The sequence below is a fragment of the Sphingomonas aerolata genome, from assembly GCF_003046295.1.
Taxonomy (GTDB): Bacteria; Pseudomonadota; Alphaproteobacteria; order Sphingomonadales; family Sphingomonadaceae; genus Sphingomonas; species Sphingomonas aerolata.
In genome coordinates this window covers 1,151,235-1,261,644 of sequence record NZ_PZZN01000001.1, presented here as the reverse complement: position 1 = coordinate 1,261,644, position 110,410 = coordinate 1,151,235, and the positions used below count along the sequence as shown (strand labels likewise).

The window sequence follows — 110,410 nt, the reverse complement described above, 5'->3', positions numbered from 1 at the left end:
CGATCACCGCGACGATCCCGATCAGAATGTTGCGCAGGATCCGCCGTTTGCGCCTCTTCTGCGCCGCGGCGGGCGGGGGGGCGTCGATCGGCTGCGTCGGGCTGGCGTCCATGATAAGCCTATCGCATGGCGGGCGTAGCGGTTCCACTATGGTCGGATGCCGCATTAATCCGGGAATGCGACTTGAGATTTCGGACCGATGCGGGTATCGGCCCCGCTTCCTCGAAGGGATGCGCGTTCGACGAATCGCCCGGCCAGTGTGGGCTGCCGCGGCGATTTCAGCGTTTCCCTTCGTAACCGAAAGGATAAAAATGCCCAAGCTGAAGACCAAGAGCGGCGTCAAGAAGCGCTTCAAGCTCACCGCCACCGGCCTGCTCAAGCACGGCGTCGCCGGCAAGCGTCACCGTCTGGCGCATCACAACGGCAAGTACATCCGTCAGAACCGCGGCACCAAGCTGCTGTCCAAGGCCGATACCGCAGCAGTGAAGGCCTGGGCGCCTTACGGCCTGCGTTGAGCTGAGAAGGAATTAGACAATGGCACGCGTAAAACGGGGTGTTACCACCCGCGCCAAGCACAAGCGTATTTTGGTTCAGGCGAAGGGCTATTATGGCCGTCGCAAGAACACCATCCGCATCGCCCGTCAGGCCGTCGAAAAGGCCGGACAGTACGCTTACCGCGACCGCAAGGTTAAGAAGCGCACCTTCCGTGGCCTGTGGATCCAGCGTATCAACGCCGGCGTCCGCGCCGAGGGTCTGACCTATTCGCAGTTCATGCACGGCGTGAAGCTGGCGGGTATCGAACTCGACCGGAAGGTCCTGGCCGACATCGCCATGCACGAGGGCGCAGCCTTCAGCGCGATCGTCGCACAGGCGAAGGCAGCACTTCCCCAGGCCGCGTAATCCGCGACTGAGGTTGGGTTTGAAAAGGGCGCCGGTGGGAAACCACCGGCGCCCTTTTTCGCGTTTTGGGTTCGCCAGCCCGTCATCCCCCCTCCCGTCATCCCGGCGAACGCCGGGCCCCACGATTACGGCGGACCCGGCGATAACGTGCTACCATCACCCGGCCCGCAACCATGGGTCCCGGCGTCCGCCGGGATGACGGATATAAAAGATCCGGGGGAGGGTGATCAAAGGGGAGCACCAGAAATGCGCGAAACCTTTCAGCCCTGCGTATACATCCTCGCCTCCCGCCGCCACGGCACGCTCTACGTTGGCGTCACCTCAAATCTGCTCGCGCGGCTGGTTCAGCACCGCGAGGGGTTGATCCCCGGCTTCACTCGCCGGTACGGCATCAGTCGTCTCGCCTATTACGAGATGTTCGACACGATGGAGGCCGCGATCGTTCGCGAGAAGCGGCTGAAGGAGTGGCGAAGAGCGTGGAAGATCGAGCTGATCGAAGCGCGCAACGAAAATTGGGACGATCTGGGTATCGGTCTGGGGCTGCCCCGCCTACCCGATCTGCCGACCGAACCCGTCCTGGGAGTATGACGTGACGCAAGACCTGAACCAGATGCGCGAACACATGTTGGCGGCGATCGCCGCGGCATCCGGCCTCGACGCGCTGGAGGCGTGCCGGGTCGAGGCGCTCGGCAAGCAGGGTACGATCACCGCGCTGCTGAAGACGCTTGGCAAGATGACCCCCGACGAGCGCCTCGTGCAGGGGCCGCTGATCCAGGGGCTGCGCGAGGCGGTCGCGAACGGCATCGCAGATCGCAAGGCGACGCTCGAACGCGCCGCGCTCGACGCCCGGCTCGCCAGCGAAACGCTCGACATGACGCTGCCCGCCGACGCGCCCATGCCCGGCACGATCCACCCGGTCAGCCAGGTCATGGACGAACTCGCCGAGATCTTCGCCGACCTGGGCTTCGCGGTCGCGACCGGGCCCGAGATCGAGACCGACTGGCATAATTTCTCCGCGCTCAACATCCCCGAGACGCATCCGGCGCGCGCGATGCACGACACCTTCTATCTCCAGCAGGGGATCGACGCGAAGGCCGCGGGCACCGCCGACGAGAAGACGACCTTCTCGCTGCTCCGCACGCACACCTCGCCCGTCCAGATCCGCACGATGCTGAGCCAGAAGCCGCCAATCCGCATCATCGCGCCGGGCCGCACCTACCGCTCGGATTCGGACGCGACGCACACGCCGATGTTCCACCAGGTCGAGGGCCTCGTGATCGACAAGGGCATCACGCTCGGCCATCTGAAGTGGACGCTCGAAACCTTCGTGAAGGCGTTCTTCGAGCGCGACGATATCGTGCTGCGGATGCGCCCGAGCTATTTCCCGTTCACCGAACCCTCGGTCGAGATCGACGTCGGCTACACGCTCGTGAAGGGCAAGCGCGTCGTCGGCGGCGCCGAGCCAGACGGCTGGCTCGAGATTCTGGGTAGCGGCATGGTCCACCGCAAGGTGATCGAGGCCTGCGGGCTCGATCCCGACGAGTGGCAGGGCTTTGCGTTCGGCTGCGGGATCGATCGGCTCGCGATGCTCAAATACGGCATGGACGACCTCCGCCCATTCTTCGACGGCGATATCCGCTGGCTGAAACATTATGGTTTCTCGAGCCTCGACGTCCCCACTTTGTCGGCAGGAGTCGGCGCATGAAGTTCACGCTCAGCTGGCTCAAGCAGCATCTCGACACCACCGCCACGCTCGACCAGATCGTCGACGCGCTGACGCGGATCGGCCTCGAGGTCGAAGGCGTCGAGAACCCCGGCGAGAAGCTTGCCGCCTTCAAGATCGCCAAGGTCCTCACCGCCGAACGCCATCCGCAGGCTGACAAGCTCCAGATCCTGTCGGTCGACGCCGGTGACGGCCCGCTCCAGGTCGTCTGCGGCGCGCCCAATGCACGCGCGGGGCTGGTCGGCGTGTTCGGGGCGCCCGGCGCCTACGTCCCCGGTCTCGACGTCACGCTGAAGCTCGCGAGCATCCGCGGCGTCGAATCGAACGGCATGATGTGCTCGACGCGCGAGCTGGAACTCGGCGAGGATCATGACGGGATCATCGAGCTGCCCGAGGACGCGCCGATCGGCACGCCGTACCCGGATTATGCCGGGCTCACCGATCCCGTCATCGACGTCGCGATCACCCCCAACCGCCAGGACTGCATGGGCGTGCGCGGCATTGCGCGAGACCTCGCCGCAGCCGGCATGGGCACGCTCACGCCGCTGATCTTCGATCCCATCGTCACCGACGGGGCAGGGCCATCGGTCCGCACCGAGGACGCCACGGGCTGCCCCGCCTTCTTCGCGCAGACCGTCACCGGCGTGACCAACGGCGACTCCCCCGACTGGATGCGTCGCAGCCTGCTCGCGATCGGCCAGAAGCCGATCTCCGCACTCGTCGACATCACCAACTACCTGATGATCGACCTCGGCCGGCCGCTGCACGTCTATGACCGCGCCAAGCTGTCGGGCGGCCTCGTCGCGCGGAAAGCCAAGGACGGCGAACAGGTCGTCGCGCTCAACGGCAAGACCTACACGCTCGACGCCAGCATGACCGTCATCGCCGACGACGTGGCGGTGCACGACATCGGCGGCATCATGGGCGGCGAGCATTCGGGCGTCTCGGCCGACACCACCGACGTGCTGATCGAATGCGCCTATTTCGATCCCGACCATATCGCGCGCACCGGCCAGAAGCTCACGCTCACCTCCGACGCGCGCAGCCGCTTCGAACGCGGCGTCGACCCCGCCTTCCTCGAAGACGGCCTCGCGATCGCCACCGCGCTCGTGCTCCACGTATGCGGCGGCACCGCGAGTGAGGTCACGCGCTCGGGCGAGCCACCGCTCGAACCTCGCGTCGTGCACTACGATCCGCGCCTCAGCGCAGACCTCGGCGGCCTCCACGTCGCCCCCGAACGCCAGGCCCGCACGCTGCTGTCGCTCGGCTTCACGATCGGTGCGATCAAGAGCGCGGATGCGTTCAGCGATGCGCTGTTCTCGACGATCGAGGGCAAATGGCCGGTGACGGTCCCGAGCTGGCGCCGCGACGTCGACGGCCCCGCCGACCTGGTCGAGGAAGTCGTCCGGATCGAGGGCATCGACAATATCCCCTCGACTCCGCTGCCGCGCATGCCCGGCGTCGCCAAGCCGACCGCCACGCCCGAGCAGAAGCTCGAACGCCGCGCGCGTCGCGCCGCCGCCGCCCGCGGCCTCGACGAGGCGGTGACGTGGAGCTTCCTTTCGGAGGCCGAAGCCGCACCCTTCGGCGGCGGCGCGTGGACGCTCGCCAACCCGATCAGCGAAGACCTGAAGGTCATGCGCCCCTCGCTGCTCCCCGGCCTGCTCGCCGCGACGGGGCGCAACCTCAAGCGTGGCCAGCAGAGTGTCCGCCTGTTCGAGATCGGTCGCCGCTATCTTGCCGACGCAGAACGCGCGACGCTCGGCGTGGTGCTGGCGGGCGACCGCCGCCCGCGCGGCTGGCGCGAGGGCAAGGCCGCGAGCTTCGACGCCTATGATGCGAAGGCCGAAGCGCTCGCACTGCTCGCTGCTGCCGGCACACCGGTCGACAATCTGCAGGTCATGGGGGAGGCGGGTGATGCCTGGCATCCGGGTCAGTCGGGCACGCTCCGGCTCGGGCCGAAGACGGTGCTGGCGAGCTTCGGCATGCTGCATCCGCTGGTGCTGAAGGCGTTCGACCTCGACGGCGCGGTCGCCGCGGTAGAGATCTATCTCGACGCGATCCCGCCCAAGCGGGCCTCGGGCTTCGCCCGCCCGGCCTACACGCCGCCGGCGTTGCAGGCGGTCCGCCGCGACTTCGCGTTCCTCGTGCCGATGGCGCTTGCGACCGATGCGCTGGTCCGTGCGGTCAAGGGCGCCGACAAGGCCGCGATCGTCTCGGCGCGCGTGTTCGACGTGTTCACCGGCCAGGGCGTCGAGGACGGCCACAAGTCGGTCGCGGTCGAGATCGTCCTGCAACCCACCGCCAAGAGCTTCACCGACGAGGAGCTGAAGGCGGTCGCGGACAAGGTCGTCGCGGCGGCAGCGAAGCAGGGCGCGAGCCTGCGCGTCTGAGCGTCTCCTCACCCTCCAACACCACCCCGGCGAAGGCCGGGGCCCAGTTGAGGAACGGGTGTAACGGCGGACAGTCCCTCGTTACTTCCACCTTTCCAACTGGACCCCGGCCTTCGCCGGGGTGGGGCCGCCGGGTTGTCCGATGAGCGTTTTGAAGACCCGCGTGTTCGACCACGAAGGAAGGACCCCAATGACCGACCTGATCACGATCGCCAACGACCACCTCACTGCGCAGATCAACCCGCTCGGGGCCGAGCTCACGTCGCTGAAGGATGCAGACGGGCGCGAGCTGATGACCAATGCCGACCCGGCCTATTGGACCGGCCACGCACCGATCCTCTTCCCCGTCGTCGGTCGCCCCTACCGCGACACGATCCGCGTCGACGGCGCCGAATATTCGATGAAGCAGCACGGCTTCGCGCGGCGCATGGCATTCGCGGTATCCGAGCAGCAGCCCGGATCGGTCGCCTTCACGCTCGAGGCGACGCCCGAGACACGCGCGGTCTATCCGTTCGACTTCCGGCTGACGGTAACGTTCGCGCTGGTCGACGCGACGCTGAGCGTCGACGTCGCGATCACCAACCCCGCGGAGCAGTCGCTTCCGGCGAGCTTCGGCTTCCACCCCGCCTTCGCCTGGCCGCTGCCTTACGGGGAGGATCGCGCCGACCACCGCATCGTCTTCTCGGCCGACGAGCCCGATGCGCTGCGCATGATCGCCGACGACGGCACGATCGCGGAGGGGGAGCGGCCCTCGCCGCTGGAGGGGCGGACGCTGCGCCTGCAGGACGCGCTGTTCGCAAAGGATGCGCTGGTCTGGGATTCGGTCCGGTCCGATTCGGTCACCTATGGCGCCGAGACCGGCCCGCAGCTGCGGATCGACTTCCCCGACACGCCGATGCTCGGCCTCTGGACCAAGCCGGGCGCGGCCTATGTCTGTGTCGAGCCGTGGCACGGCATCGCCGACCCCGAAGGCTATGACGGCGACTTCCGCGCCAAGCCCGGCATGTTCGAGATCGCTGCAGGCGCCACAAAGAGCATCGCACTCCGCGTAACGCTGCTCCCCTGAAAGCCCCTCCCCTTCAGGGGAGGAATTGTGGTGGGGGGCCCCGCAAGCACCACGCTTATGATGACACCCCACCCCCAGCCCCTCCCCTGAAGGGGCGGGGAGCAGCTATCGCTCGACGGCCCCCCTGTCCTCCGGCCCCCGCATCTGCCAAGAGCGGCAGCATGACCGCCGGACTCCCGGCCCAACCTTCTTTGCGAGCCGCGACAGGCTCCCCGGACCCACGCCATGACCCAATTTCCCCGCCGCACCTTCGCGATCATCTCGCATCCCGACGCCGGCAAGACCACGCTGACCGAAAAGCTGCTCTATTTCGGCGGCGCGATCCATCTCGCGGGCGAGGTGAAGGCGCGCGGCCAGAACCGGCGCGCGCGCTCCGACTGGATGAAGATCGAGCAGCAGCGCGGCATCTCGGTCACGTCGTCGGTGATGACGTTCGAACGCCAGGGAATCACCTTCAACCTGCTCGACACGCCGGGCCATGAGGACTTCTCTGAGGACACCTACCGCACGCTGACCGCGGTCGACTCGGCGGTCATGGTGATCGACGCCGCCAAGGGCATCGAGCCGCAGACGCGCAAGCTGTTCGAGGTCTGCCGCCTGCGCAACGTGCCGATCATCACCTTCGTCAACAAGGTCGATCGCGAGGGCCGCGACCCGTTCTCGCTGCTCGACGAGGTCGCCGAGATGCTTCAGCTCGACGTCTGCCCGATGAGCTGGCCGGTCGGCATGGGCGGCGAGTTCGAGGGGGTGTACGACCTCTACGCCAATACGCTGAGCCGCCCCGAAGGCGACAGCCGCGAGTTCATGGGCAAGGCGATCCCGTTCGCTGGTATCGACGACCCGGAGTTGGCCAAGATTCTCAGCCCCGAAGCGATGATCCGCCTGAACGACGAAGCCGAACTCGCACAGGGCGGCTATTCGAGCTTCGACGCCGACGCCTATCGCGCAGGCAATCTGACGCCGGTGTATTTCGGCTCGGCGCTCAAGGACTTCGGCGTCGCCGAGCTGATCGCAGCGCTCGCGGACTACGCCCCGCCACCGCGCGCGCAGCCCGCCGAGCCCGCCCCCATCTCCCCCGACGAAAGCGAAGTCACCGGCTTCGTGTTCAAGGTGCAGGCGAACATGGATCCGAACCACCGCGACCGGATCGCGTTCATGCGGCTGTGCTCGGGCGTGTTCAAGCGCGGCATGAAGCTGACGCCCACGGGCCACGGCAAGCCGATCGCGGTCCATTCGCCGATCCTGTTCTTCGCGCAGAATCGCGAGCTGGCGGACGAGGCGTTTCCCGGCGACATCATCGGCATCCCCAACCACGGCACGCTGCGCGTCGGCGATACGCTGAGCGAACGCGCCGCGATCCGCTTCACCGGATTGCCGAACTTCGCGCCCGAAATACTGCGCCGCGTCGTGCTGAAGGATTTCACCAAGACCAAGCAGTTGCGGAAAGCGCTCGACGACATGGCCGAGGAAGGGGTGACTCAGGTCTTCTACCCCGACATCGGCTCGAACTGGATCATCGGCGTCGTCGGGCAACTCCAGCTCGAGGTGCTGCTCTCGCGCCTCGACGCAGAGTACAAGGTCGCGGCCGGGCTCGAGCCTGCGCCGTACGAGACCGCCCGCTGGATATCGGCGGAAGACCCGCAGGAGCTCAAGACCTTCGCCGAGATCAACCGCGGCGCGATGGCGAAGGATCGCGACGGGAACCCGGTGTTCCTCGCCAAGAGCGCGTGGGAGGTGAATTACATCGCCGACCGCTATTCAAAGATCCGCTTCGCCGCGACCCGCGAACGGTAAGGGACCGCCATCGATCGTCATCCCCGCCCGCGCGAGGATGACGAACCGGCAGGCATGCGGATCAATCCGCGGCCAGGGCCTCGGCGAGCATGTCGCGGATCGCGCGCAGTGACGTGATCGGCGTCTCGGCGGGCGCAACGATCTCGGGAGCGACCGCGGGCGGTGCGCCCTTTTCGGCGGCCAGCAGCTGCTGTACGCCGCGCACGGTATAGCCGTCGCGATTGAGCAGCTGGTCGATCCGGCGCACCAGCGCGACGTCCTCGACGCGGTAATAGCGACGATTCCCGGCACGCTGGAGCGGTCGGAGCTGGGGAAAACGCGTTTCCCAGTAGCGCAGGATATGCTGTGGCAAGCCGGTATCGTTCGACAGTTCGCCGATGGTCCGGAATGCGGTACTGGCCTTGCCGGAACTGTCCGGCATCGCGTGCCTCAGCCTGCGCCGACGATGCGTTCGCGCATCATCTGGCTTGCGCGGAACGTCAGCACGCGGCGCGGTGCGATCGGCACCTCGACGCCCGTCTTGGGGTTGCGACCGATGCGCTCGCCCTTGTCGCGCAGAACGAACGTACCGAAGCCGGAAATCTTGACATTCTGCCCGCTGGTCAGCGCTTCGCACATCTCGGTCAGGATCTGTTCGACGACTTTTGAGGCATCCGATCGCGAAAGTCCGATTTCGCGATGAAGCGATTCGGCTAGATCGGCTCGTGTCAGCGTACCCGTCATTGTCATTCCGAAACTCCCACACCCATTGCGGTACCTACACAAGCAGCGTGATCATCGGAAGAGCTTTATCGGACAAATTGCAACTGGCTTTCAGTTGCGTTTAGAAGCGGATGACGGCCGCACCCCAAGTAAAGCCGCCACCCATCGCCTCGAGCACGACGATCTGGCCCTGCTGGATCCGTCCGTCACGGACCGCCACGTCGAGCGCGAGCGGCACCGACGCCGCGGAGGTGTTGGCATGCTGGTCGACGGTGACGACGACGCGCTCGGGGGCAAGGCCCAGCTTGCGCGCGGTCGCGTCGAGGATCCGGGCATTCGCCTGGTGCGGCACGACCCAGTCGACCTGGTCCGCGGACAGGCCCGCCATCGCCAGCGATTCGGTCATGACGGCGGCAAGGTTGGTCACCGCGTGACGAAACACCTCGCGGCCCTTCATCCTGAGCTTGCCGACCGTCCCGGTGGTCGAGACGCCGCCATCGACATAGAGAAGCTGGTTGTGCCGCCCGTCGGCGTGCAGCTTGGTGGTCAGGATGCCGCGTCCGCCCTCATCGGCGGTGTCCTGCGCCTCGAGCACGATCGCGCCCGCGCCGTCGCCGAACAGGACGCAGGTCGTGCGATCCTCCCAGTCGAGGATCCGGCTGAACGTCTCGGCGCCGATCACCAGCGCGCGCTTGGCGACGCCGCTGCGGATCATGCTGTCGACGACCTGGACCGCGTAGAGAAAGCCCGAGCAGACCGCGGCGACGTCGAACGCGACGCAGTCGTCGATGCCGAGCATCGCCTGCACCTTGGTCGCGCTGGCGGGGAAGGTCTGGTCGGGCGTCGCGGTGGCGAGCACGATCAGGTCGATGTCCTGCGCGTCCACGCCAGCTGCAGCGAGAGCCGCGCGGCAGGCGTCGGCCGCCAGAGTCGCGGTCGTCTCACCTTCGCCGGCGATATGGCGGAACCGGATGCCGGTGCGCTCGACGATCCATTCGTCGCTGGTGTCGACCTGTTCCGCCAGCTGCGCATTCGAGACGCGGCGGACCGGCAGGGCCGATCCGGTGCCGGTAATGACCGAACGGATCATGCGGCTTCCTTGACGTTGCCCAGATCGTCGCTGATCCGGCGGACGAGGTCGTTTCTCACCATCTTGGCGGCGTTGCCGATCGCCGTCGCCACGCCGCGCTCATTGGCGCCGCCATGGCTTTTGACGACGATGCCGTTGAGCCCGAGAAACACCGCGCCGTTGTGATTATTGGGATCGAGATGATCGCGCAGCAATTCGGTCGCGGGCTTCGAAATCAGGAAGCCGAGCTTCGACCGGACCGAGCTGCGGAACGCGCGCTTGAGCAGGTCGGCGACGAATCGCGCAGTGCCCTCGGCGGTCTTGAGCGCGATATTGCCCGAAAAGCCGTCGCATACGACGACGTCGACATCGCCGCGCGACAGCCGGTCGCCTTCGATGAAGCCGGTGAAATCCATGTCGAGCTTGGGCGTCGCGCGCAGCATGGCGGCGGCCTCGCGAATCTCGTCGGTGCCCTTCATGTCCTCGCTGCCGATATTGAGCAGCGCGACACGCGGATGGGCGATGTCGAGTGCGGTGCGTGCATAGGCGCCGCCCATGATCGCGAACTGGACAAGGTTGCGCGCATCGCACTCGGTATTCGCACCGAGGTCGAGCATCACCATGTCGGTGTCGCCAAGCGTCGGGAGACGCGCGGCGAGCGCCGGGCGATCGATGCCCGGCAGCGTCCTGAGCGACAGCTTGGCCATCGCCATCAGCGCGCCCGTGTTGCCGCTCGAGACCGCGGCTGCAGCACGCCCCTTTTTGACGAGATCGATGGCGATGCCCATCGATGTCGTTTTGGCGCGACGAATCGCCTGGCTCGGCTTGTCGCTTGAGCCAACCACCTCGGGGGCATGGACGATCTCGGAGTTGAGTTCGAGATTCGGATGAGCTTTCAGCCCGTCGCGAATCGCGGTTTCGTCACCGACCAGCAGGAAATGCATGCCGTCAAACTGGCGTCGCGCACGCGCGACGCCCGCCAGCATTACCGCCAGCCCGTCATCGCCACCCATCGCATCGACGGCGATCCAGGCGCTGTCGGGCATGCTCACGTCCTTCGCTCAGGTAAGGGCTCAGCCCTCGACCGAAAGGATTTCGCGACCGTTGTAATGGCCGCAAGACGTGCAGAGGTTATGCGGGCGCTTGAGTTCGCCACAGTTCGGGCACTCCTGAAATGCCGCGATCGTCAGCGAATCGTGGCCACGGCGCATGCCGCGCTTGGAGGGCGAGGTTTTTCTCTTGGGGACGGCCATTTCGGCACCTTGTTCTTTATAAAGGTCGGGGCTCCGATAGGCCCGGACGAAGGAGTCGGCAACCGACTGTTAAGGTCGGCCGCGTGAGCTACCATACGGCCTGACGCATCGCGAAGCGTGGCGCTATAGCGATAATCGCCTGCGTTGCAAGCATGGTGGCACAGTGGCACGACCCGCGCACACCGGAAACATCGAGGAATAAGCTGCATGATCCTGCCCGTAACCCTGACGATCGCCGCCGCGGCCGCGGTCATCAATCTCTGGCTGGCCTTCCGGATCGTGCCGACTCGCCTCAAGGACAATGTCCTGCTGGGCGACAATGGCAATCCGGTCCTGCAGGGGCGGATGCGCGCGCAGGCGAACTTCGTCGAATATGCGCCCTTCATCCTGATCCTGTTCGCGCTGATCGAACTGGGTGGCGGATCGCCCCGCTGGTTGTGGATCGCCGGGGTCGTTTTCGTCGTCGCGCGAATCGCGCACGCCTTCGGCATGGACAAGACGACGTCGAACCTGCCGCGCGCCGGTGGCGCACTCGCGACCTGGGCGCTGATGGCGCTGCTCGCGGGCTGGGCGCTCACGATCGCCTATCAGGCCGGTACCACGCCGTCGGTCACGACGTTCCAGACGGCACCGATCGAGGGTCGCGCATGAGCATCGTCCGGAATGTCGCCGCCCTCCTCGCCACGCCGATGCTGTTCGCGGTCGCGACGCCCGGCCTTGCGAAGGACGGCCAGGCGCAGGACGCCATCTCGCCCGAGCATCTGTCCGCCGATGTCAGGACGCTGGCGTCGGACGCGTTCGAGGGCCGGGCACCGGGAACCGCGGGCGAAACCAGGACGATCAACTGGCTCATCGCGCAGTTCAAGGCGATGAAGCTGTCGCCGGGCGGGCCAGACGGCAGCTGGACGCAGGCGGTGCCGCTGGTCCACACGCGGCTGGCGCAGGGCAGCGTGCGCGCCGGGGCCACGCCGCTGGTCCAGGGCCGCGACGTCTATCTCAGCACGGTGCGCGGGGTCGACCGCGTCGCGATCGCCGACGCGCCGATGGTCTTTGTCGGCTACGGCGTCACCGCGCCCGAACGCGGCTGGGACGACTTCAAGGGTCTCGACCTGAAGGGCAAGGTCGCGGTCTTCCTGGTCAACGACCCCGATTTCGAGGCGGTGGCGGGCGACGACGCGAAGGGCCGGTTCGGCGATCGCCGCATGACCTATTATGGACGCTGGGCCTACAAGTTCGAGGAGGCCGCGCGGCGCGGCGCGGTGGCGGCGCTGATCGTCCACGACACGCCGGGTGCCGGCTATGGCTGGGCGACGGTCACCGCACCCGCGGGCGAGAATTACGACATCGTGCGCGAGGATCCGACCTCGCGCGTGCTGCTGCAGGGGTGGATCGAAGGGGCCGCCGCGACCCGGCTGTTCGCCGCCTCCGGGCTCAACCTCGCCACATTGCGCAAGGCCGCGCGGCATAGCGATTTCCGCCCCGTCGCGCTGAAGCAGCGGTTCACGACCGACCTTCCCGTCCGTCATGACACGGCGGAGAGCCGCAACGTGCTGGCGATGCTGCCCGGCAAGACCCGTCCCGACGAAGTGGTGATGTTCGGGGCGCATTGGGATGCGTATGGCGTCGGCGCGCCCGATGCGCAGGGGCGCACGATCCGCCCGGGTGCCAATGACGACGCGCTCGGCGTCGCGGGCGTGCTCGGCCTTGCCCGCAGCTTTGCCGCCGCGCCGCGCACCGACCGCAGCCTCGTCTTCGCGTTGTGGAGCGGGGAGGAGCGGGGGCTGCTCGGGTCGGAAACCTATGCGGTAAAACCGGTCTATCACGCGGCGAAGACGGTCGCCAACCTGACGCTCGACATTCTCCAGACGGCAGGGCCGGCGCGCGACGTCCTGCTGGTCGGCGCGGGTCAGAACAGCCTCGAGGACATGCTGGGCGATGCGGCGAAGGCGCAGGGCCGCGTCGTAACCCCCGAAGCGCTCCCCGAACGGGGGCTGTTCTACCGCGCGGATCATTTCTCGGTTGCACGGCGCGGCGTGCCGACGCTGTTGCTGATGGCGATCAGCGGCGCGTCCGACCTCGTGACGGGCGGGCGCCCGGCGGGGCAGGCGTGGCTCGACGGCTATATGAAATGCTATCACCAGACGTGCGACGCGTGGGAGTCGGACTGGGATCTGCGCGGCGCGGCGCAGGATGTCGGTCTGTTTAAGACGATCGGCACGAAGCTGGCGAACAGCCGCTTGTGGCCGGAGTGGCGCGACGACTCCGAGTTCAAGTCGGTCCGGGCTGAAAGCGCGGGGGAGCGGAAGTAGGACTTAGCCCACTCTCGCTACCACCCCGGCGAAAGCCGGGGTCCAGTTGGGAAGGTTGCAGTAACGGCGCGCTACCTCCGCCAATCTTGGTCCCCCAACTGGGCCCCGGCCTTCGCCGGGGTGGGGTGATTGGCGCGTTGGACATCTGCTTCCCGGTGTCCTTCCGCCTCCGCGGGAGAACAGGGACCTACGCCGCCAGCGCCCGATCGCTCACGAACAGGTTCGTCGCACGTTCATGCGCGAACGTGCTCGCCGGGCCGTGCCCCGGGATGAAGCTCGTGTCGCTGCCCAGCGGCCACAGCTTCTCGACGATCGAGGACAGCAGCACGCGGTGATTGCCGCCGGGCATGTCCGATCGTCCGACCGACCCCTGGAACAGCACGTCGCCGACCTGCGCGAATTTCGATGGCGCGTGATGGAAGATCACATGGCCTTCGGTGTGCCCCGGCGTCTCGTAGACATCGAGAACGAGATCGCCGACCGACACCCGGTCGCCCTCGACCAGCCACCGGTCGGGTTCGAAATTGACGCCCGCGATCCCGTATTTCGGCCCGTCCTGGTCGAGCCGCTGGAGCCAGAAACGGTCGGCCTTGTGTGGCCCCTCGATCGGCACTGCCAGATCGTCGGCCAGCGCCTTCGCCTCGCCGGCATGGTCGATATGCCCGTGCGTCAGCAGGATCTTCTCGACCGTCACACCCGCCTCCGCGATCGCCGCCTTGATTCGCGGCAGGTCGCCGCCGGGATCGACCACCGCCGCCTTCATCGTCGCGGTGCACCACAGCAACGTGCAGTTCTGCTGGATCGGCGTGACGGGGATGATCGCGGCACGCAGCGGCGGCAGGGAGGTCTTTGTCATTCCGGCAAAATAGGGCGGCGGGCGGTTTCGGGCAATCGCCCCTTGCGGTTTGCCTGTCGCCCCGTGCATCAGTCGGCACGATGTGGACTGCGCCCTTCGTGTTGCTTGATGATGCCCGGGAGGCGGGGGCACCCGCGCGCCTGTACGACCGGCCTGTCCGGGTCGTTCGCGCGGACACCCCCGATGCCGTGCAACCCGCGCTTGCGGAGATCCGTCGCGGACTGGCCGAGGGACTGCATGCCGCGGGGATGCTGGCCTATGAGGCGGGGATGACGTTTGCGTCGCGTGCGGTCGATGCCGGCCCGCCGGACGGCCCGTTGCTGTGGTTCGGCCTGTTCGAGCGCTACGAGACGATCCCCGCGGCGGCGCTGCCCGCGCTGTTGCCCGATCCCGCCGGGATCTGGGTCGGGCCGCCGCAGCCGCAGATCGACCGCGAGGCCTATGATGCGCGAATCGCGCGGCTGCTCGCGCTGATCGCGGCGGGCGACATCTATCAGGCCAATCTGACCTTTGCCGCGACCGTACCGTTCATCGGCGATCCCCGCGCGCTCTATGCCCGCCTCAGACACCAGGCGCGCGCCGGCTATGGCGCGCTGATCGACACGGGCGACGAGACCTGTCTGTCGCTGTCGCCCGAACTCTTCTTCACGCTCGAGGGCGATCGGCTGACCTGTCGGCCGATGAAGGGCACCGCGCCACGCGGCGCCACGCCCGACGTCGATCGCCGCCTTGCCGAGGAGCTGGCCGCCGATCCGAAGCAGCGCGCGGAAAATCTGATGATCGTCGACCTGATGCGCAACGATCTGTCGCAGGTCGCGCAGGGTGTCTCGGTCCCCGACCTGTTCACGGTGGAGACCTATCCAACCGTCCACCAGATGACCTCGACGGTGGCAGCGCGGCTGACCCCCGGTCGCGATGCGATCGATGTGCTCGCCGCGCTGTTCCCCTGCGGCTCGATCACCGGCGCGCCCAAGCAGCGCGCGATGGAGGTCATCGCAGAGGTCGAGCAGGCCCGCCCCCGCGGCCTCTATACCGGCGCGATCGGCCGGTTCGATCCGAGTGGCGACGCCGCCCTGAACGTCGCGATCCGCACGCTGACGGTGCGCGACGGTGGCGCGGTGATGGGGCTCGGCTCGGGGATCGTCGCGGACAGCGTCGCCGACCAGGAATGGCAGGAATGCGCGGACAAGGCGGCCTTCGTCACCGCCGGACAGCGCAAGCTGGACCTGATCGAGACGATGGCGTTCGACCCCGAACATGGGGTGATGCTGCTCGAACTGCATCTCGCCCGGCTGACCGCGAGTGCTGCGGCGCTGGGGTTCAGCTTCGATCGTCACGCGGTTCGGAACGAGCTGCAGGCGGCGACCTTCCGGTTGCGCGGTCCGCGGCGGATCCGGCTGGTCGTCGCGGCATCGGGCGCGGTCGCGATCCAGGTCGGTCCGTTGCCGGTCACGCCCGCGCAGATGACGGTGGCGATCGTCCCGCTGCCCGTCGCGCCCGCCGATATCCGGCTGCGCCACAAGACCAGCGACCGCGCCTTTTACGACGACGCGCGGCGTGCCGCGGGCACCACCGAAGTGGTGTTCGAGGCGCCCGACGGCTTCCTGACGGAGGGCAGCTTCACCTCGCTGTTCGTCCCGCGCAACGGGGTGCTCGTGACCCCGCCCGCGGGCGCGCTGATCCCCGGCGTGCTGCGCGCCGATCTGCTCGCCAGCGGCCAGGCGATCGAGGGACGGTTGACGCGCGCCGACCTCGCCAACGGGTTCCGGATGGGAAATGCAGTACGCGGGCTCGTTCCGGCCGTTGTTGCGGTTGCGAAATCAGGCAATCGCGGCGTATAGCCCGCGCGAATTCCGCAGGCGCCGCTGCGGTCAACCGCAGAGGTTTCACCATGCACGCATCCGCCGCCCTTGGCCGCATCAGCCCTTCGCCGACCCTCGCGATTACGTCGCGTGTGCTCGAACTGAAGCGCGCCGGCGTCGACGTGATCGGGCTGGGGGCGGGCGAGCCTGATTTCGACACGCCCGATTTCGTCAAGGACGCCGCGATCCAGGCGATTCGCGACGGGAAGACGAAATACACCAATGTCGACGGCACGATCGAGTTGAAGCAGGCGATCGCCGCCAAGTTCGCGCGCGACAATGGCCTGACCTATGCGACCGACCAGATCAGCGTGAACGTCGGCGGCAAGCACACCCTGTTCAACGCGATGGTCGCGACGATCGACCCGGGTGACGAGGTCGTGATCCCCGCACCCTATTGGGTCAGCTATCCCGACGTCGTGCAGTTCGCCGGCGGTGTGCCGGTGATCGTCAAGGCCGGCCCCGAGGTCGGCTACAAGCTCGCACCCGAGGCGCTCGACGCGGCGATCACGCCCAGGACCAAGTGGGTGATCCTCAACTCGCCGTCGAACCCGACCGGCGCCGGCTACACGATCGACGAGCTGAAGGCTCTGGGCGCGGTGCTCGCGAAGCACCCGCATGTCTGGATCTTCGCCGACGATATGTACGAGCATATCGTCTATGACGGCTTCAGGTTCGCGACGATCGCCGAGGCCTGCCCCGAGCTGTTCGAGCGCACGCTGACCGTCAATGGCTGTTCGAAGGCCTATGCGATGACCGGCTGGCGGATCGGCTATGCGGGCGGCGCAAGCTGGCTGATCAAGGCGATGGCCAAGCTCCAGTCGCAGTCGACCTCGAACCCGTGCTCGATCGCGCAGGCCGCCGCCGTCGCCGCGCTCAACGGCGACCAGTCGTTCCTCGCCGAGCGCAACACCGCCTTCCAACGCCGCCGCGATCTGGTCGTGTCGATGCTGAACGAAATCGACGGCATGGAATGCCCGACGCCCGAGGGGGCGTTCTATGTCTATCCGTCGTTCGCCGCGCTGATCGGCAAGTCGACGCCGAACGGTCGGCTGATCGACACCGACGAGGCGATGGTCGGCTATCTGCTCGACGATGCCAAGGTCGCAGTCGTGCAGGGCGCGGCGTTCGGCCTCAGCCCGGCGTTCCGGATCAGCTATGCCACGTCGGACACGCTGCTGCGCGAGGCCTGCACGCGGATCCAGACCGCCTGCGCCGCGCTGCGCTGATCCAGCACGCCCGGCAACATCGCGGACATGCCCGGACATCCGCCAGCAACCCTGCTGGCGGATGAACGGATTGGCCACATCGCGTTAATCGACCGTTTCCTAAAACGGCATTGTGAAGACGCGGCATCCCCACGACATGCTGGGTCGTAGCTGACGTGATCCACCGGGATCACACCAAGTCTGATTTCAACAGGAGCGCATGATGCGCAATCTTATCAAGTCGAGCTTTCTCTGGCAGTTTACTGGCGGTTTTGTTCTGGGTGCGCTGGGTCTCCTTGCGTTCCAGCCCGCCGAGGCAACCCAGCCGGTGTATGGCGCGCCCGTGCACACCGCGCCCGCCCAGCACTGAGCCTGCTGAATCCCGGTAATCGGTCGCCGAAAGGCATTCCGCGCCGGGGCTGGAAACGTCATCGAGACGCCCCACATGATCAACATGCACACGCCCCTTTTCGCAACGCTCGCCGCCGTCGGACTCGCCGGTGCGGTCATCGCCACCGGTTCTGCGCAGGCAGAGCGCGCGGTCATCATCCCGGCCGCGACCGTCGACGTGCCGCGTACGGGCAACCTGCAGACCGCGGTGCTGGCGGGTGGCTGTTTCTGGGGGCTCGAGGCGGTGTTCGAGCATGTCCGCGGCGTCAAGGGCGTGACCGCAGGCTATGCCGGCGGGACCAAGGCGACCGCGACCTATGAGCAGGTGTCGAGCGAAACCACGCGGCATGCCGAGGCGGTGCGGATCAGCTATGATCCCCGCGTCGTGAGCTACGCCACGCTGTTGCGCGTCTATTTTTCGATCGCGCATGATCCGACGCAGCTGAACCGCCAAGGTCCCGACAGCGGGACCAGCTACCGCTCGGCGATCTTCCCGCAATCGCCGCAGCAGGTGCGGGTCGCACGGTCCTATATCGCGCAACTCGGCCAGACCCGTGCGTTTCCGCGGCCGATCGTCACGACGCTGGAAACCGGCAGCTTCTATCCCGCCGAAGCCTATCATCAGGACTTTTTCGACCGGAATCCGACGCATCCCTACATCGTCGCCTGGGACAAGCCCAAGCTCGCGGCGTTCCGTAAGGCCTTCCCGACGATCGCCAGCTAACGCCGGCTGATCGCGTCAGGCTGACACGGCGATCCGCGCGTCCGCCGGTCGCGCCGCGACCGGAAACCGCAGCATCCGGTCCGCGACCGGCAACAGTGCCTGCGCACCACTGCCCACGGCGCGGATGATCTCGGGATGGTCGACGTCCAGCCCGCCCGTCAGCGAACCGAAGGCGGGCAGGATCAGCTTGGTCTGGGTCGCGACGAAACACCGCCGCGCGACCTGCTTGCCGCGCAGCCGAAGGCGCAATTTGGGATGGAAATGGCCCGAGAGTTCGGGCCGGGTCTCGCGCGGATCGGCCTCGTGGCGCAGCACCAGGCCATCGACACAGGCCTCGTCGACGACTGTGCCACCGCACCGATCGAGGATCATGGGGTCATGATTGCCCGTGATCCAGGTCCAGTGCGTCTTTTGTGTCATGGCGCGCAGCATCGCCTGCGCGCGGTCCGGCAGCCGGTCGCAGCCGTCGCTGTCGTGGAAACTGTCGCCGAGACACCAGATCTCGGTCGCGCCGGTCGCGTCGAGCACGGCGGCGAGTTCGGTCAGCGTCGCGATCGAATCATAAGGTGGCAGCATCTGGCCACGGCTGGCGAACCAGCTCGCCTTTTCGAAATGCAGGTCGGCAACCAGCAAGGCGTGTCGCGCGGGCCAGTAAACCGCACCTGCCGCCAGCGCCGAAAGCGTGTGTCCGCCGAACGAAAAGGGAACCATCAGGTGGCCATGCCGTCGGTCGACGTTCGAATCAAGCGATTGTGCAGCGCAGCGTCGAACACTTGCGCATGGCTGCAATCGGCGTAAAGCGCGCCGTCCCATCAGGAGGAGCGCTTTTCGCGCCATGTCGTCCGTCGCCGGAACACCCCAGCCCGCTGAAACGTCCACCGATCTGTCGGCGGCGCATCTTCACCCACACCCGGCGCTTGCCGCGCTGACCGTGGGGGCGATCGGCGTGGTGTTCGGCGATATCGGCACCAGCCCGCTCTATGCCTTCCGCGAAGCGCTCGGGCAGAGCGCTGCGGGCGGTATCGATCTGAGCGAGATTCTCGGCGTGCTCAGCCTGGCGCTGTGGTCGCTGTTCCTCGTCGTCACCGTGAAATACGTCATCTTCCTGATGCGCGCGGACAATCAGGGCGAGGGCGGCGTGCTCGCGCTCGCAGCGCTCGCAAGGCGGGCCCTGGGGGTCCGGTCGAAGATCGCGATCGTGCTCGGGGCCGCCGGCGCGTCGCTGTTCTACGGCGATGCGATCATCACGCCGGCCCTGTCCGTCCTCTCGGCAATGGAAGGGCTACGCACGATCCCGAGCGCGGCGCACATCTTCAACGAGGGCGTGGTGCGCGCGTTGACGATCGCGATTCTCATCGTCCTGTTCGTGATCCAGTCGCGCGGCACCGCGCATGTCTCGAAGCTGTTCGGTCCGGTCTGCATCGTCTGGTTCGTCGCGATCGGTGCGCTGGGCGTGTGGCATATTGCCGACGAGCCCTCGATCGTCCGCGTCTTCTCGCCGACCTACGGTGTCGCGTTTCTCGCGACCCACGGCGTCACCGGCCTGTTCGTGCTCGGCGCGGTGTTCCTGACCGTCACCGGAGCGGAAGCTCTGACCGCGGACATGGGCCATTTCGGCAAACTGCCGATCCGGATCGGCTGGTTCTTCCTGGTCTTTCCCGCGCTCGCGCTCAACTATCTCGGGCAAGGCGCGTTCGCGCTGTCGCAGCTCGAGGATGCCGCGCGTCGGGGCGTCCCGTTCGTCAATCAGGACTGGTTCTTCCTGATGGCACCCGAATCACTGCGCCCCGCGCTGATCATTCTCGCGGGCTTCGCGACGGTCATCGCCAGCCAGGCGGTGATCACCGGCGCGTTCAGCCTGACGCAGCAGGCGATCCAGCTCGGCCTGCTGCCGCGGCTGCGCATCCGCCAGACCTCGGCGGTGTTCGCCGGGCAGATCTACCTGCCCGCGATCAACTGGCTGCTGCTGATCGGCGTGCTGGTGCTGGTAATCCAGTTCAAGACCTCGTCGGCGATGGCCGCGGCGTACGGTATCGCGGTGACCGGCACGATGGTCGTCACCACGCTGCTCGCCTATATCGTCGTGCGGCACCGCTGGAACTGGTCGCGGCCGCTGGCGCTCGCCGCGATCCTACCGTTCCTGACGCTCGACCTGATCTTCTTCGGCGCGAACATCCTGCGCGTGATCGAGGGCGGCTGGGTGCCACTGGTGATCGCGGCGTCGATCGGGCTGATCATCTTCACCTGGGTGCGTGGCAAGAAGATCGTCAGCGCGTTCGAGAAGCGGCAGAGCATCCCGCTCAGCGACCTCGCCGCCGCGCTCGAGAAGCGCCCGCCCGAGCGTGTGTCGGGGACCGCGGTGTTCCTCACCGCCAATCCGCACGCGACGCCCGGCGCGCTGCTCCACAACCTCAAGCACAACAAGGTTCTGCACGAGCGAAACCTGATCGTCAGCATCCGCACCGCGGATCGTCCGTTCGTCGACCAAGCAGGCCGCGCCAAGGTCGAGCGGGTCGATGACAATTTCTCGATCGTCGTGCTGACCTACGGCTTCATGGAATCGCCCGACGTGCCGCGCGATCTTGGTGTCGGCGCGAAGACCGAACAGCTCGGCCTCGACCCGATGCGGACGTCGTTCTTCATCGGCCGCAACACGCTCAAGCCCGACGCGGAAAAGGGCATGCCGCCCTGGCAGGACCGGATCTTCATGTTCCTGCAGCGCAACGCGAGCGATCCGACCGATTTCCTGCGGATCCCGCCCGGCAAGGTGCTCGAACTCGGCGAACAGGTGACGGTCTAAACTCCCTCTCCGCTAGCGGGAGAGGGAAGGGGCCCGCACGGCGAAGCCGGGTGGGAAGGGTGAGGGGAATTGGGGCGGACTGTCCGCGCCTCAAGCCCCTCACCCTTCCGTCGCCTGCGGCTCCTCCCTCCCTCTCCCCCAAGGGGAGAGGGATTCAGCGTCACCCCGCGAATGCCTTGACCAGATCGTACAGATAGTCGCGGCCGTCATAGAGCGACGCGATCCGGATCCGCTCATTCAGGCCGTGGATCCCGCCCATGTCCTTGTCGATGAACACGCCCGGCGCGCCGTAAACCGGGATGCCGATCGCCTCGAAGAAGATCCCGTCGGTCGCGCCGGTCGACATCAGCGGCAGGATCGGCAGGCCGGGGAAGTGCTTGGCCGCGACCTTCGTCACCGGGCCCATGATCTTGGGGTCGAGCGTCGGCGGGATCGCGGTCGGTCGGACCGGCTGGTTCGCGGTCACGCTCACCTTGGAACCGGCGAGCGATTTCAACTTGGCGAGCGTGCCGTCGACCGTCTCGCCGGGAAAGATCCGGCAGTTCACATTCGCGGTCGCGCGCTGCGGCAGCGCGTTTTCGGCATGGCCCGCGCTCAGCAGCGTCGCGACACAGGTGGTGCGCAGCGTCGAATGCATCGCCTTGTCGCGGCTGACGATCGCATCCGCCGCCTTGTCCTGCGGATTGGCGAGCAGCCGCGTGATCGCGTCGCCCATCGTGCCCGGCATCGCCTTTGCGCTCGCGGCGAAGAAGGCGCGCGTCGTGTCGGTGAAGGTCACGGGGAATTCATGGCCCTGCACCGCCTTCACCGCGTCAGCGAGTTCGTAGATCGCATTGTCGGGCGTCGGCTGCGAGCTGTGCCCGCCGGGATTGGTCGCGGTGAAGGTGTAATTCTGCGCGGCCTTCTCACCGACCTGGATCGCCAGCAGCTGGCGCTTGCCATTATCGTCGAGCCGCCCGCCGCCGCCCTCGTTCAACGCGAATTCGGCGGCAATCAGGTCGGGCTTGCTCGCGGCGAGATATTGCGCGCCGTTCCACGCAAAGGTCGTCTCCTCGCCACAGGTCAGCGCGAGCTTGATCGTCCGCTTCGGCGTGTAGCCCGATGTCTTGAAGCGGATCATCGCGTCGGACCAGATCGCCGCCTGCGCCTTGTCGTCGACGGTGCCGCGCGCATAATAATAGCCGCCCTCCTCGATCAGCGTGAACGGATCGCGCACCCAGTCCTCGCGCTTGGCCTCGACGACGTCGAGATGGCCGAGCAGCAGCATCGGCTTGATCGACGCGTCCGACCCCTTCAGCACCGCGACCAGCCCGCCATCCTTGGGATGCTCGGGCACCGAGAAATAGGTGATGTCGGCATCGGCATAGCCCGCGCTTTTCAGCCGCGCGCCGATCTGCGCTGCGGCTTGGGTGCAGCTGCCCGACGACAGCGTCGTGTTGGTCTCGACCAGCTCCTTGTAGAGACCGAAGAACGCCTTCTGGTCGGGGCGGCTCTGCGCAAATCCCGTACCGGGCATGGTGACGACACTGGCCGTCAGCATCACTCCCGCCATCACCCTGCTTACTGCGCGCATCGTCGTCCCCTTGATCGTTTATTGCAGCAGCGTTGCAGCGAATGATCGATCACGCAACCTCAACGCTGCGTGACATTGCGCGGCAGGGCAAGCCGCACCTCGCGATTGGCAAAGTCGATGTCGACGCGGCGGAACAGCGTCAGCGCATCCATGCCGAGCAGGATCGCGGGCCGTTCCGCCAGTCCGAACTGACGAAAGGGCGGGGCGTCGACGGCCGTCAGCGCGATCGGCAGGCTGGTGATCGTCAGGCTGCCGATCATGACGCGATCGATCGTCGAATAGTCCGCCATCACCGTCTGTCCGGTGACACCGGTCAGCGCGATCGATTGCGACCGGACCGGCTTGCGCAACAGCTTGCGGCGCAGTGCGGCATTGCCCATGCTGACCGACGACCCGGTATCGATGATCACGCGGATCCGGACGCCGTTGCAATAGGCGTCGGTGACGACGAGCTGGCCGAACAGGCTGCGCGCCCGGACCACGATCTCGCCCCGCTCGGTTCGCTCGCGGCGGTTGCGCCGGCGGGCGGGCGTCACGGTCATCGTGCGGGTGTCGAAATCGATCCCCACCGCGCGTCCCTGCAGCGTGTCGATCCCCAGCAGCCCCAGCGCACCCAGATTCTGCGCGGCGATCGCGGGCGCTTCGATTGCCGGGCTGTCGATCGTGCCGACCCGCAGCGCCGGGATGATCACGGTCGCGACGCTGTCCGATCCGGTCATGCCCGTGACGCGGACGATCCGGCCGGGCGCAAGCCGCAACACCGCCGCAAGCTCGCGCGAGATCACGGTGCGTTGGGCGCCGGTATCGACGACGAACTTCTGCGGACTGGTGCCCGCGATCGACACGGGCACCGTCATCCTGCTCTCGTCCTGCCCGAACAGCATCACCGTGTTTGCTGCAGATGCTGCATCATCGACCGGTGCAGCATAAGCGGGCGGGGCGGCGGTTTGCGGGGTAGCGTCCGGGGCAGACTGCTGGGCCGCAGCCGGGGCAGCGATGATGAGCAACACCGGGCCTGACCACCTGCGCATGATCCGATGCTGCGCCCGAAACCGACGGACGACAAGTCGTTCGTCCCTGGTTCGTCTCGCGCCCGTTCAGTCGATCCGCATCGCCTCGGCCGCCAGTGCCTCCGCCTCGATCAGCAGGGCGTCGTCGGACGTGTTGGTGGCGACCTTCTCGCGTCCGATCAGCGTCAGGATCGGCACCGCGAGCGGCGTCACGCGCTCGAGATCGACATGCAGCATCGTCTCCGCCGCACGGTCGAGCAGCCCGGCCAGGCGCCCGACATCGGTCATCCGCGCGCGCGCATCCGCCCAAGCGGCCTCGAGCAGCAAATGCGTCGGCTCGTATTTGCGCAGCACGTCATAGATCAGGTCGGTCGAGAAGGTGACCTGGCGCCCGGTCTTGCGCTTGCCGGGGTGCTGGCGCTCGACCAGCCCGCCGATCACCGCGACCTCGCGAAACGCACGCTTGAGCAGATGCGATTGCTGCACCCAGTCGACGAACTCATGTTCGAGGATGTCGGCGGAGAACAGCGATGCCGGGTCGGTGATCTTGTCGATCCCGTACACCGCCAGCGCATAGTCGTTCGCGACGAAGCCCAGCGGCTTCAGCCCCTGCGTCTCCATCCGCCGCGTGATCAGCATGCCGAGCGACTGGTGCGCGTTCCACCCCTCGAAGCTGTAGGCGACCATGTAATGCCGCCCCTCGCGCGGGAAGGTCTCGACCAGCAGCTGCCCGGGTTCGGGCAGGACCGAGCGCAGTCGCTGATATTCGAGCCATTCGCGCACATCGTCGGGAAACCGCGCCCATTCGCCGGGATGCGCGAGGAAGCCGCGGACGCGGTCGGCGAGGTTGGTCGACAGCGGCATCCGGCTGCCGCCATAGGTCGGGATCCGCGCCGGCTTGGAGGTCGCGCGGACGACGAGGTCCTCGGTGTCCATCTTGATGACCTCAAGGCTGAGCCCGGCGAAGAAGAAGGTGTCGCCGGGGCTGAGCTGCGCTGCGAAGCCTTCCTCGACGCGGCCGAGCGCGCGGCCATTGCCGAACCGCACGTTGAGCATCGTCGCCTCGACGATGATCCCGGCGTTCAGCCGGTGCTGGCCGATGAACTTGGGGTGGCTGATCCGCCATGTGCCGTCCGCATCCTGCGTCAGCCGCTTGAACCGGTCATAGGCCTTGAGCGCATAGCCGCCGTCGCTGATGAAGCCGAGCACGCGCGAGAACGTTTCGGCCGGCAGCGCGGAATAAGGGAGGGCCGAGCGGACCTCGTCGAGCAGGTCCTCCTCGCGGAACGGCGCGGCACAGGCGCACGCCATCACATGCTGCGCGAGCACGTCGAGCGCGCCGACGCGGAACAGGTCGGGATCGAGCTCGCCCGCCTCGACCGCGTCCAATGCGGCGCGCGCCTCGAGATATTCGAACCGGTTGCCGGGGACGAGGATCGCCTTGCTCGCCTCGTCGAGCCGGTGATTGGCGCGGCCGATGCGCTGGAGCAGCCGCGACGATCCCTTGGGCGCGCCCATCTGGATCACGCAGTCGACATTGCCCCAGTCGACGCCGAGGTCGAGGCTCGCGGTCGCGACCAGCGCGCGCAGCTTGCCCTCCGCCATCGCGCCCTCGACCTTGCGCCGCGCCTCACGCGCGAGGCTGCCGTGATGGACGCCGATCGGCAGCGTGTTCGCATTCACCTTCCACAGATCCTGGAAGATCAGCTCGGCGAGGCTGCGCGTGTTGCAGAACACGATCGTCGTCGCATGCTTTTCGATTTCCGCCATCACCTGCTCGGCGGCATAGCGGCCCGAATGGCCCGACCACGGGATGCGCCCCTCGGGCAGCAGGATCGCGATGTCCGGATCCGCGCCCGCCTCGCCCTGCACCATCGCGACCTGGTCGATATCGCCGTCGGGGGCGAGCCACGCGCGATAGCCGTCGGCATCCGCGACCGTCGCCGACAGCGCGACGCGGCGCATCCCCGGCGAGATTGTCTGCAACCGCGCCATGCACAGCGAGAGCAGGTCGCCGCGCTTGCCCGTCGCAAACGCATGGACCTCGTCGATCACGATCGTGCGGATGCCCTCGAACATCGTGATGCTGTCGGAATAGCTGAGCAGCAGCGAGAGTGATTCGGGGGTGGTCAGCAGGATCTGTGGCGGTTTCACGCGTTGCCGCGCCTTGCGGTCCGACGGCGTGTCGCCGGTGCGCGTCTCGACGCGGATGTCGACGCCCATCTCCTCGATCGGCGTCAGCAGGTTGCGCTGGACGTCGACCGCGAGCGCCTTCAGCGGCGAGACATAGAGCGTGTGGAGCCCGCTGGTCGGCTCCTCGATCAACTCGGCGAGCGTCGGCAGGAACCCGGCGAGTGTCTTGCCCGCCCCCGTCGCCGCGACCAGCAGCGCGTGGTGCCCGGCGCGTCCCTGCGCCAGCATGTCGGTCTGATGCCGGCGCGGCCGCCAGCCCCGTGTCGCGAACCAGTCGTCAAGTTGGGGGGGAAGGTCGCTCACGGCCTGTTCACGCATGGTCGTCATATGGGTGCACTATGCCGCAACGCCATGGACGGCGCTCACCCGGTCGGCAATTTGTCGGACCATCGATCTGTTTAGCCTGTGAAAGACCAACCTTGTCGATTCTTCGCCATCTCGCGCCGCTGTCCCTGATCGCGCTGTTGCCGTTCGCCAATGCGACGGCGGCGACGCAGAAGTTCGTCGGCGCAGGCGGCACGGTTCGCCTCGCCTATCCGTCGACCCTGACCCCGACGCGCAACTTTGCCGGCCGCGCGTTGATGACCAGCGGCTGGCGGACAATGTGGGACGGCACGCTGCCCGGGCGGGGCGTCGGCATCGTCCGGTTCTGGCAGGTCGCAAAGCCGACCGACGGGCAGGGGCAGGTGACCGAGATGATCCAGGTCGGCTTCAGCCGGAGCACGGCGGTAATCGCGCGCTGCAACACCGACGGGCTGACATCGGCGAACAGCCGCCGCCTCGCCGATCGCACGCTCGGCGGCCAGCGCTGGGCGACCTATGAGACGGGCGATGCCGGGATGAGCCAGCAGGTCCGCGCGCTCACGCTGCGCAGCGTCATCGGCGGCACCTGCTACGCGGTCGACCGGATTACCTATGCGGCAAAGGCGGGATCGCCGCCGCCGCGCAATGCACCGACCCAGGCGGTCGCCGCGGCGCGGATGGATGCGATCCTGAAGTCGGTCAAGGTCGGCCGGCGGCGCTAGGCGGCCGCGTATATGCCGCTCCGCCGTCGCGCGTGGCACCGCACCCGCGGCTCGGGCGTAGTAGCGTGATGGCAAAACTCGGCGACTGGCTCGAACCGCATGCACACGGCATCCTCGTCAAGCCGATCGACGCGTGGATCGATCCGTCGATCCCGAGCGAAAGGGCGCTCGTCACGCACGGCCATGCGGATCATGCGCGCGGCGGCCATGCTGCGGTATGGGCGACGCCCGAGACGCTGGCGATCATGGACGCCCGCTATGGTCCGCAATCGGGTCACCCGGTCGCCTATGGCGAGACGATCCGCATGGGCGAGGTCGATATCGGTTTCGTCCCCGCCGGCCATGTCCTTGGCTCGGCGCAGATCGTCCTCGACTATCGCGGCGAACGGATCGTCGTCTCGGGCGATTACAAGCGGCGGAGCGATCCGACCTGCACGCCGTTCGAACCCGTCAAATGCGACGTGTTCGTCACCGAGGCGACCTTTGGCCTGCCGGTCTTTCGCCACCCCGATACCGGCGACGAGATCGACAAGCTGATCGCCGCATTGCACGCCAATCCCGACCGCTGCGTGCTCGTCGGGGCCTATGCGCTCGGCAAGGCGCAGCGCGTGATCGCCGAACTGCGCGCGCGCGGGCACGAGGCGCCAATCTACATCCATGGTGCGCTCCAGCGTCTGTGCGACCTCTACGCCGATCACGGCGTTCGGCTGGGCACCCTGCTGCCGGTTGCGGACGCCAAGAAGGCCGACATGGCGGGGCATGTCGTGATGTGCCCGCCCGGCGCGCTCAACGATCGCTGGTCGCGGCGGCTGCCCGATCCGATCACCGCTATGGCGAGCGGCTGGATGCGCGTCCGCGGGCGCGCGCGGCAGAAGAATGTCGAGCTGCCGCTGATCCTGAGCGACCATGCCGACTGGGACGAACTCATCGACACGCTCGCCGAGATCGCACCGCGCGAGGTATGGGTTACGCATGGCCGTGAGGATGCGCTCGTCCACTGGTGCATGACCCGCCAGATCAAGGCACGCGCGCTGGCGCTGGTCGGGTTCGAGGACGAGGACGACTAGGCGGATGCCGTCCGCATCGCGGGGGTGATACGCGTTTTGCGCCACGGCAACCGGCGCCGCTCGAGCAGCGACCGCCACGCCCATTCGACCGGCGCGATGCTGAACGTGCGCAGATAGGCATTGGCAAGCCACAACAGGCCGATATTGATCGCCAGCGCGATCCCCATCAGCGCCGCCCAGCCGAACTCGCCGTACAGCCCGAGCGCGAAGGGCGGGAACAGGATCCACAGGCCGATGATCGTCTGCAGCACGTAGAGCGACAGCGCGGTCCGGCCGGCGGCGGCGAAGGGGCGCAACAGCCGCGCGCCGAGGATCGTCCCGACCAGCAGATGGACAGCGCCGACATGGCCGAGCGTCATCGCCAGCCGGCTGACCTCCGCGGTAGCCCAGAGCGTCTTCGGCGCAGTGTCGAAGCGCATCTGCTCCGCCGCGCCGATCATCCGCAGCGGGATCGCGATCCCGTAGGCGATCAGCGTCATCCGCGCGTAGAAGACGCGCGATCGTCCGCCCTGCAGGATGCCGAGCCTGTACAGCGCCGCGCCGATCAGCATCACGCCGGCCGCTTCCCACACGAACACCAGCTCGAGCCCGCGGCTCTGCAGATAGGCGATGACACTCCACTGATACGCCGCCCAGGTCATGAAGCTGCCCGTACGCGCCTTGTCCTCGGCGGCGATCCGCGCAGCATCCTCGGCCTTGGTCTTGGCGCGTCTTGCAGCCCCCTCGGCGACCTTGGTCAGCAGCGTGCGGTCCGCGGCGGTGACCGGTCGCCCGGCGCGCTGCGCGCTTTCGATCGCGGCGACCTGCGCCTGGGTCTGCGTGGTGGAGACATAGCCGTAGGTGCCGCCGGCGAACTGCAGCGCCGCCGCCGACAGGCCGATGGTCAGAAGCAGGCGGGGGCGCAGTCCGCGAAACAGGAAGGCGATCAGTGCCGCGAGGCCATAGGTGTGGAGGATGTCGCCCGGCCACAGCAGGACGAGGATGTGCACCACGCCGAACGCAAACAGCAGCAGGTTACGCGCATAATAGCGCTTCATCACCACGCGCGTCCCCGCCAGCTGCGCGGCGCGGTCGGTCAGGATCACCATCCCGGCGCCGAACAGCATCTCGAGCATGCAGCGGGCGGTGCCGTTGGCGATCACCTCGCGCAGCCACCAGGCGATCTGGTCCTGTGTGGTCCAGCCGAAATGCCGGATATCGTCGAATGACGCGTAGAGCGACCCGCCCATGTCGTTGATGTTCATGAACAGGATGCCGAGGATCGCGATCCCGCGCAGGATATCGAGCACCGCGATACGTGGCGCGCCATCGGGCTCGGCCGCGGTCATCGGTGGCGACGTCGCCACGCGCTCGGCGTCGCCATCACGGCTGGCGGAAAGGTCGTTCATCGGTCTGGGCCCCCCCGTGATGCAAGCCGGACGCTACGCCGATCCGGTGCGAAGGCAAGCGTCAGCCGGTGCCCTCGAGCGCGCGCGCCCGGCGGCGTTGTACCGAACTGCCGATGCCGAGCGCCTCGCGATATTTGGCAACGGTGCGCCGGGCAATGTCGAAGCCCTTGCCGTCGAGCAATTCCACCAAAGTATCGTCGGACAGGATCTTGGCACCCTCGTTCGCGATCAGCGCCTTGATCGCGCTCTTGACGGCCTGGGCGGAGACCGCATCGCCGCCGTCTGCCGACTGGATCGCCGAGGTGAAGAAATATTTCAGCTCGTACAGGCCGCGCCCGCACGAGACATATTTGTTGCTGGTCACGCGGCTGACGGTCGATTCGTGCATCTCGATCGCGTCGGCAACCATCCGCAGCGTCATCGGCCTGAGATGTGCGACGCCGTGGAGGAAGAACGCCTCCTGCTGCTTCACGATCTCGGTTGCGACCTTGATGATCGTGCGCTGCCGCTGGTCGAGCGCCTTGACCAGCCAGTTCGCGCTGGCGAGACACTCGCTGAGCCACGCCTTCGACGCCTTGTCCTGCTCGCCGCGCGCCAGTTCGGTGTAATAGCTGCGGTTGACGAGGATGCGGGGCAGCGTCGCGGTGTTGATCTCGATGCTCCAGCCCGTCTTGGTCCGCGCGACGAACAGGTCGGGCACGACCGCGCGGCTCGGCTCGCCGCCGAACCGGCATCCGGGCTTCGGATCATAGCCGCGCAGCTCGCGGATCATGTCCGCCATGTCCTCGTCATCGACCTGGCACAGGCGCTTCAGACGCCCGATCTCGCCCCGCGCCAGCAGGTCGAGATTGTCGATGAGCCGCGCCATGCAGGGGTCATAGCGATCCGCCTCCCGCGCCTGGATCGTCAGGCATTCGGCCAGGTCGCGCGCGCCCACCCCGGTGGGGTCGAAGGTCTGGATCACCGCCAGGACATGCTCGACCCGGGCAAGCGCGACGCCCAGCCGGTTGGCGATCTCGAGCAGCGGCACGGTGAGATATCCCGCCTCGTCGATCTGGTCGATCAGATGCGCCGCGACGAACGCATCGTCCGCGGCGATCGCGGGGCCCGCCTGTGCCAGCAGATGATCCGCAAGGCTGAGTCCGGTATCGGCAAAGCCGTCCAGATCGAGACCGTTCCCGTCGCCATCGCTGTCACCGCCCGCGCCGGCCCCGCTCATCGACAGCGCGCCGTCGGTGCCGCTGCCACCGTCGGCGACGCTGTCCTGGTGATGGCTCTCGGTCGCATAGTCGATGTCGAGCGCGGGCTCGTCGCTGCCGACACTGCCGCTCACCAGCTCGTCGGCGGCGACGCGTTCGTCGCGGGGGGCGGCGTCGTCAGGTTCCGGTCCGGCGTCGCGGTCGGGTCTGTCGCCATCGTCCGCGGCGCCCGCCTCAAGCAGCGGATTGCGCTCGATCTCCTCGGCGATGAACCCCTCGATCTCCAGGTTCGACAGCGCCAGCAGCTTGATCGCCTGCTGCAATTGCGGGGTCATCACCAGCGACTGCGATTGGCGAAGGTCCAGGCGAGGCGCGAGGCTCATGACACTAGAGCGAGAAGCCCTCGCCCAGATAGAGGCGACGGACATTCGCGTCGGCGACCAGTTCGGCCGGGCTGCCCGAGAACAGCACGCGGCCATCGTAGATGATGTAGGCGCGGTCGACGATGTCGAGCGTCTCGCGGACATTATGGTCGGTGATCAGCACGCCGATATCGCGGCGCTTGAGATCCTTCACGAGGTCGCGAATGTCGGCGATCGAGATCGGATCGATGCCCGCAAACGGTTCGTCGAGCAGCATGATCGACGGCTCGGCGGCCAGTGCGCGGGCAATCTCCGCCCGGCGACGCTCGCCGCCCGACAGCGCCATCGCGGGTGCGGCGCGAAGCCGGGTCAGACCGAACTCCTCGAGCAGCGTGTTCAGCTTGCGCTCGCGCACCGCCTTGTCGGGCTCGGACAGCTCGAGCACGGTCAGGATGTTCTTCTCGATCGTCAGCCCGCGGAAGATCGAGGTTTCCTGCGGCAGATAGCCAAGGCCCAGGATCGCACGCCGATACATGGGCAGGCGCGTGATATCGTCGCCGTCGAGCATGATCCGGCCCGAGTCGGGCTTCACGAGCCCCATCACGGAATAGAAGCACGTCGTCTTGCCGGCGCCGTTCGGCCCGAGCAGCCCGACCACCTCACCGCGCCCGACCGATACCGATACGTCGGTCAGGACGGTGCGCTTGTCATAGGATTTGGCGATCGACACGACCTGAAGGCCGTTGGTCGTCGGCGCTTCGACGATCGCGTCGCCGTGCGGGCCGGGGGTTTCGATCGGGGGCAGCGTGGGGGCATCCATCAGGCTTTGGCCTTGCTGAGGGCGGGCGGGTAAAAGCGGCGGGCGGTCGGCTGGCGGGGTTCGCGGATGACCGGCGGTGCGCGCATCGGATCAGTTGCGCTTGGGAACCGAGAAGGTGCCCGTCACGCGCCCGCCCGTCTGGGTCACGGTGCCGCCGCTGGCCGTCGCGCCGCCGCTGCCGCGGACCGACGATCCGTCGATCACCGCGCGACCGGTATCGAGGTTCATCGTCAGCCGCCCGCCATTCACGGTGTTGCCACCCTGGGTCAGCGTCACCGCGCCGAGCATCGTGATCACCCGCCGGTTGAGGTCGTAGATCGCATATTGGCTCTTCGCGGTCTGGTCCGGCCGGCGCACCGTCACGCCGCCCGACGCGTCGAGGCGCGACACCTGCGGGTTCCCGCCGACCACTTCGCCGGTATAGGCCACCGTCATCCGCGCCGAATTCAGCGTCATGTCCGCCTGCTTGACCGACACGCCCCCGCTCAGCACGGCGCGGTTCGCCTTGTCCTGCAGCTCGATATGGTCCGCACCGAAATCGATCGGCGCGTTCGAGTTGTGCGCACGTTGCGCGGAGACGCCGGTCGCCGCGACCGCGGAGAGCATCAGGAGGACGGAGCTTGGTATGAGGCGCATGGCGGCTATTTCGGCCCTCGCGGCACGATCCGCAAGCGCGCATTGCCGTCGAGCCTGACGGTGCGGGCTTCCAGATCGGCATGCAGCTTGTTCGCACTGAACACGCCCTGCGGCACCGTTCCCGTCACCGCACTGCCGCTGTCCATCGTCCGCGCGCGCATGTCGAGCGTCGCATTCGTGGTTTTCAGGTCATAGCCGTTGGGAGCGGTGACGTTGAGCGGGCCGTTCAGCTGCACCTTCTCGGTGTCCATGTCGTAGCGCCCGGAATTCGCCTTGATGTTGGCGGGGCCGTCGGCGAGCTGGAGCTGCGCGCTCAGCGTGTTGAGCTGCACGATCGGCTCGGCCGAGCTCTTCTGGATCGCCGAGCGGGCGTCGAGCGTGAACGCCTGGCCCTTCGAATCCTGCCCGCGATATTGCGCGGCCTGCAGCTTCATGCGCTCCTGCGCGACCTCGACCTTGTTCTTGTCGAGCACGAACGATACGTCGCCGCCCGCGGTCAGCGGCGCCATCACCAGGAATGCGGTCAGCACGCCGATCGCGGTCGGCAGGCCGAGTCGCGCCAGCCCGACGACGCGGTCGTGGCGGCTGCCCGGCGCCGCCCAGACCTGACGCGGCGAGCGGGCCTGCCGGATCGTCTTCGCCGATGCGTCGGACGGGGGCGCCATGGTCATGTCAGGCGTGCGCAAAGATGTCGATCTCGGGCCATCCGGCGAGATCAAGCGCGGCACGGGTCGGCAGGAAGTCGAAGCATTTCTGCGCGAGCTCCATGCGGCCTTCGCGAATCAACCGCTTGTCGAGCTCTTCCTTCATCCGGTGCAGGAAGCGAACGTCGGACGCGGCATAGTCCTTCTGCGCCTCGCTGAGCTGCGGGCTTCCCCAGTCGGAGGATTGCTGCTGCTTCGACACGTCCTGGCCCAGCAGTTCGCGGACCAGCTCCTTGAGGCCGTGCCGGTCGGTATAGGTCCGGACCAGTCGCGACGCGATCTTGGTGCAATAGGCCGGCGCCGCGACGACGCCAAGATAATGCTGGACCGCGGCGATATCGAATCGTCCGAAATGGTAGAGTTTCAGCCGCTCCGGATCCGCGAGCAGCGCCTTGAGGTTGGGCGCCGCATAGTCGCTGTCGGCCGCGAACCGGACGAGATGTTCGTCCGCGCCGCCATCCGAAAGCTGCACGACGCAGAGCCGGTCGCGCGGCGTGATGAGGCCCATGGTCTCGGTGTCGACGGCGATCGAGGCGCCCGGTGCGAAGATCCCGGACGGGATGTCGCCTTCATGAAGATACACTGTCATGCGGTGGCCCTAGCGGCCGGGGGCGCCTTGCTCAATGGTCCTCCGCGATGACGCGGGTGCGCCATGCTTTTGCCGCGATCATCGCCAATGGAGCAAGCGGACAAGATTCTGTTCGCGATAGCTTGATTTTTGCGCTATGCCCTTCCCCAAGGCGCAAAAGGTTTCGCGCCCGAGGGCCCGCGTTCGTCGTCCGGACACGCCGGCTTTTGGAGAGATTTTGCGGGCGAACCGGGAAGACGATCAGGGCTTATGGGTTTCGATAAAGGTGGCCGCGGGAACCGTGGCGGGCGTGGCCGCGACAAGCGCGACAGCTTCGGCGGCGGCAGCGACGATTTCGGTGGCGGCAGCAGCTTCGGCGGCGGCGGTGACCGGTTCGGCGGCGGCGGCAGCAGCTATGGTGGCGGTGGCAGCAGCTACGGCGGCGGCAGCAGCTTCGGCGGCGGCGGTGATCGCTTCGGCGGCGGCGGCGGTGGCGGCGGTGGTTACCGCGGCGGCGGCGGTGGCGGCGGCTTCAGTGGCGGCGGCGGCGGCGGTGGCGCCGGGCGCGGCATGCCCCCCCAGGTCGTTGGTGAAGGCACCGGCGTCGTAAAGTTCTTCAACGCACAGAAGGGCTTCGGCTTCGTCGTTCGTGATGACGGCGGCGAGGACGTGTTCGTGCACATCAGCGCAGTCGAGCAGGCCGGCATGGTCGCTCTCGCCGAGGGTCAGCCGCTCGGCTTCACGCTCGTCGATCGCGGCGGCCGCATCTCGGCAACCGATCTCAAGATCGATGGCGAGCCGATGGCTGTGACCGATCGTGGTCCGCCGCGTGATCGCGATGCCGGCCCGGGTGCACCCCGTGGCGGTGCCGATCGTGGTGCAGGCGGCGCGCCGCAGCGCCAGCTGACCGGTGAGAAGGCAACGGGTACGGTCAAGTTCTTCAACGCGATGAAGGGCTTCGGCTTCATTCAGCGCGATGATGGCCAGCCTGACGCGTTCGTGCACATTTCGGCCGTCGAGCGTGCCGGCATGGCGACCCTTAACGAGGGCGACAAGCTCGAGTTCGAGCTCGAAGTCGATCGTCGCGGCAAGTATGCAGCGGTCAACCTGAGCGCAGGCGGCTAATCCCGTCCGTCCGGTCATCGGGGTTTTTCGAACCAGCATGACAATCGGACACAGCCTGATAGCGGCCGGTCTCGCACTTGCGGGGCCGGCCGTTGCCGTTCTGGCGCAGGGCGCAACGGCACCGCGCATAGCGCCAGCGCCGACACGCTCCGCCGTCCGGCCTGCCCCTCCCAAAACGCCCGTCTCTGCGACAGCGCCAGCCGTGCCGATCCTGTCGGTCAGCATCGTGGCCCGCTATCCGCACGATGCGACGGCGTTCACCGAAGGCCTGTTGTGGCACGATGGCGCGCTCTACGAGAGCACGGGCAAGGAGGGGCAGTCCGATGTCCGCCGCGTCACGCTTCTCGATGGTCGTATCGTCGCGCGCCGGCGGATCGACCCGGCACAGTTCGGCGAGGGGCTCGGCCTGTGGAAGAACGAGCTGATCAGCCTGACCTGGCATGACGGCATCGCGCATCGCTGGGACGCCCGCACGCTCAAGCCGACCGGCACCAACCGCTATGCGGGGGAGGGCTGGGGCCTGACGAGCGACAAGGACGGCCTGATCCAGTCCGACGGCAGCGCGTCGTTGATCCTGCGCGATCCCAGGACATTGGCCGAACGCCGCCGGATCGGTGTGACGATCGACGGGCGTCCGCTGACACAGCTCAACGAACTCGAATATGTCGATGGCGCGATCCTCGCCAATGTCTGGCAGACGGGATATCTCGTCCGCATCGCCCCCGGCACCGGCCGCGTCACCGCGATCATCGACCTGCGACCGCTGGTCGCCGAGATCGGCGCACGCGACCGCGACGCGGTGCTCAACGGCATCGCCTGGGATGCTGCCAAAAAACGGCTGTTCGTCACCGGCAAGCTCTGGCCGACGCTGTTCGAGATCCGGATCAACGGCTAGGGCGCGGGGATCATCCGGCGGAGCGTGTCGATCCGGTCGGCCTCGGACGCGGGCTTGTCCGTCCGGATCCGCGCGATCCTTGGGAAGCGCATCGCAATCCCCGACTTGTGCCGCTTCGATTCCTGCAGCGCGTCGAACGCGATTTCGAGCACCATCGTCTTGGCGACCTCGCGCACCGGCCCGAAGCGGTTGAGCGTGTTCTTGCGGACGAACGAATCGAGCATCCGCAGCTCCTCGTCGGTGATTCCCGAATAGGCCTTGCCGACCGGCAGCAACTCGCCCTCCTCGGTCCAGCAGCCAAAGGTATAGTCCGAATAATAGGAGGACCGCCGGCCGCTGCCCCGCTGCGCGTACATCATCACGCAATCCGCGGTGAGCGGGTCGCGCTTCCATTTATACCACAGCCCGACGCGGCGACCGCCGACATAGGGCGAGTCGCGGCGCTTGAGCATCACGCCCTCGATCGCCGAGTCGCGCGCACCCGCGCGCACCGCCTCGAGCGCGGTGAAGTCCGCGGCGTCGATGACCTGGCTCAGGTCGAACCGCTCGGCATCGAGCTGCGGCATGAACGCCTCGAGCCGCGCGCGTCGCGCGGTCCAGGGCAGCGCGCGCAGATCCTCGTCGCCATCGATCAACAGGTCATAGAGGCGGACAAAGGCCGGATACTCGGCCAGCATCTTCGCCGACACCGTCTTGCGCCCCAGCCGCTGCTGCAGCGCGTTGAAGCTCGCCGCGCCGCCGCCCTCCTCCAGCGTGCCGCCCTGATGCTCGCCCTTGACCAGCAGCTCGCCATCGACCGTCCCCGGCGTGACGAAGGCGGCGGCGATCTCGGGAAAGCTCGCGGTCACGTCGTCGCCCGTCCGGCTGTAGAGTCGCGTTTCCCCCGCGACATGCACGATCTGCACGCGGATCCCGTCCCATTTCCATTCCGCTGCATAGTCGGCGAGGTCGACGCGCAGATCCTCCAGACCATGGGCGAGCATGAAGGGGCGGAAGACGGGGACGTTGGCGGGGGTCGGTTGCGCGCCATGCCCCTCCGCCCAGGCGAACAGCGTCGGATAGGGGGCTGCCAGGCCATGCCAGACTTCCTCGACCGCATCGACGTCGAGCCCGAACGCATCCGCCAGCGCGGTCTTCGCCAGCCGCGACGAAACGCCGATCCGCAACCCGCCGGTCGCCATCTTGAGCAGGGCGAAGCGCTCCTCCGCATCCGAACGATCGAGCATCGCCGCAAGCGCCGCTGGCGCCTCGGCGCGCGACAGCGTCATCAGCCGGTCGACCACCTGCGAGATCGACAGCGGTTCGGCGGGCACCGGATCCGGCCCCAAGGGCTCGGGCTCGGGCCACAGCAGGGCGACGGTCTCGGCGGTATCGCCGACATAATCACGGCTCATCCGGAAGAGGACGGGATCGACCCGGTCCTCGATCAATCCGCGGATGACCGCCGATTTGACCCCCGGCAGATCGAGATCGCCGGTCAGCGCCGCCATCGCCCAGCCGCGATCGGGGTCCGGCGTCACGCGCAGATAATCGCCGATCAGCTTCAGCTTCGCATTGCGCGACCGCGTATAGGTGAGGGCATCGAGGAGCGCGGCGAAAGCATGCATGATCCGACAACGCGCCGCCCGGCACTCGGCTCCGGGCCGGCGTCCACGTCGCTGCGGGCGCTACATCAAAAAGGCCCCCGCCGTTCCCGGCGAGGGCCTTATCTTGGCATCGGCGCGGGCCGATGCGATCTCGTCGCGTCAGTCGATCGCGTTCTTGATTCCCTTGCCGGCCAGCAAACCGAGCACCAAGAAGATCACGAACAGCGCGATCGCGATGAAGAACAGCACCTTGGCGATGCCGATAAATGCCCCGCCGACGCCGCCAAATCCGAGCAGGGCCAGCACGAGGCCGATGATCAAGAAGGTGATGGCGAGCTTCAACATGGGCATTCTCCTGTTCCTGACAGAACCCGCCCCGCCCATGTCGGTTCCGACACGGGCGGGACGGGCGCCAGGATTCAGGCCTTGCGGCTGGCTTCGAACAGGAACCAGGCGCGTTCCTCGGCCTGATCGGTCCACTCGTCGACGATGCCGCTGGTCGCATTGTCCTTGGCCTCGTCGGCGGCGTCCTTGACGATCCGGAACTGTTCGACGAGCTTCAGATTGTCTTCGCGCAGCTCGGCGAGCATTTCGGTCGGTCCGACGAAATCCTTGTCATTGTCAGGGATGCTCTGACGGCGCGAAATGTCGCCGATCGAGCGCAACGTCGTGTTGCCGGTCTTGCGGACGCGCTCGGCGATCGCATCGGTCACGCCCAGAATCTGTGCCGCCTGGTCATCGAGCAACAGATGATAGTCACGGAAATGCGGACCCGACATGTGCCAGTGAAAGTTCTTGGTCTTCAGGTACAAGGCATAGCAATCGGCGAGCGAGGCATTGAGCGCTTCGGCAACCGTCTTCGTGCTGTTGCTGACGAGATCGGTGGGCGTGTCGAGTGCGGGGTTGGTGGCGGGCATCGAAAACTCCATGCATGGGAATGTCTGTGGATCGTTGCGTCAACGAAGCGATAGCCGAAATGCTCCCGTCGCGCATGCGCCATTCCTCATCTGAGTGATCGCCCCGCTAGATCAATCGCGCAGCGCTCAGGCCCAGAATGACCCCCAGGATCACGAATACCAGCCCGAGGGCCATGCGCAGCCGGGCGAGCGGCCATCGGCGCCACGCCGCTTCACCCATCATCGCCGCGGGGACGATCACCACCAGCGATCCGATCGTCGCGCCGACCGCGGCCAGCATCGGCACGGCACTGCGGAGCGCGAGGGCGGCCACGATGAACTGTATGCCGTCGCCGAACGCGAGGATGAACAGCCCGAGCATCGTGGTGGCAACCGCGCCGGTCCGCCAGCCGCGCAGCGGATCGGGTGCCTTGACCGGCAGCAGCGCACCGCCGCCCTGGAGGATCAGCGCCAGCGCCAGCATGAGCTGGCGCGCATTGGGGGTCAGCAGCGGCGCGACCGCGATCCCGCCCGCGACCGCCAGGCTGCCGGCGAGCAGCAGCGCGAGCGCCGCCGCAAGGATCACCAGCCGGGGCTTGCGATACCGATCGGCCAGGATCGCGGCGAGCCACGCGGTCCGATCGCCGACCTGCGCCAGCGCGGCGGCTACGAGCGCCGCCATCAGCGCGTCCATCGCTAGCGCGTCACGCGCGGGTCATCCCGCGAGCCGGACCGAACAGGCGGCCGCGAAGACATGGCAGGCCTGGACGTCCTGCCGCTCGCTGTAGATCGCGTCGCTCAGCGTCATCAGCCAGCCATGGACGAGCGCCCCATGTTCGCCGCGCGACAGTGCCGAATCGATGAAGTGCGTGACGGTCACCGCGGGGTTCATGCCGTTGCGATGCGCGATCAGGCGGATCGCGTCGATATCGGGCGCGAGATCGGTCGCGCGGGTATAGGGCGCGCGGACGTCGATCGCGGCGATCCTGGCCGCAAGCTCGGCCTTTACCAGCGCCAGATCCTGGAATTCCGCGACTCGCTCGGCAACCTGCCCCATGATCCCGCCTCCTGTCTTTCTTATGGGATGCATCATGCGCCCATGCCGATAAAGATGGGGTTAAACACCCTGTGATGCGGGATTCCGGGGCGAATATGGGGTGATATGGTTGACTTGGCCGGCAGCATGCGCCATGCGCCGCGACAGATCGGGCGGTAGCATGCGTGCTGCCGCCCTAGCATTTTCAGCCTTAAGGATTGGGCTCATGGCCAAGCCGACTACCGTCAAGATCAAGCTCGTCAGCACCGCGGACACCGGCTTCTTCTACGTCACCAAGAAGAATCCCCGCACGAAGACCGAGAAGCTCTCGTTCAGCAAGTATGATCCCGTCGTGCGCAAGCATGTCGAGTTCAAGGAAGCCAAGATCAAGTAAGTCGACGCGGCGGCGATGCCGTCGCGCATTTACGATGCGATCGCAAGGCCGCGGGTAGCGATACTCGCGGCCTTTGGCGTTCCTGCGCGGCGGGTCTCGCGGTTCGCTCAGACGAACGCGCGCACCGCTTCCATGAAGCGGGCGAGGCTGATCGGCTTCGAGATATAGGCGTCCGCGCCCGCGGCACGGATCCGGTCCTCGTCCTCGCGACCTGCATAGGCGGTGACCGCCATCACCGGGATCGTGCTGAGCACGTCGTCGGCCTTGAGCTCGAGGATGATCTCATAGCCGGTGACGTGCGGCATCTGGATGTCCATGATGATCAGGTCGGGGGCGAATTCGCGCGCCCGGACCACCGCCTCGCGCCCGTCGCGGACAGGTTCGGCAAGGTAATCATGCGCCCGCAAAAGGTCGCAGAATAGTTTCAGGTTGAGTTCGTTGTCCTCGACAACGAGCACCTTCTTTGCCACGCGAGCCACCATTCGTTTCAAGAAGGATGACAATAGGCAATGCGCGGCGCCGTTACAAATGAAGACGCTGAGGCCCTGGCGCTGCAAGCCCTGGTATGGACGCTGAGCGAGCCGGACCGAGCGATGCGCCTGTTGTCGGTGACCGGACTCGACCCTGCCGACCTGCGCACGCGGGCCGGGGAGCCCGCCGTGCTCGCGGCGGTACTCGGTTTCCTCGAATCGCATGAACCCGATCTTGTCGCCTGCGCCGAAACGCTCGGCATAAGGCCCGAGGCGCTAGTCCGCGCGCGGATGACGCTCGATCCGGGGTTTGAAGCATGAAGCCGCTGCTCATCAGCGATTGCGACGAAGTGCTGCTGCACATGGTCAAGCATTTCGGCACCTGGCTCGACGAGGCGCATGATATCGATTTCGAAATCGGCCACGGCGATTTCGCCAACAGCATGACGCGCCGCGACGGCGGGCCCGCGCCCACACGCGAGGACATGTGGGCGCTGCTCGGCGGGTTCTTTCCCGCAGAGATGCACCGCCAGACTTTGGTGCCGCATGCCCGCGAGGCGCTCGTGTCGCTCGCCGAGATCGCGGACATCGTGATCCTGACCAATTTGCAGGACGAATGTCGCCTGCCGCGGATCGAGCAGCTCGCCGCGTTCGACATCGCCCACCGCGTCGAGTGCAACCAGGGCGGCAAGGGCGACCCCGTCGCGCGGCTGGTCGCCGAATATGGCAACCCCGTCACGGTGTTCGTAGACGACCTTGCGGTGCATCACGAATCGGTCGCGCGGCATGCGCCGGGCGTCCACCGGCTGCACATGGTGTCCGAGCCGACGCTGGCGGGGGCGGTGCCCAGGGCGCCCGCCGCGCATGCCCGGATCGACGACTGGCGCGAGGCGCAGGCCTGGATCGCCGCGCGGTTCGCCGCGGGGGTGCCCGCGGACGCTTGACCCGCCCCCCGTGGCTGTGGTGAGACCGCGCACATGACCGATCGTATCGACCGCAAGCTCGAAGAGCTTGGCCTGACGCTGCCGCAGGCCGCCGCCCCCGTCGCATCCTATGTTCCCGCCGTCGAGGCGAACGGGCTGCTCCACATTTCGGGCCAGTTGCCGTTCAAGGACGGCCAGATCGTCACCGGTCGCCTCGGTGACGGCGTGTCGCTCGAGGACGGGCAGGACGCGGCGCAACGCTGCGCGCTGATGCTGGTCGCGCAGATGAAGGCGGCGCTCGGCTCGCTCGGCCGCGTCGAGCGGATCGTGAAGCTCGGCGTGTTCGTCAATTCGCACGGCGACTTCACCGATCAGCCCAAGGTCGCGAACGGCGCATCCGACCTGATGGTCCAGCTGTTCGGCGAGGCCGGCAAGCATGCCCGCTCGGCCGTCGGCGTTCCCGTGCTGCCGCTGGGTGCCGCGGTCGAGATCGATGCGATCGTCCAGGTCTCGGCCGCTTGAGCCCAGCCGCTTGAGCCTGACGCCTGCGCGCCTATTTTAGGAGCGCATGACAGCCATCACCGCCCGCATCGCCCAAGGCGTTACCTCGATCGCGGCGGAGGACTGGGACGCCTGCGCCGGCGACGCGAATCCGTTCGTCGGCCACGCCTTCCTCGCCGCACTCGAGGCGTCCAGAAGCGTCGGTGGACGATCGGGGTGGCAGGCGCTGCCGGTGGTCGTCGATGGCGACGACGGCAGGCCGGCCGGGATCGCGCCCGCTTATGCCAAGAGCCACAGCCAGGGCGAATATGTCTTCGACCAGGGTTGGGCCGATGCGTTGGAGCGGGCAGGGGGGCAGTATTACCCCAAATTGCAGATTGCCGCGCCGTTCAGCCCGGTACCCGGCCCACGGCTGCTCCTGCGCGACCCGGCGGTCGCGCCCGCGCTGATCGCCGCGCTCGAGGCGGTGACCGATCAGAGCGGTCTGTCCTCCGCGCATGCGACCTTCATCGCTCCAGCCGAGGTCGCGCTGTTCGAGGCCGCCGGATGGCTGATCCGTCAGGGCACGCAGTTCCACTGGACCAATGACGGCTATGCGAGCTTCGACGATTTCCTCGCCGCGCTCGCCAGCCGCAAGCGCAAGGCGATCCGCAAGGAGCGCGCCGCCGCGGTCGAGGGACTGACGATCCGCCACCTGACGGGCGCGGAGATCACGCCCGCGCACTGGGACGCGTTCTGGGTCTTCTACCAGGACACGGGCAGCCGCAAATGGGGCCAGCCCTATCTGACGCGCGCCTTTTTCGATCGGATCGGTCAGACGATGGGCGACCGGGTGCTGCTGATCCTCGCCGAGCGTGACGGCGTGCCGATCGCGGGGGCGCTCAACCTGATCGGTGCGGACACGCTCTACGGCCGCTATTGGGGCGCGACCGAGGAGGTGCCGTTCCTCCATTTCGAGCTCTGCTATTACCAGGCGATCGATGCGGCGATCGCGCGCGGGCTGACGACGGTCGAGGCGGGCGCGCAGGGCGAACACAAGCTCGCGCGCGGCTATGCGCCGGTCGCGACCTATTCGGCGCATTACATCCCGGATCCGGGCTTCCGCCGCGCGATCGCCGACTTCCTCGTCCGCGAGCGCGAGGCGGTCGCCTCCGACCGCGAGTATCTCGGCGAGCTTACTCCGTTTCGGCGGGCGGAACCGCCGACCGGTTGACCTTGTACAGCACGCTGGTGCCGTCGCGGCGGATCGGGGTCAGGTCGCGGATCAGCGCGGGGTCGAACGCCGGCGGGTGGATCAGCCAGACATAATCGAACGCGTCGCGGGGGAAATGCTCCAGTGCCATCGCGATCGGCCGCCAGAACTGGCCACGACACCGGATATCCGTAACGATTTCGGACGGATCATGCGCAAAGCCGCGCGCGATCGGATAGCGCGTCGTCATCAGCTGTCCGCCGGCCATCGACCACTGGTCGTTGGTGAAGGCCAGCCGCCGCTCGAGCAGCAGCGCCGGGACATGCTCGAGGCGCGAATAGGCCCAGTCGTCGCGACAGCGCCGCCCGACGAACGAGACCACGCGTGCGCGCTCGGGCACGGTGTCGATCGCGGCGATCGCCTGGTCGTAGCTGCGGTCGTAGATCAGGAAGCTGATCGTGGTGCCCGCCAGCCGGACCGCGAAGAAGCTGAACCCCAGTACCGCCAGCGTCGCGGCGCCGCGCAGCGACAGGCGGTTGCGCGGGCGCAGCGCGATGATCGCGAACGCCAGCATGAACGGCGCGAGGCGCATGTCGGCATAGGCCGAGCCGAACACGATGCGCGGCAACAGGATATAGACGAGCGCGAGGAACAGCGCGGACAGCGCGAGGTTGCGCGAATATTCGATCGTCTGGTCGCGCACGCCGCGGAACAGGATCACGAACAGCACGGTGACCGACGCGATGTCGAACGCCATCCAGCGATCGCGCAGGACCATCGTGATCCAGTTCATCTTCCAGCGCCAGTTGAACCAGTCCTGCGTCTTGCCGGTGACGTGGTCGCCCGACCGCCACAGCACCATCATCACCATCGGCAGCGCCAGCGGGATACAGCTGAGCCCGGCGCGAATGAATGCGCCGATCCAGCCCTTGATCGCGCCTTCGCCGCGCACCCCGGTCTTGCGGATGTCGTGCTGGCGGATCAGCTCGGCGGAGAAGGCGAGCACGCCCAGCACGCCCCAGCCGAAGGTATGGCACAGCCAGAGCAGGCAGGATCCGGGTACGAACAGGATCGTGCGCAGCCGCAGCCGCTCGAGCCGCCCGAGGCGGAGCCACAGCGCGAACATGTTGAGCGCGAGCGCCATCGCCAGCGCGAAGTTCACGAAGCCGAACTGGAACGGATAGCTATAGGCGAGCGGCAGCGCGAACAGCGCGGTCGCCGGGATCCGGCCATGCACTTCGCGCGCGATCCAGAGCAGTCCGGTGACGGTAAGCGCGGGGATCGCCATTACGATCAGCTTCACCGCGAGCTGCAACCCGAAGATCGGCGCAAGCGGCACGATCAACAGGTCGATGCCAAGATTGCCGATCAGCTGCCAGCGGAAATCATACCATTGGCTGAGCCAGGGATTGTCGCCGATCGCGAGCTGGACGCGGTAGCGCCCCATATGCCCGGGCAGATCGACCAGCGGCGGCACCTCCGGCCACAGCAGCGGGATGATCGATGCCAGCGCGACGCACGCGACGAACGTGCGCGTCTGCCACCAGTGAAGTTCCGTTGTTGTCCCCCGCGCCATCCCTCGACGCCTAGCGCCGCAGGGGGGCATTCGACAAGCGCCGACCGCGCCGCATTGCGACGGAATACACCGCCAGGGCTCCCGGCCCCCGAGTATCGGGGGACGGGAGCCGGTATCGCTCACACCTGGTCGCGGCGGCCCAGCAGGCGCAGGCGCAGCGCGTTCAGCTTGATGAAGCCTGCTGCGTCGCGCTGGTCATAGGCGCCCTGATCGTCCTCGAACGTCACGACCTTTTCCGAATAGAGCGAGTTGGGCGACTTGCGGCCGACCACATACACGCCGCCCTTGTAGAGCTTCAGCCGGACGGTGCCCGACACCTTCTCCTGGCTGTGATCGATCGCTGCCTGGAGCATCTCGCGCTCGGGCGAGAACCAGAAGCCGTTGTACAGCAGCTCGGCATAGCGCGGCGCGAGCTCGTCCTTCAGATGCGCCGCGCCGCGATCGAGCGTCAGCTGCTCGATACCGCGGTGCGCGAGGTGATAGATGGTGCCGCCTGGCGTCTCGTACATGCCGCGGCTCTTCATGCCGACGAAGCGGTTCTCGACCAGGTCGAGACGGCCGATGCCGTGACGGCGGCCATAGTCGTTGAGCGTCGACAGCAACGTCGCCGGGCTCATCCCCTCGCCGTTGATCGCGACGCCGTCGCCACGCTCGAAATCGATCGTGATGTACTCGGGGACGTCAGGCGCGTCCTCGGGGTTCACCGTGCGCGAATAGACATAGTCCGGCACCTCGTCCCACGGATTCTCGAGCACCAGCCCCTCGGACGAGGTGTGGAGCATGTTCGCATCGGTCGAGAAGGGTGCCTCGCCGCGCTTGTCCTTGCTGACCGGGATCTGGTGCTGTTCGGCGAACTCGATCAGCCTGGTGCGGCTGGTCAGGTCCCATTCGCGCCACGGTGCGATCACCTTGATGTCGGGCGACAGCGCGTAATAGCCGAGCTCGAAGCGGACCTGGTCGTTGCCCTTGCCAGTCGCGCCGTGGCTGACCGCGTCGGCACCCACCATCCGGGCGATCTCGATCTGGCGCTTGGCGATCAGCGGCCGCGCGATCGACGTGCCGAGCAGGTACAGCCCCTCGTACAGCGCGTTCGACCGCATCATCGGGAACACGTAATCGCGCACGAATTCCTCGCGCAGATCGTCGACGAAGATGTGCTCGGGCTTCACGCCCATCATCTCGGCCTTGGCGCGCGCCGGCTCGAGTTCCTCGCCCTGGCCCAGATCCGCGGTGAAGGTGACGACTTCGCAGTTGTAGGTCTGCTGGAGCCATTTCAGGATCACGCTGGTGTCGAGGCCGCCCGAATAGGCGAGGACGACCCGATTGATGCCGGCGTCGCCGGCGGCGCGGTTGATCTGATCGGTCACGGGCAAGATCCTTTGGGCAATATCCAATGCCCGCGCCCCTATGCGCTGGACGCCCTGCATGCAACCGGAGCATGCAACCCGCCGCATTCATGGCGCGTACAACCAACCCGCGCTACGTGCGCCCCCAGATCATTTGGAGTGTCCCGACCGTGCTACGTCAAACGCTTACCCTGTTCGTCCTTGCCGGCCTCGCGACGCCCGCGCTGGCGCAGGAGACCCGCGCCTCCGTGTCCGCCAAGTTCAAGGCCGAGTTCGCCGCGCGCGATACCAACAAGGACGGCGTCCTGACGCGCGCCGAGGTCCAGGCGGGGATCAGCCAGATGAAGGTCGGGCCGGGGCGCCCGGATCCGGTCCACGCCAAGCGGCTCGCCGAACTGTGGTTCAGCAGCGCCGACACCAACAAGGACGGGAAGGTCACGCAGCCCGAGGCCCAGGCACTGCTCGCCGCGACCTTTGCGAAATATGACGCGAACAAGGACGGCAAGATCGGCGGCGACGAGCGATCGGCCGCGAAGTCGCAGATGCAGGGCAGCCGCTGAGGCCACGCCTATAGGGGGGCATCCATCTACGGAGTCCCCCCCCGTAAAGTCGTCATCCCCGCGGAGGCGGGGATCCAGACCGGCTGGCTTTTCGGTTCCATCACCGGAGCCTGCCAGTCTGGATTCCCGCCTTTGCGGGAATGACGAACGTCCGGATCTTACCCTGCGCCAAGCGGCGGGAAATCAGCCCGTGCGCAACGCCCGTTCACCCTCGATCATGTAGTCGCGTGTCAGCGGCAGGGTCATCCGGCTCTTCGACAGCTGGATCTGGTAATTGACCATCCCCCCGGTCCGGAACGCCGCGGCGGCACCCGCGAGGTAGAAGGTCCACATCCGGTAGAAGCGCTCGTCATACAGCGCGACGATCGCATCCTTCGCCGCGACCGTCCGGTCGTACCAATGGTCGATCGTCAGCGCGTAATGCACGCGCAGCACCTCAATATCGGTCGGGAAGAACTTCAGCCCCTCATAGCCGCGGACGATCTCCGACAGCGCGGGGTTGTAGCCGCCGGGGAAGATATATTTGGTCGTGAAGGTGTCGGTCACGCCGGGTCCGCCCATCCGCCCGATCGTGTGGAGCAGCATCACCCCGTCCGCGCTCAGCAGGTCGCGGCACTTGCGGAAGAACGTCTTGTACTGCGGCGGGCCGACATGCTCGAACATGCCGACCGACACGATGCGGTCGAACGTACCCGTCAGCGCGCGATAGTCGATCAGCTCGAACTTCACCTTGTCCGCGACGCCGGCCTCCTCGGCACGCCGCCGTGCGACCTTCAGCTGTTCCTCGCTCAGCGTGACACCCAGGACCTCCGCCCCGGTCTTGGCGTGCAGGTACAGCGCCATGCCGCCCCAGCCGCAGCCGATGTCGAGTACGCGCATGCCGGGCTGGATCGCGAGCTTGGCGGCGATATGCGCCTTCTTGTCGTCCTGCGCCTGTTCGAGGCTGTTGCCGGCATCGGTGAAGTACGCGCACGAATATTGGCGATCGGCGTCGAGGAACAGGTCGTAGAGCCGGTCGGACAGGTCGTAATGATGCGCGACGTTCTTCTTCGACCGACGTGCCATGTTCACCCGGTCGACGCGGTGGACGACCTTGTCGAGCAGCTTGATCGGCAGCGACGGATTGAGCCCGCCACCGCGCTCCCACGGGCTGTTGCCCTTGAGCAGGTTGACCAGGTCGCGGATGTCGCCGCGCTCGATCACCAGGCGGCCGTCCATGAACGCTTCCGCCGCGCCCAGCGCCGGGTGGCGGACGATCGCGCCCGCGACACCGGGGGCGGTGAGACGGATGGTGACGGGGTTGTAGGCAGGGTCGGGCGTGCCGAACTGCTTGGTGGTACCGTCCGCGTGGATCAGCGTGAGTTCGCCGGTTTTTACCTGCCGGGCGAGGAAGCGATCGAAAAGAGCCATGTCGCGTTAGCTAATGACTGGTACGGAAGTGCGCCACCCCCGGGCGGCGTCAGATCCCCGCATACCAATCATAATCCACATTATCTTCCCAATAGCCGCCCTTGCCCTTGCCGATCCCGGCTAGGCTAGCGACGGCGTCTATCGCCATGATATATTTGGCATGTTTGTAGCCAAGCTGACGTTCGACGCGCAGCCGGACGGGCGCGCCGTGCGCGACGTCGAGAATCTGGTCATTTAACGCCCAGGCGAGGATCGTCTGTGGGTGGAATGCGTCGATCAGGTCGATCGACTCGTAATAGGGCGTGCCCCGGTACAGGTCGGCGCAGGTGAAGACGATGTAGCGCGCGGTGTCGCGGATCCCCGCAGCCTGCAACAGCGTGGCAAGCTTCGGGCCCTGCCACTTGGCGATCGCCGACCAGCCCTCGACGCAGTCGTGCCGCGTGATCTGCGCGCGCGCGGGCATCTGGCGGAGTTGCGGCAGCGAGAGCGACAGCGGCCGGTCGACCAGCCCGCCGACGCGCAACCGATAGTCCGCAAAGTTGTTCACCAGCATCTCGGTATAGGCCGGGGTGCCGGGGTTGCGCGTGCCGTTCGACCGGAAGATCGGCGACATCTGCGCTGCGCTGAACTCGGGGACGAGCGCGTTGCGGTCGGTCAGCGCGCGTTGCAGCCCGCGCTGCATCTCCTCGCCCATGAACAGGATCTTGCGCGCCTCGGGATGCTGGATGATCTTGTCGCACCCGGTAAGCAGCGCGCCGGCGCCGACCGCCGCGCCCGCGACCAGCGAGCGGCGGGTGATGATGATGCTCATGCGGCATCCTCCCCGGTATGCGCGGGGACGTGCCCCGGAACGGTAAAGCGTCCGGTGATCATCGATCGCACCTCGTTCCACGCGCCCGCCAGGATCACGAGCGCGAGGTGGGCGATGATGAACAGCACGAGCGCGACCATCGCGATGAAGTGGATCGACCGCGCCGACTGCCGCCCGCCGAAAATGTCGAGCAGCCACGGCCACGCCGCATCCATCGCCGGCGACATCGCCAGCCCGGTGAGGATCATCACCGGCAACAGGATGAAGATCGTCGCGACATAGGACAGCTTCTGCAGGATGTTGTACGCGGCCGGCCGCTTCGGATCGTGGAAGCGCAGCGCCAGATGCTCGCGCACGTCATGCGCCACCTCGCGCGGCGCAAGCTCGCCCGCCCGGACGCGGAGGTCGCGCTGGAAATGCCGGTTGAACAGGCTGACGATCATGAAGCCGAGCAACGCGAACGACAGGACCAGCGCGAAGAACAGGTGCCAGCGTCGCGAAATGGCGAGGTTGTAGCTCGCCGGGATCGTCAGCAGGTTGATCAGCGTCACCACCCAGCCCGGCCACTGGTCGAGCGTCGTCCACGCCTGATCGAAGTTCGCACCATAGCGCCCCCAGTAGAATCGCGGATGCGCCTTCAAGATGCCGATCCCGCTGCCGATCATGATGAACATCGCTACCGCGGTGATCCAGTGCCACAGCCGCGTCGCGATCCGGTGGCGTTTGATGACGGTGACAGGGGCAGTGGCGATAGGGCGGGCGGGATCGTTCATGCTTGGCCTTCGCTTTAGGCGACAAGCTCCGACCATAGCAGGGATACGCGTATGACCGAATGGCATTCTTACGAACCGGCGAGCGGCCATCGCCTGCCGCATGATCCGCTCAACGCGATCGTCGCGCCGCGCCCGATCGGCTGGGTGAGCACGCTGTCCGCGGACGGCGTACCCAATCTTGCGCCCTACAGCTTCTTCAACCTGTTCAACTACACCCCGCCGCTGATCGGCTTTTCGTCGATGGGGTGGAAGGACAGCGTCGCCAACATCGCCGCGACCGGCGAATTCGTCTGGAACCTCGTCAGCCGCGATCTGGGCGAGGCGATGAACGCGACCGCGGCCAATGTCGCGGCGGACGTCGACGAATTCGCGCTCGCCGGGCTCGAGACGCTGGCCTCGCTGCACGTGAAGCCGCCGCGCGTCGCGGCGAGCCGTGCGCAGTTCGAATGCAAGGTGACGCAGATCGTCCGGCTGGAAACCAAGGAGGGGCGCGAACTCGACCAGTGGCTGGTGCTCGGCGAGGCGGTCGCGATCCATATCGACCCGGCGATGCTCGACGACGGCGTGTACCAGACCGCGCGCGGCGAACCGATCCTGCGCGGCGGCGGCCCGGCGGATTATTTCGCGATCACCGAGGAGTCGCTGTTCAAGATGCGTCGGCCGGGCTGACCTGAGGAGGTTGGTTCACCCGCGAAGGCGGGTGCCCAGACTGGGTGCCCGCCTTCGCGGGGACACACGCCTCAGCCATACGCTCGCCAGAAGAACACGATCGTCGTCGCGATCGTCACCAGCAGCGTCCACACCCGAATGACCTTGGCGGGCAGCACCAGCCCGAGCTTCGCGCCGAAATGCCCGCCGACGATCCCGCCGAGCAGCATCGGTATGCACAGCGCCCAATAGACCATGCCGGTGGCGATGAAGACGAACGTCGCTGCCAGATTGGCGACCGCGAGCATCAGCGTGCGCGGTGCGGCAAGCATGGCGGGCGTTGCGCCCGACAACAGCCCCCAGGCGGCGGTCAGCATCAGCCCGACCCCGCCGCCGAAATAACCGCCATAGACGCCCAGCATCGCCTGCACCGCGACGAGCGATTTCGGCCCGATCTCGACGCGTGACCGCAGCCAGAGCGACGCCTGCGTCCCGAACGCGATCGCCAGTGTCGCGAACAGCAGCAGCCACGGCACGATCAGGTCGAACGCGCGTGCCGAGGTCGCGACGAGCAACAGGCTGCCGACGAGCCCGCCGACGAAGGTGATCCCCGCCATCGTCCGCATGCCGACGCCCGACACCGGCTCCAGCCCGTGTCGGTAGGTCCACGCGCTCGCCATCGCGCCCGGCTGGAGCGAGACGTTGCTGGTCGCATTGGCGAAGGTCGAGGGCAGGCCGAGTCCGATCAGCGCGGGCATCGTCGCGAAACTGCCGCCGCCCGCCAGCGCGTTCATCGCGCCGCCCAATAGTCCAGCCCCTGCCGCCAGTGCGACCGCACCGATCTCAAGCAAGCGCGGCTTCGCGATCCAGCTGCGCGCGGCTCTTCTTCTCCGACGCGGTCTTCAGCTGCCCGCACGCCGCATCGATGTCGCGACCGCGCGGGGTGCGCACTGGCGCCGAAATGCCCGCCCCGAACACGATGCTCGAGAACGACTTGATCCGCTCGGGCGTCGAGCATTCATAGGCCGCGCCTGGCCATGGGTTGAACGGGATCAAATTCACCTTTGCGGGCAGCTCGTATTTGCGCAGCAGCCGGACGAGTTCGTGCGCGTCGGCGTCCGAATCATTCTTGTCCTTCAGCATCACGTACTCGAACGTGATCCGGCGCGCATTGTTGGTGCCGGGATAGTCGGCGCACGCCTGCAGCAGTTCCTCGATGCCGTATTTGCGGTTGAGCGGCACGATCTCGTCGCGCACCTCCTTGGTCACCGCGTGCAGCGACACCGCGAGGTTCACGCCGATCTCCGCGCCCGCGCGCGCCATCATCGGCACCACGCCGCTGGTCGACAGCGTGATCCGGCGGCGGCTGAGCGCGAGCCCCGCACCGTCCATCACCAGCTTCAGCGCATCGCGGACATTCTCGAAATTATACAGCGGCTCGCCCATCCCCATCATCACGATGTTGGTGAGCATGCGGCCCTCGGGCTGGCTCGGCCATTCGCCGAGCGAATCGCGCGCCAGCATCACCTGGCCGACGATCTCGGCAGGCGTCAGGTTGCGCACTAGCCGCATCGTGCCGGTGTGGCAGAAGGTGCAGTTGAGCGTGCAGCCGACCTGGCTCGACACGCACAACGTGCCGCGATCCGCGTCGGGGATGAACACCATCTCGTAATCCTGCGCGTCGTCCGATCGCAGCAGCCATTTGCGCGTGCCGTCGGTCGACACCTGCGCCTCGACCACATTGGGCCGGCTGATCACGAAGCGCTGTTCGAGCCACGGGTGCATCGTCTTCGAGATGTCGGTCATCGCCGAAAACTCGGTCGCGCCGCGATTGTAGATCCAGTGCCACAGCTGCTTGGCGCGCAACTTGGCCTGTTTTTCCTCGAGCTGCGACGTCTCCAGCGCCATCCGCAGATCGGCGAGCGACAGCCCGAGCAGGTCGATACGCCCGTCGCTGCGCGGCACGAAGCTGCGGGGAACGGGCACGGGATCGATGTGCCCGGGGATGGGCATGAGGTTCGCGGCGGTCTGCATGGCCGGGCGCATAGCGGAATTTTGCCGATTTTTCTACAGGCTGCGTCGAGCGAAGAGTCGCCGCCATGAACACCACGCGTAGCACCACACAATAACACCTCCCCGGCGGAGGCCGGGGCCCAGTTGGGGGACGGAGGTAAGGACGGTCAGCCCGTTGTTACGACCACCTTTCCACCTGGCCCCCGGCCTTCGCCGGGGAGGTAGAAAGAAGGGAGGCTATCCCCCGCGACACGCCAGCACGGCCGCATCGATCGCGGTCGCCGCGCCAGACAGCGCATAGACATCCGCGAACGGCCGACCACCGACGCCGACCGCCTCGACGCTCATGCTCCGCCCCGATCGCAGCGCGGCGACGATCGCGCGGTCGCTAGGGGCATCGCTCGCCCATGCGTCCAGCCCGTTCGCGACCAGCGCGAACCGGCGTTCGCCGACCGTCAGCGTCACCCCGGCGGAGCGATCGCGCTCGCGGCTCAGGCGGATGTACAGCGAGGCGCGCAGGCCGCGCTTCGGCCAGGTCGCGATGGTCGCGAAACCCGTCGTGCGCCCACCCGCCATCACCGGCCGCGCGATCGCGTAGCAGCGCGGCGGCACCGCGTCACGGAACGCGCCCCATCCCCGGTAGATGCCGATCGTGTCGCGCGCCGTCGCCGGTGTCGCGACCGCGAAGGCCAGCAGCACCGCCAGCTTCACGCGGGGGCGAAGCCGGTGCCGCGGTGCGGGACGGTCGCGCGGCCCTGCTCGACCAATGTCACCGACCCCTGCGGCAACCCAGGCGCAACCGCGGCGCCGAGCACCGGATCGACCGGCGCACCCGTCATCACGCCCAGCATCACCCGGCTCGAAATCCCGTGCATGATCACCAGCCGGTCGCCCGGATCCTGCGCGGTGTCCGCCAGCCAGCCGCCGACCCGTGCCGCGATCTGGGGATAGGTCTCGCCGTCGGGGGCGGGCTTCAGCGTGCCGCCGGGCATCATCACCGGCCCGAACTCGTCGACCACATCGGCATAATAGCGGCCGCCCCACGACCCCATGTCGATCTCGACCAGCCGCGGGTCGGTGCGCGCATCGTGCCAGTCGAGCTCGAGATGCTCGCAGATCACCGCCAGCGTCTGCAGCGCACGCCCGGTCGGCGACGACCACAGCGTCAGCGCAGGCCTGGCCCCGAGCAGGTCCCGCAGCGCCCGGCCAAGCTCGTCGGCCTGCGCGAATCCGGCGCGCGTCAGCGGCGTGTGCGCGGCATCGCCCTGCAACCGGTGCGCGGCGTTGAACACGGTTTCGCCGTGCCGTGCGACGAAATCCCGGCCAAGCCTGACGGGCGGTTTGCCGGTTGGACCGAGGTCCGCTGCACGTTGCCGAGGGCTTGGAATCATGGCCCGCATTTCAACCCCCTGTTGCGCAAAAGCAACGGATTTCCGTGTTTATCTGGGGTTCATGCAACGCCTGGCGGATTGGTCCATTGGAGCCATCCACCCCGCGTTCGGGGGTGACGAAGATCAATGGAGTATCCCAATGCGTAAGCTTATCGCCGCATCGCTGTTCGCGACCACCGCCATTGCCGCCCCCGCGCTGGCACAGACCAACCCGACCTTCACCGGCCCGCGCGTCGAGGCCACGCTCGGCTACGACCACACCGGCGCCGGCAGCAGCGTGTCCAACAACAACGGGCGCGACGACCAGAAGATCGACGGTCTGCTGTACGGCGGCGGCATCGGCTACGACATCGCGACCTCGAGCAACATCGTGCTCGGCGCGGAGGCCGAACTGACCGGTTCGACCGCGAAGAGCGACCGCAACGACTATACCAGCGACTTCGGTTTCGGTCGCGTCAAGCAGGGCCGCGACATCTATGTCGGTGGTCGCGTCGGCTATGTCGTCGCGCCGACGACCATGATCTACGCGAAGGGCGGCTACACCAACGCCAAGCTGAACGTGCTGGCGGGCGACACCAACCAGACCACCGACACCGACTTCAACCTCGACGGCTGGCGGATCGGCGCGGGTGCCGAGCATGCGGTCGGCCCGAACAGCTATGCCAAGCTCGAATATCGCTATTCGAACTATGAGCGCAGCAACATCGACTATGCGACCGGCGGCACCAGCGGCCGATTCGACGTCGACACGGATCGTCACCAGGTCGTCGCCAGCTATGGCTTCCGCTTCTGATTGCGGTTTAACGCGACGTTTACCGTGATCAAAGAAGGGTCGGGGCGCTTGCTCCGACCCTTTATTGTTGGGTAAGCCATCTGCGGATTGCCCCCAGCCCCGAATCCGGCTGTGGAGGCCGGGGGAATTTTGATGAAGGCGACGATCGAACGCGCAACGCTCCTCAAGGGGCTGAGCCATGTCCAGTCCGTGGTGGAACGGCGCAACACCATCCCCATCCTGTCGAACGTGCTGATCGAGGCGACCGCCGAGGGCACGCTGAAGCTGATGGCGACCGATCTAGATCTGCAGATCAACGAATCGATTGCAGCTGCGGTCGATCAGCCCGGCGCGACCACCGTGTCCGCGCACACGCTGTTCGACATCGCGCGCAAACTGCCCGAGGGCAGCCAGGTCCAACTCGCCGCCTCGGAAGGCCGGATGAGCATCATCGCGGGCCGCGCACGCTTCTCGCTCGGCACGCTGCCGCGCGACGACTTCCCGGTGATCGCGGAAGGCGAACTGCCGACCCAGTTCGAACTGCCCGCCGAGACCTTGAAGCAGATCATCGACAAGACGCGCTTCGCGATCTCGACCGAAGAGACGCGCTATTATCTCAACGGCATCTTCCTCCACGTCGCGGACGGCGACAGCGCGAACCCGGTGCTGAAGGCCGCCGCGACCGACGGTCACCGTCTCGCGCGCGTCACGCTGCCGCGGCCCGAGGGCGCCGAATCGATGCCCGACGTGATCGTGCCGCGCAAATGCATCGCCGAGCTCCGGAAGCTGCTCGACGAGGTCGACGGCTCGGTCGGCGTGTCGCTGTCGCCAACCAAGATCCGCTTCGACCTCGGCCAGGCGATCCTGACCTCGAAGCTGATCGACGGCACCTTCCCCGATTACAGCCGCGTGATCCCGACCGGCAACGACAAGATCCTCAAGATCGACCCCAAGAGCTTCATGGAAGGCGTCGACCGCGTGTCGACCATCGCTACCGAGAAGACCCGTGCGGTCAAGATGGCGCTCGATCGCGACAAGATCACGCTGTCGGTGACCTCGCCCGAAAACGGCACCGCCGCGGAGGAGGTCCCCGGCGATTATGTCGCGCTCCCGTTCGAGATCGGCTTCAACAGCCGCTATTTGATGGACATCCTCGCGCAGATCGATGGCGACATGGTCGAGGTTCATCTCGCCGACGCCGCCGCGCCCACGCTGATCCGCGAAAACGACAAGTCGCCCGCGCTCTACGTGCTGATGCCGATGCGCGTCTGACCGGCGCACGCCGGCGATCGATCGAAAGGCCATCCTGCGGGGTGGCCTTTTTCGTTTGAAGGCTCGATCGGATCTGATACTGACATTGCTGTTAGTAAGGAGTCGACTCGATGGCGAAGCTTCCTCCCTTTCCCGGTACGACCGGTCGTCGCGACTGGCGGACCGCGATGGATGCGATCCGGAAGCTCCTCGCCAATGGCGACGACACGACTCAGGTGTTCCGGATCATGCGCGCCCTGAACGTCGGCAACGCGCCGATGAACTATGCGCGGCTGATAGCGACCGAGCGGGGCGGGCGGATCGCCTATGAGCAGGTCGAGCTCGCACGGCACTTCTCCGATCCGGCGTTCGTCGCGAGCTTTGCGCCCGGCACGGTCGGCGCGGCCTATCGCCATTTCCTCGAGACCACGGGTTATTCGGCGGACGGGCTGGTCGAGGTGTCGCGGCTGGTGCCGAGCGAGGACGATCTGGCGCATCCCTATGCGTGGTTCGGCCGGCGGGTGCGCGACACGCACGACATCTGGCACGTGCTGACCGGCTACAAGGCGGACGAGAGTCTGGGCGAGGCGGCGCTTGTCGCGTTCAGCTATGCGCAGGTCGGCGGGCTTGGCTGGGCGCTGATCGGGTCGGCGGCGGCGCTCAAGAGCCTCCGCGTCACCGGCAACGCCTTGTTCGCCAAGGCGGTCTGGGAAGGCTATCGCAATGGCCGCAAGGCAGAGTGGATTTCGGGCGAGGATTATCTGACCCTGCTGCACGAGCCACTCGATGCGGCACGCGCGCGGCTCGGGATCGCGACGCCGGTCGCCTATCTGCACGCGCAGCGCGAACTCGGTCCCGTGCTCGCCTCCTATCTGAGCGCGCAGAAGGCGGGGGCGGGCACCGGGCCCGAGCGGATCGCCGCCTGACGCGAAGGCTGACAGCGCACCGGGCCTGTCGCGGGCTGTCCTGACCAGACCGATCGCCGACTTCCCTCAGGGCGAACGGAAAAGGGCGATGCACTCGGCTGCAAAACTCCTTTAAGGCCGGTGCGATGCTGTCGCGCCTCGTCCTCACCGATTTCCGCAATCATGCCGACCTGACGCTCCAGCCGGGGGCGGGGTTCGTGGTGCTGACCGGTGCGAACGGCGCGGGCAAGACCAATATCCTCGAGGCGGTCTCGCTGCTCGCCCCCGGACGGGGGCTGCGCCGGGCGGCGCTCGGCGAGATGGCGCGGCAGGGCGGTGCGGGCGGTTTCGGCGTCGCGGCGACGCTCTGCCCCTCCGCGCGAGGTGAGACTTCCGTCGCTGGGGCCGAACGCGACCAGCATGCCGACGCCGGTAGCCCCATCGGCGATGTCGATATCGCGACCGGCGCGCTGGCCGCGGCGCCTGAGCGCCGCATCGTCCGCGTCCAGGGTGCGACCACCACCGCCAATACGCTCGCCGAGTGGCTGACGGTGTTGTGGCTCACCCCCGCGATGGACCGGCTGTTCGTCGCCCCCGCGGGCGAACGCCGCGGTTTTCTCGACCGGCTGACGCTCGCGCTCGCACCCGGTCATGCGCATCATGCCGCGCGCTACGAGGCGGCGATGCGCGCGCGCAACCGGCTGCTCGGCGACGAAGGCCGTCCCGATGCCGACTGGCTGTCCGCGCTCGAGGCGCAGATGGCCGACCATGGCGACGCGCTCGATGTCGCGCGCCGCGAAACGGTCGACCTGCTCGGCGCGCGGCTGGCGGGCGAGACGGACGGCGCATTTCCGCGTGCGGGCCTCGCGCTCGACGGCTGGGCCGGCGACGCCGCGCCACTCGCGGTGGCGCTCGCCCAGGGTCGCGCGCGCGATGCCGCTGCCGGGCGGACCCTGGTCGGGCCGCACCGTGTCGACCTGATCGTCACGCACCACGACAAGGCGCGCGCCGCGTCGCTCGCCTCGACCGGCGAGCAGAAGGCGCTGCTGCTCGGCATCGTCCTCGCGCATGCCGAGCTGGTCGCCGAGCGGACCGGGCAGGCGCCGGTCCTGCTGCTCGACGAGGTCGCGGCGCATCTCGATCCGGCCCGCCGCGCTGCGCTGTTCGATCGGCTGGCGGGGCGCGGGCAGGTGTGGATGACCGGCACCGAGGATGCGCTGTTCGATGCGATCGACGCGCAGGCGACGCGGATCGCGGTCGGGCCTGGCTGAACGCGCGCTGTCGATGCGCGTCACGAGGGGTTCAAGCAGGCGCGGGCACATCCCGGTCCATCGCGCCCCGGTCCATAGCGGGGGCGACGGAGAGACATGATGAAGACGACTATCGCACGCGCCGCATTCGGACTGGTCATGATCGCGGCAACCACCGCACCGGCATTCGCGCAGGCACGCTATGACATGAGCAACCCGCCCTGGTCGCGCCCCGGCTACCGGCTGGCGGGCGCGGGCGTGCCGATCCTTTTTCCCGAACTCCGCAATACCGCGCGGGGCCGTGCGTTCGTGATGCCCAATTTCGACGCGAACGGCGATGGTCGGATCAACCGGCAGGAAGCCGGTGACGCCAACCGCGAATTCGCCCGCATCGCCGGGCCGCGTCGCGACCGGTTCGACTGGGCCGCCTATGGCCGCGACCCGGGAGGCTATCGCGGCGACCGCGGCAGCGGCACCACTGTGGTCGAGACCACCACGACCTGGGACCGCGGCGCGATGCGCAACTACGGCTTCCGCCAGACGCCACGCGGCGCGACGCTGACGCTGCAGGAGGACGTGCTGTTCCGCACCGACAGCGCGGTGCTGCGCCCCGGCGCGATCGAGAAGCTGCGCCCGCTCGCGCGCTACCTGCGCGGCAATCCGGGGGTCCGCGTCGCGATCGACGGTTTCACCGATTCGCGCGGGTCCGATGCGCACAACCAGGATCTGTCCGAGCGCCGCGCGGCGAGCGTCCGCCAGGCGTTCGACGACATGGACGTCGTCCGCGCCCGCTTTAGCGTCGTCGGCCACGGCGAGCGCCAGCCGGTCGCGACCAACGGCACCGCCGCCGGCATGCGCCTCAACCGCCGGGTCGAAGTCACCCTGCTCGGCCAGCGCGCCGACCGCTTCTGACGGTGAACTCCCTCTCCCCCCGGGGGAGAGGGAAGGGGCCCGCGGCCCTTGCCGTGGGAAGGGTGAGGGCAAGTGAGGCTCGGGAGCGCGCGCCAAAGCCCCTCACCCTTCCGTCGCCTGCGGCGCCTCCCTCCCTCTCCCCCGAGGGCAGAGGGGCAGGCCTGCCTCCACCACCCCGGCGAAGGCCGGGGCCCAGGGTGGGGGACGTCTCTGACGGAAGGGGTCGCTGCGTTACGACCACCTTTCCAACTGGGCCCCGGCCTCCGCCGGGGAGGCGACGTGTTTGGAGCGAGGCCAGAGCCGAACGCTGTCCTACGCCTCACGACCCGACCCCCGGCGCCACAGGCCATTTCGCTTCCGTTTCGGGCGTGCGATGCCTATATGCTGGGCATGGCATCCAACCCTGAATCCAACAATCCCAACCTGCCCAACCAGGGCGACTATGGCGCAGACTCGATCAAGGTCCTCAAGGGCCTCGACGCGGTCCGCAAGCGCCCCGGCATGTATATCGGCGACACCGACGACGGGTCGGGCCTCCACCACATGGTGTTCGAGGTCAGCGACAACGCGATCGACGAGGCGCTTGCCGGGCATTGCGACCGGATCGACATCGTCCTGAACGCCGACGGTTCGGTCAGCGTCACCGACAATGGCCGCGGCATCCCGACCGGCATCCACACCGAGGAAGGCGTATCGGCAGCCGAGGTCATCATGACCCAGCTCCACGCCGGCGGTAAGTTCGAGAACACCAGCGACGAGAACGCCTACAAGGTCTCGGGCGGCCTGCACGGCGTCGGCGTCTCGGTCGTCAACGCGCTCAGCGAATGGCTCGACCTGACGATCTGGCGCGACGGCAAGGAGCACTACATGCGCTTCGCGTTCGGCGACGCGGTGCTCCCGCTGAAGATCGTCGGCGACGCGGCCGAGGGGCAGAAGGGGACGCGCGTTACCTTCTTCCCGTCGCCCGCCACCTTCAAGATCACCGATTTCGACTTCGACAAGCTCGAACATCGCTACCGCGAACTCGCCTTCCTCAATTCGGGCGTGCGCCTGTTCCTGACCGACGCGCGGCATGAGGAACTGAAGACCGTCGAGCTCTATTACGAAGGCGGGATCGCCGCGTTCGTGAAGTATCTCGATCGCGCCAAGCTGCCGCTGATGCCCGAGCCGGTCGCCATTTCGGGTACGCGCGACGACGTCACGATGGACGTCGCGCTCCAGTGGAACGACTCCTATTACGAGAACGTCCTCGCCTTCACGAACAACATCCCGCAGCGCGACGGCGGCACGCACATGGCCGCGTTCCGCGCCGCGCTGACCCGGACGCTCAACAACTATGCCGAGAAGTCGGGCCTGCTGAAGAAGGAAAAGGTCCAGCTGACCGGCGAGGACATGCGCGAGGGTCTGACCGCGATCGTCTCGGTCAAGTTGCCCGACCCAAAGTTCAGCAGCCAGACCAAGGACAAGCTCGTCTCGTCCGAGGTCCGCCAACCCTTGGAAAGCCTGATGGCCGACAAGATGGCCGAATGGCTCGAGGAGAATCCCGCGCACGGCAAGGCGATCGTCGCCAAGATCATCGACGCCGCCGCCGCCCGCGAAGCCGCCAAGCGCGCGCGCGAACTGACGCGGCGCAAGGGCGTGATGGACATCGCCTCGCTGCCCGGCAAGCTCGCCGACTGCCAGGAGCGCGATCCCGCCAAGTCCGAGCTGTTCCTGGTCGAGGGTGACTCGGCTGGCGGTTCGGCGAAGCAGGGCCGCGATCGCCATTTCCAGGCGATCCTTCCCTTGCGCGGCAAGATCCTGAACACCGAGCGCGCGCGCGAGGATCGCATGTTGTCGAGCCGCGAGATCGGCACGCTCATCACCGCGATGGGCACCGGCATCCGCGACGATTTCAACGCGGACAAGCTGCGCTATCACAAGATCGTTATCATGACCGACGCAGACGTCGACGGCGCGCACATCCGCACGCTGTTGCTGACGCTGTTCTACCGTCACATGCCCAAGATCATCGAGGGCGGCTATCTCTACATCGCGCAGCCGCCGCTCTACAAGGCGACCAAGGGCCGGTCCGAGATGTACCTGAAGGACGATGCCGCGCTCGACGAATATCTGGTCGATGCAGGCGTCGGGTCGATGGTCCTCGAAGGGCCCGGTGGCGCCCGCTCGGGTCGCGACCTGAAGGATCTGGTCGATCACGCGCGCCGCATGCGCACGCTGATGCGCTACGTACCCAAGCGCTATGACGCGGGCATGATCGAGGCGCTGGCACTGGGCGGCGTGTTCGATCCCGAGGCGTCGGTCGCGGACCGCACGTCGCGGCTCGAGATCGTCACGCGGCGGCTCGAACTCGACGACGGCGATGCGCGCTGGACCGCCGAGCTGACGCAAGATGGCGGCATCCATTTCCAGCGCGCGTGGCGCGGGGTGACCGATCACCACATCATCGAGGCGAGCTTCCTCGTCTCGGCCGAGGCGCGCAAGCTGCACGCCTTGTCGGCCGAGCAGTCGGACAGCTATGCGCGCACCTCGAACCTAGTCCCCGCGAGCAAGGCGGCGCACGCCGACGAGCCCGAGGCGGAAGACGCCGCAGAGACCGGTGCCGGCGTGATCGGGTCCGCCACCGCGGTCGCGACGCGCGGCTCGACCCAGGTGTCGCGCCCGAGCCACCTGCTCGACGCGATCCTCGCCGCGGGCCGCAAGGGCCTCGCGATCCAGCGCTACAAGGGTCTGGGCGAGATGAACGCGGAACAGCTGTGGGAAACCACGCTCGATCCGTCGGTCCGCTCGATGCTGCGCGTCACCGCGGTCAATGCCGAGAGCGCGAACGAGATCTTCACGCAGCTGATGGGCGAAGTCGTCGAACCGCGGCGCGAGTTCATCCAGGACAACGCGCTCAACGTCGCCAATCTCGACGTCTAGGGCGCGCCGCCTGGCCGGACCGACGCGCAGGGATCGTCCGATCCGGGTGCGTCAGTCCGGTTTGGCAAGGCGTGGTGCGTCGGTCTTGCGGATGATCGCGCCGAAATGCGTCTGGCCGTCCTCGCGCCACATCGACAGCGACAGGGTGACGGCCAGTTTCGACCCGCCGCGGTGCGTCGCTTCGAGGGTGACGGTCGTCCCGACCAGATGTGCCGCGCCGCGGGCCGCGAGCTGCTGCAGGCTCAGGGCGTTACCCCGTTCTCGCGGATCGATGATCGCAATCGTCTGACCCAGCGCCTGATCGGTGCTGAAACCGAACAGCGTCTCGCACGCCGCGTTCCAGACGATGATCCGGCCGTCATGATCCGCACATAGAATGCCATCGGGAGAGGTCGCGGCGAAATTGTCGAAGCGGGACCGGCCCGGGTCGGGCAGCTGCGGCACGTGGTTCGCCAGCGGCGACCCCTCACGCAGGCTGCGCGCGAGTTCGGGCGTGTCGAGCCAGCGTTCGCGGGGCGCAAGCCCGCCATCGACCGCGACATAGACCATCTCCGCCACGCTGCTGACGTTCAGCTTGCGCAGCGCCTGCGCGCGATGCCCCTCGACCGTACGCGGGCTGATCGCCATCGCCTGCGCGATCGCCTTGTTCGTCTGGCCGACGATCATCGCGCGCACGACATTGCGCTCGCGCTCGGTCAGCAGGTCGAGACGCGCGCGCGCCGCGCCGCGCTGCGCCGTCCAGTTCACCAGCGTCGAGACCCGTTCGAACGCGCGGTCCAGCGCGGCCGCCAGCGTTTCGGGCTCGAGCGGCATGTCGAGCACCTCGGTCGCGCCCAGTTTCATCGCCTCGACGGTGACCGTCGCATCGGTCCGCGCCGTGATCGCGATCGCCGGCCAGCGGATGTCGCGTTGTACCAGCGCGGAGAGCAGCCCCAGGCCGTGCGCCGGCGGCGTCCGCAGCTCGATCAGGATCGGCGCAGGCTTGAGCGTCGGCAATTGCTCGAGGAACAGGTCGGCATGGGCAAAGGGCCAGACCGTGATGCCCGACGGCTTCAGACAGGCCTGCAGATGCCGCCGCGTGCCGCTGTCGTCGTCGATGACGTATAGGATCATGGCTGCTCCGGTCGGTGGCGGTGCCAGGGGCCCGAAAATGGTGCCGCGGCCGGGACGATGAAATTCGGCGTTACACGGTAAAGTCTAAGAGTTCGAGGGGGCTGTCGCGGGCGTTCAATAGGTGATGCTGACCCAGAGGATGTCGCTGTAGGATCCCGGCTTCAGCTGCGTCTGGCGGGCCGGTGCGCGGGCATAGACGGGAATCGCGGTGCTGGTCGCGACCGCGGTGCTGCTGACGGTGCTGCTGCCATTGGTGCCGTCACCCCAGACCCTGGAGTGCGCAGGATCGACATAGAGATTGTAGAGCAGCGCCTGGGCGCCGCCGGTCATGGTCCGCGCGCCATAGTCGCCATTGCCCGGGCCGATCGCGATGACGACGCTGGTCTCGACGTCGCAGCTGATCGCGATGCTGGTGACGGCATCCTGTGGCGCCGTTGCGAACGGATCATAGCGGCCCAGACTCAGTTGCTGCGGGCTGACGCTGCAACTGGCCGCCGATGCCGGCGCCGCCAGTATCAGGAACGCAAACGCGGCGGTGGTCGCGCTGCGACCGATCATGAGGTGCATGTGAAGGTTCCGAGATCGGGTTGGGTCTGTCCGGCGGGGACGAAGTCGAAGGCGAAAGCGCACCCGCCGCCGGCAAAGGTGGCGGACACGCGATTGCGCGCGGCCAGCCCGGTCAGATAGGCGTCGCCGCCGGGCGCCAGCAGAAAGGCTTCGCCCGCGCCGTTCAGGTGAAGCACGGTGCCGGCGGGAAGCGGGTTGCCGTCCGCACCGACCACCCGGAGCCGCGCATCGCTTGCGGCGCGTGCGCCGAACCGTACCGCGACGCCGCTGCGATCATAGGGCCGCACCGTGCGCTTGGTCTCGTCGATGATCGCGTCGAGCGGCAGGTCCTCGGCCTCGATCCGGATATGATTGTCCTGAAACGGCAGCAGCCGCGGGATGACCAGCACGCCCGCCGCGTTCGTCCGGCCGACCAGCTGGTTGTCCGAATAGACGCGGACATTGGCGTAGGGGCCGACGCGCACGGTCCCGAAGCTCTGCTCGATCCGACGCGCGGCGAATACCGCGCCATCGACCGTCGCGACCGATCCGACCAGCTGCAGCCGCCCGCCCGACGCACCGTTCAGCCGGGTCACCTGCGCATCGATACGGCCGATGCCGCTCTGGGCATTGACCTCTGCATCAAGCCGCTCGATCGCCCCGGTTTCCGCCTGCAGCCGGTAGCCGACGCCGTCGCCATAGGGCAGGTTGCGTTGCAGCGTCGTCGTCGCGCCGAGTTCGCCGTCGCGCAACTGCACGCCGGCGGTGGCACTCGTCCGCTGGCCGAACGGGACGGTGAGGCGGAACTGCACCGTCGTGTCGCGCGCGCCGGCAAAGCTCCGGCTCGCATTGAGGCTGAGCGCGCCGATCCGACGGAGCCGCATCGACGCATTGGCATTGCCCGACAGGATATCGCCGCGCTGGTCACGGCTGCGGCGCCACAGGAGAGAAGCTGTGACCGACCCATAGGGCGTGGGCGTGCCGATAAAGCCGGTCACCGTGCTGCGCGCGCGCCGATAGGCGGTCGAATCGCCGACCGTCGCATAGTCCGCGGTGGTGATTTCGCCATTGCCGCCCAGCGACAGGCCGCGCGCCTGGCGTTCGAACCCGATTCCGAACAGGCCACCGCCGCCCCGGTCCGAATGGCTGCCCGCGGCCGAGAGCGAGAAGATCCCGACCGCGGGCCACAAGGCGCTGACCTGCATGCTGGTCGCCTGCATCCTGCGGGTGGTTTCGCCATGCGCCTCGACCGTCAGCCGTTCGGTCACGCCATAGCGATGCGTCGCCGACAGGATCGGCGTGCCATAGTCGAAGCTCGCCCGCGTGAAATTGCGCCGCAACACGCCGATCTCGTACGAGAAATCATGCAGGCCCCGGCGCAGGATCTGCGGCGCGGCATAATAGGATTGCGTCACCCGCGTCTCGCGACCCAGCGCATCGCGCACCACCAGCTGGATATCGCCGCTGCCATTGACCACCGGGACGTCGGTCAGCGCGAACGGTCCGGACGCGACGGTCTGGCGGTTCTGGAGGATGTTGTTGACATAGAGGTCGACGACCGAGGGGACGGCGGCGCTGCCGTTCAGTGTCGGCAGCGCCATCGTCAGATAGCCCGGCTGCGTCGCGAAATTGGTCGCGAGCTGAAAGCCCGCGAACCGCAGCGCACCGGTCCCGGTGCTGCCGCGCGTCACGCCGTCGCCGATCCGCAGCGATCGCAACCGCGCCGGGTCGTCGATCGTCCAGTTGGTATCCAGCCTGACGAGGCTGCGTCGCCCGTCGCCACTGTTCCCCGTGCCGGCGATGAAGCCCGTCCCCATCGTCCCCGCGCCGCTGAACGCGCCCAGCTCGAACAGGCCGTCGAGCGAGGACGCGCCGGACGCGGTCTGTGCGGACAGGTCGTAATTGAGGAAGCCGCCGATCCCGCTGCGCGTCATCGGCCCGTCGGTCCGGCCCGACAGCAGCGCGCTCGACGGCATGAACAATGCGGCCGGCGCGGTGATCGACAGCGTCTGCGTCGCATCGTCGAGGCCGGCGACGAGTCCTTCCGCCGTGTCGAGCCGAAGATAGGTCTCGCCCTCGAACAGCCGCGTGTCCTCCTCTTTCAGCACCAGCCGCCAGGCGCGCGCCGCGTCTCCGGTGACGTACAGCGCATCCGCATCGTACAGCACCCAGACCGGATCGGGCTGATCGATGCCGTTGATCCGGATCGCGAGCAACGCCAGACGCAAGTCCGCCGGCGCCGCAGCCTGCCCCGCCGCCGGGATGGGCGCGGGGTCGGCAGCGATGCCGGGCGAACCCGCGGCCAGAAGCACGATTGCCAGACTAGCGCGCGGCCAGATTCGCCGTGACTTCGTGCTCGCCATCGGCGGTGCGGATCGCGAGCGTCAGCGGCGTCCCGGTCGGGAGTTCGGGGTGCTTGCCGATCTCCCATTGGCGCATGCTCTGCGGCAGGACGACGCCCATCGCGTTGCTCAGCACCGTCGATGTGCCGCCCGTCCCCGCCCGATGTGCGATGCCGGTGACCTGCGCGATGGCGCCGCCGGTGTTGCGCGCTTCGAGGACGATGTCGCCGGCCGGACGCCGCCAGGCGGTCCAGGCGACGGCGGCCTTGGCGGCCGGATCGGCGACGATATAGAGCGGCAGGTTCAGCTTGACCGCGATGCGCACGCCGTTCGCCTTCGCCGGCCCGGGGATCTCCTGCAGCATCACGCGATAGGCGGCATTGGGCATGCGGTGCCGCACGCCGATGCGGACGAGTTGCGGCGCCCGCGTCGCGGCGGTGAAGATGGGTGGCGACGCGATCAGGTCGTCGGTCGGCGTATAGACGTCCTTGCCGTCGACCTGGGTCCAGCGAAAGGCGGACACCCGGATCGATACCGGTACATCCTCGCCATTGGTGATGGTCAGCGATCCGATCGGGCGGTTGGCGGGCAGGGTGAGCGTGACCGGGCTGACGCGGAAGTTGCTCGCGACCGCATCGCCGGGTAGGGCGATGGCGGCGGCCATGCAAAGACCGGCCGCCGTGAGGCGACCGGTCTGCAAGAGGCTCATAAAGCGCATTGCTTGAAGAGCTTAGTAGTTAACCGTGACCTGGACGAGATCCGCATAGGTTCCTGCTGGTATGCCCGTTTGGCCAAGCGGGATGCTGCCGGCCAGCACGATCGGCACAACGACGCCGGTGCCGGTGCCGGTGATCGGCGAGGTGCCGCCCGTGCCATCACCCCATGGGCTGGTCGCGGTGTTGTCGTTGTAAAGGACGTAGTTCAGCGGCAGGCCGCCCCCGGCGGTCGAGGTCATCCCGCGCAAGGCCATCGTTGCATTTGCGCCCGTGCCGACATCGGCCGTCGCGGTCCAGGCCGTGCCACTGGTGCACATGACGTCCAGACCACCGGTGCCCGCATGCGCGGCGCCATCGGTCACATCGGCGCCGCCGAACTGCAGGGCGGTCGAGGTGACCACGCAGCTCTCGGTGACTGCAGCGTTGGCGGCGATCGTCGTGCCGGTGGTCTGCGCCGATGCCGGAAGGGCGAAAGCGGTCAGGCCGAGCGCGGACGCCAGCGCGAATTGGACGCGCATGTTGTTGATAGCCATTGGTAATTCCCAGGACTGGGCGCAGCAGGAGATACCTTGCGCCACTCATGTCGAGCCGTATCTGTCATCAAGAGGCTTCTTGAAAACATGCCGCCTCATCGATGCAGTTCTACGCCGATGGCATTGCGAACACCTGAACAAATGTACAATATTTTCCACGTAGATCTACGTGGACATACATGGTCTTGACTTGGGATGGTCGTCGATCATTGCCGTACATCATGACGCATCATGGTAAACGGAATGAGTTTCGATGGTTAATACTAGATGAAAGACTGAATGCTGGCAAGGCGTGCCGTGCGCAGGGGCGCCACATGCCCCGGGATTGCGAAGATCGCGGCCCGGGCAACGGCCCATCAGGCTAACCATCACTGTCGCGCGGCCATTCCTATAGCGCCAACGCCTCCTATATCCCGTCGGCACCCTGCTGACCGGACGCAGCTTTCGCGCATCCCGGCCGGCCAACCGACGCGGATCGCCGCGTGAGAGGACAGCATGACAGAGTATAAGAAGACCGACGCCGCGCTCGCCAAGCTGACGCCCGAGCAATATTACGTCACGCAGGAAAGCGGCACCGAGCGGCCCGGGACGGGATCCTATCTCAACACCCGCGAACCCGGGCTCTATGTCGACATCGTGTCGGGCGAACCGCTGTTCGCGTCGGCCGACAAGTTCGACTCGCACTGCGGCTGGCCGAGTTTCACCAAGCCGATCACTCCCGCGCATGTCGCCGAGCTGCATGACCGCAGCCACGGCATGGTCCGCACCGAGGTCCGCTCGGCAGGCGCGGACAGCCATCTGGGGCATGTCTTCGAGGATGGGCCGCGTGACCGCGGCGGGCTGCGCTACTGCATCAACTCGGCCGCACTCCGTTTCGTCCCGCGCGACGCGATGGAAGCCGAGGGATATGCGGACTATCTCGACCAGGTCGACGCCGCAGGCGCGTGACGGAACAGCCGGCCGCTCGCGCGGCCGGCCACCCCGTGGGTCAGGCGAGCGTCAGCCCGACATCGACATTGCCGCGCGTGGCGTTCGAATAGGGGCAGATCTGGTGCGCGGTATCGACCAGCTTCTGCGCCTGCTCGCGGTCGAGACCCGGCAGCGTGACGGTCAGATCGGTGGTGATGCCGAACCCGCCCGCACTGCGCGGACCGATGCCGACCTTGGCGGTCACCGACACATCGTCGGGCAGCTTCACCTTCAGCTGCTGTCCGGCGACCTTCAGCGCGCCGATGAAGCACGCCGAATAGCCCGCCGCGAACAGCTGTTCCGGGTTGCTCCCGTCACCACCGGCGCCACCAAGCTCCTTGGGCGTCGACAGGGCCACCGCGAACCGGCCGTCCTCCGACCGTGCCTGACCGTCACGACCGCCGGTGGCGGTTGCCGTGGTGCTGTATTTCACATCGACCGACATGCTGAATCTCCTATTTGCTTATCGCGATAACTAAATAGGAGCGCGGGTCGGCGCTGTCCAGAGCCGCCCGCTTGGACCAGCATCGACAATCCTGCTCACAACTGACGGCGGTCAGCGCACCTCGGCGCGGAGCGTCGCGCGGACGCCGCGATGCGCGCGGTCATATTCGACGATCGAATGCAGGCTCTGCGCCATCGCGCGGATCAGCTTGGTGCCGAGCCCCGTACCGCGCGGGGTGGCATCGGCGGGCATGCCGCAGCCATCATCCTCGACCGCCAGCAGGAACTGGCCGTCATCGGTCTGCGACAGCGTCACGCGGACCTCGCCCGATCCCGCGGGATAGGCGTATTTGCAGGCATTGGTGACGAGTTCGGTGACGATGACGCCCAGCGACACCGCGCGGTCGGTCGCCAGCCGGATCGGTTCGGCAACCAGCCGCAACGCGCGCGGCAGCGCCTCGCTCGACCAGGTCTCCGCCAGTTCGTCGACCAGCGCGCCGAGATATTCGCGCATGTCGACGCTTTCGACGTCGTTGCTCGTATACAGGCGGCGATGGACCTGCGCGATCGCCTGGATCCGCCGCTGCGTATCCTCGAGCGCCTCGCGCGCGGCCGGGTCGGTCAGCGCCCCCGCCTGCAGGCTGACCATCGCCGAGACCAGCTGCAGCGAATTGGCGACCCGGTGGTTCACCTCGCCGAGCAGCGCCTCGAGCCGCGCATTGGTCGCGCGCAGATCGGCCTCGGCGACGGCCTTGGCCTGTTGCAGCACCGATCGCGCGCCGACCTGTTCGAACGCCGCATCGAGCAGCTCGAAAAACTCCTCGCCGACGGTCTTCACGACATAGTCGGCCGCGCCCGCCTTCAGCGCGGCGACCGCGATCCGTCCCTCGTCTGACCCGGTGACATAGACGACCGGCGGCGCATCGGGCAGCGCGCGCAGGACGTTGAGCGTCTCGAGCCCGTCCATCCCGGGCATGTAATGATCGACCGCGATCAGGTCATACGGTTCGGCGCGCGCCATCGCGATGCCGTCCGCGCCCGACTCGGCCAGCGTCATATGGTACCCGCGACGCTCCATCGCGCGCCCGACCAGCCGCCGGATACCCGCATCGTCATCGATATAGAGAACGCGTTTGCCGGTCATTCAACTCTCGGCCGAGGGGACCTGGATCACCGACAGGAACAGGCCGAGCTGGCGGATCGCCTGGGCAAAGCTCTCATAATTCACCGGCTTGGTGATATAGACGTTGCAGCCGAGATCATAGCAGCGCTGGATCTCGACCTTGTCGTCGGTGGTCGTCAGCACAACGACGGGCGCGCGTCGCAACGGGCTGCCCTCCGCCTTGATCCGCGCGAGGATGTCGGTGCCGCTCATGTCGGGCAGGTTGAGGTCGAGCAGGATCAGCGCGGGGCCGCTCTTCGCCGGACCGTCGGCCGCATCGAACAGGAAGTCGAGCGCGGTCGTGCCATCGGTGAAATGGCGGATATCGTTGAGGATGCCCGCACGGCGGATGTTCTTCTCGATAAGGCGCGCATGGCCCTCGTCGTCCTCGATCATCACGATGCCGACGGATTTGTGATCGTTCATGCCACGGGATCCTGTAACCTGAGGTCGAAGGGGAGATTGAGCCGGAAGGTCGCGCCTTCGCCGAGCGTCGAGACCACGTCGATCGTCCCGCCCAGCCGATAGGCCAGCGCGCGGACATGCGCGAGGCCGATGCCCTCGCCGGGCTGGTCCTGCGGCCCGGCACGCCGGAACAGGTCGAAGACGCGCTGGTGATCGCCCGGCGCGATCCCGCGGCCATTGTCGATGACCGACAGGATCACGCGGTTGCGCTCGCGCGTGCCGGCAAGCCGGATCACGCCCGGCCGTCCGGGCTGGAGATATTTGGTCGCATTCTCGATCAGGTTCGACAGGATCTGTTCGAGCGCGAGCCGGTCGGTGACGAGTGCCGGCAGCGGGCGGTCGATCGTGACGGTCGCGCCGCGATCGTCGATCAGATGCTGGATCGACGCGACGATCGCGTCCCCGACGGCGGCCGGGTCGACCGGTTCGGGGGTGATCGACCGCCGCCCCTCGCGCGACAGCTTCAGGATCGCGTTGATCAGCCGGTCCATCTTCTGCGTCGAGGCGCGGATGAAGCCGATCGCCTCGGGCAGATCCTCCCGCGCGGCGATCCGCGCCTCGGGCGTGACGATCTCCGGGGCGATCGCCTCCGCACGGTCGATCAGTGCGGCCAGCGGCGCGGCGGCCTCGGCCAGCTCCGCGGTAAAGCCCATCACGTTGACGAGCGGCGAGCGCAGGTCGTGGCTGACGATATAGGCGAAACGCTGGATCTCGTCATTCGCCCGGCTGAGATCCGCGGTCCGTTCGACCACCTGATCCTCGAGCGTCTCGTTGAGCAGGTGCAACCGGTCGCGCGACGCGCCGAGATCGGCGGTGTAGCGCCGGATCACCAGGATCGCGAGGATCGCCACGACGAGGAGGAGCAGCGCTGCGAGGCCCGCCACCGACAGGAACAGCATGTTCGACCGCTGCTGGCGGTCACTGCGGATCTCGAGCAGGCGAACTTCCTCGGCAGCCATCGCCCGCAGCCGGTAGCGGATGCTGCGCATCAGCGGGACGCTCGCATCGACCGCGAACCGGCGTTGCGCCTCGCCGATCCGGCCCGCGTCGACCAGCGCGATCGACTGGGTCCGCAGGCTGCGCAACTGGCCCACCCGCGGTTCGATCAGGTCGAGCCGCGCGGTCTGGCGTGGATTGTCGTGGGTCGAGGAGCGCAGCGCCGTCAGCGCCGGCGCGAGCCGTTGGGCGGTCGTCTCATACGCCGTCGAGAACAGGGGCAGGCCGGTGAGAAGATAGCCGCGCCGCGCGGTCTCCGACTGCTCCATCTCGACCTGCAACGTGGCGATCGCCTGGCGGACGTCCTGCGTATGAAGGATATCGGCGGTGTAGCGCGCGTTACGCACCGTGATCCAGCCGATCGCGACCGCGGCAGCGGCCAGCGCGACGAAGCCGAGCGTCATGAACGCGACCAGCCAGCGGGCGATGCGCCCTTCCGACTGGGGAAGTTTCAAGCTGATACGCGCCATATGCGACCCGTCTAGGATACCGCCTATCGTTACGCCAGCGATACTGACGGACGGCGGCCGGAGAGGGTGGATACCGGCGGCTTGCGCGACGGCGATTGCGAAGATCGGGGCGTCTGGCCGCGCCTGATGGGCATCGACACCGGCCCGCCAGGGTGGGGCCGGCGCCAGCGCCGACCCCGTTATGTCTTAGTTGCTGTCGGAGTTGTTGTCGTCGTCGATCGCGAGATACAGCGCGCCGCCCACGGCGACGGCAGCGACGGCGACGATGACCAGACCGGCACCGGCAACCTTGTTCTTCTTGGCAGTCGGCGATGCCGCGCGCACCGACTTGGCGACCGACAGCGACGCTGCGGAATTTGCAGCAGCATTCGCCGCGACGGGCATGGCCGAGACGGCAACGGCAGCAGCCGTGAGCAGGATCTTACGCATGAGAACAACTCCGTAACTTTATGAGAAGAGCGCACAGTATAGGCGTTTGTATTAAAAATGAAGCAACGTCTAAACCGATCGGGGGCAATTATCGGTCGCCGACCGTGACCCTAGGGCAACAGTTTTCGTGTGCTGGCCTTGCCAACGCGGCGGTCGCCACTGTGCCGCATCGATCGCGGGATTGGCCGAGACCCGGAGATCGCAATCGCGATCGATCGGGACGGCCATCAAGATCACGGATCATCATGACCCGGTGATATCGTCGACATGGTTCGACTTTGGCAGGCCCTCTAACCCGCCCGACAAGGCGAGACCGCTGCCGTTCGAGCGGATGACATCGCTACGCCGTCCGTTTGCTCAGTTGCTGTCCGAATCATCGTCGTCGCTCGTGACGAGCAGAATGGCGCCGCCCACGATGACAACCGTTGCCAGCAGGGGGACGATCAGGCTCGGACCGGCAAGCTTGGTCTTCCTGACGGTCTGCGTCGATACACGCACCGACTTGGCGACAGACAATGGCGCCGCTGCGTTGGTGGCTGCATTCGCGGTGGCCGGCATCGTAGAGATTGCAAATGCTGCAGCAGTGATGATGAACTTGCGCATGGAGGGTCTCCACTTCACCGAAGGAGACACGATCATAGTTCAATTAACGAATAATATAAACGCGCGTCATGGTTTGGTACGGATTATATGTATCCGCCGCGAAGTCGCTCTAAAGCAACAGTTCCTGCGCGCTCGCCTTGCCGACGCGGCCGCCGCCACTGCGCCGATCCATCTCGTGATTGGCGGTGAAGCGGATATCGGGATCGCGATCGGTCAGGAACGCCATCAGGGTCTCGTGATCCAGTTCGGACCATTCCTTGCCGCGGTCGGGGCCATAGCGCACGCGCGGGATCAGGCCGGGATCGCGCGACCATTCGATCAGCTGCGCCAGGCTCGCCTCGTTGAGCATGTCGCGCAGATGGAAGGCTGTGACATAGGCGTCGGGGAAGGCGCGATGCGCGGGCAGGCCGCGCTCATGCTCCATCCCCACAGGCTTGCGCCAATAGCGCAGCACCTGGTTCGAAAAGCTCGGCGAATCGGGCCACAGCCGCAGCGCGCATTTCCACGTGCAGATCCATTCCGCGTCACGGGTCAGCGCGGGAGTACAGAATTTCTGTTCGAAATCGGCACGGTGCGCGGCCAGCGCGAGCCGCCGCGGCCAGGGATCGAGCACTTGGCGCGCGCAATCATGCCACCAGGGCGCATCGGCGACATGCTCGTCGAGAATATGGTGGATGGCCTGGGTCACCGGCGGGATCAGCCGGCCCGGATTGACCAGCAGGCTGCCGCCCTCGCCGTAGATTTCCCAGCGCCCGTCCTCACCCAGCGCGACGTCCTGCCAGCCGATCTCGCACACGCCGTGCGCGGGGGGAGCCGATCCGGTGGTCTCGAGGTCGATGACCCGGATCATCTGCGGCTGGGGCTTGGGCTTTGCATAAGATGGCGCCATGACTGCCATGTGGGGACAAAAGCGCGGCTAATCCAGCGCGTATGCACCGTCGCGGTCAATATCCACCTCGCGCACGCCGCGCCGCTGGCGCGCACGGTCGACGAGCGTGCGCAGCCCTTCGCGCCGGTCGCGCGCCATCGGCACGTCGCGCAGGACGAATTCGCCGCCGCCGGTCGTGCGATCGGTCGACGTCAGCACGATCGTGCCGATGTCGGTCATCTGGTTGAGCAGCGAATAGCCGAGCCGGACGTCCTTGATCCGGTAGAGCTCGATCTCGTCGATCGTCTTGAACAGGATGCCGCGCTTCACGATCAGCCGCTGGTCGGTGATCTCGAAGGTCGTGCTCCGGTTCCGGAGCCAGCGCAGGCCGATCAGCACGAAGCCCACGCCGACCAGGCAGGCCAGCAGCGTTCCCCAGCCGGCAAAGCTGCCGAGCAGCCAGCGGCGCGTGCTGGACCGGAATTCGTCGATGGGTCGCTCCACGCGGCACTCCTTGGGATGATGGCGGAGGGTAGGGTAGCGCGGCCCCGAGTCAATCGCCGCACTCGGGGCGGCACGCGGATCAGGCTCGCGCCACCCCGCAGGCCGCGAGGTGCGCGTCGACCGCGGCGAGCAGGCTGGCAAGCGCGTCGGCGGTTCGCGCCTCGGCGCGCACCGTCAGCATCGCCTGCGTGTTCGACGCGCGCAGCAGCCACCAGCCATCGGGCGTGGTGACGCGCGCGCCGTCGGTCAGGTCGACCACCGCGCCGTCGCGCGCCAGCCGTGCGACGACCGCGTCCACCACCGCGAACTTCTCCGCGTCGTCGACCGGAAAGCGCAGATCGGGCGTCGCGACCAGCGCCGGCATCGCATCGTGCAGCGCGGTCAGCGACTGTCCCGACAGATGCACCGCGCGAATGAGGCGGACCGCGGCATAGGCGGCGTCGTCGAACCCGTAATAATCGCCCGCGAAGAACAGATGCCCGCTCAGCTCGCCGCCGAGCGGGGCGCCGGTGCGCGTCATCGCGGTCTTCATCAGGCTGTGCCCGGTCGGCGCCATGACCGCCTCGCCGCCAAGCGCGGTGATTCGGTCGAACAGCGCCTGGGACGACTTCACGTCCGCGACGATCGATGCGCCGGGATGCTCGCGCAGCGCGGGCTCGACCAAGATGGACAGGATCTGATCCCCCCAGATCACCCGCCCCAGCGCGTCGACCGCACCGATCCGGTCGCCATCGCCGTCAAAGGCCAGTCCGAAGTCGAGGTTGTTTTCCGTGACGAGCCGCTTCAGATCGGCAAGGTTCGATTCTTCGGTAGGATCTGGATGATGATTGGGAAAATTGCCGTCGACTTCGGCGAAGATCACATGATGCTCACCCGGGAGGAGCTTGACCAGCGCCTCGATCACCGGGCCCGCGGCGCCGTTGCCCGTATCCCAGCCGATCCGGAAGGCGCCGCCGGCATAGCCCGCCATCAGCCGCCCGACATAGGCGTCGCGCAGGTCGACGGTGGTAACCACGCCGGTGCCTTCGCTCCACGCGCCCGCCGCGGCAAGCGCGGCAAGATCCTGGATGTCGTCACCGAAAAATGGGGCGTGACGCAATACCATCTTGAAGCCGTTATACTCGGCGGGATTATGGCTGCCGGTTACGTGGATGCCGCCATCCACTTCTAGCGTCGCCTCGGCATAATAAAGCATCGGCGACGGGCCGAGACCGATCCGGACGACGTCGACGCCGCCCGCGACCAGCCCCGCGACGAGCGCCGCCTCGAGTGCGGGGGAGGACAGGCGGCCGTCATAGCCGACCGCCACGCGGGTGCCGCCGACGCCGCGCACGCGCGTCGCGAACCCCCGGCCGATCGCGGTGGCATCCGCGGGGCCGAGGCTTTTGCCGACGATCCCGCGAACGTCATATTCGCGCAGCGCGCTGGGGTCGAACTGATGCGTCATACGTCTCTGTGTCGTCTTATCGCGTGCGTTTGAGCAGCAGGTCGCGCGCGGCATTCACCCGCCGCGTCAGGTCGGTCGAGCCGCCGCGGTCGGGATGGACCGAGGCGATCAGCCGCCGGTGCGCGCCACGGATCGCATCGGCGTCCGCGTACGCGTCGATCCCCAGGATCGCGCGCGCTTCCGCCTCGTCGGTCACCACGCGCTGTTTCGGCTTAGGGCGCAGATACCGCCAGGCCAGCCAGATCAGCAGTGCGGTGGCGATCCACGTCACGCCGCGGCCCTGCGGCGGACCGTGGTGAGGTCCGTCATGCAGCGACATCCGACACGGGGCCGGGGGATGACGGCGTAGCGGCGCGCGGCGCGGTTTCGGCAGCCAGCTCGGGCAGTTGCAGCGCCGCCATCATCTCGCGCAGTTCCTGGCGCGCGGCGACGTGCGCCAGCCCCATGCCACCGAATTCCTTCGCATCGATCATCGTCAGCCCGGCGGGGAACATCTCGCGGTAGATGACGCGCTCGCCGAGCCCCGGGATGATCCGGAATCCGACCCGCTTCGACAGCTGGACCAGCGCATCCGAGACGCGGCGCATGTTGCGCGCCTCGATATGCTGGAGGCGGTTGCGCAGCACGACCCAGTCGATCGTCGTCCCGTCCGCGCGGGCGCGCTGCTTGCGCGCGTCCCAGATCAGCTCGGAATAGAAGCTCGGCCGCGTCACCTGGAAGGTTTCGGGATCGACCTGCCCGATCAGGTCGAAATCGACGAAGCTGTCGTTCATCGGCGTGACCAGCGTGTTCGAGAGCGCGGCGGCGGTGCGCGCAAACGGATCGTCGCGGCCGGGCGTGTCGACGACGAGGAAATCCGAGTCCGCGCACAGCGAATGCCACAGATCCTCGAACTGGTCCTCGGTCTGCGCCGACAGCGTCGCGTGACGCGGCATCGGCAGCGCGGAGCCGGTGCGCTTGATCGTCTCGGCGCGGTTGTCGAGATAGCGGCCGACGGTGCGCTGGCGGTGGTCGAGGTCGAGACAGGCGACGCGCGCGCCCCTGGCGGCCAGCGCGATCGCGACATGGACCGCGGTCGTCGATTTGCCCGTGCCGCCCTTCTCGTTGGCGAACACGATGACGTGCGTCGAAGCGTGAGGGGAATCCGGGCCCGTGGCCAACGCGCGTTTCCTTATTGATCGTGAGTGACGCCCTTCATAGAAGCCGCGACCGTACTTATCGAGTGGGAGTTTCACGTGGACACCGTCAGGGACCTGAATATGCTGCGCGAAAGCGTCGCCGCGTTCCGCGCGGCCGGCCAGCGCGTCGCGCTCGTCCCGACGATGGGGGCGCTCCACGCCGGCCATGTCGCGCTGATCGAGGCGGCGAAACGCCCGGGAACGAAGGTCGTCGCGTCGATCTTCGTCAACCCCAAACAGTTCGGCCCGAACGAGGATCTCGCGCGCTATCCGCGGCGCGAGATGGCCGACATCAGGCTGCTGAACGAGGTCGGCTGCGACCTGCTCTGGGCGCCGGGCGTCGAGGTCATGTATCCCGAAGGCTTTGCCACCAACGTCAGCGTCGCCGGGGTGAGCGAGGGCTTTGACGGGGCCGCGCGTCCCGGCCATTTCGATGGTGTCGCGACCGTCGTCGCCAAGCTGTTCAACCAGGTCGGCGCGGATGCCGCCTATTTCGGCGAAAAGGACTTCCAGCAGCTCGCTGTCATCCGCCGGATGGTCACCGATCTCGACTTCGCGATCGAGATCGTCGGCGTCCCGACGCAGCGCGACGATGATGGCCTCGCCATGTCGTCGCGCAACATCTATCTCGACGACGACCAGCGCCGGCAGGCGGTCGCGCTGCCGCGGGCGCTCGGCGTCGCCGCGCGTGCGATCGCCCGCGGCGAGGATGTCGCCGCCGTGCTCGACGACGCCCGGACCGCGCTGGTCGGCGCGGGCTTCGCGATCGACTATGTCGCGCTCGCGGATGCCGAGACTCTCGTCGAGCAGACGGAGGCGGAACAGCCCGGCGCGGGCCGCCCGCGGCGCCTGCTCGCGGCAGCGCGGATGGGCACGACCCGGCTGATCGACAATATCGCGGTCGACTAGGCAATCCTACGGAATGCCCCGTTAACCATTGTGCAGGCCGAGTCGGTCCAGTCTGTCGGCAGGAACAGCGGGGACCGACAATGGCTGGCAGGCTCAAGACCAAGAATTTCCTGATCGAACGGCGCCTCGCCGATGCCGCGCGCGGCGACGAGCGCGCCTGCTACGAACTCGGGATGGTGTATTCGACCGGCACCGCGGGCGTCGTGCTCGACCTGATCGAGGCGCATAAATGGTTCAACCTGGCGGCGGTGTCGGGCAATCACGCGGCGCAGGAATGCCGCGCGCAGATCGCCGAGGACATGAGCCCGCGCGACATTGCGGTGGCGCAGCGCGCCGCGCGCGACTGGATGCAGTTGACGCAACGCCGCGCGGCGTAAGCCTTCTGTCTGTATCCTCCCCCTGACGGGGGAGGATCAGGGCGTCATTCCGTTGCGGCCTTCTTCTTCGGCGCTGCCTTTTTCGCAGGCGCCTTCTTGGCCGGAGCCTTCTTCACCGGCGCCGCCTTCGCCTCCCCGTCCTTGGCCGCCGCAGCCTTGGCCGGTGCCTTCTTTGCCGCGGGCTTCTTGGCGGGCGCCTTCTTCTTCTTCGTCGCAGGCGCCGCCGCGGCGCGCGCGTCGATCAGCGAGGCCGCTTCCTCCAGCGTCAGCTGGTCCTTCTCGATCGACTTGGGCAGGGTCGCATTGGTCGTGCCGTCGGTGACATAGGGGCCGTAACGCCCCTCCATCAGCTTGATCTCCGCCTCGGTGCGCGGATGGTTGCCCAGAACCTTCAGCGGCGCCTGCGCCCCGCGCGCGGTGCGACCGCCGCCGGCCGCCGCTTCGGCGAGCTTCACGACCGCCGCGTTCATGCCCGTCTCGAACACGTCCGCGGTCGTCGTGAGACGCGCATATTTGCCCTGATGCTTCAGATACGGCCCGAACTTGCCGATCGTCGCGATGATCGGCTCGCCGGTTTCGGGGTGATTGCCGACCGTCCGCGGGAGCGAGAGCAGCTTGACCGCCCATTCGAGGTTGAGCTCGCCGATATCCTTCGGGATCGACGCCATCTTGCGATCCTCGCCCTCGCCGATCTGCAGATACGGGCCGAAGCGTCCCGACTTGCGCTCGATCGGCTGGCCGGTGTCGGGATGCGTGCCCAGCGTCGACGGACCCGCATCCGCCTCGGCGTCACCGCCGGGCTGCGCGAAGCGACGCGTATATTTGCACTCGGGATAGTTGGAGCAGGCGATGAACGCGCCGAACTTGCCGCCGCGCAGCGCGAGCTGCCCCTCGCCGCAATTCGGGCAGAGCCGCGGATCGCCGCCGTCCGCCTTGGCGGGGAAGAGGTAGGGCGCGAGGAAGGTGTCGAGCTCGGCGGTGATCGCGCTGGGCTGCTGCTCCATCACCTCGGACGTGCGCGGCTTGAAATCGCGCCAGAACGCGTCGAGCACCGACTGCCACTGCGCGCGGCCGCCCGAAACGTCGTCGAGTTCCTCCTCGAGCTCGGCGGTATAGTCGTAGCCGACGTACTTCTCGAAGAAGCGCTCGAGGAACGCCGTCACGAGGCGCCCGGACTCCTCGGCGAAGAAGCGGTTCTTCTCGATCCGGACGTACGCGCGGTCCTTCAGCGTCTTGATGATCGACGCATAGGTGGACGGACGACCGATGCCGAGCTCCTCCATCCGCTTGACGAGGCTGGCTTCCGAGAAGCGCGGCGGCGGCTGGGTGAAATGCTGCTCGGCGTCGACCTTCTTCTTGGCCGGCGCATCGCCCTCCTTCATCCGTGGCAGGCGACGTGCGTCCTCGTCCTGCGTGTCGTCGGCGCCTTCCTCGTACAAGGCGAGATAGCCGGGGAAGAGCACGACCTGACCGGTCGCGCGCAGGATGTTGCGCCCCGTGCCGTCGGCCATCTCGACCGTGGTGCGTTCCATCCGTGCCGACGCCATCTGGCTGGCGAGCGCGCGCTTGAAGATCAGGTCGTAGAGCCGCGCATGATCGCCGCCGCCGGCCTTGTCCTTGGAAAAGTCCGTGGGGCGGATCGCCTCATGCGCTTCCTGCGCGTTCTTCGCCTTTGACTGGTACTGGCGCGGCTTGTCGGGGACGTAGCTCGCGTCGAAGCGGTTCGCGACCGCGAGGCGCGCGGCTGAAATCGCGCTGCCGTCCATCTGCACGCCATCGGTACGCATATAGGTGATCGCGCCGTCCTCGTAGAGGCCCTGCGCGATCCGCATCGTGTGATCGGCGGAGAAGCCGAGCTTGCGCGACGCTTCCTGCTGCAGCGTCGAGGTCGTGAACGGCGGCGGCGGGTTGCGCGTGGCGGGCTTGGTCTCGACCGTCTGGACCGAGAAATTGCCGTCGAGCACCGCCTGCTTGGCGCGCAGCGCGTCGCCCTCGTTGCCGATCGACAGGCGGTCGAGCTTGTTCCCCTCGAACTGCGTCAGGCGCGCCTGGAACGCGGTGCCGTCATGCTCCATCTCGGCCGTCACCGACCAATATTCCTGCGGCTTGAACACGTCGATCTCGCGCTCGCGCTGGACGATCAGGCGCAGCGAGACCGACTGGACGCGGCCGGCGGACTTGGCGCCGGGCAGCTTGCGCCACAGCACCGGCGAGAGCGTGAAGCCGACCAGATAATCGAGCGCACGGCGGGCGCGGTACGCGTCGATCAGATCGTCGTCGAGCTCGCGCGGGTTCTTCATCGCCTCGGTGACGGTGGCCTTGGTGATCGCGTTGAAGGTGACGCGCTCGACCTCCTTCGGCAGTGCCTTGCGCGCACGCAGCACTTCGCGAACATGCCACGAAATCGCCTCGCCCTCGCGATCCGGATCGGTCGCGAGGATCAGGCGGTCGGCGGTCTTGGCGAGATCGGTGATCGCTTTCAGCTGCTTCGACTTGTCGGCGTAATTCTCCCACGTCATCGCGAACTGGTCGTCGGGATTCACCGAGCCGTCCTTCGGCGGCAGGTCGCGGACATGGCCGTAGCTGGCCAGCACGCGATAGTCGCTGCCGAGATACTTCTCGATGGTTTTGGCCTTGGCAGGCGATTCGACGATGACAAGCTGCATGGGGAAACCGGGATCCTTACGTGTACGCGTACGAGGGTGACGGCGTTCGGGTGGTGCCGTCAAGCAGGCGCTTGGTCGGCATGAATGCGCCAGATAGGGCGCCCGTGCCCGTTTGTCAGAGGCAGGGCGGGCGCGGTGGCGGCATCGCGATGCGCGATCGCGGGCGCGGATCGTGCAGGCCGGATGGCGTCCCCGCCCGGGACTGGTCGAAGTGATGTCGGTAGAGCATATGCTGGATAGTTGATCCAAATCAGGTTAATTGTTGGTGTAAGATCGCATCGATCAGCGCTCATCTCGGCGGATTGCATGACATATCAGGGCCCTCTGCCACGCTGTACTGCCCCCGACCGGGAAAGCGCGTCCTGCCGCGCCACGGCGTCGATCACTGTCCGGGTGGATCCGGCGGGCGTCGCATGACCCCCGCGGCACTCGTCCTCGCGCAACGCAAATGCGCGGTGCTGGCGAGACGGATCGCGACGCTGCGGCGGGCCGCGCTGCGTACGACCACGCCGCTCCTGATCGAGGACGACCAGCGCGAACTCGACGGACTGATCGCGACGATCGAGCGGGCCTGCGACGATGCGGACGCGCTCGCCCGGAAACAGCGTGCGGCGATCGCGCTGGCGCTGGCGACCACCGGCGCCGCGCCTATCCGGCGGACCCGGCCCAGATCAGGCTGACGCGCCCGCCCGCATGCCGTTCCAGCCGGCCGGCCAGTTCGAGTTCGAGCAGGATCAGCTGGACGATCGCGGGCGCCCGGTGCGACTGGCGGACGAGTTCGTCGATCCCGACGGGGACGGGTCCGAGCAGGTCGGCGACCGCGCGCCGGTCGGCCTCGCTCGCATCGTCCGGATACCCACCGCCGGTGTCCTGCCCGGTATAGGCGTCGACCGGCGAGCGGACCGAGCGGCTGTCGAACGGACGAATCTGTTCGAGAATGTCCGCCGCCGACTGGACCAGCGTCGCCCCCTCGCGGATCAGCAGGTTGCACCCCTGCGCGCGCGGATCGAGCGGGCTGCCGGGCACTGCCATCACCTCGCGTCCCTGCTCGGCGGCGAGTCGCGCGGTGATCAGCGAGCCCGATTTGGGCACCGCCTCGACCACCACCGTCCCGATCGAGAGCCCTGCGATGATGCGGTTGCGCGACGGGAAGTTGCGCGCCTTGGGTTCGGTCCCGGGCGGCTGTTCGGCGAGCAACAGCCCGTGCGTGGCGATCGCGTCCTGCAGCGCGGCGTTGTCGGGCGGATAGGCGATGTCGATACCGCTCGCGATCACGCCGATCGTGCCGCCGGATCCGGTCCCCGTGCCGGGCTTCCCGAGCGCACCGACATGCGCGGCGGTGTCGATCCCGCGCGCGACGCCCGACACGACCGTTGTGCCCGCCTCGGCGAGCGCATGCGCGAGTTCGCGCGCGAAGCGGCACGCGGCGGCAGAGGCGTTGCGCGCGCCGACCATCGCGATGCACGGCCGTGTCGCATGCGCGATGTCGCCGCGCAGGATCAGCACCGGCGGCGCGGTCTCGGTCTCGGCGAGCAGGCGGGGGTAATCGGGGTCGTCGACAAAGAGGTAGCGGGCGCCGAGCCGCGCCGTCGCCGCCATCTCGCGGTCGACCAGCGTCTGGTCCGCGACCCGCGGGACGCGCCCGCCGCCGCGCGCGGCCAGCGTCGGCAGCGCGTCGATCGCGGCCTGCGCGCTGCCGAAACGGGCGATCAGCTGGCGATAGGTGACCGGTCCGATCCCGGTCGTACGGATGAGCCGAAGTCTGGCGACCGCGGTGTCAGCCACCACGCGGCCGGCTGGTGCCACCGATCCGCGGCTCGGTCCCGGCGAGCAGCCGCTGGACGTTCTCGCGGTGCTTCCACCCGACGATCAGCGCAAGCGCGAGGAGCAGCAGGACCAGATCCATGCGCCCGAACAGCGCGGCGGCGAGCGGTGCGCTGAACGCCGCGGCGATGCCCGCGACCGACGAGATCCGCAGCGTGCCGAGCAGGCCGAGCCACACCACGGCATAGACCAGCCCGAGCGGCCAGTGGAGCGCGACGACGATTCCCATCAGCGTCGCGACGCCCTTGCCGCCGCGGAACCGCAGCCAGACCGGGTAGCAATGGCCGATAAAGGCGCCGGCCGCGGCGAGCAGCGCGTTGCCGGGGAACAGATGCGCGACCAGCAGCACCGCGACCAGCCCCTTGGCCATGTCGAGCAGCAGCGTCGCCGCAGCGAGGCCCTTGCGCCCGGTCCGCAGCACGTTGGTCGCGCCGATATTGCCCGATCCGATCGTCCGCAGATCGCCCGCGCCGCCCAGCCGCGTCAGGATGACACCGAACGGGATCGACCCCAGCAGGTAGCCGAGCGCCAGCGACAGCGTTGGCGCGACCCAGAATATGTCCGTCTGCAAGAAAGCTCCCCCGTTCCGTCCCGCTATAAACGACCCGCGGCGGACGGCAAATCCCGCGTCCGTGGGCGTCGCGGGGCGCGTCCGGGCACCTCCACCCCGTCATCCTGACGAAAGTCAGGATCCAGAGCCACGCAGGACGACGCCCGTAACTCTGGATCCTGACCTTCGTCAGGATGACGGGCGGTTGCGCGCGGATGGCCGACGCGATGAGCCGCGCACATCCTTCCACTTCGCCCCCCACTCGGCCAGGCTGTCACCCGCCACCGATACCGCCTAAGGCGCGGTGATGGACGTTCGCCCCATCCTGTTCTTCGATTCCGGCGTCGGCGGCTTGTCGATCGTCGGCCCCGCGCGCGCCGCCCTGCCCGACGCGCCGTTCGTCTATGCCGCCGACTCGGCCGGCTTTCCCTATGGCACCAAGAGCGAGGCGGAGATCGCCGCGCGCGTGCCGGTGCTGCTCGGGCGGCTGGCGGAGCGCTACCGGCCGCGGCTGATCGTGATCGCGTGCAACACCGCGTCGACGATCGCGCTGCCGGTGGTGCGCGCGGCGCTTGATCTGCCGGTGGTCGGAACGGTCCCAGCGATCAAGCCCGCCGCCGCGCTCTCGGTGACGCGGACGATAGGCGTGCTGGGGACCGAGGCGACGGTACGCCAGGCCTATGTCGACGATCTTGCGGCGCGGTTCGCGGCCGACTGCACCGTCCTGCGCCACGGCTCGGCGGCGCTGGTCGAGATGGCGGAGGCCAAGCTCCACGGCCGTACGATCGCGCCCGACCGCTATGCCGCCGTCCTCGACGGCCTGTTCGCGCAACCCGGCGGCGAGGCGATCGACGTGATCGTCAACGCCTGCACGCATTTTCCGCTGGTCGCCCCCGAACTGGCCGCCGCGGCCGGGACGCGGGACATCCGCTTCGTCGATGGCGGCCCCGGCATCGCGCGCCGGATCGTCCACCTGATGCATGGTGAGTCCTGGGCCGGCGCCGGCGAAGGGGTCGCGGTCTTCACGCGACTCGGCCCCGACGAACAGGCGCTTGCCCACGCACTCGCCCGGCACGGGTTCACTCGGATGGAGCAGCTCTGACGCAAGGCTTGGGACAATATGCCCGCTTGCGTCATGCGCGCAGCATGGCAATGTTCTACAAGGACGAGGAAAGCGATCACCGTAACAACGGTATTGCGCTGGATTAGACGGAAAGCGAGGCGTAGTGCCCCAGGTCATGATTACGGATGTCTCCACGACGGCCGACGGCATTGCGGGCCCACGAGTCGATTATTCGCGCGTCTTCACGCAGGCGATCGACCGCCTCCATGCCGAGGGCCGCTACCGCGTCTTCATCGATATCCTGCGCAACAAGGGCGCGTTTCCGAACGCACGCTGCTTTGCCGGGCATAACGGCCCCAAGCCGATCACCGTCTGGTGCTCGAACGACTATCTCGCCATGGGCCAGCACCCCAAGGTGATCGCCGCGATGGAAGAGGCGCTGCACGATGTCGGCGCCGGCTCCGGCGGCACGCGCAACATCGGCGGCAACACGCATTACCATGTCGACCTGGAAGGCGAACTCGCCGACCTGCACGGCAAGGAAGCGGCGTTGCTCTTCACCAGCGGCTATGTCTCGAACGAGGCGACGCTGGCGACGCTCGCCAAGGTTCTGCCGGGCTGCATCATCTTTTCGGACGAGTTGAATCACGCGTCGATGATCGCGGGAATCCGCAATTCGGGCTGCGAGAAGCGCGTGTTCCGGCACAACGACCTCGCGCATCTTGAGGAATTGCTCGCCGCCGAGGATCCGAGCGCGCCGAAGCTGATCGCGTTCGAGAGCGTCTATTCGATGGAAGGCGACATCGCGCCGATCTCGGCGATCTGCGATCTCGCCGATCGCTACAATGCGCTGACCTATTGCGACGAAGTCCATGCGGTCGGGATGTACGGCGCGCGCGGCGGCGGCATTTCCGAACGTGATCAGGTCGCGCACCGGATCACGATCCTCGAGGGCACGCTTGGCAAGGCGTTCGGCGTGATGGGCGGCTATATCGCGGCCGATCGCACGATCGTCGACGTGATCCGCAGCTATGCACCGGGGTTCATCTTCACGACCTCGCTGTCGCCCGTGCTCGTCGCGGGCGTGCTCGCCAGCGTGCGGCACCTCAAGGCGTCGAGCGTCGAGCGTGACGGGCAGCAGGCGTCGGCCGCGATGCTGAAGGCAATGCTGAAGGATGCCGGGCTGCCGGTGATGATCGGCGACACGCATATCGTGCCGCTGATGGTCGGCGATCCGGTCAAGGCCAAGAAGATCAGCGACGTGCTGCTCGCCGAATACGGCGTGTACGTCCAGCCGATCAACTATCCGACCGTGCCGCGCGGTACCGAGAGGATGCGCTTCACGCCCGGCCCCGCGCATACCGAGGCGATGATGCGCGAACTGACCGACGCGCTGGTCGAGATCTGGAGCCGTCTGGACCTGCGCAAGGCGGCCTGAGCCGGACCGGCCTATAGTGCCGCCGCCGCGAGGGTCAGGACACCGAGCCCCAACGACAGCGGCACGCGCAGCGCCATCCACCCCGGCGGCGCGATCCCCGCGCGGACCAGCGCGCGATCGACGAGCAGCGCGCCGATCAGGCTGATCCCGAGCACCACCAGCGACGGCCCCGGCCAGCGCAGCCCGACCATCCACGGCCAGGCGGTCACCAGCGCGATCAGCGACGGCGCGACGCTCGCGAACCACAGCCAGCGCGGTGCGCCCTCGGTGCGCGCGGCCAGCCCCCACCAGAGCCCGCCGAGAAAGCTGAGGATCAGCGCGGCATAGGCATAGGCGACCGCCAGCGCGGAAAACCGGCTCGCAGGATCGTTGCCGAGCAGCAGCGCGACCGCGCCGATCTGCGGCAACAGCCCCGACAGCCCGAGCAGCCGCGCGATCGGAGGAACGCCACCGGAGGCGGGCGCGGGCGCCATCAGACCCGCGCGACCACGCCGGTCGCGACGACCGGACCGGTCGGCAGCCCGGTCGGCGAGCCGCCCAGCGGTTCGATCGAGATCGCCAGCGTCGCGCCCGGCGCGATCCGGCCGCGATCCGCGCCCTGCGGCGCCAGCACGGTCGGCCGCGCGGCGAGCAGCCCGAGCGAATGCGGCACGCCGTCGCCGCCGATCACCCAGAGCTGCGCGACGCGCGCATCGGGCACGCCCGGCCCGGCCGCGACGCGCAGCGCCCCGGTCGCAGGGTCGTACACCGCGGCAACGGGCGACTTGGCATCGCCCAGCATCGCGACGAGCACGCTGCTCGGTCGCGCCGCCGGGATTGGCTGCGACACCGGTGGCGCCGACCGCGGCTCGACCGCGATGAACAGCAGCAGGCAGGCAGCGATCGCGCTGCTCGCCGCCGCCAGCCACGGCCAGGGCGACCGTGCCCCGCTGCGGAGCGTGGTCACGCCGTCGGCCGCGCGACCCGATTGGCGGGTGAGGGCGTCGAGACTCGTCTCGACCCGCGCCGCGAGCTGCGGTGGCGCGTCATGCTCGGGCCACAGGTCGAACAGCGCCGCGAACTGCGTGCGCCACCATTCCACATCGGCGGCGAAACCGGGTTCGGCGAGCAGGCGGCGCACCGCCGCCGCCCGCTCGTCGCCCTCGAGCAGGCCCAGGGCGAATTCGCCCGCAAGCGGATCACGATCAGCCACCGAGGCAATCCTTCAATCGGGCCAGCCCGCGCCGCACCCAGCTCTTCATCGTCCCGAGCGGCACCGCGCGACGCAGCGCGAGCTCGGCATAGGTTACGCCATCGAAGAACGCGGTCCGGATCACGTCGCGCTGCTGCTGCTCCAGACGCTCGAGACAGGCGTGCAACCGCCGCGTCGCCTCGTCGTCGAGCAGCAGTGCCTCGGCGCTCGGCTGCGGGTCGGCAATGTCCGGCGCATCGTCGATCGGCGAGGCGCGGCGGACGCCCTGCGCGCGCTGCCAGTCGATCGCCCGGTTGCGTGCGATCGTCGCCAGCCAGGTGATCGGGCTCGCACGACCGGGTTCCCAGCCGCCGGCGCGCTTCCAGATCGTGAGATAGACGTCGTGCAGCACATCCTCCGCGGCTTGAGCATTGCCACAGATACGCAGGGTGATCCCGAAAAGCTTCGCCTGGGTCAGCGCATAGAGCTCACGAAAAGCGTCACGGTCTTCCTCGCCGGTCCGGATCAGGACACTCGAGAGATGGGCGCGGGCGGCATCCGCCTGGGGCTTGGACAGGGTCACGCGGCCGACACTAGCGCGTTGATCCGCGGCGACAATAGCCTTCGCCCGTCTTGACCGTCAGGCAGTCGGTCTTGCCGGCCAGATATTTCAGACCCGTCGCGTCGCCGTTCGTTGGCCGCAGGATCTCGCGCACGCCGTCGCGCGTGAAGACGATCGTGTCGCCGACCGCGCGCGCATCGAACACCCCCTTGTGGTCGAGATCCCACTGCATCGCGAGCCGGAACCGCCCCGGTTCGCCCGCCGGCGTCACGTCGAGGACCATGCCCTCGACGCCGATCCACCGCCCCGACAGGTCGCGCGTCGGCTCTGCGACGACCTTTTCGGGGCGCGTCGTCTCGGTCGCCCCCGCCGACGTCATGCTCGCGTCACCGCGCGTCTCGGGTGCCGGTCCGGAACAGGCGGCGAGGGTAAGGGCGGCGGTTAGGGCGAGAGCTTTCATGGGGTTCTCTTTGCAGGCGGCAGGGCGGTCATTGCAATCCTCCCCCCTGGCGGCGGAGGATCGCCACGCTCTATGCGCCACCCTCGCGAACAGGTGTGGCAAATCCCGGCTCGGCTCGGTAAAGGGCTGGGCACCCGATCCCGATCACAGGAATACGCCAGGTGCGCATCGCCATCGCGTCCGACCACGCCGCCGTTTCGTTGAAAGCGGTGCTGACCGCGTGGCTGCGCGAGGCCGGGCATGACGTGCTCGATCTCGGGCCCGAGGGCACCGCGAGCGTCGATTATCCCGATTACGGCTATGCGCTGGCCGCCGCGATCGAGGACGGTCGCGCCGAGCGCGGCATCGCGCTGTGCGGCTCGGGCATCGGCATCTCGATCGCCGCCAACCGCAATCCCGCCTGCCGCTGCGCGCTCGTCTCCGAGCCGCTGTCGGCGAGCCTCGCGCGGATCCACAACGACGCCAATGCCATCGCGATGGGCGCCCGCCTGATCGGCGAGGAAATGGCAAAGGCGTGCGTCGAAGCCTTCCTGTCCGCCGATTTCGCCGGCGGCCGTCATCAACACCGTGTCGACAAGCTCTCCGCCGTCGACCGGACTTCCGCAAAGGTCCCCGCATGAGCACCCAGCCCAACACGCTCCATGACGTCCAGCCGGACGGCTTCTTCACCCGCGGCCTCGCCGATGCCGATGCCGCCGTCTTCGCCGGCGTCGAGGCGGAGCTCGAGCGCGAGCAGACCCAGATCGAGCTGATCGCGAGCGAGAACATCGTCTCGAAGGCGGTGCTCGAGGCGCAGGGCTCGGTCTTCACCAACAAGTACGCCGAGGGCTATCCGGGCAAGCGCTATTACCAGGGCTGCGCGCCGTCGGACACGGTCGAGACGCTCGCGATCGAGCGCGCCAAGCAGATCTTCGGCTGCGGATTCGTCAACGTCCAACCGCATTCGGGCGCGCAGGCGAACGGCGCGGTGATGCTCGCTTTGGTCAAGCCCGGCGACACGATCCTCGGCATGAGCCTCGATGCCGGCGGCCATCTGACTCACGGCGCCAAGCCCGCCCAGTCGGGCAAGTGGTTCAACGCGATCCAGTACGGCGTCGACGCCACCACTCACCTGATCGACTATGACCAGGTCGAGGCGCTGGCGGTCGAGCATCAGCCAAAGCTGATCATCGCGGGCGGCTCGGCCTATCCGCGCGTCATCGATTTCGCCCGTTTCCGCGCCATCGCGGACAAGGTCGGCGCCTATTTCATGGTCGACATGGCGCATTTCGCAGGCATCGTGGCGGCGGGGCTTCACCCGACGCCGTTCGGTCACGCGCATGTCGTGACCACCACCACGCACAAGACGCTGCGTGGTCCGCGCGGCGGCATGATCATGACGAATGACGAGGCCATCGCGAAGAAGATCAACTCGGCGGTGTTCCCGGGGCTCCAGGGCGGGCCGCTGATGCACGTGATCGCAGCCAAGGCGGTCGCGTTCGGCGAGGCGCTCCAGCCCGACTTCAAGAGCTATATCGCCGCCGTCGTCGAGAATGCGAAGGTGCTGGCCGCGACGCTCAAGGAGCGCGGCTCGGACGTCGTTTCGGGCGGCACCGACACGCATCTCGCGCTGATCGACCTCACCCCGCTCGGCATCACCGGTCGCGATGCGGACGAGGCGCTCGAGCGTGCAGGCATCACCTGCAACAAGAACGGCATCCCCAACGATCCGCTCCCGCCGATGAAGACCAGCGGCATCCGCGTCGGCACCCCTGCCGGCACGACGCGCGGCTTCGGCCCCGCCGAATTCCGCGAGATCGGCAACATGGTCGCCGACGTGCTGGACGGGCTCGCGAAAAAGGGCGAGCATGGGGACCCGCAGGTCGAGGCGGACGTTCGGGCACGTGTTCGCACGCTGTGCGCGCGCTTCCCCATCTATCAAGGATAACGAGCATGTCGAAGATCGATGACATCCAGAACGACATCAAGGCGACCCCCGGCCTCGGCAAGAGCATGGCCAAGTGGAGCGCACTCGGCGCGGTCGTCGCGATCCCGGTGCCGGTGATCGGCCCGATCTTCGGCGCGCTCGCGGGCGCGGGCTATGCCTATTACAAGGGCAAGAAGAAGGTCTGAATGCGCTGCCCCTTTTGCGGACATGAAGACAGCCAGGTCAAGGACAGCCGCCCCACCGAAGACGGGGCGGCAATCCGGCGCCGGCGCCAATGCGAAGGCTGCGCCGCGCGTTTCACGACGTTCGAGCGCATCCAGCTGCGCGAACTGTTCGTGCTGAAAAGCGAGGGGCGCAGGGAACCATTCGACCGCGAGAAGCTGCTCCGCTCGCTCTCGATCGCCACGCGGAAACGCGCGATCGAGCCGGGACGGATCGAGAAGCTCGTCAGCGGCATCCAGCGCCGGCTCGAGACGCTCGGCGAGAACGACGTGACGTCGAAGCGCATCGGCGAGATGGTGATGGACGGGCTTAAGGGGCTCGATTCGGTCGCCTATATCCGGTTCGCCAGCGTGTACCGGGACTTCAGCGAGGCGAAGGACTTCGAGGCGTTTGCCGGGAGTGTCGAGGAGGTCGGGCGGGCGGAATAGGCGCGTGGACTGCGTCGCGCACCGTGGGGCATACTGGAACGTACGCCGCTTATAACCTATGACCCGTCCTCCTCCCTTCCGTTCGTCCTGAGTAGGGACTGAGCACGGCGAAGGCCCGTATCGAAGGACAGGTCGTTTGAGCTTCTACGCCTATATGCTCCGCTGTTCTGACGGCAGTTACTATATCGGCCATACCGATGCACTTGAACCTCGCATCGCGCAGCACCAGTGCGGCGAGCTCCCCGGTTACACGCATAACAGGCGCCCGGTCACGCTCATGTGGTCGCAGGATTTTCCTAGCCGGAGCGAAGCCTTGGAAGCTGAGCGACAGCTGAAAGGGTGGACGCGCGCCAAGAAGGAAGCGCTTGCTGCAGGAGACTGGGACGCGGTGCGCCTCCTCGCGCGCAAATCCTTCGATACGGGTCTTCGGCTACGCTCAGCCCCTACTCAGGACGAACGGGGTGGTGCGGGCGAGCGCACCGAGTTTCAGGGACAGGACAAGACAGGTGGATTGGGCGACGTGACGGACGATAGTATGATTGATGCAGGAATTGATCCAGGACGGGCCGACCCCGAAGACCGCGCCGATCGGCCGGTCGAACATGGTGTAATCACCCCGCCCCCCGTCATAATCCTCGTCCGCCCCCAGCTCGGCGAAAACATCGGCAAGGCCGCGCGCGCGATGCTCAACTTCGGGCTCGTCGAGATGCGCCTCGTCTCCCCGCGCGACGGCTGGCCCAACCCATCGGCCGGTCCCGCCGCCAGCGGCGCCGACATCGTCCTGCAAAACGCCAAGGTCTATGACAGCGTCGCTGCCGCGACCGCGGACTGTGCGCAGGTCTTCGCGACAACGGTCCGCAAGCGCGGCGTCACCAAGCCCGTCATGACCCCCGAACAGGCCGCGACCGAGATCCACGCCGCGCCCGGCCGCTCCGCCATCCTGTTCGGACCCGAGCGCTCAGGGCTCGAAACCGACGACGTCGCGGTCGCGCGGACGATCATCACCGTGCCGATCAACCCCGAATTCGGCTCGCTCAACCTCGCCCAGGCGGTGATCCTGGTCGCCTATGAATGGTCCAAGGGGCTGACTGCGGAGCGCGAGCTCAGCCAGCCCTCGATCAACCCGATCATGCCGCCCGCGCCGCAGGAGGAGCTCGACGGGATGATCGGCCAGCTCGACACAATGCTGATGGGCGCGGGCTTCTTCTATCCGCCCGACAAGATCCAGACGACGCGCCGCACGCTGCGCACGCTGCTGACCAAGCCCGGCTGGTCGAGCCAGGAGATCCGCACGATGCGCGGCGTGCTGTCGTCGCTGGCGGGGAAGAAGCCGCGGGTGTGAGGGGCGCAGGCGCGCCTACCCGAATTCCGTCATCCCCGCGAAGGCAGGGATCCATACCGGCGAACGCTGGCGCTTAAGGGGCCGAACTTTGCCACTATGGGTTCCCGCCTCCGCGGGAATGACGGACTTGGTTAAAGGCAGGCCTGTTCTTCTAGCGCCGGTCGAACGCCGCCAGCTCATACGCGATCGACGCCTCGACCAGCCCCTCCCACAGATCCGCGATCGCCGCGTCCGGCAACCCCAGCCGCGCGGCCTCCGCCCGCGCATTCTCGATCACCTGAGTCTTGCGCGCCTCGTCGCGCACATGCCCCCGCTCGGGCTTGATGCGCGCGGCGGCGTCCATATAGGCAAAGCGTCTGGCCAGCAGCGCGACGAGCTCGCGGTCGAGCGCGTCGACGCCCGCGCGGACCTCGGTCATGGTGGTACAGTCGGGGCCGGATAGGATGGTCATGCCGCCTCTTGCCGAGCGGCCCGCACGCTGTCCAGCTTGACTCTGGCAGGCGCGGCGTCTAGGCGCCCGCCTTCGCAATGGCCCTGCACCCCGGTGAAGCGGTGGCCCTGCCTTGTCCGGACCCTCGGGTCCTATGACGACCAGCAGAGCGATACCGGGACCAACGTTGTTTGCATTTGCAAAGGTTTTATCATGTCGAAGCGTCAGAGCGCAAAGTACAAACTCGATCGCCGTATGGGCGAGAACATCTGGGGTCGCCCCAAGTCGCCGGTCAACAAGCGCGAATACGGCCCCGGCCAGCACGGCCAGCGCCGCAAGGGCAAGGTCAGCGACTTCGGTATCCAGCTGCGCGCCAAGCAGAAGCTCAAGGGCTATTACGGCGACGTGACCGAGAAGCAGTTCCGCGCCTGCTATTTCGAAGCCGCACGCATGAAGGGCGATACCAGCCAGAACCTGATCGGCCTGCTCGAGCAGCGTCTCGACATGATCGTCTACCGCGCCAAGTTCGCGCCGACGATCTTCGCGGCCCGCCAGATCGTTTCGCACGGCCACATCCGCGTCAACGGCGTGAAGTGCAACGTCGCATCGCGTCGCTGCTTCGTCGGTGACGAGATCACGCTGGGTTCGAAGGCGCAGGAGATGGCGCTGGTGATGGAAGCACAGACCCTCGCCGAGCGCGAGATCCCCGACTATGTCGCCACCGACGGCGCCGCCAAGGTCACCTTCACGCGCGTGCCGACGCTCGACGAAGTGCCCTACCCGGTGAAGATGGAACCGAACCTCGTCGTCGAGTTCTATTCGCGTTAAGTCGAGTATAACGAGACCAGCCGGCGTCGCGCAGGCGACGTCCGACGACGTGGCTCCGCCACGGCGCGGTTCGAAAAAGGAAAAGGGCGGTCCTTCGGGGCCGCCCTTTTTCGTTGCGCTACATCCCCATCGCGTTGCGGAGAAATGCATCCGCCTTGGCAAGCATCAGGGTACGCGCACCATCGTCGTCCAGCTGGTGATCGAGACCGGGGAATTCGACGAGCTCGACCTTGCCGCCCGCCCCCTTCAGCCTCGATGCCATCAGCCGCGATTCGTCGATGCCGACATTTCGGTCGCGGTCGCCGTGGAACATCAGGACGGGCGCGGTGATCCGGTCGGCATGGCGCGCGGGCGATCCCGCCTGAACGTGCGGACCGTGACCAATAAAGGCGTCGACCACCGTATAACTGGTAAACCCGCGCGCTTCCTCGCGAAATGCATCGAGATCGGTCACCGGCGCGACCGCGACGATCGCCTTGAACAGCCCGGGTTCGGTGACCGCCGATTGGAGCGCGGCATAGCCGCCATAGGACCAGCCGACGATCGCCAGCGTGGCGGGCGCGGCAATTCCCTGTGCGACCAGCCAGCGGCCGGCATCGTCGACATCGCCGATCGCGGTGCGCCACGACTGGAAGCCGTTTTTCTGGAACCAGGCCGAGCCATAGCCGGTCGAGCCGCGGAAATTGGGCTGAAGCACGGCAAAGCCGCGCGCGGCGAAGAATTGCGGGAGCCAGTCGAACCCCCATTCGTCGCGCGCACCCGGCCCGCCATGGGGCATCACGATCGCGGGCAACCCCTTGCCGCTGCTGCCGGCGGGCAGCGTCAGATAGCCCGGGATCATTGTCCCGTCGGCCGCGCGAAAGCTGATCGGCTTGACGCTGCCGAGCGGGATGCCGGCGAGCAGCGCGCGCGCCGGCATCACCTCGCCCATTTTCCGGGTCTTGCGGTCGAGCAGGTAATAGCGGCCGGGATCGACGTCGCTGCCCGCGAACAGCAGCAGCGTGTTCTCATCCGCACTGGCATCGATGAACGTCACGATCGGCTTGCCCGGCAGCGCCGCGTTGAGCGACGCCGCCAGCGCGCGCAGCGCGGGGTCGAAGAACGCCACCTCGCGCCGATCGGTCGCATAGGTGGCACCGACCACGCGGCTCTGCCGGCCGATGCGGATCAGGCCGTCGACATCGACATCGGGGTGGGCCAGCACGAGCTCGCGCTTGAGCGTGCCGTCCAGCGCGACCTTGAACAGCGCCTGGCGGCCATCCTTGTCGTCAAAGCCATAGGCGATGTTGAGCGCCGGATCGACGGCATAGGGATTGAACCCGGTACCGTTCTGATCGCCCTCCAGCCGGCTCAGCGGCAACCAGGCGCGATCGCCGGGCTTCCGGTACAGATAGTCGGTCCGCCCGGTTTCGTAGCCGGAGTTGCTTCGGCTGCGCAGCCCCATGATCCGCACCATGCCGCGACCGTCGCTGATATACTCGTCCGCCGTCCCGCGCGGCGCCTCGATCGTCCGCCGTGCGAGCGTGACGCTGTCGATCCGTTCGACTCCCAGGCCCTCGCCGCTGCTCGCGGTCTGCATCCCGGTCGTCATCTCGGGCACGAAGCTGCGCGTCATCAGCACCGCGCCGGCGACGCCGTCGGCGGTCCAGTCGATCACGCTGCCGCCGTCCTGCATCATGCCGAGCGAACGGTCGTTGGTGCGGGCGCTGAGCATCTTCATCGCGCTGCCGTCGCGATTGATCGCGACCGTCCGGCTGAAGCCGATCAGCCCGAAACTGCTCTTCGACGCGGTCCGGATCTGGCAGATCACGCGGATGTCGGTGGCCCATCGACAGGAGGTCAGCGTTTCGGGATCCCCCGACGCGGACAGGATCGGCTGTGCCACCTCGCCCGTGGTCATGTTCGCGATCCGCAGCGCGGCACCGTGCCCGCGAACGGGTACGATCATCGCGACATGCGTCCCGTCGGGCGACAGGCTCATCTGCTGGACCGCCTCGCGCGCGCCGAACGCCGCCGCAATCGGCCCGACCGGGTCCGCGGCGCCCGCCGTCGTCGAAATCCCCACGCACAGCGCCATGCCCGCGCGCACGCGCATCATCGATCGCAACCGCATTCTTATCCCCCGAACCAAGCCCCGCTGCGTAACCTAGCAACGCCGCGCGCGATGACAAACGCGCACTTTCGTCCAATTTGCACCAGACCGGGGGCGGGGACCGAGGCGACCACCGCGGGGGTGGCGCATGCCTTGCGCGGCGGGGGGCACGCTGCCAGAACGCGCGGCACTTACTCGGGAGATCCCTATGCGCGCTGCCCTTCTGCCCTTGCTTCTTCTCGGCACCGCCGCCTCGGCGCAGACCGCGCCCGCCATCTCGGTCGAAACGCTCAAGACCGTCACGCAGACGCTGTCATCGGACGCCTATGAAGGCCGCGCGCCGACCACGCCGGGCGAGGCGAAGACGGTCGCCTATCTCGTCGCGCAGATGGAGGCCGCGGGGCTGAAACCCGGCAACAAAGGCAGCTGGACCCAGGACGTGCCGATGGTCGAGATCACCGCCAAGGACGTCCGGCCGTTCGTCTTCACCGGCGGCACCGCTCCCGTCAGCCTCGCCTATCGCACCGACATGGTCGCCGGCACCTACCGCGTCGCGCCGACGTCGACCGTGACGAACAGCGACGTCGTGTTCGTCGGCTACGGGATCACCGCGCCCGAAAAGGGCTGGGACGATTATGCCGGCGTCGACGTGAAGGGGAAGACCGTCGTCATCCTCATCAACGACGCCGACTGGCAGACAATGGGCCGCGAAGGCCCGTTCGAGGGCCGCGCGATGACCTGGTATGGTCGTTGGCCCTACAAGTTCGAGAATGCGGCGAAGCACGGCGCGGCTGCGGCGATCATCGTCCATGACACCGAACCCGCGGCCTATCCATGGGCGGTGGTGCAGTCGTCCTGGACCGGGCCGCAGCTCGAGCTCGACGAGACGGGCGATCATCTCGACCAGTCGCAGGTCATCGGCTGGATGCAGAAGCCTGCCGCCGAACGCGTCTTCGCGAGTGCGGGCAAGGACTATGCCGCGCTCGCCGCGGCGGCCAAGGTCAGGGGCTTCAAGGCGGTACCGCTCGGCCTCAAGCTGTCGACCGGCTTTGCCAACACGATCCGGCGCCAGGCGTCGAAGAACGTCATCGGCGTGCTGCCGGGGACGACCGCACCGAACGATTACGTGCTGTATTCGGCGCATTGGGATCATCTCGGCCGCTGCGATGCGGTGGGTGGCGACGACATCTGCAATGGCGCGGCGGACAATGCGACGGGCACCGCGGGGCTGATCGCGCTCGCACAGGCGCATGTGAAGGCCGGCCCGGCGAAGCGCTCGATCGCGTTCCTCGCGGTGACCGCGGAGGAATCGGGGCTGCTCGGCTCGCGTTATTATGCCGAGCATCCCGTCTATCCGCTCGCGCGGACGGTCGGCGGCGTGAACATGGACGTGCTGAACGTCGACGGCCGCGTGAAGGACTTCGTGCTGACGGGGGCGGGCAAGTCGGAGATCGAGGATCTGGTCAAGCCGTTCGTCGCCGAGCAGGGCCGCGTGATCGGCGTCGAGGCGAACCCCGAACGCGGCGGCTATTATCGCTCGGACCATTTCAGCTTCGCCAAGCTCGGCGTGCCGATGCTCGACGGCGGCAGCGGCGAGGATCTCGTCGTCGGCGGCACCGCGGCGGGCCATGCCGCGCGCGAGGACTATGTCGCCAACCGCTATCACAAGCCCGCGGACGAATATGACGCGAAATGGGACTGGTCGGGTGCGGTCGAGGATCTGACGATCTATTACGGGCTCGGCCGCAAGCTCGCCGACGACACCGCGCTGTGGCCCAACTGGTACAAGACCGCCGAATTTCGCAACATCCGCGACAAAGATCGCGCAGGAGCCAAGTAAGTGACGACACTCCCCCCGCCCGCCGAATGGGCCCATCACAAGGCCGTGTGGATCGGCTTTCCGAGCCATGCCGATCTGTGGCTCGACGATCTCGAACCCGCGCGTGACGAGGTCGTCGCCTTTGCCTCCGCAGTCCATGCCGACGGCCGCGGCGAGACGGTGATCCTGGTCGCCGCGGACGAAGGGTCGGCGGGCACCGCGCGCCGGCTCGCGCCGTTCGCCGAGGTCGTGGTCGAGCCGTTCGGCGACATCTGGCTGCGCGACACCGCCCCGATCATCGTCGGCGACGGCACCGCGCACCAGTTCGTGTTCAACGGCTGGGGCGGCAAATACGACCTGCCCGGCGACGACACGATCGGCCGCCGTCTCGCCGAGAGTCGCGGCAAGACGCTCGCGGCGTTCGACTGGGTGCTCGAAGGCGGCGCGGTCGATGGCGACGGCACCGGCGTGGTCGTCACGACCGAGCAGTGCCTGCTCAACCGCAACCGCAACCCCGACCTCGACAAGGCGGGGATCGAGGCGCGGCTGAAGTCCGATCTCGGCTTCAGCCAGGTCGTGTGGCTGGGCGACGGGCTCGTCAACGACCATACCGACGGCCATGTCGACAATCTCGCGCGCTTCGTCGGCGAGGGCCGCGTCGCGATCCCCGAGGCAGCCGAGAACGACCCGAACTGGCAGGTCTATCAGCTGGCGAAGCGCGATGCGGAACGTGCCGGCCTGACGGTGGTCAGCATCCCGTCGCCCGGCCGCGTGCTGCGTGACGAGGAGATCGTGCCGGCCAGCTACATGAACTTCTACATCGGCAATGCCGCCGTCGTCGTGCCGCTCTACGGCGCGGAGAATGACGACGCCGCGGTCGCGGCGATCCAGGCGATCTTCCCCGACCGTCAGGTCGTGGGCCAGCGTGCGGATCATATCCTGACCGGCGGCGGCAGCTTCCACTGCATCAGCCAGCAAATCCCCGGCTGATGCTCGCCTTCGCGGTCCGCGCGGTCCTGTCCGGGATCATCGTCGCGCTGATCGCACTGATTGCCCGGCGGAGTCCGGCGGCAGGGGCGCTGGTCGCGTCGCTGCCGCTGCTGTCGGTGCTCGGCATGATCTGGCTGTGGCACGACACCGGCGACCGCGTCCGGCTGGCCGCGCATGCCGAGGCTACCTTCTGGTACGTGCTGCCCTCGCTGCCGATGTTCCTGCTGATTCCGGCGCTGTTGCGGCACGGAGTCGGCTTCTGGCTTTCGCTCGCTGCCGGTTGCGTCCTGACGATCCTTCTCTATCTCGCGGTCGTCGCAATCGCGGCGCGCTTCGGCGTGACGCTATAGGAATTCGCATGACCGAGATCACCGTCGCCGCGCTCCAGCTCGGTTTCACTGCCGATATCGACAAGAACATCGCCAATGTCTCGCGGCTGGTCCGCGAAGCTGCGGCGCGTGGCGCGCAGGTGATCCTGCCGCCCGAATTGTTCGAGGGCGAATATTTCTGCCGTGTCGAGGACGAGGGCCTGTTCGCCAACGCCGCCCCCGTCGGCGAGCACAAGGCGGTGCTCGCGATGCAGGCGCTCGCCGAGGCGCTCAAGGTCACCATCCCGACCAGCTTCTTCGAGGCCGATGGCCCGCATCACTATAACAGCCTCGCGATGATCGGCCCCGACGGCGAGGTGCAGGGCGTCTATCGCAAGAGCCACATCCCCGACGGCCCGGGCTATGAGGAAAAATTCTATTTCCGCCCCGGCAATACCGGCTTCAAGGTCTGGCCGCATGCCGCGGCGCAGGGCCGCTCGACGCTCGGCGTCGGCGTCTGCTGGGACCAATGGTATCCCGAGACCGCGCGCGCGATGATGCTGATGGGCGCCGAAGTCCTGTTCTACCCGACCGCGATCGGCAGCGAGCCGCACGACACCAGCCTCGACACCGCGCGGCTGTGGCGGCGTGCGATGGTCGGGCATGCGGTCAGCAACGTCGTCCCGATCGTCGCCGCCAACCGCGTCGGTGTCGAGCATGGCCAGACCTTCTACGGCACCAGCTTCATCGCCGACGAGCGCGGCGACATTCTGGCGGAACTCGGTCGCGACGACGAAGGCGTGATCACCGCGACGATCGACCTCGACATCGTCAAGCGCCACCGCGCCGCCTTCGGCTTCTTCCGCGACCGCCGCCCCGATCTTTACGGGCGGCTCGTCGCGGACGTCTGACGCAGCTTATGCTGCGGCGATGCTGCGCCGCAATTCCAGCGCCCGTGCGAAGACTTCCTCGAACATCTCGGGGGTCAGGACGCGGGTGTTCTGGTTGTAGCGCGAGCAGTGGTAGCTATCGATCAGGATGCGGCCGTCGGGCATGACATGCTCGGCGAGATGGCCGAACTTCGCCTTGGGCAGGCGTCCGCCGAGCAGCTTGACGCTGGTCTGGTGCGCGATCTGGCCGAGTGCGATGAAGATCCGTGCCTTGGGCAGTTCGGCGAGCTGCGATTCGACGAACGGGCGGCAGGTCCGGATTTCCTCCGGGGTCGGCTTGTTCTGCGGCGGCAGGCACTTGACCGCGTTGATGATGATCGCGCCGTTGAGCTTCAACCCGTCATCGGGTTTCGCCGCGAAGACGCCCTCCGCCAGCCCGAACTTGCCGAGCGTTTCGTAGAGCAATTGCCCCGCGAAATCGCCGGTGAACGGGCGGCCGGTGCGGTTGGCGCCGTGCTTGCCGGGCGCGAGGCCGATGATGCCGAGCCATGCGTCGGGATCGCCAAAGGCGGGAACGGGCGCGTTCCACCAGGTCGGGAATTCGGCGCGCAGTTCGTTGCGAAAGGCGACGAGACGCGGGCAATTGGGACAGTCGTGCGGCGGCTCGGTTTCGGGCAGCGGGGAGGGTGCGAAGTTCATCGCGGTGCGTTAGGCGGGTCGGATGGAGCGGACAACCTATGCGATCGCGCTCGGCTCAAATCGGCGCGGAATCCACGGCGCGCCCGCCGCGACGATCCGCGCCGCGCTGGCGGCGGTTGGCGGTGTCGTCGCCGTGTCGCCGATCATCGCGAGCGCACCGCTCGGGCCGTCGATCCGGCGCTATGCCAATGCGGTCGCGCTGATCGAGACGGACGACTCGCCGCCCGTGCTGCTCGCGCGGCTGAAGCGAGTCGAGACCGCGTTCGGGCGGCGGCGCGGGCGTCGCTGGGGATCGCGGGTAATCGATCTCGACATCATCCTGTGGTCGGGGGGCGTTTGGCGGGGGCCGGGGCTGACCGTGCCGCACGCCGCCTACCGCGACCGCGGCTTCGTGCTGGCACCGCTTGCGCGTATCGCGCCGCGCTGGCGCGACCCGCTAACCGGGCAAAGCGTCCGCCATCTCGCGCACAAGGTTGACCGACCGCGGCTGCGCCCCTAGTGGCTCGCAGCCGATGTACGGGTCCGTAGCTCAGTTGGTAGAGCAAGCGACTTTTAATCGAGAGGTCCCGGGTTCGAGCCCCGGCGGACCCACCATCGGCACCTCCTCCTCTCGCAAACCCCTGATTCGCCCCCCCGATTCGCACCGCTTGATCGGCCGCGCCGGCGCGCGCATCGTCGCGCGATGGACGAATTTACCACCTCGATCGTCGGCATCGACTTCCCCAATGCGGACAAGACCAGGAGCAACCGGCGGATGGAAATCCTGCTCTGTGCGCCGGGCGACCGCGTGACCCTGCGCCGCGAACCGAAGAATCCGCATGATTCGAATGCGGTCGGCGTGTGGAGCGAGCGCGACATCCAGCTCGGCTATATCAGCGCCGAACGCGCGCCGATGATCGGCCGGCGGCTGCAGGCCGAGGAGACGAGCGCGCTGTTCCAGGCGATGCATCAGGGCGGTGCCTATATCCGCATCCGCTTCGGCGGGGGTGACCCTTCGCTGCCGCCGCCGATCGCGGATCCCGGCCCGCCGCCACCCCCGCCCGAACCCGACCGCGACGACGGCTTCTACCGCGACGAGGACGGGCCCGAATGGGGCGCCTGATCGCTCGGGGTGGGGAAACACCGCAGCGCGGACCTTTCCCGGATCGAAGGCCGGGCTCACGGGTTATCGCTGCCTGACCAACCCTGTATCGGCGAAGCGCAAAACGCGTTTTACCGGCTTGCCCTGCACGAGGGGCGAGGGCAGGGACGATCGCGTAACCCCGGGAGTTCAAGACATGGCCAGCAGCCTCGTAATCGACCAGAACAGCCTTACCGACAACGACCGCGAGCGGCAGGTCGAGTTCACCGCCGAGATCGACGGCGACGACCGTGATTTCGCGGTGAAATATGCCGTGCTGAAGGAACTCAGCGGCGACGAGCCCGAGGACGACGCGCTCGAGCTGTTCGAGCGCTTCAGCGACGAGATCGTCGACGTCTGCGCCGAAGCCGCGATGAAGAAGCCGTCCGCATCGCTCATCGTCATCGACGAGGGCGATCTGGAATAATTCCGCATGACGGCGTCGGCCGGCCGTGGCGACGGTGATCGCAGCGTGACGCCCGGCGTCGCCACCCCGGGCGAGGCGCATCGCCGTCGCCTGCCGGTGGTGCTTGCGGGCGCATCGGTCGGCGCGGTCGCGATCGCGCTCGTCCTGCTGATCGGTCTCGCGGTCGGCCACTGGCCGTTCGATTTCGACCGCGCGATCATCCTCAACCTGCGCGCCTGGGGCGGGCCGTCCTGGCTACCCAAGGTCGCCGCCGACGTCACCGCGCTCGGCGGCGGCGTCGTGCTGACGATCATCGTGGTGCTGGCGGCGGGGCTGCTCGCGGTCCAGCGGCTCTGGCTCAGCGCGGCGGCGACGCTCGCCGCCAGTGTCAGCGGCGGGATGGTCGTCGCGCTGGTCAAGACCGAGGTCGCCCGGCCGCGACCCGACATCGTCGACCATCTGGTCCAGGTGTCGAACATGAGTTTCCCGAGCGGGCATTCGGCGAACAGCGCGATCGTCTATCTCACGCTCGCCGGGCTCGCGTCGCAGGTTACCGTATCGAATGCAGCGCGGCGCTACATCCTCGTCATGGCGATCCTGATGGTCGGGGCGATCGGATGCAGCCGCGTCTATCTCGGCGTCCACTGGCCAAGCGACGTGCTCGCCGGCTGGAGCTTCGGAACGCTGTGGGCGCTCGGCTGGTGGCTCGCCACGGCGCGCGCCCGGGCGGCGATCGGCGGCGAGCGCCACGCCTTTGGCCGCCCGCCCGCCGACGCCTGATCGAGCCCGTTCCTAGCGCTGGCGCTCGGCGAGCGTGCGTTCCCAGGCCAGCGCGTCGCGGACGATCCCGTCGAGATCGGCATGGCGCGGCGTCCAGTCGAGCGTCGAAAGGATCGCGCTGTTGTCCGAGATCAGCATCGCCGGATCGCCCGCGCGACGCCCCTCGAGACGGCGGTCGATCGTCATGTTGGTGACCTTGTCGACCGCATCGAGCACCTCGAGCACCGAGAAGCCGGTGCCATAGCCCGCGTTGAGCGTGTGGCTCTTCGCCGGCTCGGCGACCAGCAGGTCGAGCGCTGCGACATGCGCGGCGGCAAGGTCGCTGACATGGATATAGTCGCGCACGCCGGTGCCGTCGGGGGTGGCGAAATCGGTGCCATAGACGCCGACATGGCTGCGCTTGCCCGTCGCCGCCTCGACCGCGATCTTGATCAGGTGAGTCGCGCCGACCGTCGACTGGCCGCTGCGCCCCTGCGGATCCGCGCCCGCGACGTTGAAATAGCGCAAAGCCGCATAGTTGATCGGGTGCGCCGCCGCGACGTCGCGCAGCATCGCCTCGGTCATCAGCTTCGACATGCCGTAGGGATTGATCGGCACCGTCGGATCGCCCTCCGCAACCGGCACCTTCTCGGGCGTGCCATAGGTCGCTGCGGTCGACGAGAAGATGAAGTGCGGCACGCCTTCGGCCACCGCGCTCTCGATCAGCGACCGGCTGGCGGCGGTGTTGTTGCGGTAATATTTGAGCGGGTCGCTGACCGATTCGGGCACCACGACCGAGCCGGCGAAATGCATGATCGCGCGGACCTTGTGATCGCGGATCGCCGCGCGGACCTTCGCATCGTCGGCGACATTCGCCTCGACCAGGGTTGCGCGCGGATCGACCGCCCAGTCGAAGCCGGTGACCAGATTGTCGACCACGACCACCTCATGCCCCGCGTCGAGCAGCGCCAGGACCGCATGGCTGCCGATATAGCCGGCGCCGCCCGTTACCATCACCCTGCCATCAAGCCTTGGACCGTCGATCACATGCGTCTCCTCTTTGTTGCGGGGTAGCGGCTTCCTATCTTGGCGGAAAGGAGATCGTGATGACGGATTATGTAACGCTGGCGGGCGGGTGCTTCTGGTGCACCGAGGCCGTGTTCAAGGACGTGATCGGCGTCGAGAGCGCCGAGAGCGGCTATATCGGCGGGCATGTGCCTGATCCGACGTACAAACAGGTATGCGGCGGCGATACCGGCCATGCCGAGGCGATCCGGATCGGCTTCGATCCCGAACAGCTGAAGCTCGGCGATCTGCTCGACATCTTCTTCGCGACGCATGACGCGACGACGCTCAACCGCCAGGGCAACGACGTCGGCACGCAATATCGTTCGGCCATGTTCCCCGCCGACGACGCGCAGAAGGCCGAGATGCAGGCGGCGCTCGAGCGCGCGCAGGCGGACAGCGCCAAGCCGATCGTCACGACGATCGAGCCGATGACCACTTGGTACGAGGCCGAAGGCTATCACCAGGATTATTGGGAAACCTCAGGCCGCTCCAACCCCTATTGCATGGCGGTGATCCCCCCCAAGCTGCAGAAGCTGCGCAAGAGCTTCGCCGCACGGTCGAAGGCGGCGGTCAGCGCGTAACGACGCTGTTCCCCCGCGGACGCGGGGGTCCAGCTAAATACCGGATGCCAACGCGACTCCTGGACCCCCGCCTGCGCGGGGGAACAGGTCAGCGATGCGCGGCGCGGCGGAGGCGGTCGTTGATCGCCTCGCCGATGCCTTCGGACGGAATTGGCGCAACGGCGATCCTCGGATGGTCGTTCGCATCGGCGTCGTGGAGCAGGTCGAACAGCTTCGCCGCCGCTTCGACGAGGTTGCCTGACGTCGACAGCGAGACATCCCCTGCAACCGCCCCGAACCCGATCAGCCATTCATCGGGCTCGGCTGCGACCGCGTTCAACCGAAGCAACTTGCTCGGCGCATAATGGCTTTCAAGCTGCCCGGGCGCCGTAACCGCACGCCCCCCCGGCGAAGGCCGGGGCCCAGTTGGGGGACGACCGTGAGGCCCGTCGCCCTCCGTTGCAGCGACCTTTCCACCTGGGCCCCGGCCTTCGCCGGGGAGGTGTTCTAGAAGCGCGTCCGCGGTCACCGGCCCCGGCCGCAGCACCGTCCGCCCCGCCACGATCGTCGACTCGAGCCCCGCCTCGGTCGCGCCATCGTCGAGGATCAGCGGCACGTTCCCCCCCAGACTCGCCGCGACATGCGCCGCGGTCGTCGGCGAGATCCCCCCGCTCGCATTGGCCGACGGCGCCGCGAGCGGCCGCCCCGATGCCGCGATCAGCGCCTGCATCGCGCGGTGCCGCGGCACCCGGATCGCGATCGTGTCGAGCCCCGCGGTCACCAGCGCCGCGATCCCCGAATCGCGGCGCACCGGCAGCACCAGCGTCAGCGGCCCTGGCCAAAACGCCGCGGCCAGCGCGCGTGCATCCGCATCGAACACCGCGATCCGTTCGGCCGCGGCAAGATCCGCGACATGCACGATCAGCGGGTTGAAGCTCGGCCGTCCCTTGGCCGCATAGATCCCCGCCACCGCCTGCGCGTCGGTCGCATCCGCGGCGAGTCCGTAGACCGTCTCGGTCGGCACCGCGACGAGTCCGCCGGCGCGAATCATCGCCGCCGCCTGCGCGACCGCCGCGGTGCCGTAGGGTAAAATCAGGGGGTGTGGACGCGTCATTCTGAAGGCCTATAGCGGGCGCAAAGCATAGCGATAAGAGGATGCCATGGCCTTCACCCCAGCAACCACCGAACAGCGTTTCGTGCTCGATCACGTCGTGCGGATTGGCGAACTCGCCGCCACCGACCGGTTCGCCGCCGCCAGCGACGACGTCGTCGACGCGGTGCTCGAAGGCGTGGGACAGTTCGCCGCAGGCGAATGGGCGCCGCTCAACCGCGCAGGGGACACTGTCGGCGCGAAATGGACCCCCGACGGCGTCGTCATGCCCGACGGCTTCGCGCAGGCGTACAAGGACTATGTCGAGGGCGGCTGGGGCACGATCGGCGTCGAGGAGGAATGGGGCGGGCAGGGCCTGCCCTTTGCGATCCAGACCGCGGTGCTCGACACATTGGGCTCGGCGAACATGGGCTTCGCGCTCTGCCCGACGCTGACCGTCGGCGCGATCGAGGCGCTCGCGCATCACGGCAGCCCGGAGCAGCAGGCGCTCTACCTCCCGCATCTTGCGACCGGCGAATGGACCGGCACGATGAACCTGACCGAGCCGCAGGCCGGCTCCGACGTCGGCGCGCTCCGCGCCACCGCCACCCCGCTGGGTGACGGCAAATGGTCGATCAAGGGCACCAAGATCTATATCTCGTTCGGCGATCACGACATGGCGCCGAACATCGTCCACCTCGTCCTCGCGCGGACGCCCGGCGCGCCCGCAGGAACCAAGGGCATCTCGCTCTTCCTCGTCCCCAAATATCGCCTGAACGACGACGGCACGCCCGGCGACTTCAACGACGTCCGCGTCGTCTCGATCGAGCACAAGATGGGGCTTCACGCCTCGCCGACCTGCGTGCTGAGCTTCGGCGATAATGACGACTGCGTCGGCGAGCTGATCGGCGCGGAACTCGGCGGCATCCGTGCGATGTTCACGATGATGAACAATGCGCGGCTCAATGTCGGGCTTCAGGGCGTCCAGGTCGCCGAGGGCGCGACCCAGGGCGCGGCCGCCTATGCGCTCGACCGGGTCCAGTCGGCGCGCGCGGGCTCGCCGAACAAGGAGTCGGTCAAGATCGTCGAGCATCCCGACGTCCGCCGCATGCTGCTGCGGATGAAGGCGCAGACCCAGGCGGCGCGCGCGCTCGTCTATTATGCCGCCGGGCAGGTCGACCGCGCCAATATGGGCGACGCCGCGGCACGCAACCGCCTCGAACTCGTCACCCCGCTGGCCAAGGCGCACGGCACCGACATCGGCAACGAAGTCGCCTCGCTGGGCATCCAGGTGCACGGCGGCATGGGCTATGTCGAGGAAACCGGTGCCGCGCAGTATTTCCGCGATGCGCGCATCACGCCGATCTACGAAGGCACCAACGGCATCCAGGCCGCGGATCTGGTCGGCCGCAAGCTCGCGCTCGATAATGGCGGCGCGTTCGCCACGCTGATCGCCGACATTCGTGCGGAATCGAAGGACGAACGGCTGCTCGCGCTCGTCGACGCCTGCGACGCGATCGGCCGCCGCCTCGCCACCGCGGACGCCGACGACAAGCTCGCCGCGAGCTACCCCTTTCTGACGATGCTGTCGGTCGCGACCTGCGGCTGGCTGATGGAGCGCCAGGGTGCGCTCGCCGGCACCGACGATTTCGGACGCATGAAGGCGGCCTCGGTCCGCTTCTACCTCGAACAGATCGTCCCTGAAGCCATGGGCCTCGTCGCCGCCGCCAGCGCCAGCGCGGCGGTGCTGTACGCCATCGAACCGGCGCTGTTCGCGGCGTAAGCCCCCCTCCCGTCATCCTGACGAAAGTCAGGATCCAGAGCCACGCATGCGGGCGTCCGTGGCTCTGGATCCTGGGTCGAGCCCAGGATGACGGAGAGGCTGGTGCGCACACCCCCGTCCGCCCCACCCCCGTTCGCCCCGCTTCCATTCGCCCCGCTCCCACACCCACTCCGTTCGCCCTGAGCGCAGTCGAAGGGCTGCCCCAAGCCCAGGTGCTTCGACTTCGCTCAGCACGAACGGCGGGGGTGAGGGGCGGCGGCGGGGGTGTATCCCCGCGGCGGCGGGGGACGCATGCGCGCGGGGCCGGGGGACGTATGTTCACCCGTGCCCCAGAACCGCGGCCATGCCCCCCAACAGCCCCCACCCGCCTTTCGCCACTCGACGGCCGCGGCACACGCACGGTAAGGGCAAACCCAAACGAGGACCCCCCGACCGATGTTCGATCTCGACGCTTACCTGACCCGTGTCGCCATGCCCGCGCGGCCCACGCTCGACTCGATCGGCCTTGGCCGGTTGCAGCTGGCGCACCGGCTCGCCATCCCGTTCGAGGATCTCGACGTCGTGCTCGGCCGCGGCATCGCGATCGACAGCGCCTCGGTGTTCGCCAAGCTCGTGACCGCGCGCCGCGGTGGCTATTGCTTCGAGCATAACCGGCTGTTCCTCGACGCGCTCGCCGAACTCGGCTTTGCCGCCCGCCCGGTGCTGGCGCGCGTCTGGATCGCCGCGACCGAAGTGCCGCCGCTCACGCACACCTTCGCGCTCGTGACGATCGACGGGCAGGCCTGGATCGCCGACACCGGCTTCGGCGGCAGCTACACCCCGGTGCTCCCGCTCGCGGACGGGGCCGAGGCGACCGCGCCCGATGGCGCGCGCTTCCGGCTCGAGGCGACCAGCCGCGATCACGGCGAACAGGGCTGGATGCTGCTGCGCGACGGGGATCCGATGACCACCGACGGACGCGGCGCGAGCGGCGGGTTCCAGCCGCAATACAGCTTCACGATCGCCGAGGTGTTCGACGCCGATCTGCTGCTCGGCAATCACTGGACGTCGACCGCCCCCGCGAGCCGCTTCACGCAGACCGCGATTGCCAGCATCGTCCTGCCCAACGGCTTCGCCTCGCTGATGGGGCGCACCTATCGCCGGCGGTCGGGCACCGACACGGCCAGCGGCGAGATCACCGACCCGCGCGTCTACCGGATCCGCATGAGCCTGTTGTTCGGGATCGACCTGAGCGTCGAGGACATCGCCGCGCTGAATCTGTTCTGAGTCACCCGCCGCGCGGGATCACCCCGCGGGGCGGCTCAGGCCCGCTCGTGCGCCAGCAGGTCGCGGGCGTCGAGACCGAGCAGGTCGATATGCCCAAGGATGCGCGGCCAGTGCGTGGTGACGAACGTCTCGCGTTCCGCCACGCGCAACGCTTCTGCGGCACCCGGCAGGACGAACATGCCGACGCCGCGCCGGACCTCGACATAGCCGTCGTCCTGGAACGTCTGATAGGCCTTGGCGACGGTCAGCGGATTGGCGCCATGCTCGGCGGCAAAGGCGCGGACCGAGGGCAGCTGATCACCCGCGCGATAGTCGCCGCGTAATATCCCGGCGGCGATCGTGGCGCGGAGGCGGAGATATACGGGGCTGTCTTCGCTGCTGAGCGCTGTCATGCTGCCTTAATACAGCAATTGGCCATTTCGTCGAGTCCTAGGGCCGCCAGCGCGAGACGACACGTTCCATATCGGGGCGGGGCCGTTCGTCGAGCGGCCGGGACGGCGTGCCGACGAACAGGAACCCGGCGATCCGCTCATGGCCCTCGCCGAACGCATCGCGCACCGTGTCCGAATAGCTCGGCCAGCCGGTCAGCCAGCCGCCCGCAAAGCCCAGCGCGTGGACCGCGTGGAGCAGGTTCATGCACGCCGCGCCGGTCGACAATTCCTGTTCGAACACCGGGATGTGGCTCGGCTTGGGTGACGACAAAACGACGACCAGTGCCGGGGCTTGGTGCGCGAACTGGTCGAGCGCCTCGATCTCGGTCCGCGACGCGGTCGGCCGCTCGACGCGGTACGCATCGATGATCAGCGCGGCGAGCGCGGTGCGCTGGTCTTGGCCGATCACCACGAACCGCCACGGCGCCAGCTTGCCATGATCGGGGGTGCGCGCCGCGATCGCCAGGATCTGCGCGAGCTGGTCGGCATCGGGACCGGGTGCGACGAGGTCGCGCGGCTTGCCCGAACGGCGGGTCGCGAGCAGCGAAAGCGGGCTGGAAGTGTCGTTGAACATCGCTCCGCAGATAGGCACGGGGCGCGGCAATTTACAGCCGCATCCGCGATTTAGCAGGCGGTCGCGCGGCCACCGATATTTACAGTCCCGGCTTTGCCGCTAGGTAAGGCCGCAATGAAGCCGCCGCGTTCGACGGCGGCCCAGCGTTTCAGGGAGCGTAAAAGATGGTGGACACCCCGACCGCGGATACGCCGCGAGAGCCGGATATCACCCATGTGAACCCCGCCAGCGGGGAGACGTGGTTCGGCCATCCCCGCCAGCTCGCGCGACTGTTCACCACCGAGATGTGGGAGCGTTTCGGCTATTACGGCATGCGCGCGCTGCTCACGCTGTACCTCACCAAGCATTTCGTGTTCGGCGACCGCGAGGCGACCGGCTTGTACGGCGGCTATACCGCCCTGGTGTACCTGACGCCGCTGGTCGGCGGCTATCTCGCCGACCAGTATCTCGGCTCGAAGCGCGCGGTGAAATTCGGCGCGATCATCATGGCGCTCGGCTATCTGCTGCTGTGCTTCGGCGGCGAGACCGCCAAGCCCTATGCGACGATCGCCAACCAGCGCTACGAAATCCAGGTCGTCGAACAGGCCGACAGCGAGGTCCGCTACCTCGTCGACGGCGCGAACACGCTGAAGATCAAGGGCAATGATGACGGCACCGTCTCGCTGCTCGCCGCCGACGGCGCGGTCGCGCGCACGGTCGAGAAGGGCGGCTTTGAGTCGGGCGCGGAACGCAGCAGCTTCTACGTCACGATCATGCTGCTCGCACTCTGCATGATCTCGGTCGGCAACGGCTTCTTCAAGCCCAACATCTCGACGATGGTCGGCGAGCTTTATGCGCAGGGCGACAAGCGGCGCGATGCCGGGTTCACGATCTTCTACATGGGGATCAACCTCGGCTCGCTCTTCTCGCAGCTGCTCTGCCCGTTCCTCGCGGTCGCGTTCGGCTGGTGGGCCGGCTTCGGTCTGGCGGCGATCGGCATGCTGTTCTCGTGGACGCTGATCCAGTTCGATGGCGGCAAACTTAACGGATATGGCGAGCCGCCGGTGCGCAGCGGCCCCGATCGCGCGCTCGGCATCTATGCGCTCGCGCTGCTCGGCATCCCGATCTTCTACCTGCTGTTCGTCAACCTGATGAACGCCGAGCCGCCGGTGCCGGGTTCCGGGATCATCGGCTACATCGTCTCGCTGTCGCTGATGGGCAAATTGCTGTTCGGCACGTTCCTGGTCGCGGTGCCGGGCATCCTGATCTGGTCGTTCGTCAATGGCGAGCGGCGCGAGTTCCAGATGATGCTCGCAGCGATGGTGCTGATCGTCTTCAACGTCGTGTTCTGGACGCTGTTCGAGCAGGCGGGCTCGAGCCTCACGCTGTTTGCGGACCGCAACACCGATCTCAGCGTGTTCGGCCTGTTCAGCATCTCGGCCGGGCAGACCCAGTTCTTCAACGCGTTCTTCATCGTCGCGCTCGCGCCGGTGATGTCGATCCTGTGGACCAAGCTCGCCGCCCGGGGCATCGAGCCGTCGATCCCGGTCAAGTTCGGCATCGCGCTGATCGGCGTCGGCGTCGGCTTCCTGTTCCTCGTCTGGGGTGCGAGCATGGTCGGGCCGACGTTCAAGGTCGCGATCTGGTGGCTGGCCGGGCTCTACTTCATCCACTCCTTCGCCGAGCTCTGCATCTCGCCGGTCGGGCTCAGCATGATCACCAAGCTGTCGATCGCGCGCGTCGTCGGGCTGATGATGGGCGTGTGGTTCCTGTCGATCTCGGTCGCGCAATATGTCGCGGGGATCGTCGCGCAGGTCGCCAGCGTCGAGACGGTCGGCGGGCAGGTGACCAATCTCAAGGTCAGCCTCGACACCTATGCCGGCGTGTTCTGGACGATCGGGCTGGTCTCGGCGGGGATCGGCGTGCTGCTGCTGCTGATCTCGCCGCTGATCAAGAAGTGGATGCACGGGGTCCAGTAAGCTGTTGGACCGCCGGCATATCATTCCTTCAAACCGTCATCCCCGCGAAGGCGGGGATCCAGACACTCTGCGGTTCGTAAGAGACCACGGGTCGCCAGTCTGGATCCCCGCCTCCGCGGGGATGACGATTATAAGGCAGTAGACCCGGTCAGATCCGCGTCATCGACAGCGCCTTCTCCCCATAGCGCGGCCCCGCCGTGCCACCCCTCGGCGCCGCCGCATCAAGCTTCGCCAGATCGTCCGCCGACAGCGTGACGTCGGCCGCCTTCATGCTGTCCTCCAGCGTGACGCGGCGCTTCGACCCCGGGATCGGCACGATGTCGTCACCCTGCGCCAGCAGCCACGCCAGCGCGACCTGCGCCGGGCTCGCGCCATGCGTGTCGGCGATCGCCTTCACCACCGCGACCATCTCCATGTTCTTGGCGAAGTTTGCGTCCGAATAGCGCGGGTCGTTGCGGCGGTA

The 110,410-nt window shown here is 67.5% G+C and carries 118 protein-coding genes and 1 tRNA gene (2 of these 119 only partly in view); 56 read left to right on the top strand and 63 right to left on the bottom strand.

Features of this window, described 5'->3' with window-relative positions:
* A protein-coding gene (locus C8J24_RS05860) for an AsmA family protein (RefSeq protein WP_107930934.1) crosses the window boundary here: on the bottom strand, nt 1-112 show its 5' portion. Its footprint begins 2,012 nt before the window's first position; the window shows 112 of its 2,124 coding nt (coding positions 1-112); it begins with the start codon at nt 110-112; its stop codon lies beyond the left edge, outside the window.
* A 199-nt stretch (nt 113-311) separates the two neighbouring features.
* On the opposite strand from C8J24_RS05860, the gene rpmI reads away from it, so the two are divergent.
* The 7 genes from rpmI (at nt 312) to C8J24_RS05825 (ending at nt 7,876) form a co-directional block, all read left to right on the top strand.
* A complete protein-coding gene (gene rpmI, locus C8J24_RS05855; protein WP_031395289.1) occupies nt 312-515 on the top strand; it encodes a 50S ribosomal protein L35 in 204 nt (67 codons plus the stop codon).
* A 19-nt stretch (nt 516-534) separates the two neighbouring features.
* Nucleotides 535-900: a 50S ribosomal protein L20 gene (gene rplT / locus C8J24_RS05850; protein WP_031395288.1), complete on the top strand. Its 366-nt coding sequence runs from the start codon at nt 535-537 to the stop codon at nt 898-900.
* 246 nt (nt 901-1,146) lie between these two features.
* Nucleotides 1,147-1,488, top strand: a complete 342-nt coding sequence (locus C8J24_RS05845; RefSeq protein WP_107930931.1) for a GIY-YIG nuclease family protein — start codon at nt 1,147-1,149, stop codon at nt 1,486-1,488.
* Between the two features lie 22 nt (nt 1,489-1,510).
* Nucleotides 1,511-2,605 (top strand): phenylalanine--tRNA ligase subunit alpha, encoded by a 1,095-nt coding sequence (gene pheS / locus C8J24_RS05840; protein ID WP_208620933.1) that lies wholly within the window; start codon nt 1,511-1,513, stop codon nt 2,603-2,605.
* On the top strand, nt 2,602-5,016 hold the full coding sequence (pheT, locus tag C8J24_RS05835) for a phenylalanine--tRNA ligase subunit beta (protein ID WP_107930927.1): 2,415 nt from the start codon (nt 2,602-2,604) through the stop codon (nt 5,014-5,016). Before pheS ends, pheT begins: the two co-directional genes overlap by 4 nt.
* Nucleotides 5,017-5,206: 190 nt before the next feature.
* Nucleotides 5,207-6,082, top strand: a complete 876-nt coding sequence (locus tag C8J24_RS05830) for an aldose 1-epimerase family protein (RefSeq protein ID WP_107930925.1) — start codon at nt 5,207-5,209, stop codon at nt 6,080-6,082.
* 225 nt (nt 6,083-6,307) lie between these two features.
* A complete protein-coding gene (locus C8J24_RS05825) occupies nt 6,308-7,876 on the top strand; it encodes a peptide chain release factor 3 (protein WP_031395328.1) in 1,569 nt (522 codons plus the stop codon).
* Nucleotides 7,877-7,937: 61 nt separating this feature from the next.
* Here C8J24_RS05825 and C8J24_RS05820 read toward each other — a convergent pair whose 3' ends face one another.
* From C8J24_RS05820 to rpmF, 5 genes are all read right to left on the bottom strand, one after another.
* Complete coding sequence (locus tag C8J24_RS05820; protein ID WP_107930923.1) at nt 7,938-8,297, bottom strand: MerR family transcriptional regulator; 360 nt, start codon at nt 8,295-8,297, stop codon at nt 7,938-7,940.
* An 8-nt stretch (nt 8,298-8,305) separates the two neighbouring features.
* On the bottom strand, nt 8,306-8,605 hold the full coding sequence (locus C8J24_RS05815; RefSeq protein WP_031395326.1) for an integration host factor subunit alpha: 300 nt from the start codon (nt 8,603-8,605) through the stop codon (nt 8,306-8,308).
* Nucleotides 8,606-8,699: 94 nt separating this feature from the next.
* Nucleotides 8,700-9,668 carry a beta-ketoacyl-ACP synthase III gene (locus C8J24_RS05810; RefSeq protein WP_107930921.1) on the bottom strand — a complete coding sequence of 323 codons (969 nt, stop codon included), beginning with the start codon at nt 9,666-9,668 and terminating at the stop codon, nt 8,700-8,702.
* Nucleotides 9,665-10,693, bottom strand: a complete 1,029-nt coding sequence (gene plsX / locus C8J24_RS05805) for a phosphate acyltransferase PlsX (RefSeq protein WP_031395324.1) — start codon at nt 10,691-10,693, stop codon at nt 9,665-9,667. The genes C8J24_RS05810 and plsX overlap by 4 nt, the downstream gene beginning before the upstream one ends.
* A gap of 27 nt (nt 10,694-10,720) precedes the next feature.
* Nucleotides 10,721-10,900: a 50S ribosomal protein L32 gene (gene rpmF, locus C8J24_RS05800; protein ID WP_031438822.1), complete on the bottom strand. Its 180-nt coding sequence runs from the start codon at nt 10,898-10,900 to the stop codon at nt 10,721-10,723.
* A gap of 207 nt (nt 10,901-11,107) precedes the next feature.
* On the opposite strand from rpmF, the gene C8J24_RS05795 reads away from it, so the two are divergent.
* Nucleotides 11,108-11,551: an MAPEG family protein gene (locus tag C8J24_RS05795; RefSeq protein WP_107930919.1), complete on the top strand. Its 444-nt coding sequence runs from the start codon at nt 11,108-11,110 to the stop codon at nt 11,549-11,551.
* A complete protein-coding gene (locus tag C8J24_RS05790) occupies nt 11,548-13,209 on the top strand; it encodes a M28 family metallopeptidase (RefSeq protein ID WP_167396705.1) in 1,662 nt (553 codons plus the stop codon). Before C8J24_RS05795 ends, C8J24_RS05790 begins: the two co-directional genes overlap by 4 nt.
* A 187-nt stretch (nt 13,210-13,396) precedes the next feature.
* On the opposite strand, the gene C8J24_RS05785 is transcribed toward C8J24_RS05790, so the two are convergent.
* Entirely contained in the window at nt 13,397-14,065 is a 669-nt protein-coding gene (locus C8J24_RS05785) for an MBL fold metallo-hydrolase (RefSeq protein ID WP_107930917.1), read from the bottom strand.
* Nucleotides 14,066-14,145: 80 nt separating this feature from the next.
* Between C8J24_RS05785 and pabB the strand changes: the two genes are divergently transcribed.
* From pabB to msrA (C8J24_RS05770), 4 genes are all read left to right on the top strand, one after another.
* Nucleotides 14,146-15,906 (top strand): aminodeoxychorismate synthase component I, encoded by a 1,761-nt coding sequence (gene pabB / locus C8J24_RS05780; RefSeq protein WP_107930915.1) that lies wholly within the window; start codon nt 14,146-14,148, stop codon nt 15,904-15,906.
* Between the two features lie 50 nt (nt 15,907-15,956).
* Complete coding sequence (locus C8J24_RS05775) at nt 15,957-17,156, top strand: pyridoxal phosphate-dependent aminotransferase (protein WP_107930913.1); 1,200 nt, start codon at nt 15,957-15,959, stop codon at nt 17,154-17,156.
* 202 nt (nt 17,157-17,358) lie between these two features.
* Nucleotides 17,359-17,505, top strand: a complete 147-nt coding sequence (locus tag C8J24_RS17520; RefSeq protein WP_167396704.1) for a hypothetical protein — start codon at nt 17,359-17,361, stop codon at nt 17,503-17,505.
* 84 nt (nt 17,506-17,589) lie between these two features.
* Nucleotides 17,590-18,249: a peptide-methionine (S)-S-oxide reductase MsrA gene (gene msrA / locus C8J24_RS05770; RefSeq protein WP_107931468.1), complete on the top strand. Its 660-nt coding sequence runs from the start codon at nt 17,590-17,592 to the stop codon at nt 18,247-18,249.
* A 15-nt stretch (nt 18,250-18,264) separates the two neighbouring features.
* On the opposite strand, the gene pdeM is transcribed toward msrA (C8J24_RS05770), so the two are convergent.
* Complete coding sequence (gene pdeM / locus C8J24_RS05765; protein ID WP_107930911.1) at nt 18,265-18,960, bottom strand: ligase-associated DNA damage response endonuclease PdeM; 696 nt, start codon at nt 18,958-18,960, stop codon at nt 18,265-18,267.
* Between the two features lie 124 nt (nt 18,961-19,084).
* Between pdeM and C8J24_RS05760 the strand changes: the two genes are divergently transcribed.
* Nucleotides 19,085-21,049, top strand: coding sequence for a potassium transporter Kup (locus C8J24_RS05760; protein ID WP_107930909.1), 1,965 nt, complete (start codon nt 19,085-19,087; stop codon nt 21,047-21,049).
* A 160-nt stretch (nt 21,050-21,209) separates the two neighbouring features.
* On the opposite strand, the gene C8J24_RS05755 is transcribed toward C8J24_RS05760, so the two are convergent.
* The 3 genes from C8J24_RS05755 to C8J24_RS05745 form a co-directional block, all read right to left on the bottom strand.
* Entirely contained in the window at nt 21,210-22,589 is a 1,380-nt protein-coding gene (locus tag C8J24_RS05755; RefSeq protein WP_244180439.1) for a M20/M25/M40 family metallo-hydrolase, read from the bottom strand.
* A gap of 92 nt (nt 22,590-22,681) precedes the next feature.
* Nucleotides 22,682-23,653 (bottom strand): aspartyl protease family protein, encoded by a 972-nt coding sequence (locus tag C8J24_RS05750; RefSeq protein WP_107930905.1) that lies wholly within the window; start codon nt 23,651-23,653, stop codon nt 22,682-22,684.
* A gap of 66 nt (nt 23,654-23,719) precedes the next feature.
* Nucleotides 23,720-26,143 (bottom strand): ligase-associated DNA damage response DEXH box helicase, encoded by a 2,424-nt coding sequence (locus C8J24_RS05745; RefSeq protein WP_107931467.1) that lies wholly within the window; start codon nt 26,141-26,143, stop codon nt 23,720-23,722.
* 101 nt (nt 26,144-26,244) lie between these two features.
* Between C8J24_RS05745 and C8J24_RS05740 the strand changes: the two genes are divergently transcribed.
* On the top strand, nt 26,245-26,850 hold the full coding sequence (locus C8J24_RS05740) for a hypothetical protein (protein ID WP_107930903.1): 606 nt from the start codon (nt 26,245-26,247) through the stop codon (nt 26,848-26,850).
* Between the two features lie 68 nt (nt 26,851-26,918).
* A complete protein-coding gene (locus tag C8J24_RS05735; RefSeq protein WP_107930901.1) occupies nt 26,919-27,917 on the top strand; it encodes a ligase-associated DNA damage response exonuclease in 999 nt (332 codons plus the stop codon).
* Here the strand turns inward: C8J24_RS05735 and C8J24_RS05730 are convergent.
* The 6 genes from C8J24_RS05730 to C8J24_RS05705 all read right to left on the bottom strand — a co-directional run bounded on the left by C8J24_RS05730 (nt 27,914) and on the right by C8J24_RS05705 (nt 33,615).
* Nucleotides 27,914-29,305: a DUF418 domain-containing protein gene (locus C8J24_RS05730; RefSeq protein ID WP_107930898.1), complete on the bottom strand. Its 1,392-nt coding sequence runs from the start codon at nt 29,303-29,305 to the stop codon at nt 27,914-27,916. The genes C8J24_RS05735 and C8J24_RS05730 overlap by 4 nt on opposite strands.
* Before the next feature lie 61 nt (nt 29,306-29,366).
* Nucleotides 29,367-30,887, bottom strand: coding sequence for an RNA polymerase factor sigma-54 (gene rpoN / locus C8J24_RS05725; RefSeq protein WP_107930896.1), 1,521 nt, complete (start codon nt 30,885-30,887; stop codon nt 29,367-29,369).
* Nucleotides 30,888-30,891: 4 nt separating this feature from the next.
* Nucleotides 30,892-31,686 carry an LPS export ABC transporter ATP-binding protein gene (lptB, locus tag C8J24_RS05720; protein ID WP_031438836.1) on the bottom strand — a complete coding sequence of 265 codons (795 nt, stop codon included), beginning with the start codon at nt 31,684-31,686 and terminating at the stop codon, nt 30,892-30,894.
* A 90-nt stretch (nt 31,687-31,776) separates the two neighbouring features.
* Nucleotides 31,777-32,322 carry an LptA/OstA family protein gene (locus tag C8J24_RS05715; protein ID WP_107930894.1) on the bottom strand — a complete coding sequence of 182 codons (546 nt, stop codon included), beginning with the start codon at nt 32,320-32,322 and terminating at the stop codon, nt 31,777-31,779.
* Nucleotides 32,323-32,327: 5 nt separating this feature from the next.
* Nucleotides 32,328-32,993, bottom strand: coding sequence for an LPS export ABC transporter periplasmic protein LptC (gene lptC, locus C8J24_RS05710; RefSeq protein ID WP_234387468.1), 666 nt, complete (start codon nt 32,991-32,993; stop codon nt 32,328-32,330).
* 1 nt (nt 32,994) lies between these two features.
* A complete protein-coding gene (locus tag C8J24_RS05705; RefSeq protein ID WP_031396597.1) occupies nt 32,995-33,615 on the bottom strand; it encodes a ribonuclease D in 621 nt (206 codons plus the stop codon).
* A 249-nt stretch (nt 33,616-33,864) separates the two neighbouring features.
* Between C8J24_RS05705 and C8J24_RS17960 the strand changes: the two genes are divergently transcribed.
* Both C8J24_RS17960 and C8J24_RS05695 read left to right on the top strand, forming a co-directional pair.
* Nucleotides 33,865-34,719 carry a cold-shock protein gene (locus C8J24_RS17960; RefSeq protein WP_056673450.1) on the top strand — a complete coding sequence of 285 codons (855 nt, stop codon included), beginning with the start codon at nt 33,865-33,867 and terminating at the stop codon, nt 34,717-34,719.
* A gap of 37 nt (nt 34,720-34,756) precedes the next feature.
* On the top strand, nt 34,757-35,614 hold the full coding sequence (locus tag C8J24_RS05695) for a glutaminyl-peptide cyclotransferase (RefSeq protein WP_107930891.1): 858 nt from the start codon (nt 34,757-34,759) through the stop codon (nt 35,612-35,614).
* On the opposite strand, the gene C8J24_RS05690 is transcribed toward C8J24_RS05695, so the two are convergent.
* The 5 genes from C8J24_RS05690 to C8J24_RS05670 all read right to left on the bottom strand — a co-directional run bounded on the left by C8J24_RS05690 (nt 35,611) and on the right by C8J24_RS05670 (nt 39,153).
* Entirely contained in the window at nt 35,611-37,221 is a 1,611-nt protein-coding gene (locus C8J24_RS05690; protein ID WP_107930889.1) for a cisplatin damage response ATP-dependent DNA ligase, read from the bottom strand. The two genes, C8J24_RS05695 and C8J24_RS05690, sit on opposite strands and share 4 nt — an antisense overlap.
* Nucleotides 37,222-37,359: 138 nt before the next feature.
* The gene (locus C8J24_RS05685) at nt 37,360-37,545 is read right to left on the bottom strand and encodes a DUF1328 domain-containing protein (RefSeq protein WP_031395540.1); all 186 of its coding nucleotides are present in this window, start codon (nt 37,543-37,545) and stop codon (nt 37,360-37,362) included.
* A gap of 74 nt (nt 37,546-37,619) precedes the next feature.
* Complete coding sequence (locus C8J24_RS05680) at nt 37,620-38,117, bottom strand: Dps family protein (protein WP_031395539.1); 498 nt, start codon at nt 38,115-38,117, stop codon at nt 37,620-37,622.
* Between the two features lie 106 nt (nt 38,118-38,223).
* Entirely contained in the window at nt 38,224-38,778 is a 555-nt protein-coding gene (locus tag C8J24_RS05675) for a TMEM165/GDT1 family protein (RefSeq protein ID WP_244180435.1), read from the bottom strand.
* 33 nt (nt 38,779-38,811) lie between these two features.
* Nucleotides 38,812-39,153: a hypothetical protein gene (locus C8J24_RS05670; RefSeq protein ID WP_042466204.1), complete on the bottom strand. Its 342-nt coding sequence runs from the start codon at nt 39,151-39,153 to the stop codon at nt 38,812-38,814.
* Nucleotides 39,154-39,358: 205 nt separating this feature from the next.
* On the opposite strand from C8J24_RS05670, the gene rpmG reads away from it, so the two are divergent.
* Nucleotides 39,359-39,526, top strand: a complete 168-nt coding sequence (gene rpmG, locus C8J24_RS05665) for a 50S ribosomal protein L33 (protein ID WP_017977469.1) — start codon at nt 39,359-39,361, stop codon at nt 39,524-39,526.
* A 107-nt stretch (nt 39,527-39,633) separates the two neighbouring features.
* On the opposite strand, the gene C8J24_RS05660 is transcribed toward rpmG, so the two are convergent.
* Entirely contained in the window at nt 39,634-39,996 is a 363-nt protein-coding gene (locus C8J24_RS05660) for a response regulator (protein WP_056675138.1), read from the bottom strand.
* Between the two features lie 39 nt (nt 39,997-40,035).
* Here C8J24_RS05660 and C8J24_RS05655 point away from each other — a divergent pair, with 39 nt between their 5' ends.
* From C8J24_RS05655 to C8J24_RS05640, 4 genes are read left to right on the top strand one after another with little or no spacing between them, the layout of a single operon-like run.
* Nucleotides 40,036-40,317 (top strand): DUF3572 domain-containing protein, encoded by a 282-nt coding sequence (locus C8J24_RS05655; RefSeq protein ID WP_031395281.1) that lies wholly within the window; start codon nt 40,036-40,038, stop codon nt 40,315-40,317.
* Nucleotides 40,314-40,940, top strand: coding sequence for a hypothetical protein (locus tag C8J24_RS05650; protein ID WP_107930883.1), 627 nt, complete (start codon nt 40,314-40,316; stop codon nt 40,938-40,940). Before C8J24_RS05655 ends, C8J24_RS05650 begins: the two co-directional genes overlap by 4 nt.
* 33 nt (nt 40,941-40,973) lie before the next feature.
* A complete protein-coding gene (locus C8J24_RS05645; RefSeq protein ID WP_031396590.1) occupies nt 40,974-41,441 on the top strand; it encodes a RidA family protein in 468 nt (155 codons plus the stop codon).
* Nucleotides 41,442-41,487: 46 nt separating this feature from the next.
* The gene (locus C8J24_RS05640) at nt 41,488-42,633 is read left to right on the top strand and encodes a GNAT family N-acetyltransferase (RefSeq protein WP_107930881.1); all 1,146 of its coding nucleotides are present in this window, start codon (nt 41,488-41,490) and stop codon (nt 42,631-42,633) included.
* Here C8J24_RS05640 and C8J24_RS05635 read toward each other — a convergent pair.
* Both C8J24_RS05635 and C8J24_RS05630 read right to left on the bottom strand, forming a co-directional pair.
* A complete protein-coding gene (locus C8J24_RS05635; RefSeq protein ID WP_051916706.1) occupies nt 42,596-44,188 on the bottom strand; it encodes a hypothetical protein in 1,593 nt (530 codons plus the stop codon). The genes C8J24_RS05640 and C8J24_RS05635 overlap by 38 nt on opposite strands.
* 119 nt (nt 44,189-44,307) lie before the next feature.
* On the bottom strand, nt 44,308-45,555 hold the full coding sequence (locus C8J24_RS05630; RefSeq protein ID WP_234387459.1) for an argininosuccinate synthase: 1,248 nt from the start codon (nt 45,553-45,555) through the stop codon (nt 44,308-44,310).
* A gap of 149 nt (nt 45,556-45,704) precedes the next feature.
* Between C8J24_RS05630 and C8J24_RS05625 the strand changes: the two genes are divergently transcribed.
* A complete protein-coding gene (locus C8J24_RS05625; RefSeq protein ID WP_031396586.1) occupies nt 45,705-46,094 on the top strand; it encodes an EF-hand domain-containing protein in 390 nt (129 codons plus the stop codon).
* Between the two features lie 183 nt (nt 46,095-46,277).
* Here C8J24_RS05625 and C8J24_RS05620 read toward each other — a convergent pair whose 3' ends face one another.
* The 3 genes from C8J24_RS05620 to C8J24_RS05610 are packed head-to-tail and all read right to left on the bottom strand — an operon-like array spanning nt 46,278 to nt 49,088.
* Nucleotides 46,278-47,504, bottom strand: a complete 1,227-nt coding sequence (locus C8J24_RS05620) for an SAM-dependent methyltransferase (RefSeq protein WP_107930879.1) — start codon at nt 47,502-47,504, stop codon at nt 46,278-46,280.
* Between the two features lie 49 nt (nt 47,505-47,553).
* The gene (locus tag C8J24_RS05615; RefSeq protein WP_107930877.1) at nt 47,554-48,315 is read right to left on the bottom strand and encodes a molybdopterin-dependent oxidoreductase; all 762 of its coding nucleotides are present in this window, start codon (nt 48,313-48,315) and stop codon (nt 47,554-47,556) included.
* Entirely contained in the window at nt 48,312-49,088 is a 777-nt protein-coding gene (locus tag C8J24_RS05610; RefSeq protein ID WP_031396583.1) for a cytochrome b/b6 domain-containing protein, read from the bottom strand. The genes C8J24_RS05615 and C8J24_RS05610 overlap by 4 nt, the downstream gene beginning before the upstream one ends.
* Nucleotides 49,089-49,139: 51 nt before the next feature.
* Here C8J24_RS05610 and C8J24_RS05605 point away from each other — a divergent pair, with 51 nt between their 5' ends.
* Nucleotides 49,140-49,757 (top strand): flavin reductase family protein, encoded by a 618-nt coding sequence (locus tag C8J24_RS05605; RefSeq protein WP_031439120.1) that lies wholly within the window; start codon nt 49,140-49,142, stop codon nt 49,755-49,757.
* Nucleotides 49,758-49,828: 71 nt separating this feature from the next.
* Here the strand turns inward: C8J24_RS05605 and C8J24_RS05600 are convergent, their stop codons facing one another.
* The 4 genes from C8J24_RS05600 to C8J24_RS05585 all read right to left on the bottom strand — a co-directional run bounded on the left by C8J24_RS05600 (nt 49,829) and on the right by C8J24_RS05585 (nt 53,140).
* Nucleotides 49,829-50,587, bottom strand: coding sequence for a sulfite exporter TauE/SafE family protein (locus C8J24_RS05600; RefSeq protein ID WP_107930875.1), 759 nt, complete (start codon nt 50,585-50,587; stop codon nt 49,829-49,831).
* Entirely contained in the window at nt 50,580-51,770 is a 1,191-nt protein-coding gene (gene rlmN, locus C8J24_RS05595; RefSeq protein ID WP_042466312.1) for a dual-specificity RNA methyltransferase RlmN, read from the bottom strand. The genes C8J24_RS05600 and rlmN overlap by 8 nt, the downstream gene beginning before the upstream one ends.
* Before the next feature lie 216 nt (nt 51,771-51,986).
* Nucleotides 51,987-52,460: an invasion associated locus B family protein gene (locus C8J24_RS05590; protein WP_107930873.1), complete on the bottom strand. Its 474-nt coding sequence runs from the start codon at nt 52,458-52,460 to the stop codon at nt 51,987-51,989.
* On the bottom strand, nt 52,457-53,140 hold the full coding sequence (locus C8J24_RS05585; protein ID WP_107930870.1) for a histidine phosphatase family protein: 684 nt from the start codon (nt 53,138-53,140) through the stop codon (nt 52,457-52,459). The genes C8J24_RS05590 and C8J24_RS05585 overlap by 4 nt, the downstream gene beginning before the upstream one ends.
* A 139-nt stretch (nt 53,141-53,279) precedes the next feature.
* Between C8J24_RS05585 and C8J24_RS05580 the strand changes: the two genes are divergently transcribed.
* The 6 genes from C8J24_RS05580 (at nt 53,280) to gyrB (ending at nt 61,152) form a co-directional block, all read left to right on the top strand.
* Entirely contained in the window at nt 53,280-53,933 is a 654-nt protein-coding gene (locus C8J24_RS05580) for an outer membrane protein (protein ID WP_031395115.1), read from the top strand.
* Nucleotides 53,934-54,065: 132 nt separating this feature from the next.
* Complete coding sequence (gene dnaN / locus C8J24_RS05575; RefSeq protein WP_031395114.1) at nt 54,066-55,184, top strand: DNA polymerase III subunit beta; 1,119 nt, start codon at nt 54,066-54,068, stop codon at nt 55,182-55,184.
* Between the two features lie 110 nt (nt 55,185-55,294).
* Nucleotides 55,295-56,089: a Coq4 family protein gene (locus C8J24_RS05570; protein ID WP_107930868.1), complete on the top strand. Its 795-nt coding sequence runs from the start codon at nt 55,295-55,297 to the stop codon at nt 56,087-56,089.
* A 125-nt stretch (nt 56,090-56,214) separates the two neighbouring features.
* Nucleotides 56,215-57,339: a DNA replication/repair protein RecF gene (recF, locus tag C8J24_RS05565; protein ID WP_107930866.1), complete on the top strand. Its 1,125-nt coding sequence runs from the start codon at nt 56,215-56,217 to the stop codon at nt 57,337-57,339.
* Nucleotides 57,340-57,435: 96 nt separating this feature from the next.
* Nucleotides 57,436-58,230, top strand: coding sequence for an OmpA family protein (locus C8J24_RS05560; RefSeq protein WP_107930864.1), 795 nt, complete (start codon nt 57,436-57,438; stop codon nt 58,228-58,230).
* 390 nt (nt 58,231-58,620) lie between these two features.
* Nucleotides 58,621-61,152 (top strand): DNA topoisomerase (ATP-hydrolyzing) subunit B, encoded by a 2,532-nt coding sequence (gene gyrB, locus C8J24_RS05555; protein ID WP_031440465.1) that lies wholly within the window; start codon nt 58,621-58,623, stop codon nt 61,150-61,152.
* Nucleotides 61,153-61,203: 51 nt separating this feature from the next.
* Here gyrB and C8J24_RS05550 read toward each other — a convergent pair whose 3' ends face one another.
* The 5 genes from C8J24_RS05550 to C8J24_RS05530 form a co-directional block, all read right to left on the bottom strand.
* The gene (locus tag C8J24_RS05550) at nt 61,204-62,265 is read right to left on the bottom strand and encodes a LuxR C-terminal-related transcriptional regulator (RefSeq protein ID WP_107930862.1); all 1,062 of its coding nucleotides are present in this window, start codon (nt 62,263-62,265) and stop codon (nt 61,204-61,206) included.
* A gap of 114 nt (nt 62,266-62,379) precedes the next feature.
* Nucleotides 62,380-62,832 (bottom strand): Csu type fimbrial protein, encoded by a 453-nt coding sequence (locus tag C8J24_RS05545; protein WP_107930859.1) that lies wholly within the window; start codon nt 62,830-62,832, stop codon nt 62,380-62,382.
* On the bottom strand, nt 62,820-65,123 hold the full coding sequence (locus tag C8J24_RS05540; RefSeq protein ID WP_167396703.1) for a fimbria/pilus outer membrane usher protein: 2,304 nt from the start codon (nt 65,121-65,123) through the stop codon (nt 62,820-62,822). Before C8J24_RS05540 ends, C8J24_RS05545 begins: the two co-directional genes overlap by 13 nt.
* Before the next feature lie 10 nt (nt 65,124-65,133).
* Nucleotides 65,134-65,817, bottom strand: a complete 684-nt coding sequence (locus C8J24_RS05535; RefSeq protein WP_167396702.1) for a fimbrial biogenesis chaperone — start codon at nt 65,815-65,817, stop codon at nt 65,134-65,136.
* A 66-nt stretch (nt 65,818-65,883) separates the two neighbouring features.
* The gene (locus C8J24_RS05530) at nt 65,884-66,402 is read right to left on the bottom strand and encodes a Csu type fimbrial protein (RefSeq protein WP_107930851.1); all 519 of its coding nucleotides are present in this window, start codon (nt 66,400-66,402) and stop codon (nt 65,884-65,886) included.
* 495 nt (nt 66,403-66,897) lie between these two features.
* Between C8J24_RS05530 and msrB the strand changes: the two genes are divergently transcribed.
* Nucleotides 66,898-67,350: a peptide-methionine (R)-S-oxide reductase MsrB gene (msrB, locus tag C8J24_RS05525; RefSeq protein ID WP_031440471.1), complete on the top strand. Its 453-nt coding sequence runs from the start codon at nt 66,898-66,900 to the stop codon at nt 67,348-67,350.
* A 40-nt stretch (nt 67,351-67,390) separates the two neighbouring features.
* Here msrB and C8J24_RS05520 read toward each other — a convergent pair whose 3' ends face one another.
* The 11 genes from C8J24_RS05520 to C8J24_RS05470 form a co-directional block, all read right to left on the bottom strand.
* Complete coding sequence (locus C8J24_RS05520; RefSeq protein ID WP_107930848.1) at nt 67,391-67,816, bottom strand: organic hydroperoxide resistance protein; 426 nt, start codon at nt 67,814-67,816, stop codon at nt 67,391-67,393.
* Nucleotides 67,817-67,927: 111 nt separating this feature from the next.
* Nucleotides 67,928-68,959 (bottom strand): sensor histidine kinase, encoded by a 1,032-nt coding sequence (locus C8J24_RS05515; RefSeq protein ID WP_056673507.1) that lies wholly within the window; start codon nt 68,957-68,959, stop codon nt 67,928-67,930.
* Entirely contained in the window at nt 68,960-69,403 is a 444-nt protein-coding gene (locus C8J24_RS05510) for a response regulator (RefSeq protein ID WP_031394819.1), read from the bottom strand.
* The gene (locus C8J24_RS05505; protein WP_056673510.1) at nt 69,400-70,908 is read right to left on the bottom strand and encodes a sensor histidine kinase; all 1,509 of its coding nucleotides are present in this window, start codon (nt 70,906-70,908) and stop codon (nt 69,400-69,402) included. Before C8J24_RS05505 ends, C8J24_RS05510 begins: the two co-directional genes overlap by 4 nt.
* A 186-nt stretch (nt 70,909-71,094) precedes the next feature.
* Nucleotides 71,095-71,337, bottom strand: a complete 243-nt coding sequence (locus C8J24_RS05500) for a hypothetical protein (protein WP_031394821.1) — start codon at nt 71,335-71,337, stop codon at nt 71,095-71,097.
* Nucleotides 71,338-71,694: 357 nt separating this feature from the next.
* Nucleotides 71,695-71,940, bottom strand: a complete 246-nt coding sequence (locus C8J24_RS05495) for a hypothetical protein (protein ID WP_107930846.1) — start codon at nt 71,938-71,940, stop codon at nt 71,695-71,697.
* 109 nt (nt 71,941-72,049) lie between these two features.
* Nucleotides 72,050-72,829 (bottom strand): exonuclease domain-containing protein, encoded by a 780-nt coding sequence (locus C8J24_RS05490; protein ID WP_107930844.1) that lies wholly within the window; start codon nt 72,827-72,829, stop codon nt 72,050-72,052.
* A 27-nt stretch (nt 72,830-72,856) separates the two neighbouring features.
* Nucleotides 72,857-73,312: a PH domain-containing protein gene (locus C8J24_RS05485; RefSeq protein WP_107930841.1), complete on the bottom strand. Its 456-nt coding sequence runs from the start codon at nt 73,310-73,312 to the stop codon at nt 72,857-72,859.
* A gap of 79 nt (nt 73,313-73,391) precedes the next feature.
* A complete protein-coding gene (gene pgmG, locus C8J24_RS05480) occupies nt 73,392-74,759 on the bottom strand; it encodes a phosphoglucomutase/phosphomannomutase PgmG (RefSeq protein ID WP_107930839.1) in 1,368 nt (455 codons plus the stop codon).
* A gap of 16 nt (nt 74,760-74,775) precedes the next feature.
* Entirely contained in the window at nt 74,776-75,030 is a 255-nt protein-coding gene (locus C8J24_RS05475; protein ID WP_056675144.1) for a J domain-containing protein, read from the bottom strand.
* 34 nt (nt 75,031-75,064) lie between these two features.
* Complete coding sequence (locus C8J24_RS05470) at nt 75,065-75,919, bottom strand: division plane positioning ATPase MipZ (protein ID WP_244180431.1); 855 nt, start codon at nt 75,917-75,919, stop codon at nt 75,065-75,067.
* 75 nt (nt 75,920-75,994) lie between these two features.
* Here C8J24_RS05470 and panC point away from each other — a divergent pair, with 75 nt between their 5' ends.
* Both panC and C8J24_RS05460 read left to right on the top strand, forming a co-directional pair.
* A complete protein-coding gene (gene panC / locus C8J24_RS05465) occupies nt 75,995-76,846 on the top strand; it encodes a pantoate--beta-alanine ligase (RefSeq protein WP_107930837.1) in 852 nt (283 codons plus the stop codon).
* 80 nt (nt 76,847-76,926) lie between these two features.
* Entirely contained in the window at nt 76,927-77,223 is a 297-nt protein-coding gene (locus C8J24_RS05460; protein ID WP_031440481.1) for an SEL1-like repeat protein, read from the top strand.
* Between the two features lie 44 nt (nt 77,224-77,267).
* Here C8J24_RS05460 and topA read toward each other — a convergent pair whose 3' ends face one another.
* A complete protein-coding gene (gene topA, locus C8J24_RS05455) occupies nt 77,268-79,889 on the bottom strand; it encodes a type I DNA topoisomerase (protein ID WP_107930835.1) in 2,622 nt (873 codons plus the stop codon).
* A 413-nt stretch (nt 79,890-80,302) separates the two neighbouring features.
* Here topA and C8J24_RS05450 point away from each other — a divergent pair, with 413 nt between their 5' ends.
* Complete coding sequence (locus C8J24_RS05450; RefSeq protein ID WP_107930832.1) at nt 80,303-80,569, top strand: hypothetical protein; 267 nt, start codon at nt 80,303-80,305, stop codon at nt 80,567-80,569.
* Here C8J24_RS05450 and dprA read toward each other — a convergent pair.
* Nucleotides 80,538-81,674 (bottom strand): DNA-processing protein DprA, encoded by a 1,137-nt coding sequence (gene dprA, locus C8J24_RS05445; protein WP_107930830.1) that lies wholly within the window; start codon nt 81,672-81,674, stop codon nt 80,538-80,540. The two genes, C8J24_RS05450 and dprA, sit on opposite strands and share 32 nt — an antisense overlap.
* Nucleotides 81,667-82,284: a glycerol-3-phosphate 1-O-acyltransferase PlsY gene (gene plsY / locus C8J24_RS05440; protein ID WP_107930828.1), complete on the bottom strand. Its 618-nt coding sequence runs from the start codon at nt 82,282-82,284 to the stop codon at nt 81,667-81,669. Before plsY ends, dprA begins: the two co-directional genes overlap by 8 nt.
* A gap of 286 nt (nt 82,285-82,570) precedes the next feature.
* Here plsY and murI point away from each other — a divergent pair, with 286 nt between their 5' ends.
* Nucleotides 82,571-83,365 carry a glutamate racemase gene (gene murI / locus C8J24_RS05435; protein WP_208620913.1) on the top strand — a complete coding sequence of 265 codons (795 nt, stop codon included), beginning with the start codon at nt 82,571-82,573 and terminating at the stop codon, nt 83,363-83,365.
* Between the two features lie 136 nt (nt 83,366-83,501).
* Nucleotides 83,502-84,764: a 5-aminolevulinate synthase gene (gene hemA / locus C8J24_RS05430; protein ID WP_107930824.1), complete on the top strand. Its 1,263-nt coding sequence runs from the start codon at nt 83,502-83,504 to the stop codon at nt 84,762-84,764.
* Between the two features lie 11 nt (nt 84,765-84,775).
* Here hemA and C8J24_RS05425 read toward each other — a convergent pair whose 3' ends face one another.
* From C8J24_RS05425 to C8J24_RS05410, 4 genes are read right to left on the bottom strand one after another with little or no spacing between them, the layout of a single operon-like run.
* Nucleotides 84,776-85,237 carry a DUF3429 domain-containing protein gene (locus C8J24_RS05425; protein WP_107930822.1) on the bottom strand — a complete coding sequence of 154 codons (462 nt, stop codon included), beginning with the start codon at nt 85,235-85,237 and terminating at the stop codon, nt 84,776-84,778.
* Nucleotides 85,237-85,956, bottom strand: coding sequence for an anti-sigma factor (locus C8J24_RS05420; protein WP_244180430.1), 720 nt, complete (start codon nt 85,954-85,956; stop codon nt 85,237-85,239). Before C8J24_RS05420 ends, C8J24_RS05425 begins: the two co-directional genes overlap by 1 nt.
* Nucleotides 85,949-86,518 (bottom strand): sigma-70 family RNA polymerase sigma factor, encoded by a 570-nt coding sequence (locus tag C8J24_RS05415; protein WP_107930818.1) that lies wholly within the window; start codon nt 86,516-86,518, stop codon nt 85,949-85,951. Before C8J24_RS05415 ends, C8J24_RS05420 begins: the two co-directional genes overlap by 8 nt.
* Before the next feature lie 10 nt (nt 86,519-86,528).
* Nucleotides 86,529-86,957 carry a hypothetical protein gene (locus C8J24_RS05410; RefSeq protein ID WP_146163639.1) on the bottom strand — a complete coding sequence of 143 codons (429 nt, stop codon included), beginning with the start codon at nt 86,955-86,957 and terminating at the stop codon, nt 86,529-86,531.
* Nucleotides 86,958-87,118: 161 nt separating this feature from the next.
* Here C8J24_RS05410 and rpiB point away from each other — a divergent pair, with 161 nt between their 5' ends.
* From rpiB to C8J24_RS05385, 5 genes are all read left to right on the top strand, one after another.
* Nucleotides 87,119-87,577, top strand: coding sequence for a ribose 5-phosphate isomerase B (gene rpiB, locus C8J24_RS05405; RefSeq protein ID WP_037529906.1), 459 nt, complete (start codon nt 87,119-87,121; stop codon nt 87,575-87,577).
* Entirely contained in the window at nt 87,574-88,884 is a 1,311-nt protein-coding gene (locus tag C8J24_RS05400) for a serine hydroxymethyltransferase (protein ID WP_031441042.1), read from the top strand. Before rpiB ends, C8J24_RS05400 begins: the two co-directional genes overlap by 4 nt.
* 5 nt (nt 88,885-88,889) lie before the next feature.
* The gene (locus C8J24_RS05395; RefSeq protein WP_031394946.1) at nt 88,890-89,069 is read left to right on the top strand and encodes a hypothetical protein; all 180 of its coding nucleotides are present in this window, start codon (nt 88,890-88,892) and stop codon (nt 89,067-89,069) included.
* Nucleotides 89,070-89,534, top strand: a complete 465-nt coding sequence (gene nrdR / locus C8J24_RS05390; RefSeq protein WP_056053297.1) for a transcriptional regulator NrdR — start codon at nt 89,070-89,072, stop codon at nt 89,532-89,534.
* 136 nt (nt 89,535-89,670) lie between these two features.
* Nucleotides 89,671-90,876, top strand: coding sequence for a TrmH family RNA methyltransferase (locus C8J24_RS05385; protein ID WP_244180428.1), 1,206 nt, complete (start codon nt 89,671-89,673; stop codon nt 90,874-90,876).
* Between the two features lie 151 nt (nt 90,877-91,027).
* Here the strand turns inward: C8J24_RS05385 and C8J24_RS05380 are convergent, their stop codons facing one another.
* Nucleotides 91,028-91,327, bottom strand: a complete 300-nt coding sequence (locus C8J24_RS05380) for a chorismate mutase (protein WP_031394943.1) — start codon at nt 91,325-91,327, stop codon at nt 91,028-91,030.
* A gap of 192 nt (nt 91,328-91,519) precedes the next feature.
* Between C8J24_RS05380 and rpsD the strand changes: the two genes are divergently transcribed.
* On the top strand, nt 91,520-92,134 hold the full coding sequence (rpsD, locus tag C8J24_RS05375) for a 30S ribosomal protein S4 (protein WP_107930814.1): 615 nt from the start codon (nt 91,520-91,522) through the stop codon (nt 92,132-92,134).
* A 118-nt stretch (nt 92,135-92,252) separates the two neighbouring features.
* Here rpsD and C8J24_RS05370 read toward each other — a convergent pair whose 3' ends face one another.
* Complete coding sequence (locus C8J24_RS05370; RefSeq protein WP_244180426.1) at nt 92,253-94,247, bottom strand: alpha/beta hydrolase family protein; 1,995 nt, start codon at nt 94,245-94,247, stop codon at nt 92,253-92,255.
* 187 nt (nt 94,248-94,434) lie between these two features.
* On the opposite strand from C8J24_RS05370, the gene C8J24_RS05365 reads away from it, so the two are divergent.
* From C8J24_RS05365 to aguB, 4 genes are read left to right on the top strand one after another with little or no spacing between them, the layout of a single operon-like run.
* The gene (locus C8J24_RS05365) at nt 94,435-96,066 is read left to right on the top strand and encodes a M28 family peptidase (protein WP_107930810.1); all 1,632 of its coding nucleotides are present in this window, start codon (nt 94,435-94,437) and stop codon (nt 96,064-96,066) included.
* Nucleotides 96,067-97,035: an agmatine deiminase family protein gene (locus tag C8J24_RS05360; RefSeq protein ID WP_107930808.1), complete on the top strand. Its 969-nt coding sequence runs from the start codon at nt 96,067-96,069 to the stop codon at nt 97,033-97,035.
* Nucleotides 97,035-97,385: a DUF3147 family protein gene (locus tag C8J24_RS05355; RefSeq protein WP_107930806.1), complete on the top strand. Its 351-nt coding sequence runs from the start codon at nt 97,035-97,037 to the stop codon at nt 97,383-97,385. The genes C8J24_RS05360 and C8J24_RS05355 overlap by 1 nt, the downstream gene beginning before the upstream one ends.
* An 8-nt stretch (nt 97,386-97,393) precedes the next feature.
* A complete protein-coding gene (gene aguB / locus C8J24_RS05350; protein ID WP_031395228.1) occupies nt 97,394-98,254 on the top strand; it encodes an N-carbamoylputrescine amidase in 861 nt (286 codons plus the stop codon).
* Nucleotides 98,255-98,260: 6 nt separating this feature from the next.
* Here aguB and C8J24_RS05345 read toward each other — a convergent pair whose 3' ends face one another.
* The gene (locus C8J24_RS05345) at nt 98,261-98,932 is read right to left on the bottom strand and encodes a uracil-DNA glycosylase (RefSeq protein ID WP_107930804.1); all 672 of its coding nucleotides are present in this window, start codon (nt 98,930-98,932) and stop codon (nt 98,261-98,263) included.
* Nucleotides 98,933-98,954: 22 nt separating this feature from the next.
* Between C8J24_RS05345 and folK the strand changes: the two genes are divergently transcribed.
* From folK to C8J24_RS05320, 5 genes are all read left to right on the top strand, one after another.
* The gene (gene folK / locus C8J24_RS05340; protein WP_107930802.1) at nt 98,955-99,431 is read left to right on the top strand and encodes a 2-amino-4-hydroxy-6-hydroxymethyldihydropteridine diphosphokinase; all 477 of its coding nucleotides are present in this window, start codon (nt 98,955-98,957) and stop codon (nt 99,429-99,431) included.
* Between the two features lie 19 nt (nt 99,432-99,450).
* Nucleotides 99,451-99,526, top strand: a tRNA-Lys gene (locus C8J24_RS05335).
* Nucleotides 99,527-99,614: 88 nt separating this feature from the next.
* Nucleotides 99,615-100,034 (top strand): HIRAN domain-containing protein, encoded by a 420-nt coding sequence (locus tag C8J24_RS05330; RefSeq protein WP_107930800.1) that lies wholly within the window; start codon nt 99,615-99,617, stop codon nt 100,032-100,034.
* Between the two features lie 175 nt (nt 100,035-100,209).
* A complete protein-coding gene (locus tag C8J24_RS05325; RefSeq protein WP_031395725.1) occupies nt 100,210-100,479 on the top strand; it encodes a DUF1488 family protein in 270 nt (89 codons plus the stop codon).
* 6 nt (nt 100,480-100,485) lie between these two features.
* On the top strand, nt 100,486-101,238 hold the full coding sequence (locus C8J24_RS05320) for a phosphatase PAP2 family protein (protein WP_107930798.1): 753 nt from the start codon (nt 100,486-100,488) through the stop codon (nt 101,236-101,238).
* Nucleotides 101,239-101,250: 12 nt separating this feature from the next.
* On the opposite strand, the gene galE is transcribed toward C8J24_RS05320, so the two are convergent.
* Nucleotides 101,251-102,231, bottom strand: coding sequence for a UDP-glucose 4-epimerase GalE (gene galE, locus C8J24_RS05315; RefSeq protein ID WP_107930795.1), 981 nt, complete (start codon nt 102,229-102,231; stop codon nt 101,251-101,253).
* A gap of 92 nt (nt 102,232-102,323) precedes the next feature.
* Here galE and msrA (C8J24_RS05310) point away from each other — a divergent pair, with 92 nt between their 5' ends.
* Entirely contained in the window at nt 102,324-102,866 is a 543-nt protein-coding gene (gene msrA / locus C8J24_RS05310) for a peptide-methionine (S)-S-oxide reductase MsrA (protein WP_031395728.1), read from the top strand.
* 88 nt (nt 102,867-102,954) lie between these two features.
* On the opposite strand, the gene C8J24_RS05305 is transcribed toward msrA (C8J24_RS05310), so the two are convergent.
* The gene (locus C8J24_RS05305; RefSeq protein ID WP_107930793.1) at nt 102,955-103,959 is read right to left on the bottom strand and encodes an L-threonylcarbamoyladenylate synthase; all 1,005 of its coding nucleotides are present in this window, start codon (nt 103,957-103,959) and stop codon (nt 102,955-102,957) included.
* 46 nt (nt 103,960-104,005) lie between these two features.
* Here C8J24_RS05305 and C8J24_RS05300 point away from each other — a divergent pair, with 46 nt between their 5' ends.
* Nucleotides 104,006-105,718, top strand: coding sequence for an acyl-CoA dehydrogenase family protein (locus tag C8J24_RS05300; RefSeq protein WP_107930791.1), 1,713 nt, complete (start codon nt 104,006-104,008; stop codon nt 105,716-105,718).
* Between the two features lie 435 nt (nt 105,719-106,153).
* Nucleotides 106,154-106,984, top strand: a complete 831-nt coding sequence (locus tag C8J24_RS05290) for an arylamine N-acetyltransferase family protein (RefSeq protein ID WP_107930789.1) — start codon at nt 106,154-106,156, stop codon at nt 106,982-106,984.
* A gap of 35 nt (nt 106,985-107,019) precedes the next feature.
* Here the strand turns inward: C8J24_RS05290 and C8J24_RS05285 are convergent, their stop codons facing one another.
* Together C8J24_RS05285 and C8J24_RS05280 are read right to left on the bottom strand one after the other, a co-directional pair.
* Nucleotides 107,020-107,376, bottom strand: coding sequence for a GntR family transcriptional regulator (locus C8J24_RS05285; RefSeq protein ID WP_031394568.1), 357 nt, complete (start codon nt 107,374-107,376; stop codon nt 107,020-107,022).
* Nucleotides 107,377-107,413: 37 nt separating this feature from the next.
* Nucleotides 107,414-107,989, bottom strand: a complete 576-nt coding sequence (locus C8J24_RS05280; protein ID WP_107930787.1) for a nitroreductase family protein — start codon at nt 107,987-107,989, stop codon at nt 107,414-107,416.
* 164 nt (nt 107,990-108,153) lie between these two features.
* On the opposite strand from C8J24_RS05280, the gene C8J24_RS05275 reads away from it, so the two are divergent.
* A complete protein-coding gene (locus tag C8J24_RS05275; RefSeq protein WP_031439767.1) occupies nt 108,154-109,947 on the top strand; it encodes a peptide MFS transporter in 1,794 nt (597 codons plus the stop codon).
* A 148-nt stretch (nt 109,948-110,095) separates the two neighbouring features.
* On the opposite strand, the gene C8J24_RS05270 is transcribed toward C8J24_RS05275, so the two are convergent.
* On the bottom strand, nt 110,096-110,410 hold the 3' end of the coding sequence (locus tag C8J24_RS05270) for an aldo/keto reductase (protein ID WP_107930783.1). It continues 678 nt past the right edge of the window; only the last 315 of its 993 coding nucleotides appear in the window; the start codon falls outside the window, past its right edge; it ends in the stop codon at nt 110,096-110,098.

Bases quoted from the DNA above. Each gene is read 5' to 3' on its own strand.
- C8J24_RS05755 (WP_244180439.1), bottom strand. From the start codon at position 22,589: ATGCTGACGGCCAGTGTCGTCACCATGCCCGGTACGGGATTTGCGCAG.
- pdeM (WP_107930911.1), bottom strand. From the start codon at position 18,960: ATGGTTCCCTTTTCGTTCGGCGGACACACGCTTTCGGCGCTGGCGGCA.
- hemA (WP_107930824.1), top strand. From the start codon at position 83,502: ATGATTACGGATGTCTCCACGACGGCCGACGGCATTGCGGGCCCACGA.
- C8J24_RS05820 (WP_107930923.1), bottom strand. From the start codon at position 8,297: ATGCCGGACAGTTCCGGCAAGGCCAGTACCGCATTCCGGACCATCGGC.
- C8J24_RS05830 (WP_107930925.1), top strand. From the start codon at position 5,207: ATGACCGACCTGATCACGATCGCCAACGACCACCTCACTGCGCAGATC.
- C8J24_RS05320 (WP_107930798.1), top strand. From the start codon at position 100,486: ATGACGGCGTCGGCCGGCCGTGGCGACGGTGATCGCAGCGTGACGCCC.
- C8J24_RS05395 (WP_031394946.1), top strand. From the start codon at position 88,890: ATGTCGAAGATCGATGACATCCAGAACGACATCAAGGCGACCCCCGGC.
- C8J24_RS05705 (WP_031396597.1), bottom strand. From the start codon at position 33,615: ATGACAGTGTATCTTCATGAAGGCGACATCCCGTCCGGGATCTTCGCA.
- C8J24_RS05730 (WP_107930898.1), bottom strand. From the start codon at position 29,305: ATGAACGACCTTTCCGCCAGCCGTGATGGCGACGCCGAGCGCGTGGCG.
- C8J24_RS05490 (WP_107930844.1), bottom strand. From the start codon at position 72,829: ATGGCGCCATCTTATGCAAAGCCCAAGCCCCAGCCGCAGATGATCCGG.
- recF (WP_107930866.1), top strand. From the start codon at position 56,215: ATGCTGTCGCGCCTCGTCCTCACCGATTTCCGCAATCATGCCGACCTG.
- C8J24_RS05670 (WP_042466204.1), bottom strand. From the start codon at position 39,153: ATGGGGCAGGTTGCCGAGCGAGTCGCGGAATTCCAGGATCTGGCGCTG.
- C8J24_RS05400 (WP_031441042.1), top strand. From the start codon at position 87,574: ATGAGCACCCAGCCCAACACGCTCCATGACGTCCAGCCGGACGGCTTC.
- C8J24_RS05275 (WP_031439767.1), top strand. From the start codon at position 108,154: ATGGTGGACACCCCGACCGCGGATACGCCGCGAGAGCCGGATATCACC.
- pgmG (WP_107930839.1), bottom strand. From the start codon at position 74,759: ATGACGCATCAGTTCGACCCCAGCGCGCTGCGCGAATATGACGTTCGC.
- C8J24_RS05645 (WP_031396590.1), top strand. From the start codon at position 40,974: ATGACCGATCGTATCGACCGCAAGCTCGAAGAGCTTGGCCTGACGCTG.
- C8J24_RS05280 (WP_107930787.1), bottom strand. From the start codon at position 107,989: ATGTTCAACGACACTTCCAGCCCGCTTTCGCTGCTCGCGACCCGCCGT.
- msrB (WP_031440471.1), top strand. From the start codon at position 66,898: ATGACAGAGTATAAGAAGACCGACGCCGCGCTCGCCAAGCTGACGCCC.
- C8J24_RS05610 (WP_031396583.1), bottom strand. From the start codon at position 49,088: ATGAACGATCCCGCCCGCCCTATCGCCACTGCCCCTGTCACCGTCATC.
- C8J24_RS05380 (WP_031394943.1), bottom strand. From the start codon at position 91,327: ATGACCATCCTATCCGGCCCCGACTGTACCACCATGACCGAGGTCCGC.
- C8J24_RS05785 (WP_107930917.1), bottom strand. From the start codon at position 14,065: ATGACAAAGACCTCCCTGCCGCCGCTGCGTGCCGCGATCATCCCCGTC.
- C8J24_RS05810 (WP_107930921.1), bottom strand. From the start codon at position 9,668: ATGATCCGTTCGGTCATTACCGGCACCGGATCGGCCCTGCCGGTCCGC.
- C8J24_RS05695 (WP_107930891.1), top strand. From the start codon at position 34,757: ATGACAATCGGACACAGCCTGATAGCGGCCGGTCTCGCACTTGCGGGG.
- aguB (WP_031395228.1), top strand. From the start codon at position 97,394: ATGACCGAGATCACCGTCGCCGCGCTCCAGCTCGGTTTCACTGCCGAT.
- C8J24_RS05845 (WP_107930931.1), top strand. From the start codon at position 1,147: ATGCGCGAAACCTTTCAGCCCTGCGTATACATCCTCGCCTCCCGCCGC.
- C8J24_RS05605 (WP_031439120.1), top strand. From the start codon at position 49,140: ATGACCGAATGGCATTCTTACGAACCGGCGAGCGGCCATCGCCTGCCG.
- C8J24_RS17520 (WP_167396704.1), top strand. From the start codon at position 17,359: ATGCGCAATCTTATCAAGTCGAGCTTTCTCTGGCAGTTTACTGGCGGT.
- C8J24_RS05620 (WP_107930879.1), bottom strand. From the start codon at position 47,504: ATGGCTCTTTTCGATCGCTTCCTCGCCCGGCAGGTAAAAACCGGCGAA.
- C8J24_RS05325 (WP_031395725.1), top strand. From the start codon at position 100,210: ATGGCCAGCAGCCTCGTAATCGACCAGAACAGCCTTACCGACAACGAC.
- C8J24_RS05330 (WP_107930800.1), top strand. From the start codon at position 99,615: ATGGACGAATTTACCACCTCGATCGTCGGCATCGACTTCCCCAATGCG.
- msrA (WP_107931468.1), top strand. From the start codon at position 17,590: ATGCACACGCCCCTTTTCGCAACGCTCGCCGCCGTCGGACTCGCCGGT.
- C8J24_RS05615 (WP_107930877.1), bottom strand. From the start codon at position 48,315: ATGAGCATCATCATCACCCGCCGCTCGCTGGTCGCGGGCGCGGCGGTC.
- C8J24_RS05535 (WP_167396702.1), bottom strand. From the start codon at position 65,817: ATGGCCGCCGCCATCGCCCTACCCGGCGATGCGGTCGCGAGCAACTTC.
- pheS (WP_208620933.1), top strand. From the start codon at position 1,511: ATGCGCGAACACATGTTGGCGGCGATCGCCGCGGCATCCGGCCTCGAC.
- rpmG (WP_017977469.1), top strand. From the start codon at position 39,359: ATGGCCAAGCCGACTACCGTCAAGATCAAGCTCGTCAGCACCGCGGAC.
- C8J24_RS05745 (WP_107931467.1), bottom strand. From the start codon at position 26,143: ATGCGTGAACAGGCCGTGAGCGACCTTCCCCCCCAACTTGACGACTGG.
- pabB (WP_107930915.1), top strand. From the start codon at position 14,146: ATGTGGACTGCGCCCTTCGTGTTGCTTGATGATGCCCGGGAGGCGGGG.
- C8J24_RS05825 (WP_031395328.1), top strand. From the start codon at position 6,308: ATGACCCAATTTCCCCGCCGCACCTTCGCGATCATCTCGCATCCCGAC.
- C8J24_RS05760 (WP_107930909.1), top strand. From the start codon at position 19,085: ATGTCGTCCGTCGCCGGAACACCCCAGCCCGCTGAAACGTCCACCGAT.
- C8J24_RS05650 (WP_107930883.1), top strand. From the start codon at position 40,314: ATGAAGCCGCTGCTCATCAGCGATTGCGACGAAGTGCTGCTGCACATG.
- C8J24_RS05450 (WP_107930832.1), top strand. From the start codon at position 80,303: ATGACCCCCGCGGCACTCGTCCTCGCGCAACGCAAATGCGCGGTGCTG.
- rpsD (WP_107930814.1), top strand. From the start codon at position 91,520: ATGTCGAAGCGTCAGAGCGCAAAGTACAAACTCGATCGCCGTATGGGC.
- C8J24_RS05640 (WP_107930881.1), top strand. From the start codon at position 41,488: ATGACAGCCATCACCGCCCGCATCGCCCAAGGCGTTACCTCGATCGCG.
- C8J24_RS05495 (WP_107930846.1), bottom strand. From the start codon at position 71,940: ATGCGCAAGTTCATCATCACTGCTGCAGCATTTGCAATCTCTACGATG.
- C8J24_RS17960 (WP_056673450.1), top strand. From the start codon at position 33,865: ATGGGTTTCGATAAAGGTGGCCGCGGGAACCGTGGCGGGCGTGGCCGC.
- C8J24_RS05510 (WP_031394819.1), bottom strand. From the start codon at position 69,403: ATGAACGATCACAAATCCGTCGGCATCGTGATGATCGAGGACGACGAG.
- rpmF (WP_031438822.1), bottom strand. From the start codon at position 10,900: ATGGCCGTCCCCAAGAGAAAAACCTCGCCCTCCAAGCGCGGCATGCGC.
- rlmN (WP_042466312.1), bottom strand. From the start codon at position 51,770: ATGCAGACCGCCGCGAACCTCATGCCCATCCCCGGGCACATCGATCCC.
- lptC (WP_234387468.1), bottom strand. From the start codon at position 32,993: ATGACCATGGCGCCCCCGTCCGACGCATCGGCGAAGACGATCCGGCAG.
- topA (WP_107930835.1), bottom strand. From the start codon at position 79,889: ATGCAGCTTGTCATCGTCGAATCGCCTGCCAAGGCCAAAACCATCGAG.
- C8J24_RS05790 (WP_167396705.1), top strand. From the start codon at position 11,548: ATGAGCATCGTCCGGAATGTCGCCGCCCTCCTCGCCACGCCGATGCTG.
- C8J24_RS05365 (WP_107930810.1), top strand. From the start codon at position 94,435: ATGCGCGCTGCCCTTCTGCCCTTGCTTCTTCTCGGCACCGCCGCCTCG.
- C8J24_RS05715 (WP_107930894.1), bottom strand. From the start codon at position 32,322: ATGCGCCTCATACCAAGCTCCGTCCTCCTGATGCTCTCCGCGGTCGCG.
- C8J24_RS05635 (WP_051916706.1), bottom strand. From the start codon at position 44,188: ATGGCGCGGGGGACAACAACGGAACTTCACTGGTGGCAGACGCGCACG.
- C8J24_RS05290 (WP_107930789.1), top strand. From the start codon at position 106,154: ATGTTCGATCTCGACGCTTACCTGACCCGTGTCGCCATGCCCGCGCGG.
- C8J24_RS05550 (WP_107930862.1), bottom strand. From the start codon at position 62,265: ATGATCCTATACGTCATCGACGACGACAGCGGCACGCGGCGGCATCTG.
- gyrB (WP_031440465.1), top strand. From the start codon at position 58,621: ATGGCATCCAACCCTGAATCCAACAATCCCAACCTGCCCAACCAGGGC.
- murI (WP_208620913.1), top strand. From the start codon at position 82,571: ATGGACGTTCGCCCCATCCTGTTCTTCGATTCCGGCGTCGGCGGCTTG.
- C8J24_RS05815 (WP_031395326.1), bottom strand. From the start codon at position 8,605: ATGACAATGACGGGTACGCTGACACGAGCCGATCTAGCCGAATCGCTT.
- C8J24_RS05370 (WP_244180426.1), bottom strand. From the start codon at position 94,247: ATGCGGTTGCGATCGATGATGCGCGTGCGCGCGGGCATGGCGCTGTGC.
- C8J24_RS05410 (WP_146163639.1), bottom strand. From the start codon at position 86,957: ATGAAAGCTCTCGCCCTAACCGCCGCCCTTACCCTCGCCGCCTGTTCC.
- C8J24_RS05500 (WP_031394821.1), bottom strand. From the start codon at position 71,337: ATGCGTAAGATCCTGCTCACGGCTGCTGCCGTTGCCGTCTCGGCCATG.
- rplT (WP_031395288.1), top strand. From the start codon at position 535: ATGGCACGCGTAAAACGGGGTGTTACCACCCGCGCCAAGCACAAGCGT.
- C8J24_RS05530 (WP_107930851.1), bottom strand. From the start codon at position 66,402: ATGGCTATCAACAACATGCGCGTCCAATTCGCGCTGGCGTCCGCGCTC.
- C8J24_RS05305 (WP_107930793.1), bottom strand. From the start codon at position 103,959: ATGACGCGTCCACACCCCCTGATTTTACCCTACGGCACCGCGGCGGTC.
- C8J24_RS05460 (WP_031440481.1), top strand. From the start codon at position 76,927: ATGGCTGGCAGGCTCAAGACCAAGAATTTCCTGATCGAACGGCGCCTC.
- C8J24_RS05505 (WP_056673510.1), bottom strand. From the start codon at position 70,908: ATGGCGCGTATCAGCTTGAAACTTCCCCAGTCGGAAGGGCGCATCGCC.
- C8J24_RS05300 (WP_107930791.1), top strand. From the start codon at position 104,006: ATGGCCTTCACCCCAGCAACCACCGAACAGCGTTTCGTGCTCGATCAC.
- rpmI (WP_031395289.1), top strand. From the start codon at position 312: ATGCCCAAGCTGAAGACCAAGAGCGGCGTCAAGAAGCGCTTCAAGCTC.
- C8J24_RS05570 (WP_107930868.1), top strand. From the start codon at position 55,295: ATGGCGAAGCTTCCTCCCTTTCCCGGTACGACCGGTCGTCGCGACTGG.
- C8J24_RS05735 (WP_107930901.1), top strand. From the start codon at position 26,919: ATGGCAAAACTCGGCGACTGGCTCGAACCGCATGCACACGGCATCCTC.
- C8J24_RS05585 (WP_107930870.1), bottom strand. From the start codon at position 53,140: ATGATTCCAAGCCCTCGGCAACGTGCAGCGGACCTCGGTCCAACCGGC.
- C8J24_RS05655 (WP_031395281.1), top strand. From the start codon at position 40,036: ATGCGCGGCGCCGTTACAAATGAAGACGCTGAGGCCCTGGCGCTGCAA.
- C8J24_RS05560 (WP_107930864.1), top strand. From the start codon at position 57,436: ATGATGAAGACGACTATCGCACGCGCCGCATTCGGACTGGTCATGATC.
- pheT (WP_107930927.1), top strand. From the start codon at position 2,602: ATGAAGTTCACGCTCAGCTGGCTCAAGCAGCATCTCGACACCACCGCC.
- C8J24_RS05425 (WP_107930822.1), bottom strand. From the start codon at position 85,237: ATGGCGCCCGCGCCCGCCTCCGGTGGCGTTCCTCCGATCGCGCGGCTG.
- C8J24_RS05285 (WP_031394568.1), bottom strand. From the start codon at position 107,376: ATGACAGCGCTCAGCAGCGAAGACAGCCCCGTATATCTCCGCCTCCGC.
- C8J24_RS05545 (WP_107930859.1), bottom strand. From the start codon at position 62,832: ATGCACCTCATGATCGGTCGCAGCGCGACCACCGCCGCGTTTGCGTTC.
- C8J24_RS05690 (WP_107930889.1), bottom strand. From the start codon at position 37,221: ATGCATGCTTTCGCCGCGCTCCTCGATGCCCTCACCTATACGCGGTCG.
- C8J24_RS05345 (WP_107930804.1), bottom strand. From the start codon at position 98,932: ATGAACTTCGCACCCTCCCCGCTGCCCGAAACCGAGCCGCCGCACGAC.
- C8J24_RS05675 (WP_244180435.1), bottom strand. From the start codon at position 38,778: ATGGCGGCGCTCGTAGCCGCCGCGCTGGCGCAGGTCGGCGATCGGACC.
- dnaN (WP_031395114.1), top strand. From the start codon at position 54,066: ATGAAGGCGACGATCGAACGCGCAACGCTCCTCAAGGGGCTGAGCCAT.
- galE (WP_107930795.1), bottom strand. From the start codon at position 102,231: ATGGTAACGGGCGGCGCCGGCTATATCGGCAGCCATGCGGTCCTGGCG.
- rpoN (WP_107930896.1), bottom strand. From the start codon at position 30,887: ATGAGCCTCGCGCCTCGCCTGGACCTTCGCCAATCGCAGTCGCTGGTG.
- lptB (WP_031438836.1), bottom strand. From the start codon at position 31,686: ATGGATGCCCCCACGCTGCCCCCGATCGAAACCCCCGGCCCGCACGGC.
- C8J24_RS05680 (WP_031395539.1), bottom strand. From the start codon at position 38,117: ATGCCCGCCACCAACCCCGCACTCGACACGCCCACCGATCTCGTCAGC.
- nrdR (WP_056053297.1), top strand. From the start codon at position 89,070: ATGCGCTGCCCCTTTTGCGGACATGAAGACAGCCAGGTCAAGGACAGC.
- C8J24_RS05685 (WP_031395540.1), bottom strand. From the start codon at position 37,545: ATGTTGAAGCTCGCCATCACCTTCTTGATCATCGGCCTCGTGCTGGCC.
- folK (WP_107930802.1), top strand. From the start codon at position 98,955: ATGGAGCGGACAACCTATGCGATCGCGCTCGGCTCAAATCGGCGCGGA.
- plsX (WP_031395324.1), bottom strand. From the start codon at position 10,693: ATGCCCGACAGCGCCTGGATCGCCGTCGATGCGATGGGTGGCGATGAC.
- C8J24_RS05750 (WP_107930905.1), bottom strand. From the start codon at position 23,653: ATGCGCAGGTGGTCAGGCCCGGTGTTGCTCATCATCGCTGCCCCGGCT.
- C8J24_RS05580 (WP_031395115.1), top strand. From the start codon at position 53,280: ATGCGTAAGCTTATCGCCGCATCGCTGTTCGCGACCACCGCCATTGCC.
- C8J24_RS05520 (WP_107930848.1), bottom strand. From the start codon at position 67,816: ATGTCGGTCGATGTGAAATACAGCACCACGGCAACCGCCACCGGCGGT.
- msrA (WP_031395728.1), top strand. From the start codon at position 102,324: ATGACGGATTATGTAACGCTGGCGGGCGGGTGCTTCTGGTGCACCGAG.
- C8J24_RS05515 (WP_056673507.1), bottom strand. From the start codon at position 68,959: ATGACCGGCAAACGCGTTCTCTATATCGATGACGATGCGGGTATCCGG.
- C8J24_RS05775 (WP_107930913.1), top strand. From the start codon at position 15,957: ATGCACGCATCCGCCGCCCTTGGCCGCATCAGCCCTTCGCCGACCCTC.
- C8J24_RS05795 (WP_107930919.1), top strand. From the start codon at position 11,108: ATGATCCTGCCCGTAACCCTGACGATCGCCGCCGCGGCCGCGGTCATC.
- C8J24_RS05355 (WP_107930806.1), top strand. From the start codon at position 97,035: ATGCTCGCCTTCGCGGTCCGCGCGGTCCTGTCCGGGATCATCGTCGCG.